The organism is Acinetobacter sp. AR2-3 (genome assembly GCF_001878775.1).
GTDB lineage: Bacteria > Pseudomonadota > Gammaproteobacteria > Pseudomonadales > Moraxellaceae > Acinetobacter > Acinetobacter lwoffii_D.
This window is the reverse complement of sequence record NZ_MJIQ01000037.1, coordinates 115343-230685: the sequence shown is the minus strand read 5'-3', so window position 1 is coordinate 230685 and position 115343 is coordinate 115343. Positions and strand designations below refer to the sequence as shown.

Annotated in this window: 98 protein-coding genes and 6 pseudogenes (2 of these 104 running past the window's edge); 72 read left to right on the top strand and 32 right to left on the bottom strand. The window is 43.4% G+C overall.

Features of this window, described 5'->3' with window-relative positions:
* Window positions 1-248 carry the end of a cysteine peptidase family C39 domain-containing protein gene (locus BFN00_RS06695; RefSeq protein ID WP_004732145.1) on the top strand. Its footprint begins 286 nt before the window's first position, so only the last 248 of its 534 coding nucleotides appear in the window; the start codon falls outside the window, past its left edge; the stop codon is at window positions 246-248.
* Window positions 249-300: 52 nt separating this feature from the next.
* On the opposite strand, the gene BFN00_RS06690 is transcribed toward BFN00_RS06695, so the two are convergent.
* The 3 genes from BFN00_RS06690 to BFN00_RS06680 all read right to left on the bottom strand — a co-directional run bounded on the left by BFN00_RS06690 (window position 301) and on the right by BFN00_RS06680 (window position 4235).
* Complete coding sequence (locus BFN00_RS06690) at window positions 301-1764, bottom strand: amino acid permease (protein WP_004732143.1); 1464 nt, start codon at window positions 1762-1764, stop codon at window positions 301-303.
* Window positions 1764-2798, bottom strand: a complete 1035-nt coding sequence (locus BFN00_RS06685) for a methyltransferase (protein WP_004732141.1) — start codon at window positions 2796-2798, stop codon at window positions 1764-1766. The genes BFN00_RS06690 and BFN00_RS06685 overlap by 1 nt, the downstream gene beginning before the upstream one ends.
* Before the next feature lie 66 nt (window positions 2799-2864).
* Window positions 2865-4235, bottom strand: coding sequence for a uracil-xanthine permease family protein (locus BFN00_RS06680; protein WP_004281715.1), 1371 nt, complete (start codon window positions 4233-4235; stop codon window positions 2865-2867).
* 174 nt (window positions 4236-4409) lie between these two features.
* Here BFN00_RS06680 and typA point away from each other — a divergent pair, with 174 nt between their 5' ends.
* Together typA and mscL are read left to right on the top strand one after the other, a co-directional pair.
* Window positions 4410-6248 carry a translational GTPase TypA gene (typA, locus tag BFN00_RS06675; protein WP_004281716.1) on the top strand — a complete coding sequence of 613 codons (1839 nt, stop codon included), beginning with the start codon at window positions 4410-4412 and terminating at the stop codon, window positions 6246-6248.
* Window positions 6249-6426: 178 nt separating this feature from the next.
* The gene (gene mscL, locus BFN00_RS06670) at window positions 6427-6867 is read left to right on the top strand and encodes a large conductance mechanosensitive channel protein MscL (RefSeq protein ID WP_004281717.1); all 441 of its coding nucleotides are present in this window, start codon (window positions 6427-6429) and stop codon (window positions 6865-6867) included.
* A gap of 84 nt (window positions 6868-6951) precedes the next feature.
* Here mscL and BFN00_RS06665 read toward each other — a convergent pair whose 3' ends face one another.
* Both BFN00_RS06665 and mutM read right to left on the bottom strand, forming a co-directional pair.
* Window positions 6952-7236 carry a peptidylprolyl isomerase gene (locus BFN00_RS06665; RefSeq protein ID WP_004281718.1) on the bottom strand — a complete coding sequence of 95 codons (285 nt, stop codon included), beginning with the start codon at window positions 7234-7236 and terminating at the stop codon, window positions 6952-6954.
* The gene (mutM, locus tag BFN00_RS06660) at window positions 7233-8093 is read right to left on the bottom strand and encodes a bifunctional DNA-formamidopyrimidine glycosylase/DNA-(apurinic or apyrimidinic site) lyase (protein WP_004281719.1); all 861 of its coding nucleotides are present in this window, start codon (window positions 8091-8093) and stop codon (window positions 7233-7235) included. The genes BFN00_RS06665 and mutM overlap by 4 nt, the downstream gene beginning before the upstream one ends.
* A gap of 399 nt (window positions 8094-8492) precedes the next feature.
* Between mutM and BFN00_RS06655 the strand changes: the two genes are divergently transcribed.
* The 3 genes from BFN00_RS06655 (at window position 8493) to BFN00_RS06645 (ending at window position 11950) form a co-directional block, all read left to right on the top strand.
* On the top strand, window positions 8493-9761 hold the full coding sequence (locus BFN00_RS06655; RefSeq protein WP_004732135.1) for a carbohydrate porin: 1269 nt from the start codon (window positions 8493-8495) through the stop codon (window positions 9759-9761).
* Window positions 9762-9853: 92 nt separating this feature from the next.
* Complete coding sequence (locus BFN00_RS06650) at window positions 9854-10963, top strand: NADH:flavin oxidoreductase/NADH oxidase (RefSeq protein ID WP_004732133.1); 1110 nt, start codon at window positions 9854-9856, stop codon at window positions 10961-10963.
* A gap of 60 nt (window positions 10964-11023) precedes the next feature.
* The gene (locus BFN00_RS06645) at window positions 11024-11950 is read left to right on the top strand and encodes an AEC family transporter (protein ID WP_004732131.1); all 927 of its coding nucleotides are present in this window, start codon (window positions 11024-11026) and stop codon (window positions 11948-11950) included.
* 82 nt (window positions 11951-12032) lie between these two features.
* On the opposite strand, the gene BFN00_RS06640 is transcribed toward BFN00_RS06645, so the two are convergent.
* Window positions 12033-12830, bottom strand: coding sequence for a tetratricopeptide repeat protein (locus BFN00_RS06640; protein ID WP_004732129.1), 798 nt, complete (start codon window positions 12828-12830; stop codon window positions 12033-12035).
* 263 nt (window positions 12831-13093) lie between these two features.
* On the opposite strand from BFN00_RS06640, the gene BFN00_RS06635 reads away from it, so the two are divergent.
* Window positions 13094-13339 carry a hypothetical protein gene (locus BFN00_RS06635; RefSeq protein ID WP_004645929.1) on the top strand — a complete coding sequence of 82 codons (246 nt, stop codon included), beginning with the start codon at window positions 13094-13096 and terminating at the stop codon, window positions 13337-13339.
* Between the two features lie 52 nt (window positions 13340-13391).
* Here BFN00_RS06635 and ygfZ read toward each other — a convergent pair whose 3' ends face one another.
* Together ygfZ and BFN00_RS06625 are read right to left on the bottom strand one after the other, a co-directional pair.
* The gene (gene ygfZ, locus BFN00_RS06630; protein ID WP_004732127.1) at window positions 13392-14117 is read right to left on the bottom strand and encodes a CAF17-like 4Fe-4S cluster assembly/insertion protein YgfZ; all 726 of its coding nucleotides are present in this window, start codon (window positions 14115-14117) and stop codon (window positions 13392-13394) included.
* Window positions 14118-14231: 114 nt separating this feature from the next.
* Window positions 14232-16364: a multicopper oxidase family protein gene (locus BFN00_RS06625; protein WP_004732125.1), complete on the bottom strand. Its 2133-nt coding sequence runs from the start codon at window positions 16362-16364 to the stop codon at window positions 14232-14234.
* 512 nt (window positions 16365-16876) lie between these two features.
* On the opposite strand from BFN00_RS06625, the gene acnD reads away from it, so the two are divergent.
* Both acnD and BFN00_RS06615 read left to right on the top strand, forming a co-directional pair.
* Window positions 16877-19495 carry a Fe/S-dependent 2-methylisocitrate dehydratase AcnD gene (gene acnD, locus BFN00_RS06620; protein ID WP_004732123.1) on the top strand — a complete coding sequence of 873 codons (2619 nt, stop codon included), beginning with the start codon at window positions 16877-16879 and terminating at the stop codon, window positions 19493-19495.
* 163 nt (window positions 19496-19658) lie between these two features.
* Entirely contained in the window at window positions 19659-20174 is a 516-nt protein-coding gene (locus BFN00_RS06615) for a hypothetical protein (protein ID WP_004732120.1), read from the top strand.
* A gap of 137 nt (window positions 20175-20311) precedes the next feature.
* Here the strand turns inward: BFN00_RS06615 and BFN00_RS06610 are convergent, their stop codons facing one another.
* Both BFN00_RS06610 and BFN00_RS06605 read right to left on the bottom strand, forming a co-directional pair.
* Window positions 20312-20782: an IS5/IS1182 family transposase gene (locus BFN00_RS06610; protein ID WP_071850806.1), complete on the bottom strand. Its 471-nt coding sequence runs from the start codon at window positions 20780-20782 to the stop codon at window positions 20312-20314.
* Window positions 20730-21125: a transposase family protein gene (locus tag BFN00_RS06605; RefSeq protein ID WP_071850805.1), complete on the bottom strand. Its 396-nt coding sequence runs from the start codon at window positions 21123-21125 to the stop codon at window positions 20730-20732. The genes BFN00_RS06610 and BFN00_RS06605 overlap by 53 nt, the downstream gene beginning before the upstream one ends.
* A 478-nt stretch (window positions 21126-21603) precedes the next feature.
* Here BFN00_RS06605 and BFN00_RS16050 point away from each other — a divergent pair, with 478 nt between their 5' ends.
* The 14 genes from BFN00_RS16050 (at window position 21604) to BFN00_RS06535 (ending at window position 33183) form a co-directional block, all read left to right on the top strand.
* Entirely contained in the window at window positions 21604-21747 is a 144-nt protein-coding gene (locus tag BFN00_RS16050; protein ID WP_004645925.1) for a zinc ribbon-containing protein, read from the top strand.
* Between the two features lie 164 nt (window positions 21748-21911).
* Window positions 21912-22133 carry a hypothetical protein gene (locus BFN00_RS06595; protein WP_004732115.1) on the top strand — a complete coding sequence of 74 codons (222 nt, stop codon included), beginning with the start codon at window positions 21912-21914 and terminating at the stop codon, window positions 22131-22133.
* 113 nt (window positions 22134-22246) lie between these two features.
* Window positions 22247-22510 carry a hypothetical protein gene (locus BFN00_RS06590; protein WP_004281730.1) on the top strand — a complete coding sequence of 88 codons (264 nt, stop codon included), beginning with the start codon at window positions 22247-22249 and terminating at the stop codon, window positions 22508-22510.
* 529 nt (window positions 22511-23039) lie between these two features.
* Window positions 23040-23288 (top strand): DUF6868 family protein, encoded by a 249-nt coding sequence (locus BFN00_RS06585; protein ID WP_071850804.1) that lies wholly within the window; start codon window positions 23040-23042, stop codon window positions 23286-23288.
* 122 nt (window positions 23289-23410) lie between these two features.
* Window positions 23411-24124 carry an SIMPL domain-containing protein gene (locus BFN00_RS06580; RefSeq protein WP_004281732.1) on the top strand — a complete coding sequence of 238 codons (714 nt, stop codon included), beginning with the start codon at window positions 23411-23413 and terminating at the stop codon, window positions 24122-24124.
* Between the two features lie 84 nt (window positions 24125-24208).
* Window positions 24209-24874 carry a pseudouridine synthase gene (locus BFN00_RS06575; RefSeq protein ID WP_004732111.1) on the top strand — a complete coding sequence of 222 codons (666 nt, stop codon included), beginning with the start codon at window positions 24209-24211 and terminating at the stop codon, window positions 24872-24874.
* A 585-nt stretch (window positions 24875-25459) separates the two neighbouring features.
* Entirely contained in the window at window positions 25460-26392 is a 933-nt protein-coding gene (locus tag BFN00_RS06570; protein ID WP_004732109.1) for an SNIPE associated domain-containing protein, read from the top strand.
* 261 nt (window positions 26393-26653) lie between these two features.
* A complete protein-coding gene (locus BFN00_RS06565; protein ID WP_004732107.1) occupies window positions 26654-27043 on the top strand; it encodes a ribonuclease E inhibitor RraB in 390 nt (129 codons plus the stop codon).
* A 242-nt stretch (window positions 27044-27285) separates the two neighbouring features.
* Complete coding sequence (locus tag BFN00_RS06560) at window positions 27286-27732, top strand: SRPBCC domain-containing protein (RefSeq protein ID WP_004732106.1); 447 nt, start codon at window positions 27286-27288, stop codon at window positions 27730-27732.
* Window positions 27733-27856: 124 nt separating this feature from the next.
* Window positions 27857-28195 (top strand): zinc ribbon domain-containing protein YjdM, encoded by a 339-nt coding sequence (locus BFN00_RS06555; protein ID WP_004732103.1) that lies wholly within the window; start codon window positions 27857-27859, stop codon window positions 28193-28195.
* A gap of 135 nt (window positions 28196-28330) precedes the next feature.
* Window positions 28331-28636, top strand: a complete 306-nt coding sequence (locus tag BFN00_RS06550; protein ID WP_004732101.1) for a 5-carboxymethyl-2-hydroxymuconate Delta-isomerase — start codon at window positions 28331-28333, stop codon at window positions 28634-28636.
* 484 nt (window positions 28637-29120) lie between these two features.
* Window positions 29121-29561: a YybH family protein gene (locus tag BFN00_RS06545; RefSeq protein WP_004732099.1), complete on the top strand. Its 441-nt coding sequence runs from the start codon at window positions 29121-29123 to the stop codon at window positions 29559-29561.
* 121 nt (window positions 29562-29682) lie between these two features.
* A complete protein-coding gene (locus BFN00_RS06540) occupies window positions 29683-32121 on the top strand; it encodes an AI-2E family transporter (RefSeq protein ID WP_071850803.1) in 2439 nt (812 codons plus the stop codon).
* A gap of 3 nt (window positions 32122-32124) precedes the next feature.
* Window positions 32125-33183, top strand: a complete 1059-nt coding sequence (locus tag BFN00_RS06535; protein ID WP_082180559.1) for a DUF1176 domain-containing protein — start codon at window positions 32125-32127, stop codon at window positions 33181-33183.
* Between the two features lie 78 nt (window positions 33184-33261).
* Here BFN00_RS06535 and BFN00_RS06530 read toward each other — a convergent pair whose 3' ends face one another.
* Complete coding sequence (locus tag BFN00_RS06530) at window positions 33262-34029, bottom strand: hydroxymethylpyrimidine/phosphomethylpyrimidine kinase (RefSeq protein ID WP_035341206.1); 768 nt, start codon at window positions 34027-34029, stop codon at window positions 33262-33264.
* Window positions 34030-34127: 98 nt separating this feature from the next.
* Between BFN00_RS06530 and BFN00_RS06525 the strand changes: the two genes are divergently transcribed.
* On the top strand, window positions 34128-34775 hold the full coding sequence (locus BFN00_RS06525; protein WP_004645903.1) for an HAD family hydrolase: 648 nt from the start codon (window positions 34128-34130) through the stop codon (window positions 34773-34775).
* Between the two features lie 148 nt (window positions 34776-34923).
* Here BFN00_RS06525 and BFN00_RS06520 read toward each other — a convergent pair whose 3' ends face one another.
* Both BFN00_RS06520 and BFN00_RS06515 read right to left on the bottom strand, forming a co-directional pair.
* Window positions 34924-35439, bottom strand: coding sequence for a hypothetical protein (locus BFN00_RS06520; RefSeq protein ID WP_004645901.1), 516 nt, complete (start codon window positions 35437-35439; stop codon window positions 34924-34926).
* Between the two features lie 24 nt (window positions 35440-35463).
* Window positions 35464-36072: a DUF805 domain-containing protein gene (locus BFN00_RS06515; RefSeq protein ID WP_004732088.1), complete on the bottom strand. Its 609-nt coding sequence runs from the start codon at window positions 36070-36072 to the stop codon at window positions 35464-35466.
* A gap of 482 nt (window positions 36073-36554) precedes the next feature.
* On the opposite strand from BFN00_RS06515, the gene BFN00_RS06510 reads away from it, so the two are divergent.
* From BFN00_RS06510 to BFN00_RS06500, 3 genes are all read left to right on the top strand, one after another.
* Window positions 36555-37796, top strand: a complete 1242-nt coding sequence (locus BFN00_RS06510) for a carbohydrate porin (RefSeq protein ID WP_004732086.1) — start codon at window positions 36555-36557, stop codon at window positions 37794-37796.
* A 170-nt stretch (window positions 37797-37966) separates the two neighbouring features.
* Window positions 37967-40369: a glucose/quinate/shikimate family membrane-bound PQQ-dependent dehydrogenase gene (locus BFN00_RS06505; protein ID WP_004732084.1), complete on the top strand. Its 2403-nt coding sequence runs from the start codon at window positions 37967-37969 to the stop codon at window positions 40367-40369.
* Between the two features lie 392 nt (window positions 40370-40761).
* Window positions 40762-42879, top strand: a complete 2118-nt coding sequence (locus BFN00_RS06500; RefSeq protein WP_004732082.1) for a TonB-dependent receptor domain-containing protein — start codon at window positions 40762-40764, stop codon at window positions 42877-42879.
* A 109-nt stretch (window positions 42880-42988) separates the two neighbouring features.
* Here BFN00_RS06500 and BFN00_RS16130 read toward each other — a convergent pair.
* Window positions 42989-43075 (bottom strand): annotated as a pseudogene (locus BFN00_RS16130) (arsenical resistance protein ArsH); the annotation flags it as partial.
* On the opposite strand from BFN00_RS16130, the pseudogene BFN00_RS16125 reads away from it, so the two are divergent.
* Window positions 43072-43203: pseudogene (locus tag BFN00_RS16125) on the top strand (arsenate reductase (glutaredoxin)); the annotation flags it as partial. The pseudogenes BFN00_RS16130 and BFN00_RS16125 sit on opposite strands and share 4 nt — an antisense overlap.
* Window positions 43204-43308: 105 nt before the next feature.
* On the opposite strand, the gene BFN00_RS06490 reads toward BFN00_RS16125, so the two are convergent.
* The 4 genes from BFN00_RS06490 to BFN00_RS06485 form a co-directional block, all read right to left on the bottom strand.
* Window positions 43309-44592, bottom strand: coding sequence for a ribonucleotide-diphosphate reductase subunit beta (locus BFN00_RS06490; RefSeq protein ID WP_004645882.1), 1284 nt, complete (start codon window positions 44590-44592; stop codon window positions 43309-43311).
* A 141-nt stretch (window positions 44593-44733) separates the two neighbouring features.
* Window positions 44734-44862 (bottom strand): hypothetical protein, encoded by a 129-nt coding sequence (locus BFN00_RS16235; RefSeq protein WP_004645881.1) that lies wholly within the window; start codon window positions 44860-44862, stop codon window positions 44734-44736.
* A 60-nt stretch (window positions 44863-44922) separates the two neighbouring features.
* Window positions 44923-45048 (bottom strand): hypothetical protein, encoded by a 126-nt coding sequence (locus tag BFN00_RS16230; RefSeq protein ID WP_004732081.1) that lies wholly within the window; start codon window positions 45046-45048, stop codon window positions 44923-44925.
* 272 nt (window positions 45049-45320) lie between these two features.
* Complete coding sequence (locus BFN00_RS06485; RefSeq protein ID WP_071850801.1) at window positions 45321-48158, bottom strand: ribonucleoside-diphosphate reductase subunit alpha; 2838 nt, start codon at window positions 48156-48158, stop codon at window positions 45321-45323.
* Window positions 48159-48725: 567 nt separating this feature from the next.
* Between BFN00_RS06485 and bfmR the strand changes: the two genes are divergently transcribed.
* The gene (gene bfmR, locus BFN00_RS06480) at window positions 48726-49442 is read left to right on the top strand and encodes a response regulator transcription factor BfmR (protein ID WP_004280782.1); all 717 of its coding nucleotides are present in this window, start codon (window positions 48726-48728) and stop codon (window positions 49440-49442) included.
* 42 nt (window positions 49443-49484) lie between these two features.
* Window positions 49485-51158, top strand: a complete 1674-nt coding sequence (bfmS, locus tag BFN00_RS06475; protein ID WP_071850800.1) for a sensor histidine kinase BfmS — start codon at window positions 49485-49487, stop codon at window positions 51156-51158.
* Window positions 51159-51226: 68 nt separating this feature from the next.
* Here the strand turns inward: bfmS and BFN00_RS06470 are convergent, their stop codons facing one another.
* Window positions 51227-51583 carry a hypothetical protein gene (locus tag BFN00_RS06470; protein ID WP_005247904.1) on the bottom strand — a complete coding sequence of 119 codons (357 nt, stop codon included), beginning with the start codon at window positions 51581-51583 and terminating at the stop codon, window positions 51227-51229.
* Window positions 51584-52155: 572 nt separating this feature from the next.
* Between BFN00_RS06470 and BFN00_RS06465 the strand changes: the two genes are divergently transcribed.
* The 17 genes from BFN00_RS06465 (at window position 52156) to BFN00_RS06385 (ending at window position 69851) form a co-directional block, all read left to right on the top strand.
* Window positions 52156-52701 (top strand): NADH-quinone oxidoreductase subunit A, encoded by a 546-nt coding sequence (locus BFN00_RS06465; protein ID WP_071850799.1) that lies wholly within the window; start codon window positions 52156-52158, stop codon window positions 52699-52701.
* A gap of 6 nt (window positions 52702-52707) precedes the next feature.
* Window positions 52708-53388, top strand: coding sequence for a NuoB/complex I 20 kDa subunit family protein (locus BFN00_RS06460; RefSeq protein WP_071850798.1), 681 nt, complete (start codon window positions 52708-52710; stop codon window positions 53386-53388).
* A 91-nt stretch (window positions 53389-53479) separates the two neighbouring features.
* Window positions 53480-55267, top strand: coding sequence for an NADH-quinone oxidoreductase subunit C/D (gene nuoC, locus BFN00_RS06455; RefSeq protein ID WP_071850797.1), 1788 nt, complete (start codon window positions 53480-53482; stop codon window positions 55265-55267).
* 14 nt (window positions 55268-55281) lie between these two features.
* On the top strand, window positions 55282-55791 hold the full coding sequence (nuoE, locus tag BFN00_RS06450) for an NADH-quinone oxidoreductase subunit NuoE (protein WP_004280775.1): 510 nt from the start codon (window positions 55282-55284) through the stop codon (window positions 55789-55791).
* Window positions 55788-57119, top strand: a complete 1332-nt coding sequence (gene nuoF / locus BFN00_RS06445; RefSeq protein WP_005106202.1) for an NADH-quinone oxidoreductase subunit NuoF — start codon at window positions 55788-55790, stop codon at window positions 57117-57119. Before nuoE ends, nuoF begins: the two co-directional genes overlap by 4 nt.
* Before the next feature lie 11 nt (window positions 57120-57130).
* On the top strand, window positions 57131-59809 hold the full coding sequence (nuoG, locus tag BFN00_RS06440) for an NADH-quinone oxidoreductase subunit NuoG (protein ID WP_071850796.1): 2679 nt from the start codon (window positions 57131-57133) through the stop codon (window positions 59807-59809).
* A 3-nt stretch (window positions 59810-59812) separates the two neighbouring features.
* Window positions 59813-60829 (top strand): NADH-quinone oxidoreductase subunit NuoH, encoded by a 1017-nt coding sequence (gene nuoH / locus BFN00_RS06435; protein WP_004280772.1) that lies wholly within the window; start codon window positions 59813-59815, stop codon window positions 60827-60829.
* An 18-nt stretch (window positions 60830-60847) separates the two neighbouring features.
* On the top strand, window positions 60848-61390 hold the full coding sequence (gene nuoI / locus BFN00_RS06430) for an NADH-quinone oxidoreductase subunit NuoI (RefSeq protein WP_004280771.1): 543 nt from the start codon (window positions 60848-60850) through the stop codon (window positions 61388-61390).
* Window positions 61390-61908, top strand: coding sequence for an NADH-quinone oxidoreductase subunit J (nuoJ, locus tag BFN00_RS06425; RefSeq protein ID WP_171054322.1), 519 nt, complete (start codon window positions 61390-61392; stop codon window positions 61906-61908). Before nuoI ends, nuoJ begins: the two co-directional genes overlap by 1 nt.
* Window positions 61908-62216, top strand: coding sequence for an NADH-quinone oxidoreductase subunit NuoK (gene nuoK / locus BFN00_RS06420; RefSeq protein ID WP_004280769.1), 309 nt, complete (start codon window positions 61908-61910; stop codon window positions 62214-62216). Before nuoJ ends, nuoK begins: the two co-directional genes overlap by 1 nt.
* Window positions 62213-64108, top strand: a complete 1896-nt coding sequence (gene nuoL / locus BFN00_RS06415) for an NADH-quinone oxidoreductase subunit L (RefSeq protein WP_071850795.1) — start codon at window positions 62213-62215, stop codon at window positions 64106-64108. Before nuoK ends, nuoL begins: the two co-directional genes overlap by 4 nt.
* A gap of 1 nt (window position 64109) precedes the next feature.
* Window positions 64110-65723 (top strand): NADH-quinone oxidoreductase subunit M, encoded by a 1614-nt coding sequence (nuoM, locus tag BFN00_RS06410; RefSeq protein WP_071850794.1) that lies wholly within the window; start codon window positions 64110-64112, stop codon window positions 65721-65723.
* 3 nt (window positions 65724-65726) lie between these two features.
* A complete protein-coding gene (gene nuoN, locus BFN00_RS06405; RefSeq protein ID WP_004645875.1) occupies window positions 65727-67271 on the top strand; it encodes an NADH-quinone oxidoreductase subunit NuoN in 1545 nt (514 codons plus the stop codon).
* Between the two features lie 123 nt (window positions 67272-67394).
* A complete protein-coding gene (upp, locus tag BFN00_RS06400) occupies window positions 67395-68030 on the top strand; it encodes a uracil phosphoribosyltransferase (RefSeq protein WP_004280765.1) in 636 nt (211 codons plus the stop codon).
* 84 nt (window positions 68031-68114) lie between these two features.
* On the top strand, window positions 68115-68408 hold the full coding sequence (locus BFN00_RS06395; protein WP_004732065.1) for a cold shock domain-containing protein: 294 nt from the start codon (window positions 68115-68117) through the stop codon (window positions 68406-68408).
* A 204-nt stretch (window positions 68409-68612) separates the two neighbouring features.
* On the top strand, window positions 68613-68972 hold the full coding sequence (locus BFN00_RS06390; protein ID WP_071850793.1) for a hypothetical protein: 360 nt from the start codon (window positions 68613-68615) through the stop codon (window positions 68970-68972).
* A 156-nt stretch (window positions 68973-69128) separates the two neighbouring features.
* Window positions 69129-69851, top strand: coding sequence for a cold shock domain-containing protein (locus tag BFN00_RS06385; RefSeq protein ID WP_071850792.1), 723 nt, complete (start codon window positions 69129-69131; stop codon window positions 69849-69851).
* Between the two features lie 38 nt (window positions 69852-69889).
* On the opposite strand, the gene gigC is transcribed toward BFN00_RS06385, so the two are convergent.
* Complete coding sequence (gigC, locus tag BFN00_RS06380) at window positions 69890-70768, bottom strand: LysR family transcriptional regulator GigC (protein WP_004280761.1); 879 nt, start codon at window positions 70766-70768, stop codon at window positions 69890-69892.
* An 85-nt stretch (window positions 70769-70853) separates the two neighbouring features.
* On the opposite strand from gigC, the gene BFN00_RS06375 reads away from it, so the two are divergent.
* Window positions 70854-71615 carry a ferredoxin--NADP reductase gene (locus BFN00_RS06375; RefSeq protein WP_071850791.1) on the top strand — a complete coding sequence of 254 codons (762 nt, stop codon included), beginning with the start codon at window positions 70854-70856 and terminating at the stop codon, window positions 71613-71615.
* Between the two features lie 174 nt (window positions 71616-71789).
* Here BFN00_RS06375 and BFN00_RS06370 read toward each other — a convergent pair.
* Window positions 71790-72152, bottom strand: a pseudogene (locus BFN00_RS06370) (transposase domain-containing protein); the annotation flags it as partial.
* A 109-nt stretch (window positions 72153-72261) separates the two neighbouring features.
* Entirely contained in the window at window positions 72262-72684 is a 423-nt protein-coding gene (locus BFN00_RS06365; protein WP_004280758.1) for a hypothetical protein, read from the bottom strand.
* Window positions 72685-72833: 149 nt separating this feature from the next.
* Here BFN00_RS06365 and eat point away from each other — a divergent pair.
* The 7 genes and pseudogenes from eat (at window position 72834) to BFN00_RS15940 (ending at window position 79647) form a co-directional block, all read left to right on the top strand.
* A pseudogene (eat, locus tag BFN00_RS06360) lies at window positions 72834-74276 on the top strand (ethanolamine permease).
* A gap of 25 nt (window positions 74277-74301) precedes the next feature.
* A pseudogene (locus BFN00_RS06355) lies at window positions 74302-75687 on the top strand (ethanolamine ammonia-lyase subunit EutB).
* Window positions 75688-75696: 9 nt separating this feature from the next.
* Window positions 75697-76513, top strand: a pseudogene (gene eutC, locus BFN00_RS06350) (ethanolamine ammonia-lyase subunit EutC).
* 138 nt (window positions 76514-76651) lie between these two features.
* On the top strand, window positions 76652-76984 hold the full coding sequence (locus BFN00_RS06345) for a hypothetical protein (protein WP_005106219.1): 333 nt from the start codon (window positions 76652-76654) through the stop codon (window positions 76982-76984).
* Window positions 76985-77185: 201 nt separating this feature from the next.
* Window positions 77186-79132 carry a mechanosensitive ion channel gene (locus BFN00_RS06340; protein ID WP_004732045.1) on the top strand — a complete coding sequence of 649 codons (1947 nt, stop codon included), beginning with the start codon at window positions 77186-77188 and terminating at the stop codon, window positions 79130-79132.
* A gap of 68 nt (window positions 79133-79200) precedes the next feature.
* Window positions 79201-79368 (top strand): hypothetical protein, encoded by a 168-nt coding sequence (locus BFN00_RS15945; protein WP_171260769.1) that lies wholly within the window; start codon window positions 79201-79203, stop codon window positions 79366-79368.
* Between the two features lie 129 nt (window positions 79369-79497).
* A complete protein-coding gene (locus BFN00_RS15940) occupies window positions 79498-79647 on the top strand; it encodes a hypothetical protein (RefSeq protein ID WP_171260768.1) in 150 nt (49 codons plus the stop codon).
* Window positions 79648-79676: 29 nt separating this feature from the next.
* On the opposite strand, the gene BFN00_RS06335 is transcribed toward BFN00_RS15940, so the two are convergent.
* Window positions 79677-80876 carry a BaiN/RdsA family NAD(P)/FAD-dependent oxidoreductase gene (locus BFN00_RS06335; RefSeq protein ID WP_071850790.1) on the bottom strand — a complete coding sequence of 400 codons (1200 nt, stop codon included), beginning with the start codon at window positions 80874-80876 and terminating at the stop codon, window positions 79677-79679.
* A gap of 187 nt (window positions 80877-81063) precedes the next feature.
* On the opposite strand from BFN00_RS06335, the gene BFN00_RS06330 reads away from it, so the two are divergent.
* Window positions 81064-81387, top strand: coding sequence for a DUF4870 family protein (locus BFN00_RS06330; RefSeq protein ID WP_005106226.1), 324 nt, complete (start codon window positions 81064-81066; stop codon window positions 81385-81387).
* Here BFN00_RS06330 and BFN00_RS06325 read toward each other — a convergent pair.
* Window positions 81384-82265, bottom strand: coding sequence for a 1-aminocyclopropane-1-carboxylate deaminase/D-cysteine desulfhydrase (locus BFN00_RS06325; protein WP_071850789.1), 882 nt, complete (start codon window positions 82263-82265; stop codon window positions 81384-81386). The two genes, BFN00_RS06330 and BFN00_RS06325, sit on opposite strands and share 4 nt — an antisense overlap.
* 180 nt (window positions 82266-82445) lie before the next feature.
* On the opposite strand from BFN00_RS06325, the gene BFN00_RS06320 reads away from it, so the two are divergent.
* On the top strand, window positions 82446-82628 hold the full coding sequence (locus tag BFN00_RS06320) for an NF038215 family lipoprotein (protein ID WP_005104073.1): 183 nt from the start codon (window positions 82446-82448) through the stop codon (window positions 82626-82628).
* A gap of 103 nt (window positions 82629-82731) precedes the next feature.
* Window positions 82732-83355 (top strand): LysE family translocator, encoded by a 624-nt coding sequence (locus BFN00_RS06315; protein ID WP_004280739.1) that lies wholly within the window; start codon window positions 82732-82734, stop codon window positions 83353-83355.
* A 69-nt stretch (window positions 83356-83424) separates the two neighbouring features.
* On the opposite strand, the gene BFN00_RS06310 is transcribed toward BFN00_RS06315, so the two are convergent.
* On the bottom strand, window positions 83425-84612 hold the full coding sequence (locus BFN00_RS06310; protein WP_005247869.1) for an ammonium transporter: 1188 nt from the start codon (window positions 84610-84612) through the stop codon (window positions 83425-83427).
* Window positions 84613-85060: 448 nt separating this feature from the next.
* Window positions 85061-86041, bottom strand: a complete 981-nt coding sequence (locus tag BFN00_RS06305; protein WP_071850788.1) for an MBL fold metallo-hydrolase — start codon at window positions 86039-86041, stop codon at window positions 85061-85063.
* 268 nt (window positions 86042-86309) lie between these two features.
* On the opposite strand from BFN00_RS06305, the gene BFN00_RS15935 reads away from it, so the two are divergent.
* Window positions 86310-86426, top strand: coding sequence for a hypothetical protein (locus BFN00_RS15935; RefSeq protein ID WP_086044934.1), 117 nt, complete (start codon window positions 86310-86312; stop codon window positions 86424-86426).
* Between the two features lie 218 nt (window positions 86427-86644).
* Here the strand turns inward: BFN00_RS15935 and BFN00_RS06300 are convergent, their stop codons facing one another.
* Window positions 86645-87286 carry a putative phage abortive infection protein gene (locus tag BFN00_RS06300; RefSeq protein ID WP_249449787.1) on the bottom strand — a complete coding sequence of 214 codons (642 nt, stop codon included), beginning with the start codon at window positions 87284-87286 and terminating at the stop codon, window positions 86645-86647.
* A gap of 497 nt (window positions 87287-87783) precedes the next feature.
* Window positions 87784-89844, bottom strand: coding sequence for a methionine--tRNA ligase (gene metG, locus BFN00_RS06295; protein ID WP_071850787.1), 2061 nt, complete (start codon window positions 89842-89844; stop codon window positions 87784-87786).
* 312 nt (window positions 89845-90156) lie between these two features.
* On the opposite strand from metG, the gene BFN00_RS06290 reads away from it, so the two are divergent.
* The 8 genes from BFN00_RS06290 (at window position 90157) to BFN00_RS06255 (ending at window position 100654) form a co-directional block, all read left to right on the top strand.
* A complete protein-coding gene (locus tag BFN00_RS06290) occupies window positions 90157-90954 on the top strand; it encodes a putative sodium/potassium/calcium exchanger (RefSeq protein ID WP_071850786.1) in 798 nt (265 codons plus the stop codon).
* A gap of 276 nt (window positions 90955-91230) precedes the next feature.
* Window positions 91231-92490: an iron-sulfur cluster carrier protein ApbC gene (apbC, locus tag BFN00_RS06285; protein ID WP_071850785.1), complete on the top strand. Its 1260-nt coding sequence runs from the start codon at window positions 91231-91233 to the stop codon at window positions 92488-92490.
* A gap of 257 nt (window positions 92491-92747) precedes the next feature.
* Window positions 92748-93341, top strand: coding sequence for a LysE family translocator (locus tag BFN00_RS06280; RefSeq protein ID WP_004280728.1), 594 nt, complete (start codon window positions 92748-92750; stop codon window positions 93339-93341).
* A gap of 123 nt (window positions 93342-93464) precedes the next feature.
* A complete protein-coding gene (gene dcd / locus BFN00_RS06275) occupies window positions 93465-94034 on the top strand; it encodes a dCTP deaminase (protein ID WP_004280726.1) in 570 nt (189 codons plus the stop codon).
* Between the two features lie 234 nt (window positions 94035-94268).
* Complete coding sequence (locus tag BFN00_RS06270) at window positions 94269-96299, top strand: hypothetical protein (protein WP_039902320.1); 2031 nt, start codon at window positions 94269-94271, stop codon at window positions 96297-96299.
* Between the two features lie 12 nt (window positions 96300-96311).
* Window positions 96312-97034 (top strand): hypothetical protein, encoded by a 723-nt coding sequence (locus BFN00_RS06265; RefSeq protein WP_004280723.1) that lies wholly within the window; start codon window positions 96312-96314, stop codon window positions 97032-97034.
* A gap of 33 nt (window positions 97035-97067) precedes the next feature.
* Entirely contained in the window at window positions 97068-99353 is a 2286-nt protein-coding gene (locus BFN00_RS06260) for a hypothetical protein (protein WP_071850784.1), read from the top strand.
* Between the two features lie 17 nt (window positions 99354-99370).
* Window positions 99371-100654, top strand: a complete 1284-nt coding sequence (locus tag BFN00_RS06255) for a hypothetical protein (protein ID WP_071850783.1) — start codon at window positions 99371-99373, stop codon at window positions 100652-100654.
* 53 nt (window positions 100655-100707) lie between these two features.
* On the opposite strand, the gene BFN00_RS06250 is transcribed toward BFN00_RS06255, so the two are convergent.
* The 4 genes from BFN00_RS06250 to BFN00_RS06235 form a co-directional block, all read right to left on the bottom strand.
* A complete protein-coding gene (locus tag BFN00_RS06250; RefSeq protein WP_071850782.1) occupies window positions 100708-102423 on the bottom strand; it encodes a proline--tRNA ligase in 1716 nt (571 codons plus the stop codon).
* A gap of 96 nt (window positions 102424-102519) precedes the next feature.
* Window positions 102520-105627, bottom strand: a complete 3108-nt coding sequence (locus BFN00_RS06245; protein ID WP_071850781.1) for an efflux RND transporter permease subunit — start codon at window positions 105625-105627, stop codon at window positions 102520-102522.
* 24 nt (window positions 105628-105651) lie between these two features.
* A complete protein-coding gene (locus tag BFN00_RS06240) occupies window positions 105652-106779 on the bottom strand; it encodes an efflux RND transporter periplasmic adaptor subunit (RefSeq protein WP_071850780.1) in 1128 nt (375 codons plus the stop codon).
* Between the two features lie 51 nt (window positions 106780-106830).
* Window positions 106831-107478, bottom strand: coding sequence for a hypothetical protein (locus BFN00_RS06235; protein ID WP_005104054.1), 648 nt, complete (start codon window positions 107476-107478; stop codon window positions 106831-106833).
* Between the two features lie 286 nt (window positions 107479-107764).
* Here BFN00_RS06235 and pilG point away from each other — a divergent pair, with 286 nt between their 5' ends.
* The 5 genes from pilG to BFN00_RS06210 form a co-directional block, all read left to right on the top strand.
* Complete coding sequence (gene pilG / locus BFN00_RS06230) at window positions 107765-108148, top strand: twitching motility response regulator PilG (RefSeq protein WP_004280711.1); 384 nt, start codon at window positions 107765-107767, stop codon at window positions 108146-108148.
* A 25-nt stretch (window positions 108149-108173) separates the two neighbouring features.
* Complete coding sequence (locus BFN00_RS06225) at window positions 108174-108542, top strand: response regulator (RefSeq protein WP_004280710.1); 369 nt, start codon at window positions 108174-108176, stop codon at window positions 108540-108542.
* Between the two features lie 5 nt (window positions 108543-108547).
* Complete coding sequence (locus tag BFN00_RS06220; RefSeq protein ID WP_064102470.1) at window positions 108548-109084, top strand: chemotaxis protein CheW; 537 nt, start codon at window positions 108548-108550, stop codon at window positions 109082-109084.
* Window positions 109085-109130: 46 nt separating this feature from the next.
* Window positions 109131-111203: a methyl-accepting chemotaxis protein gene (locus tag BFN00_RS06215; RefSeq protein WP_071850779.1), complete on the top strand. Its 2073-nt coding sequence runs from the start codon at window positions 109131-109133 to the stop codon at window positions 111201-111203.
* 167 nt (window positions 111204-111370) lie between these two features.
* A protein-coding gene (locus BFN00_RS06210) for a hybrid sensor histidine kinase/response regulator (RefSeq protein ID WP_071850778.1) crosses the window boundary here: on the top strand, window positions 111371-115343 show its 5' portion. It continues 479 nt past the right edge of the window; the window shows 3973 of its 4452 coding nt (coding positions 1-3973); the start codon lies at window positions 111371-111373; its stop codon lies beyond the right edge, outside the window.

Sequence of the window (115343 nt, the reverse complement as noted above, 5' to 3'; positions counted from 1 at the left end):
AGCCATTGTCTTATGCAGAAATTCAGGAAAATGTAGAAGCAGGACGTTTTGTGATTGTGTTCTACGATACCTTAGACGGGGTAGGCAATCATTCACTGATCTATACAATCGATGAGAACGAAATCAGTTTCTTTGACAGTTTTGATGCTATGCCAGCCCAGGTATTTGAGCAGCAGCGTCAAGCAGAAGGAATTTGCCAGCAAGTGATTGTGATTGATGATCGCAATTTTGTGATGCGTCATAGTTAATTCAAGAAATAAAAAATCAGCCCGTAAGCTGATTTTTTTAATGAATAATTTTTTATTCCTGATCAAGTTTCATCGGCTGCACATCCATCTCTTGATAAGAGACCAGTTTGGTTTTTTTCTTCCATTTGTAGCCGAACCAAATCGCTAGGAATAGCGGAATACTGATATAGGTCGATAATACACCCATCCATTGACCGGCCAAAACATCCTGATAGTTCTGTCCGAGAACAACAATCGCACACAGGATAAATGCAAACCAAGGAGCAAAAGGAAAGAATTTAGCGCGATAAGCCAGATCTTCCAGTTTATAACCTTGAGCCAAATAACCTTTGCGGAAGCGGTAATGCGAAATTGCAATCCCGAGCCAGACAATAAAGCCACACATCCCTGACATGTTTAGCAGCCAGTTAAAGACTTCCTGTTCACCAAAGAAAGTAGTCAGGAAGCATAGAGCTGCGATCGCCGTAGTGGCATAGAGTGCATTCATTGGCACACCACGCGGGTCCAGACGCGCGAACATTTTAGGTGCACTACCTTTACGCGCCATATTAAACAGCATACGGGTAGATGAATACATGCCCGAGTTACCTGCAGATAGAATGGCTGTCAGGATCACTGCATTCATGATACTGGCGGCAAAGGCAAAACCGGCTTTTTCATAGAGTAGGGTAAATGGCGAAAGCGCAATATTATCTGTTGCAGCGGCCTGTAATAAACGTGGGTCATTATAGGCAATCAAGGTGCCGATAATGAAAATACACACAATATAAAACAACAGGATACGCCAGAAAATCTGTTTGATGGCCACCGGGATGGTTTTCTTTGGATCTTTCGATTCACCTGCCGCCACACCGACCATTTCGGTACCCTGGAAGGAGAATCCGGCAATCATCGCCACGCCAATTAATGCCTGGAAACCACCGACAAAGGGTGCATCACCAATGCTCCAGTTGGCAAATGCTTCCGCACCCGGGGTGAGCATGATCTTCACGATCATCCAGATTCCGATGATGATAAAAGCAATGATCGCGAGAACTTTCACCAGAGAAAAGAAAAATTCAGATTCGCCAAAGCCTTTTACCGTCAGGGCATTAATCCCGAAAATAATGGCAAGGAAAATGGCGCTCCAGTACACGCCCGGTATATCGGGAAACCAGAATTTCATAATGAACTGAACGGCAACCAGCTCAAAAGCTACGGTAATGGCCCAGTTGTACCAGTAGTTCCAGCCCAGAGCGAAACCAAAACCACCCTCGACATATTTAGTGCCGTAAGTGAAGAATGCACCTGAGGTCGGGTTATGTGTGGCAAGCTCGCCTAGACTGGTCATCAAGAAATAAATCATGATCCCAATCAGTACATATGCAAGTAGTGCACCGCCTGGTCCAGCGTTGGCAATGGTCGCCCCTGAGGCCAGGAATAGACCTGTACCAATTGATCCGCCAATGGCGATCATATTCAGATGACGAGCACCCAGCTTACGCTGCAGCTGCATCGTGTTTTGCGTTTCGCTCATCATGATTCCTTAACATTTTTTTGAGTGCTGGCGAAGAGCACTTTAAAGCCTTGTTGATCCGCTTTCACTGTGCAGCGACCAAAGTTTTGTTCAATCAGGGTCGGATAGTTCAAGAAACGGTTGGCCACGATCCAAAGCTCGCCGCCTGATTTTAAATGACGACGCGAGGTTTTACACAAGGTTTCACTTGCCGTGTAATCGGTCTCGATTCCCATATGAAAAGGCGGATTACTGACAATAGCATGCAGGAACAAGGGTGCATCCTCAATACCAGTAACCGCTTTGATTTCAATCTGTTCAGGAGTGAGCTGGTTTTCTGCAAAGGTCATTTGCGTAGAAGCCAGTGCAAAGGCATCGACATCCATGGCAAAAATCCGGTTTTTCGGATTCAACTTTGCCAGATACGCACTAATTACACCTGCGCCACAACCAAAGTCGGCAATCTTACCTGAAGTAACTTGTGACAAATAAGGTAATAGGGTGGCAGTTCCTACATCCAAACGGTTTTGACTAAAGACGCCTGGAAGTGCACAAATATTCAGGTCGCCATTTGGTGTCGATACGGTATAACGCTGTGCCCAGTCTGCAAGTGCTTTTTTCTCGACCGTATGTTCTAGAACCAATTGCCAAAGCTGGCAATGACGCGCGCTGTCAAGTTTGAGTGTTTTACCAAAAGGCTGCAACTGTTTGGCTGCGCGTTCTATCCCGCCTTTCTTTTCACCGACCAGAAAAACACTGCTACCCGGTTTAAGCTGTGCTGCCACAGTGTGCAGTAAATAATTCAACAGTTCTTTAGACTTGGGTACAAAAATAACGGCCTGATCAAACTCAGCTTCAGGTATCTCTGCACCAAAATGCACATCTGCTTGTTGTGACTGGAAATATTGAAAATCATTAAAATTCCATGTCCAGACAGCCGGATTGATAGAGGCATCGAATTCAGCGAGCAGATCATCTGTTGGTGCATTAATCAGTAAGATGCGACCCGACAAAAAATCATATTGTCTTAATAAAACTTCGCTTTTAGGATCCATAGGTATCTCTCCAATATAAATAACACTGCCTAAGTCTGACCTAGACAGTGTTCTTTGGACATGAAATTACTTCTTTGTTTCAGGAAGTACTACATTCAGAATAAGGGCAGCGATACCACCAGTAGCAACGCCTGAGCTAAAGATATTACGGAATAACTCAGGAAGATGTTCAAGAATTTGTGGAACTTGTGCAACACCTAAACCCAGTGCTAATGAAATCGCAATAATCAGCAGGGCACGACGGTCCAGATGGACACCAGACAGAATGTTAATACCAGAGGCTGCGACTGCACCAAACATCACCATCACTGCACCACCCAGTACCGCTTGCGGAACGGCCTGAATAATACCAGCAACTGCAGGCAACAAACCAAGAATAACCAGCAAAGCAGCAATCCAGATGCCGACATAACGACTCGCTACACCCGTCAACTGAATTACACCATTGTTCTGTGCAAATACTGAACTCGGGAAGGTGTTAAAAATACCGGCAAGGAATGAATTCGCGCCATTCACCAGTACACCGCCTTTAATGCGCTGCATCCATTTTGGACCATCAACTGGCTGGTTGGAAAGCTTTGAAGTCGCAGTGATATCACCAATCGCTTCTAAAGACGTCACCAGGTAAATGAATGCCATCGGAATAAACAGGCTCCAGGAGAAGCTTAAACCGAAATGCATTGGGGTTGGAATCTGTACCAACGGTGCATCTTTTAGACCAGAGAAATCCAGATGCCCCATAAAGCCCGCCAGAACATAACCACAGATCAGGGCGATCAAAATGGCAGAACTTTTTACCCAGGTAATCCGGATACGGTTCAGAATAATAATCAACGCCAAGACGGTACAAGACATGATCAGGTTGTCAGCATTGGCAAAAGTTTTATCGCTCATGGCCTGATAACCACCGCCCATACTGATTAAACCTTCTTTAATTAAGGTCAAACCAATCAGCAGCACGACAATCCCGGTCACCAGCGGTGTAATCAGTTTTTTGATCCAAGGCAGAATTTGTGACACGCCCATTTCAATAAATGCACCTGCAATCACCACACCAAAAATAGAAGCCATTACTGCTTCTACAGGTGTACCTGCAGCCACCATGGCTGAACCAATACCAATAATTGGACCGATAAAGTTAAAGCTGGTTCCTTGGACAATCAGCAGACCGGCACCAAAAGGTCCGACTTTTTTAGACTGTAAAAAAGTTGCGATGCCCGAGATCACCAAGGACATGGACAAAATCATGTTGGTGTCTTCTTTGGAAACACCGAGCGCTAAACAAATCAGCAGGCCAGGGGTCACAATCGGGACAATAATCGCTAATAAATGCTGGAATGCAGCTAAAAAAGCAATCAGTGGTTTTGGTCGATCTTCGAGACCGTATACCAGGTCGAGTTGATCTTTAGAAGGAGGAGATTGATTAAAATCAGACATGTGTCAATGCAAATTAAGGCTGGGTGGCGCTATTCTAATCGAGTTACACGTCTTTACAAAATCAAAAAAGCCCCAACTGGGCAAAAAAAGTTGAGGAGTGTGGTTACAGTGACTATAAAAGTTTTGTATTTTTCTGTATAATTTGCCCTCAAATTACATACGCATTGAATTTACATGTCAGATATTAAAACTCTCCGTAACATCGCCATTATTGCGCACGTCGATCATGGTAAAACCACTCTTGTAGACAAACTTTTGCAACAATCAGGTGCTCTCGGTGATCGCGCGGGTGAGATCGAGCGTGTCATGGATTCTGGCGCTATTGAAAGTGAACGTGGTATTACCATTCTTGCAAAAAACACTGCAATCAAATGGTTAGATGAACGTACCAATACTGAATACCGCATTAACATCGTGGACACCCCGGGACACGCCGACTTCGGTGGTGAAGTTGAACGTGTAATGTCGATGGTTGACTGCGTACTTCTTCTTGTAGACTCACAAGAAGGCCCGATGCCACAAACTCGTTTCGTAACGCAAAAAGCGTTCGCACGTGGTTTGAAACCAATCGTGATTATTAACAAAGTCGACAAGCCAAGCGCGCGTCCAGACTGGGTAATTGACCAAGTATTTGATTTGTTCGATAACTTGGGTGCTTCTGACGAACAGTTAGACTTCCCAGTTGTTTATGCTTCAGGCCTTCGTGGTGTTGCTGGTCCTTCTCCAGAAGAACTTGCTGAAGACATGACTCCGTTGTTCCAAACGATCGTAGACATCGTTGAACCACCAGCAGTTGATGTTGATGGTCCATTCCAAATGCAGGTATCTTCACTTGACTATAACAGCTTCGTAGGCGTTATCGGTATTGGTCGTATCCAGCGCGGTTCAGTGAAATTAAACACACAAGTAACTGTAATCGATAAAGATGGCAAAACACGTAACGGCCGTATCTTAAAAATCATGGGTTATCATGGTCTAGATCGCGTTGACGTTGAAGAAGCTTCTGCAGGCGATATCGTTTGTGTAACGGGTATCGATGCACTCAACATTTCTGACACCATCTGTGATCCGAAAAATGTTGAAGCTTTACCTCCATTGTCTGTAGATGAACCTACAGTATCGATGACATTCCAGGTAAACAACTCACCGTTTGCTGGTAAAGAAGGTAAGTTCGTAACTTCACGTAATATCCGTGAACGTCTAGACCGCGAATTGATTCACAACGTAGCATTACGTGTTGAAGATACTGATAGTCCAGACCGTTTCAAAGTATCTGGTCGTGGTGAACTTCACCTTTCAGTTCTTATTGAAAACATGCGTCGTGAAGGTTTCGAAATGGGCGTATCTCGTCCACAAGTAATCATTAAAGAAATTGATGGTGAAAAACAAGAGCCATACGAAAACGTTACTTTTGACGTTGAAGAACAGCACCAAGGCGCTGTAATGGAACAAATGGGTCATCGTAAAGGCGAAATGACCAATATGGAAGTTGACGGTAAAGGCCGTATCCGTATTGAGGCAACTGTTCCTTCACGCGGTCTGATTGGTTTCCGTTCTGAATTCCTGACCATGACTTCTGGTACAGGGATCATGACGTCTAGCTTCTCGCACTACGGTCCAATGAAGCAAGGTACTGTTGCGAAACGTCAAAACGGTGTACTGATTTCTATGGTTCAAGGTACTTGCCTGGGCTATGCACTGTTCACACTTCAAGACCGTGGTCGTCTATTCGCGAAACCACAGTTAGAAGTTTATGAAGGTATGATCATCGGTATTAACTCTCGTTCAGACGACATGACAGTTAACCCGACTAAAGCAAAACAGTTAACCAACGTACGTGCTTCTGGTACTGATGATGCGTTAACGCTGGTTCCTGCGATTGAATATACACTTGAGCAAGCGCTTGAGTTTATTGAAGATGATGAACTAGTAGAAGTAACACCTAAGTCAATCCGTATCCGTAAGCGTTTCTTGACTGAAAACGAACGTAAACGTAACCGTTCAGGTAAATAATCGCTAGATTATTTCGGGTTTTCAAAAACCGTAATCTTTTCGAAGATTACGGTTTTTTTTATATTTAAGCGATGCTCACATTGCAATTTACTAAAACGCATTAAATTAAGTCAAAATTAAAAGTATTTACTCAGGTATAATTTGACCCAAAACTTGAAAATAAAATATGGGAGCAGTTATGAGTATTATTCAAGAATTTAAAGAGTTTGCGATCAAAGGCAATATGATGGATCTGGCGATTGGTGTCATCATCGGTGGCGCTTTTAGCAAGATCATCGATTCATTGGTGAAAGACATCATTATGCCTTTAATTACCGTGATTACCGGTGGTGGCGTCGATTTTACGCAAAAATTCTTTATCTTAGGAAGAAACCCAGACAATTTACAATCTTTAGATGCCTTGACTAAGGCGGGTGTGAATGTACTGACTTACGGTAACTTTTTAACGATTTTAATTAATTTCTTAATCTTAGCCTGGGTCGTATTTTTATTGGTTAAATTCATGAATCGTTTACGTAAACAAGAAGGCCCAGTCGAGGAAACTCCGACTACCCCAGCCGATATTGAATTACTGCGTGAAATTCGTGATGAATTGAAAAAGCGTCCACCTCAAGTCTAATTTTTCTAATCCCCCTAAATCCCCCTTTTATAAAGGGGGAACTCCTCCCTTTGACAAAGGGAGGTAAGGAGGGATTTATAAATATTAAAAATCCATCCGAAACTTGATTTCGACCAAATGAAAACCAAACTGGCTTTTGACCGGACCATGTAATACACGTTCAGCGGCAGTAAATACCAATTTATCAATCACTGGAACCAGCTGGCCTTTCTTCACTTCACCTAGCTCACCGCCACGTTTGGCAGAATTACAGGTTGAATATTGTTTGGCGATTTTATTGAAGTCGGCGCCACTTAAAATCTTCTTTTTAAGCTGTTCAGCAGTTTCTTTATCTTTAACCAGAATATGACGCACAATGGCTGTTTTCATGACTTTTTCCCTCGTACAGTTGCCACTTTTTTGACAGGGAGCTGGATCTTTTTCAAAGGTTGGCATTCAGGACAAAAAACAGAAGCCCGTTGTCCCAATTTGATATTTTCAAGCGTGGTCTCGCAGTTCACGCACATCTCACCGGCACGGCCATAAGCCAACAGGGTTTGCTGAAAATAGCCATTTTCGCCCATGGCATTGGTGTAGTCTCTTAAGGTTGAACCACCCAGATCAATTGCCTGTTTCAAGATACGCTTGATTTCCAGCACTAGCTTTTCAATCTGCACCAAGCTTAACGTCGAGGCCGGTTGTGCCGGATGAATCCCCAGATTAAACAGACTTTCAGTCGCATAAATATTGCCTACGCCCACCACTATATGGTTATCCATAATTGCAACTTTGGTGCCAACATTTTTATTCTTCAATTTTTCAAATAAATACTTGGCATTAAAGTTCTCGCTTAAAGGTTCTGGCCCCAACGTGTCAATCAATTTGCTTTGTGATTGTGCATCCAGCCAAAGAATGCAGCCAAAACGGCGAGGATCATGATAACGCAGTTCGATATCTTCAAACTGAATGATTAGATGGTCATGTTTGCGTAATTCTTCATTGCTCTCGCATAGACGGAAACTCCCCGACATGCCTAAATGCCAGAGCATGGTGTCGTGTTCAAACTCCGCCAGAATATATTTAGAACGGCGAGTGAGCTTCAGTAATTTTTGCCCCACCAGCTTTTCTATATTCTCCGGAATAGGCCAGCGCAAACTTGACTGACGTACTTCAACACGTTTTACGCGTTGCTCTAATAAAGGCAATAAACTGGTTTTGGTGGTTTCAACTTCTGGTAATTCAGGCATAACACATCAGTGGCGAGGGAGATGCAGCTAATATTGGGTGAATTGGCTGGGATTGCAAGCGTTAATCTGGGTGAAATCGCTGGAAAATGACTGGGTATTTCATATTTATTTAAGCTGTAATTGTTTAAAGAATAAACTGGGTTTCTATGTTTTTATAGCGAATTTTCTTAGAAGTAAATCGAATGGAAATTATCAATACATTATAAGCTGATGAAAAATATATAAATAATTTAAGATTTTTTAAATAAAAATTATATTTTTATGTTTAAGACATAACTAAAAGTTTAATGAGTAATAAAAAAAATGCTGGGAATTTGTATGAAAAGTTATGTAAATTCATGCACCTAATAGCAATTTAAAAACCTTGCTTGTTTTTCTCTCCGAATGTTTAGGTTTTACATGAAATATTTAGGTCTAGCTCTATTGCCTTTAATGGCTGCCATGACAACCGCTCAGGCGGAATCTGCATTTGATCCACAAGGTCAGTATTTACTGGGGGACTGGAATGGTCAACGTACAGAACTGGCCCAACAGGGAATTAAATTTGAAGCCAATCTGTTAACCGATACCGCCTATCTTGCTGATGGTGGTCGTAATGAGGGCGCAGATCCATTAACTTCTGCCCAATTATGGCTGGGTACTCAACTGGATATGGAAAAGCTGGCGGGATGGAATGGTGTCACTGTACGTGCCTTGATGAGTGCACGCCAGGGTCAAAGTACCTCTGTTCGTGACTTGCAGGATCCTAGTACGCCGCAACTGGCCAATGTACAAGGTACTTTTGGGCGTGGTAATCAGGATAGCCGTCTGAGCGAGCTGTCTATTGAAAAGAATTATAAAGACCAAGGACTCAGTATTAAGGCGGGTCGTCTTGGTCTGGGTATGGACTTTAATGTCATGGCTTGTGATTTTGCCAGTACGGCATTTTGTGCTGCACAGATGGGTAAATGGCAGGGCAATATCTGGATGAATACGCCTGTAGCACAATGGGGTGCGCGCGTGAAGCAGCAACTCAATCCTGAACTTGCGGTACAAGTCGGTGTGTATGAGTTTAATCCCGATAATGGTAATGGCGCTAAAGAAGGTCAGGGCTGGAGTCTGGATACCGACCATGCAGATGGTGTGACGATTCCGGCAGAAGTGATCTGGACACCGAAATCATTGGTGAATGGCTTGCCGGGCAGCTACCGGGTTGGCGGGATGTACAATACGGCCGATGATGTTGCCAACCAAAAAGATATTGCCAATCCTACTGATGCCAAAAACCGTACCTTTGCAGGCTGGTTAGCTGTAGAACAGCAGTTAACGTCTATAGGTCAGGGCCGTCAGGGTTTGCATTCATTTGCTAACTTTACCTGGCATGATCGCGATACTAACAAAGTGGATAATTCACAACAAATTGGTGTGAAATATATCGGTCTTTCGGACAGCCAGCCGAATGATATTTTAGGTCTGGCGGTCAATCGTGTGCATGTGAATGATCGCTTTGCTGATTCACGGCCAGCTTTCAATGCTGATGCAGAATACAATATTGAACTGAACTATAGCTATAACACAACAAAGTGGCTGATGCTGCGTCCAAACCTGCAATATGTCATTAATCCAGGTTCAAGCAACAATGTGGATGATGCACTGGTACTCGGTTTGACTACACGAATCATCTTCTAAAGTTTGATCGTTCACGTTATAACTAAACAGGCTCTTGGGAGCCTGTTTTTATTTCTAGAGTGAAACTGTGCAATAAAAAGAGGAAATACAGCGTGGCATTACTATTTCAACCTATTCAATTTGGATCACTGCAACTTCAAAATAAAATCGTAATTGCGCCGATGTGTCAGTACTCTGCAACAGAGCAAGGGGAAATTACCTATTGGCACGAGCAGCAATGGGCCAACTATGCCTTATCGGGTGCAGGTTTATGTATCGTCGAAGCGACTGCGGTACAGCCAGAAGGCCGGATCAGTTATGCCGATCTGGGTTTGTGGAATGACGAACAGGCGAAGCAGATCAAGACCTTACTGGAAAAAGTTAAATCCATTTCCCCGATGCCTTTTGCCATTCAGCTCGCACATGCCGGACGTAAAGCTTCAACAGATAAACCATGGGCAGGTAAAGGTCAGTTTAAGCCGAATGAAGCACATGGCTGGCAAACTGTTTCTGCCAGTGATATTCCTTTTCAGGCCGATGAACATCCACCTAAAGCCTTAAGCCAGTCGGAAATTGAGCAGGTCATTGCTGACTTTGCAAAAAGTGCCAAACGTGCAGTTGAGGCCGGTTTTGACCTGATTGAGCTGCATGCAGCGCATGGTTATTTACTGCATCAGTTCATGTCACCGCTTTCCAATAAACGTGATGATCAGTATGGCGGTTCACTGGAGAACCGGATTCGCCTGACTCTGGAAGTATTACAAGCCATGAAGGCGGCGGTTCCAGAAGGTTATCCGATTGGAGTGCGTATTTCGGCCAGCGACTGGATGGATCAGCCAGATAGCTGGACTATTGATTCTTCAATTGAATTGTCCAAAGCACTGGAAGCTGCGGGTGCTGCCTATATTCATATTTCCAGTGCCGGCTTACATGCCAAACAGAACATCGATGTGAAGCCGAATTATCAGGTGCCTTTTGCAGATGCGATCAAGAAAGTCGTGAGTATTCCCGTGATTGCTGTAGGTTTGATTACTGAAGCTAAGCAGGCAGAAGATATTTTACAAAAGGGTCAAGCTGATGCCATCGCCTTGGCTCGTGCCATTCTTTATGATCCACATTGGCCTTGGCATGCAGCGGCAGCACTTGAGGAAAAAATCAAGATTTCACCGCAATATCTGCGCTGTGCACCGCATGGTTTGAATCACCTGTTTGAGCCTTTTTAACACTGCTTTAGTCTCAGAAATTCTTATAATGGAATATCACTGGCAAGAGGATACTGCATTATGATTTTTGCGGTCATTGTGCCCATATTTTTATTATTGGCACTGGGTTATCTGACTGTAAAGAGTCAAGTGTTAAGCAAAGAGCAGGTGGGGACGGTCGGTGCTTTTGTCATTAAAGTGGCCTTGCCCTTGCTGTTCTTTCAGTCCCTTGCCTCCAAAGACCTGCATGAAATCTGGTATTTTGAATACTTTGCCGTGTATAGCAGTGTGACCTTGCTGCTCTATGGTAGCGGCTTCTGGATTATGCGCCGTCATTTTCAGAATACGCATTCGCAAAGTGCAGTGCTGTCGTTGGGCGCTGCAATGTCAAATACTGGATTGATTGGTACGGCTGTGCTCAGCTTATTGATCGGGCAACAGGCGATGACCTATACCTCTCTGGTGGTCATCATTGAAAGCGTGTTGCTGATTCCGCTGGTGCTGGTCATGGCTGCGCTGGGCACACAACATCAGGCAAATCTTGGCGCCATTTTGAAAAGTGTACTGCTGACCTTGCTGAAGAATCCCTTATTTATGGGGGTCATGCTCGGCATGGCCTGTGCGGTTTTCCAGATTAAAATTCCAGTCTATCTCGATCAGGTCTTCGCCTTGATTGGTCAGACGGCCTCACCATTGGCCTTGTTTGCCATTGGCGGCGGGATCGTAGGAATGAGTCTGAAATATGTCAATCTGCAAAGTTTCTATCTGGTATTTTCCAGCAATATCATGATGCCGTTATTGATGTATCTGGGACTGAGCCAGTTAACTGATTTAAGTCAGGAAATGGTCCATGCTGGTACGCTCATTGCAGCTTTGCCGATGCCGACGATTTTTGGCATGTTGGGACAGGCGTATGGTCTGAATGATCGAACTTTAACGCCATTGTTGATGAGTACCATTGCCGGTTTTATCGTGACCAGTGGCTTAATTGCCTTGTGGTGGGGATAATCTTTTAGAAGATGGATGCTCCACCACAAAAAAAGCCCCAAATTGCATGGGGCTTTTTTATGTTTGAGTTTTATCGGTTCACTTAACTTTTCTTCGCAGGTGCTTTTTTCTGCTCAGCCAGCATTTTATCTACTGCTGCCAAAGACTCTTTGGCCTGTGGAACATTTTGCTGCGCCAGTGCGGCAAAGATTTTCTTCGCTTCTGGCAGATTTTGCGGAACAATACTGCCATTGGCAAACATATTGCCCACTGCCATCAGCGCCGGAATATAACCTTTTTTGGCCAGTTCCTGAATGCTGCTTAGACCTTGCTGAATCGGTTTTTCATCTTTATTTTTGAAACCGCTGCTGATGTCATATAAGGCTTTGGCATGAATGGCCTGCATATTGCCTTTGCTGATCAACGGTTGTAGCTTTTGCAGTCCGGCTTTATTTGACGCTGCCGTATTTTCAGAAAACAGCAGTATGGCCAGATCAATGCTGGCATCATCAAACTTGGCTGCCGAAGCGCGTTCCAGATGCTGTTTGGCTTTGGTCAAATCCTGTTTGAGTCCGAGTGTGCCGGCCGCGTAATTTTTACCCAATACATAATTGGCCACCGGATAGCCTTTGCTGGCAGACTGCTCATAGAGCTGAATGGCTTTTTTCTCGTCCTTGGTTGTACCTTGGCCGGTTTGAGTCAAATAGCCTAAGTTATATAAAGCTTGGGCATTTCCCTGACTGGCCAATTGATTTAAAGCGTCATAGGCACCTTTAAAATTATTGGCTTTGACCATGGCCTCAACTTTTTGGAATTGGGGATCGACTTGATCTTTTACGGTATTTGCCAGAGCGAATTGCCCAGAAAGGGCAAGAACTGTAGCGAGTACTAATTTTTTCATGGTTCCTATAACCTTATTATTGCTGGCACCTTATTCCTTGGTGCGGTTTTAATCATTTTCACTTACATCATAAAAGGATTTTGTGCTTTGTAAATATACAATTTGTCACTAAATACAAATCATCGAAGCACAATACACCGATTAAATCGATGCATGATTCGGACAGATTTCTGATCAATCCTGCAGATATCAAAAGGATTACTTTGCTTCAGCCGACTTCTCTGTTTAAATCTCGGTTTGAATCAGACTCCCAGGATTTCACCATGTTTGTCAAAACCATTAAACGTCACTATGACAGAATCAATGCTGATGAATCGATTGCCGATGAAGACAAGATTGATGCGCTGCTGATGAAACTTGGTGCAGAGTTTTTGATGAGTCAGGAAGACCGGGTATATGTCTTTCAAAAAGGTGAACTCACGGCAAAGTTTGATGCCAAACATGCGCGAGCCTATCATTTCAAAGATTATGTGGTAAAAGACATGAATAAGCTGTTTCATGGTTTTTAAAACAAAAAAGCCAAGAATTTCATCTTGGCTTTTTTTATGTGCTAAGCACTCATTATTGCGGACGCGCCACATCACCACTTAAGGCTTCAGGAAGTTCCAGAACTTCTAGACCTAGCTCGGTCAATGCTTCAGGTTTTGCCACGACTAGCGCTTTATAACCATCCTCAATCGCGATGCTATTGACAATTTCAACATCATTACTCAATTTGGTCGCAACATCAGGCGCGGCACCTGTGCCTTGAACCAGATGTAACCAGTGTTTTGGCTTGGCTTTAAACCATAAACGCGCAATCACTTCCTGACCCAGGTAGCAACCCTTGTCGTAGTGAATGCCTTCGCGTTGATGCAAACGTAATTCTTGTGGTTGAAACAGGGTGGCAGTCGCAGCCTGAATCCAGGCCTGACCTGATTCAATGGCTTGCTGTTCCCACATCGTCACATCGGTTTCAGTCGTCACAAAGTCAGTATGAATCCCATTAATGACTGGATAAACTGGACCGACCAATTCCAGTTTCATTTTTGAGAAGGCACCAAATTTTTTAATATGATTGGCCAGTTCCGTGGACTGATCTTCAGTGCTCACGATTTCAAAGCTTTCCGGACTGATTTTTTTAAGCCATAAGCCAAATTGAATGCGGCCTTTCAGACTGCAGATTGCAGTATAGCGTGTCTGGTTTTCCGCCAAAGTTTCAGTATTCAAAGTCACCTGACCTTGAAGGAATTTTTGTGCATCTACACCATTCAGACTAAACAATGTAAAAGCAGGAGACGCTGCCATAATAAGCCCCGGTTTGAATACTATAAATCAATGCAGTTATTGTGCAGCAAGCATCAAATAGAGGCAAACAAAAAAGCCAACAATCGAAATCATTGGCTTTTAGCGAGCAGGTCTTTAGTGGTGATGGCTAGCCGGTAATGGCGAATCACAAGGGAATTTGCCTCCACAGACCCGTACGGTTTCCATCATGCCCTGATCTTCATGGTCGAGGATATGGCAGTGCTGTACGAAGTCACCTTCAAATTTCTTGTAATGGCTGCGCACAATATAGGTATAGTTTTGTTTTACAAAAAGCGTGTCCTTAAATTGTCCTTTCATGCCACGGTATTGCACATCATCCAGAACTGGATTCACCGGATCTTCTGGGGCTACTGACTCACTGACATCTTTACCTTGAGGATTCAAAATTTTAACAATCTGGAACGGGTTAACATGAATATGGAACGGATGACCACCAAAACCAGCGCTGGTCAGTTCCCATTCATCAGTCTGTCCAACTTGTAACTGACGGACATATTCGCCATCTACTGAACCATCTCCATCAAAGAAATCTCCAAAACTCAGTGTATCTCCATCTTTTTTATGCCGGAAGCCAAATTTGAATATGCCAGTTCTAGGGTCGGGGCCGAGCGAAAAAGCACTATATTGTTTTGGTCGGGCAGCAACTACTTTATCAATTTCCGGTGTCATCAGTGATGGATGATCACTAAACGCAGAAAGATTAAGCTGAGATAACTGGGTCTGAATGTCTTTGCTTAAACCAATTTTTTGTGCCCGATCTTTCAGGAACTGGGCAGCAGTCTGAGGCTTGGTCTTGGCTGCTTTTACATTGACCCATCCCAGCAGTTGGGCATTGAACCGATGATTTGGAGCAATTTGAGGACCTATATTCGGTAATGGCGCGTTAATTTCATCATCGATATTCAATTTGGTGTCAAAAATGCAGTATCTATTGGTGGTCGGAAAAGCAACCATTGCATCATGACGATAGCCTGGATGGAACACGGACAGGGTTCTGGTCTGTACATGATTCATGGTTAAGCCATCTTGCGCGATGGTATGCACATTCAGGCTATTCAGCTTGTCAAATTCAGCTTTCTTGTCTGCCTCCTGATAGGCTGAACAGGCTTTAATAGTTTGTTCTGCGCTAAACTTACTGGAGTTAGGAATTTCCTTAATGATTAAACCAATGGTATCGCGTACACCGCCATGAATCATGCGCCAGCGGTTAAATTGATTCTGTTCTGCTTTGATTTCACCTAAAATTTTACCATTGATAGAGGTGTAGTAGTTATTGTCGCCCCAAGAGGAAAATGCAGCGAGGTCATTATAATTTTCCAGCATGCCTATGCCTAAGCCTTCACAGTTATTGGGAACAGCGAATGTGACATTAGGATCGGGATTGCTACAGCGATATTGGATTTGCTGGAACAACAGAATGTTTTCGTTGGGGTAACTGTTTTTTTCTTTCCATAAAATATCCATATCTCCAGTTGAGGTGACTTTGCCATTTTTGACTTTTGGTGTTCTTGAACCTTCAACAATCAATGGGCCGGCCATGCCATTTGACACCTGAAGAGCAGTTGAGCCATGCAGATGGGCGTGGTACCAGTAAGTCCCTGCGGGATGATTCGGTTCCATTTTGAACTGATAATCAAATTTTTCCTGAGGTTTGAATTTCAAAAAGACATTATCGCTATTGCCTTGAGGACTGACCCAGAAGCCATGGGTATGTAGGTTGGTGGTATTAAAGCAATGTGGTTCATTTACATTCTCAACATGCGTTGGACAAGTTGTTTCTGACTCGGGTGGAAGCTGGTTATTCAGGTTAAGTGCCATGGTTTCACCCTGTTTGACCCGAATCTGTGGCCCGACCAATTGATCCTCAACATATTCACCAGTTTTTTTCTTATCAAATAAACCGGGTTTGGTTAAATAGCCTCTCAGCAGCACCTGATCCCATGAGCCGTTTCTGGGGTTATAGAGCTTGCTGGTTTTATAAGCCACGATCAGCTCATATTTGCCCTTGGCACTTTTTGGTAACAGGGGTGGGTTGCTAATCAAGCTGTCTGATGTTGTCGGAACGGGATGTGAGGGTTTGGGTGGAGGTATGGGGTGTGAGGGATGAGAAGGTTGGGACGGGTTAGATGGATTGGACGGTGGTGATGGATTTTTTGTTCCATCCCAACCGCGAGCTAAGAACGTCAAAATGGCGGCTATAGCTCCGAATATTGCGATTTTCAACATTTCAGTTCTGCCTGTTATGGTTATTGTTTTAATGTGAGGATTGCGAAGAATGTGACATGCGTCACACTGAGCTTCTGATAGTTTTAAAAAATCTGCTATCCCAAATTAGGGGATTGAAATTTTGCTAAATGCGGCGGCAGGACAGGCCTAGGAAAACCAGAGAGACTATATTTTTTTATCTTTGGGAAAATGCAAATAAAATTAATTATTTATTAATGATATTAGTGGTTTATATTAATAATAAAATAAAAATTTAGAGAAATATTTTGCAACATAAGACTAAAGAATAAGGCGAATTATTCAGATTTTTTTAGCAAAAGACCGCTTTAAAGCAAAAATTCTAAAGGCCAGATAACAAATTTATTAAAATAGACCGATTTCTATAATTAAACTATTGAAAATTATAAGATTTGGGAAATGGACTTTCGGCAGCGTACAATGCCTTGATTAAAAACAAGTCATCAATAAATTTTGATGTGCAAAAAAGAGTAATAAACGAGGGCAGGCAAGCTATGAACAACAACTACCGTAAACCGCTGCAATCCACCCAGCTGGAATATTATGACGTGCGTCAGGCCGTAGAAGATATTCAGCCAGGCGCATATGCCAAACTTCCTTATACCTCCAAAGTGCTTGCTGAGCAGCTGGTTCGTCGTTGTGATCCTGCCATTTTAGAACAGTCTTTGCGACAGCTGATTGAGCGTAAACAGGAACATGATTTTCCATGGTATCCGGCACGTGTGGTCTGTCACGACATCTTGGGACAAACGGCTTTGGTCGATCTTGCCGGCTTACGTGATGCAATTGCAGAACAGGGCGGTGACCCGGCTAAAGTCAATCCAGTGGTACCGACCCAGCTGATTGTCGATCATTCATTGGCAGTGGAATTTGGTGGTTTTGATCCGGATGCTTTTGAGAAAAACCGTGCCATTGAAGACCGTCGTAATGAAGACCGTTTTCATTTTATTGAATGGACCAAAACCGCGTTTGAAAATGTCGATGTGATTCCTGCCGGTAATGGCATCATGCACCAGATCAACCTGGAGAAAATGTCTCCGGTAATTCAAAACCGTGATGGCCTGGCATTCCCAGATACCTGTGTCGGTACAGATTCACATACCCCACATACTGATGCGCTTGGCGTGATCTCGATTGGTGTTGGTGGACTCGAAGCCGAAAACGTGATGCTGGGGCGTGCGTCTTGGATGCGTCTGCCAGATATTATTGGGGTGGAGTTTGTTGGTCAGCGTCAGCCGGGCATTACCGCAACCGATATTGTGCTCGCACTGACAGAATTCCTGCGTAAAGAACGTGTGGTCGGGGCATACTTAGAATTCTTCGGTGAAGGTGCAGACAGCATGTCAGTGGGTGATCGTGCCACGATTTCCAACATGACCCCTGAATATGGCGCAACGGCTGCGATGTTCTATATCGATCAGAACACGATTGATTATCTGACCTTGACCGGCCGTGAGCCTGAGCAAGTCAAACTGGTTGAAACTTATGCCAAAGAGATTGGTCTGTGGGCATCGGATATGACTCAGGCAGAATATCCACGTGTATTGCGTTTTGATCTTTCAACAGTAACCCGTAACATTGCTGGCCCATCCAATCCACATGCTCGTGTATCGACATCTGACTTAAAAGAAAAAGGCATTGCAGGCAATCTAGATGCTGCACGTGCGCAAGAAGCTGAAGGCTTAATGCCAGATGGCGCGGTGATTATCGCGGCGATTACGTCTTGTACCAATACCTCAAACCCGCGAAATACCGTGGCGGCAGGTTTGCTGGCGCGTAAGGCCAATGAACTCGGTTTAGTCCGTAAGCCTTGGGTGAAATCTTCTTTTGCACCGGGTTCTAAAGCGGCTGCTTTGTATTTGGAAGAAGCAGGCGTACTTAAAGATTTAGAAAAACTGGGCTTTGGTATCGTGGCCTATGCATGCACGACCTGTAACGGCATGTCGGGCGCATTAGATCCAAAGATTCAGCAGGAAATTATCGACCGTGATCTGTATGCAACAGCGGTGCTTTCGGGCAACCGTAACTTCGATGGGCGTATTCATCCATATGCGAAGCAGGCATTCTTGGCTTCACCGCCTTTAGTGGTGGCGTATGCAATTGCCGGTACGATTCGTTTTGACATCGAAAAAGATGCTTTAGGTACAGACAAAGACGGCAATCCGATTTATCTAAAAGATATCTGGCCATCGGATGAAGAAATTGATGCGCTGGTGAAAGTTGCTGTAAAACCAGAACAATTCAAAAAAATCTATATTCCGATGTTCGACTTGGGTGTGAATGAAAAAGCAACAAGTCCGTTGTATGACTGGCGTCCGCAAAGTACGTATATTCGCCGTCCGCCGTATTGGGAAGGGGCTTTGGCTGCACCGCGTACCTTGTCAAATATGCGTCCGCTGGCGATCTTGGGCGATAACATCACCACTGATCATTTATCACCATCGAATGCCATTGTGCTCGACAGTGCTTCAGGTGAATACCTGAAAAAAATGGGTGTGCCTGAGGAAGACTTTAACTCTTATGCAACGCATCGCGGTGATCACCTCACGACGCAACGTGCGACTTTTGCCAACCCGAAACTGTTTAATGAAATGGTGGTGCGTTCTGACGGCACGATCAAACAGGGTTCGAAAGCGCGTGTGGAGCCGGAAGGCGAAGTGATGCGGATGTGGGAAGCGATTGAAATCTACATGAACCGTAAACAGCCGTTGATCATTATTGCCGGTAAGGATTACGGTCAGGGTTCGAGTCGTGACTGGGCGGCGAAAGGTGTTCGTCTGGCAGGTGTTGAAGCGATTGTGGCAGAAGGTTTTGAGCGTATTCACCGTACCAATCTGGTCGGTATGGGGGTGTTGCCGCTTGAGTTTAAACCGGGTACAGATCGTAAGACTTTAGGTCTTGATGGTACTGAGCTGTATAGCGTGATTGGTAATATCGCGCCACGTTCGACTTTAACTTTAGTGATTGAGCGTTCAACCGATGATGGTAAGAACCAGATTATTGAAGTGCCTGTGACTTGCCGTTTAGATACTGAAGAAGAAGTGCATGTGTATGAAGCGGGTGGTGTATTGCAACGCTTTGCACAGGACTTTTTGGAAGGGAATGTGGCTTAATCTTTTTGTAAATCACCCCTAGCCCCTCTTTGAAAAAGAGGGGAACTCCCTCCTTTTTTAAAGGTGAGAAGTATTGCTTCGCAAGGGTAGATTAAAGTTGTTGATATTATTTAAAAAAGACCCTACTTTAAAGTGGGGTTTTTAAATTAGTTTGAGTAAAACAATGAATGATGTGATTACAAAAAAAGATAGAGAATTTATTCTTAAAGTGAGTGAAGAGTTTTTTGAAAAGGAGGACATTGTTAGAAAATTAAATGATTTCTATGAGTTTCAAGTCAAAGGTTGGGAAATTTGGCTTCAGGTAGAATATTATTTGTTTTTAACAAATCATGCAAAAGTAAAAAAAGTGGATAGAGAAATTCGTTACCCATTAGATGGTAGAAAAAGTAAAATAAAAAGATCAGCAGTATTAGATTTTATGATTCATCAAAAACAAAAAACCTCCTCTATACCATTAGAAATTAAACAAGATATTAGCCCTACTTCTTGTCTCAGATATATGGTAAATGATGTGAAAAAATTTAAAAATATTAAGTATTCAGGAATAGATACCTCACGTTCTTTATGGTGTTTGGGAATACATTTGGGGCCAATTAATGAAGCAAAAATCGAAAATTGTGCATATGAAGTAACTACTCAGCCTATAAAGAATACTGAATACTTTTTTACTTTAATTTAAAAAAATATTAGCCTTTAATATTTTTAATTTAGCATTGCGTATAGAATTCTTTAAAAGGTTGTACTACCTAAATTAAAAAATTAAGTTAAAGTTTTTGATATTTTTTAAAAGACTCTACTGTAGACCTCTTTCATAAATCATTTTTTACTCAGCTCCAAGTTATAAATTCCAGCAATTAGATTGAATCTCAAACCGAGTCTTTTAGCTCTATTGCGATAACGTTCCGCAAGGATCTTGAAAGTTTTTAGACTGCCAAATACATGCTCAATTGCTATTCTTCTTTTATTGATTTCCTGATTATAGATTTTTAGTTCAGGATCCAATTTACAGCGTCTTTTGGCTTTTAAGGGCAACAGGCTATTGGGATACAAAGTATAAATCCCCTGATAACCTTTATCCGCAAGAACAAAGGCTCCTGAAGGAATCTGGTTTAAATTGCGTTTGAACAACTCGAAATCATGCACTGCACCGCGACTGCTACATAAACTCAGAATTTGCTGAGTCTTGTAGTGAATCATGGCCTGTACTTTAAAGGTATGGGTCTTTTTCTTGCCGCTATAGCTTTTCTTCTGTTTTTTTGGGCCTTTGTATTGGAATTTCCGTGGCATCCACGATCACAACATTCCAGTCAATGCCTTCGCCCTCGGGTAAATCTTTGGGTAAATTAAAAAGATTGGACCGAATCAGGCAGTCTTCAACATGACGGACAATTCTTGAGGCTGTGGGCTCTGAAACCCCGTAACTCGTTGCAACGTGAAATAAGGTTCGGTATTCCCGCCAATAGCTCAGACAGAGCAGAACCTGGTCTTCCAGGCTTAACTTGGGCGGTCTGCCTTTGACAGGAACATGTTTCTTCAATTGCTCAACCATCAAATAGAAAGTTGACCATGAGATGCCCGTGTATCGCTTGAACTGAGGATCAGAAAGCTTGTTTGAATCGATGTATTTCATCCGCAGATTATGCACGAATGCCAAGAAATTTGGAGTGCAAATATTAACCAAAAAGAAGATCATTTTTTGATTTATGAAAGAGATCTTGTGAAGTGGGGTTTTTATTTAAAGCATTAATGTCTTTGTCAAGAAAATACAAACAAGTACTTTTCCTTTTATACTTAAGAAATTCAGCTTCCTCAATGATTAAAGACGTCTATAAGTTTAAGGGAATATAAAATTTCATATGGCTATGGTGATAATTTTGTATTAACGCACTTCACTAGACTTGGCCTTATGCATCAGTTATCTCAATGTTATTAAACTACTTAACTTGAAAAATTTTTAATAAATCATTATTTAATAAACAAGTTACTAAATAATAATTAGAAATACTACTTCGCCCAAACGACACTATCATTTACAAAAATGGACAATAGACATTCATCACCAGAGGGTTATACTAGCTAGACCATTTCTAAAACCATGGAGAACAAAGATGGTTACTGCTGGCGAAAAACCCGGAACAGGCTTCTATTTTTGTGTTCAATGCGGACACCGCACCTACTTAGAAATTGGTACTGATCGTTTACCACCGTGTACCAAATGCCAAGGCAATCAATTTAACAATAAGAATGCCTAAGCAAGACAACTCAAACAGTTATCCTCTGTTTTGAACGAAAGCCCTATTACTCAATAGGGCTTTTTGCTATCTAAACTTCGCTATTTATGATTTAAATTTGTTTGAAAATTGATCAATAAAACCCCATATAAAACTCTAGATTCACAGTGTTTAGGGCAGCTCAATTGCAACATTATCTTGATCTTAATCATGACTCAGGTGTTGCCAATTATGAGATTGGTAACGAGTTTATTCGGGTTCAATTTAAGAAAACCTCGAAAGTCTATACCTACAGCTATAGCAGTGCCGGTTATCAGCATGTCGAAAACATGAAACAGCTCGCTCAATATGGGGATGGGCTAAATGCCTATATCAATCATCATACCCGACAGCTTTTTGTACGTTAAAACTGGTCTGCTTCTTGCTTCAGTGAAAGTCCTAGAAGGCAAATATTTTCTAAAGGATAAATATCTGCCTAGAAATAGTGCAAGTGCATATATTAAAAAGAGGGCTATCACCTATGGATATTCAACAGCACGCGCCAGAATCAGGAAAATTAGATAAAAAAGCCCATTTCTATTCTGCATGGCCGCTGATCCTGATTCTTTTTGGGGGCGCGATTGGCTCGTTTTACGCTGTGATCGCTTATCTGCTTAATCTGAAAATTTATAGTTCTGAACTGACCAGGCTCAACAAGGTCTTGGCCAATCTTCTGTGCGGGATGTCAGCGATCAGTGCCTGGTGGTTTAGTGCGCAATGGATTCAGGGAACATTCTTTCAATAAAATAGTAATTATTTCCTGAATATAAATTGCAATAAAGTCTCATTTTGGCGAATAAAAAAGCGTAAAAAATAAGAAATGGAATTTATTTCTCTATATTGGGGTTAATAGTGAAATAAATTTTCAGATTTAATCGAAATTAAAAAAACATAGGAAATTAATCCCGTCCATCTTTGCCTAATATAGCTTTCAAGGGTGTGATGGGATCGGAAAGAGTAGCATGCTGTGAGCGGCGCAAAACGCGAGTGCAGTACGAACCCAAAAGGTCTCGATCCGGCTTAGGACGCTATAGACCAAAAGTTTATAGGCTATAAGATCAGGTCTTACAAAGAATGATAGTTGAAGTAAACCATTGCGAGTTTTCCCAACACCCTAAAAAATTCTCTAGTAATATACGCAGAATAAAAAATTAAAATAAATATAAATCATAAATTTAAGAAAAATATCTAGCTGCGCAAGATACAAATAAGCCCTTCATTTCTCAACATGATCTGTTATTTTAAAACATCAGCTGCCCCTTAGGGGAATCCTCATGAATCTCGATATCTGGTGTCGCTTTTTACTGTTTTGCACACTGATCAATTATGTCATTCTCATAATCTGGTTCGTGGTCTTTGTCTTTGCCCGAAACTGGATGAAACAGGTGCATGGAAAATGGTTTCAGCTGTCAGATACCAGTTTCGATGTGATTCATTATTCAGGGATGGCGCTCTATAAAATTGGGATTCTGCTGTTTAACCTGACGCCGTTAATTGCAATCTATCTGATAAATCAAGGTTAAGTACGATGTTGTGATTGAATCTTCGAGTGATAAAAATAAGATTGAATTAGTATCATTTTATCGCTACTTGATAGCGTGGCAGGATCAATAAGAACGAAAAAAGATTTCAAAGGAGTTGAAGGATGAATCAATTCAAACCGGCCCTGATTTTAGGCGCCTTGATCGGCTTGGGAATGATTATTACAGGATGGATTCTGGGCAATAGCGCGCTGAAAATTAAACAGTATGAACGTATAGTTTCGGTCAAAGGCTTGTCGGAACGCGAAGTCAAAGCCGATGTGGCGGTATGGCCAATCCGCTTTAATGCCGGCAGTCAGGATTTGGCCGAATTGTACGATACCATGCAAACCAATACCCAGGAAATTCAGACCTTCTTAAAAAATGAAGGATTTAGCACGGAAGAAATTACCAGTGCTTCACCGAGTATCACCGATAAATACGCCCAGCAATATGGCGGGGATGCCAATGTCGCGCTACGTTACACCGCCAGCCAGACCATTACAGTCTATACCCATAAAATAGATGCAGTGCGTGCGGCACAAAGTCGTCTGGTGGCTTTGGGTCGAAAAGGCATTGCCTTTGCCGGAGATGATTCTGGACAAAGAACGGAATATTTATTTACCAAGCTGAATGACATCAAGCCGGCGATGATTGAACAGGCCACCGAAAATGCGCGCAGTGTAGCCGAAAAATTTGCGGCAGATTCAAAAAGCAGTCTGGGCAAAATCAAGTCCGCCAATCAGGGGCTGTTTAGTATTGAAGATCGCGACAGCAATACCCCGTATTTGAAGAAAGTGCGTGTAGTCTCGACGGTCGATTATTATCTGGCAGATTAAGCTGAGCTGGTCAAGCACGGTAATTGACAGCCTAGAAGCCGCTTGTTATTTTGCGCGCATTGTTCCAGATGCTGTACCCTTAAAATGCCCATCAATAACGACTTTGTCTATTGTCCACCGCAAGAACCGCTGCATATCGTTTATGAAGATGATGATCTGGTGGTGATTGAAAAGCCGGCCGGATTATTGTCGGTTCCGGGGCGTTTACCTGAACATCACGACAGTGCCTATTTGCGGGTACTGGACCAGTATCCGCAGGCCAAAATTACCCATCGTCTGGATATGGCCACCTCCGGTATTTTGATGTTTGCCAAACACCGCGATGCAGAAGTGGCAGTGAGTAAAATGTTTCAGGCACGCACGGTACTTAAAAATTATGTCGCGCTGGTACAAGGCAAACTTGAGGGTGAGGGCAGCGTCGAAGTACCTTTGATTACTGACTGGGAAAACCGTCCGCGTCAGATGGTGCATTTTGAACTGGGCAAGGCCGCCAAAACCTTGTATCAGGCCTTAGAATATCTACCCCAGCAAGACATTAGTCGGGTGTTGTTGACCCCCATTACCGGCCGTTCCCATCAGCTACGAGTGCATATGCTGCATATCGGTCATCCCATTACTGGCGATAAAATTTATCATCCTGAACCCCAGCGCAGTCCTTTAAATCGTATGGCCTTGCATGCCAGTTATCTGGCTTTTACCCAGCCTTTGAGTGGTGTCACGGTCGAAATTAAGGCAGCCATACCGTTCTAATTTGATTCTGCTTAATAGTTAGATTCAACCGGACACATGTTTTTTAAGCTCATAAATATAATGAGGTTCAAGCCCTTAAACTGGGCAACCCGAATAAAAAGTGTGAGAATTTATTTCGATAGTAGCTTGGAGATGAGTAGCTTTACAAGCATGTTCAAATGAAATTTTCTACTGATCCATTGCCTGATCGGTTGTCACTACCGCACATAAATTTTTAATGTTCGGTTTATCTCTTGACGATAAGCCTAGAGATTTTTTATTCTTTTATCTCCCGCTATAGGCCTGATGCCTTTATTTTTATGATTTTTTAACCTTCCTTTCATTATTTTTAAACTTTCAAATTATATCCTTTGATATAAAAAATATCGTAAGTTGTTTCAGAATGGATTTGTCTTGAGCTGGAAAGTAGTCAGTCATACATGACTTGCACATAAAAATTTTGTAGAAAAATAAAATGAATGAATGACTTAGTATTGATCAACGGCTTTGATTATCTGGCCGAAGTGATGCAAAATTAATCATGACTTTATAATAAATTTTTAATTTGATGGTTTAGGGCGCTGCCCGGGGTTAAAGGAAAGAACGATGCTCAGTATGGCTCTCTTCGTTCTCGCGAGTATTTTAATATGTGCATTGCTATGGAGCTTAAAGGTACAGGCTTCATTACGCAGCAATATCCAGTTTTTACAGGAAAACCTGGATCATTCCCGCAGCAAATTGGCAGATTATGAAACTCAAGTCGATGAATTGAATTATGAAATCACCCAATTGCGGGTACAAAATGGCAGTTTAAACATTGCCCTGAATAAATATAAAAAATATCAGGATATCTGGGATATCGAGCAATATATTATTAACCGGACTTTGCAGGCTGAAAACTTTGTTGAAGCGACCAAGCTGGATGCTTCGATCATGATCGATGATCTCAAAGCCTATATCGCAAGAGTAAAAGATTATCTTGCCCAGTTTCAGGCGCAGGCCGTGGCCGAGGTTGAGCAGGAGGCCCGACAAAGTTTGCACGGTTATTATGAACAGGCTAAACAACAGCATCGCTTGCAAGAGGTATTGAGTGCTTTACAGCATAAAATACAGGCCCAGCGCTTCGGCTTGCAGCTTCCCGCAACACAGGTTTTAGAGCAGCTGATTGAGGGTTATAGCGAAACGGATGCGGTTCGGCATTTACGCAATGTCCGTGACAGAATTCAACAGGCCATAGAAAAACAGCAGGTGGCGAGCTGTAATTATGTCGACGACAATCGCCGTCGAAGTACTATTGAAATCCTGAGTCTGGCTTTCAACTGTAAGGCAGATTTATATCTCTCTCAATTAAGCACAGAAAATTTGGGCGAGATATTGCAGGCCTTAAAGGATGATTATGTCTTGCTGAATTATACCGGGCAGACACTGAGTCAGGCGATGATTCAAGAATCCTATCTTGATCTGCGTTTAGAAGAACTCAAGTTTGCTGCGCTGGTTTTGCAATTGGAACAGGATCATCTGCATCCACACATCGCGTAGATCATGACATTCATAGGTCTAGAAGATTTTTACCAGAGTATTCTGAATGCCATAAGTTGGTTTAAATCCTGATATTTTTCAGGATTTTTGGCCTTGAGGAATCTTGACTATATTGATCCTCTTACTTATTTTTATATTTATAAAAATCATATGTTTATTTATGGTTAAAAGATAATATTTTTTGTCTGTATCTCGATAATTGTACGAAAATCAGCTAATCTTAAATGCAGAATAAAACAGCATCATAATAAGGATACTTCTATGTCACGTGATTACAATCAATTCCCGGACGATGAAAATGGCAATGTACTGTGGCAAATGCATCAGGATGGCGACGACTTGCAAGAGGCACATGAAATTGAATTTTCGATTGCCTTTGCGGATGAAGCGCAGGCGGATCGTTGTGCCTTGCATCTATTAAAAGAAGAGCAAAAAATCAGCCTGTTTCAGGACGAAGAAAGCGATACCCTGGAATGGATCATCACGATTTATGTGTATATGGAACCTGCTTACGAAGATATCGTGGATCTGGAACAATGGTTCAGCAAAATCGCGGCACAATTTCAGGGTGAATATGATGGTTGGGGTTGCATGGCCTATGTCTATGATGATGAGTTGGATGACGAAGAGGGCAGCCTGCGTAGTAGCTGAGCATGCTTGTATTTAAAGCATTTAAAGTAAGAGACCCGGTGCTGCCGGGGTTTTTATTGCTCTATTTAATCGTTATATGAAGATTTGAGCTTGAGTATAGATACATACTCATTATATATAGCCAGCTCAAAACTGGATAAAATAACTCAGATGAGTACTTAACTCAGGCTGATGATTTAGTCACAATAAATGCAGGGAATATCCCGCAATAAAAAAATAATAAGAACAAAGGACAAGAAAAAATGAGTTACACCTTAAAAATGCATCGTGTGTTCAGTGCACCACCGGAGCGGGTGTATCGTGCCTTTGTGCATCCGGATGCATTGGCCAAATGGCTGGCACCACATGGCTTTATTGCCAAAGTAGAACATGCGGAAGTCAAACCTGGTGGCAGCTATAAAACCACCTTTACCAATTTTTCTACCGGAACCCAGCATCATTTTCATGGCATTTATCATGAGGTCATTCCCAATCAGCTACTGCGCTATACCGATCAGTTTTCTACCCCCGACTTGCAGGGTGAAATAGAGGTCACGATCATCTTTGAAAAAGTCTCAATCGGTACAGGTTTACACATTATTCAGGTAGGTTATCCGGATGTGGTGCCGCCAGCGGTATGTCATTTGAGCTGGCAGGAATCACTGCAACTTCTGTCTTTGCTGGTTAATCCGCAGATTTCAGACAATTAATTCCTTCGATCTCCTATGTTGGCTTCATCCTCATGTCCTCTCCATGAGCGCGCCTGACAAAGATGCTATACTGTGCGCTTATTTGTTTCATTTATTTTATTTTTCTCTTTTTTTCGAGGTTCTTATGGGTCTGCCAAACTGTCCAAAATGTCAATCTGAATATACCTATGCAGATGGCGATCTACTGATCTGTCCAGAATGCGCACACGAGTGGAAAGAAGGTGAAATCACTGAAGAGCAAGTGATCATTAAGGATGCCAATGGCAATGTACTGGCGGACGGTGATAGGGTAACAGTGATTAAAGACCTGAAAATCAAAGGTTCATCTTCAGTGGTGAAAGTGGGCACCAAAGTCAAAAGTATCCGTTTGTTGCCTGATGCTGCAGATGGGCATGATATCGATTGTAAAATCGAGGGAATCGGCCCGATGAAACTGAAATCAGAATATGTAAAGAAAGCTTAAATTTAGCCCTAGACTAAAATTCTGACGAGAGAATAATACGGTTGATGTATCGTATTATTCTCATTATTGCTGAAATTCTGGGCTGATCATTTTCCTGCCGCCCTGATCCTCGCATTTCGATTTGAGACCACTTTAATGCCGCACCTGCATCTGGAATATTCTGACAATCTGCAACATATTGAGATCAAATCCTTATTGGTCGCGATCCATGAGGCACTTTTTAGCGCCAGCTATGTCACGGATCTCAATGATTTAAAAAGTCGCGCGATTATGCAGCAGGACTATATGATTGGACTGAATATTGTTACAGATCAGGCCTATGTGTATGCCAAAGCTTCACTGTTGAGCGGTCGCAGTGTCGAAGTTCGTCAGGCAATTTTCAAATTGGTGCTCGACCTCATGCAGCAATATATTGCGCCACAGCCTGAATTGAAAATATAACTTTGTGTCGAAATCATTGAAATGCCAAAGCAGACTTATAGTAAAGCTATTGTCTGAAGGATGGCTTTTATCTGTTGATATGACATGGATCAAATAGCTTGAAATTTTATCAACGCCGTACGAAATTTATAAACAGATCGACTTGGTTTGCAATGGTCAGCTATCTTATTCAGATTTAAATATATTTTTCTTTTAAATGACGCTTTATGTCATTTACAGACATACGATAAAAGTTCTAAAGTAACTTTTAATCGCTGCTGATTTTTGAATCATCCAATCTAGAAACGGCATATTCATCCTGATTGAAATAAAAATAATTTAAAAATAATCTTCAGGCGAGCTGTACCGAATCAGACAATGGAGAGAGCAAAGCGAAAACAGCGCTTTAGCATAGGCAAAATAATAAGAACAAAAAGATCAGAAATCCGGTGAGTTGATTGAATCCAAGATTTCAGGTCTGACTTGTCCGGTTGAGGAAAATTTGATGCAGATTTTTGGGGATGAACAATTGGTTCGGGAAGTCATGGCATTTCTTCGAGAGTGGGATAATGCCATAGCCAGACTCGAAATTCAGGATATTATTGAATTGTGCCGACCGGAGATCCGTCTGGTTGATGTCAGTATGGAGGTTAAAGGTGTAGAAGCCTATCAGGCACTCTGGCAGCAATATCGGGCATTTATACCGGAAGGCATACGCATCGAACGCCAAGACCTTAATATTCATGTCACTTCTGATCTGGCTGTAGTCGATGGTTATGTACGGGTGAGTTATGCGGTGATTGAACCGATTTTCCAGCTGGGCTGGTGTCGGGTCAGCATGTGCCTGAGCAAGCAGCAGGGCAAATGGCAATTGCTGCATCAACATACTTCAGTCCCTGTGCAACTCGAAACCCGGAAAATGCGCCGGATCAAAAGCGTGAGTTAATCTATTTACCTGAAAAGATTTAAGTGAAATATCTTTGCAAATGATTACAGGAATACCTTTGTAACAAAAATATAGAAAGTCCTAAATTATGTTGAAGGAATAATATTTTAGGACTTTTCAGGTGGATAACAACAAGAACAGTCAAGTAAAACCACGACAGGCCAACCTGCAACAACAGACTGAAGTATTGATGCCGGATCAGTCCGAGCGGCAGCGCACCCAACATGCACTCAGAATGATGGCAGGCTTTGTAATTGCTGCTGTAGTCATGACGGCATTGTATTTTGGTCGTGATATTTTTATTCCGCTGGCTCTGGCCATTCTGCTGGCATTTTTACTTTCTCCTCTGGTTTCTCGCTTAAAGCGCTGGGGCTGTCCCCAATGGGCGGCGATTGGCCTGGTCATGTGCCTGACCTTGTCATTTCTGGGCGGCACTGCAACTTATCTGGGAGTACAACTCGGCAAGTTGAGTCAGGAACTGCCGCAATATCAGGACACCATCCAGCAGAAACTAAAAATGCTTGAAAACTATCGTCAGGGACCGAGTATGTGGGATGGCGCGATCCAGACCTTTGACACGGTAGAAAATTCGATAGATACACCCGAACATGAAACAGAAGACCCGAATGTGCAGAATGTCAAAGTGGTCGGTTTGGAACCAACGAGTGAAGAGGCTGCCCTAGACTGGTTGAATAAAATTCTGAATCCACTGGCGATTATCGGGATTGTGTTCCTGTTTATGGTATTAATTTTATTCAATGGCAAAGACTTGCATGACCGTTTTCTGAAACTCTTGGGCGGTAATCTGAATATCGGCACCGATGCGCTGGATGATGCCGGCAAAAGTATCGGAACCTATTTGCGCATGCAGCTGCTGGTCAATGTCACTTATGGCATTCCCATGGCGATTGGGCTGCTGGTGATTGGGGTGCCGGCAGCGATCATGTGGGGGCTGGTCGCGGTGGTTATGCGTTTTGTGCCCTATGTTGGCCCGATCGTTTCAGCTATTTTCCCGATTACGCTGGCCTTCGCCGTTGATCCGGGCTGGGACATGGTGCTCTGGACTGTCGCCTTGATTCTGGTGCTGGAACTGATCAGCAATAACGTGATTGAACCTTGGCTTTATGGGGAAAGTACCGGTCTGTCTACCTTAGCGATTATTTTGGCTGCCACGTTCTGGACCACCCTCTGGGGACCGGTGGGGTTGATCTTGTCGACGCCTTTGACTGCCTGCCTGCTGGTTTTGTCCAACTACGTGCCGGCACTGGGTTTTGTCAAAACTTTGCTTGGCAGTACGCCAGTATTGTCACCCTTCGAACGCTTTTATCAGCGACTGGTAGCCGACGAAGTCAATGATGCAATGCAAGTAGCCAATGATTATATCTGTGCGCAATTGCCAAAAAAGCCCAGTGCGGAGGAGGTGGCCCGTCGGGTACAAATGTTCTATGGTGAAGTGGCCATTCCAGCCATTCGGATTTATTCTCAAGGACATGATACCGATGTTACTGCCGAGCACCGGTTGCGTCTTTATCAGGGCTTGCAGTTCTTTAATCATGCATTCCAAAAAGCTTATCCGAGTAAATTAAGTAACGAGCAGCCCGAAGTCTATTGCGTTGGTGCGCGTTGGGAAATTGACACCCAGATTTCTGCCATGTTGGCACACGCGTTGAATCTCAAAAATATTGCTGCCCGAAATGATCCGGATGTGCTGATTCAATCCAGTGAATCAGGAAAGGGCATTGTACTGCCAGTTTCAATCAAGATTTTATGTGTGTCGATTTTTCATCATGCGCCTGCAGCACAGATTCGGTTGCTGAAATATCGATTGGCGCAGCAATATCCTGAGCTGAAAATCATTTTTGCGACTTGGAGCGTGATGCAGCTGGAGCTTCTGGATGAACTGCAACAATGTTTTGAGCTGGAGGCACTGGTCAATAATGTCGATGATCTGATTCTGACTATCGAAACTTATACCTTGAATGAAGGGGAAAGCTGGTTTGAGAATCTGGAGATCAAGAATGAAAAAGAACGGCAGCAGGCTTTAAATGAGTTGGGATTATTAGATCACCGTCATCAGATCCTTTATAAACAATATATTGAAGAAGCCCGTCAAGCCTTTGACGTTGATTACGCACAAATTTCCTGGCTGAATCAGCACGAAATGTATATTCCAGTCAGTCCTTTTACCCAAGAACCTGTAGCAACCCGACAAATGTGCAAGGATTCAGTCTGTACCCATCTGCTCTATCAAAACGAGCCTTTGGTGATAGAAGATTTGCAACGTGACCCGCGCTTTCCACATTTGTCAGAGTTAAGACAGCATCATATCCGTTTCTATGCCGGTGTGCCCTTAAAAGATAAAAATGGAATTGCGCTTGGGAGTCTGTGTCTGCTGGACAAGCAGCCGAGACAGATGCAGGCCGAAGATATGATTCTACTTAAGGCTTTGGCGCAGGATTTAATGGCGACTTTGAGCAATGAGCGCAAGAAAAAAGATAAACAGAAGCAGATTGAGCAGATGCAGCCAGCCACCTCGGCAAGCATTTTAAATAAGGACTAGATGATGAAACAAAAATGGATCTACAGCATCAAAATTATGAGTATCATATTTAGTCTAGCCAGTATTAGCTCATTAAGTCTAGCGGCCATGCAGGACCTACACTTTTCACATAAAGACTGGGAAATTGCCTGTGATAATACCGGCACCTGCCGCGCTGCCGGTTATCAATCGGATCAAGATATTGATCAGCCGGTTTCGGTGCTACTAGAGCGTGCTGCGGGTGCAAACAGTAGTATCAAAGCCCAAGTCCAGATTTTACCCTTAGCTGCTGCCACACCTACACGACAGCTTCAGCTACAAATTGCCAGCACACCTTATGGTGTGATTGGTCTGAATCGGGAGGGAATAGGGCAACTCAGTACTGATCAAACGCGAGCCTTGCTAAAAGCTGTACAGGGAACAGCTCCGGTTGTATTTAAGAATACGCAATCACGCTGGAACCTGTCGACTTCCGGTGCCAGTGCCGTTTTGCTGAAGATGGATGAATTTCAGCGTCGACTTTCTACGCCCTCAGCCTTGATCAGGCCGGGGAAAAAATCCAATCAGGCGGTGCTCAAAGCTGCAGCGATACCGAAAATTCAGATACCAAAATATCAGTCAGGCAAAGTCACTCAAGCAAAACTGAATACGGCAGCCAGTCAGCAGATGATTCGAAAACTGCAAGCCACCACCAAGGAAGATCAATGTGATTTGCTGTTTAGCCAGCGTTTTCTGGATGATGATGTTATGACCATTTATCCCATTAATGCCCAGAATCAACTGATTCAGATTCCATGCTGGCGTGGGGCTTATAATATGGGTAGTGGCTTCTGGCTGATGGATCGAAACAAGCAATTTAAACAGTTGGTGACGACCTCGGGAGAAACATTTAACCAAGGCCAGATATTTTCCGGGCATAAAGTGCGTGGTTTGGGCGATTGTCTGAGTCAGAACGAATGGGCCTGGAATGGCAAGAAATTTGTCAAAAGCTTCAGTGGTCTGACCGTACAATGCAAAGGCTTCGCCGGTGGTGCTTGGAATTTACCGACCTATGTAAGCAAAATCATTTATCAGGCCAAATAGTATTGTTTAAAAAATAGCAGTGATAAAAAAGCCTGAATGACTCAGGCTTTTTTAGTTTTGATTTTAAGAAGTGTGATCTTAAAAACGCTTTGGAATTCTCTGGCCATTTGGAACAGGAATTTCAGCATTTTTTAATACCCCAAATAACCAGGTTTCAGCATGCTGTACCGCAGTTTTCAACTGATCACCCATGGCCAGACGTCCGGCAATGAAACTGGCCAGTGAACAGCCTGAACCATGATATTCACCTGGCAGACGTGGACAGCGAGTTTCGTTGACCAGCTCACCTGCGATATATAGGCTGTTCTGAATGTAATCTGGCGTATCTTCATGGCCACCTTTGACCAAAACTGCCTGTGCACCCATTTCAAATAATTTTTGAGTGGCCAGTTTGAGGTCTTGCTCACCCGTCAGGGCGCGTAGTTCAACCGTGTTCGGCGTTAAGATAGTGGCTAATGGAATCAACTGGGTAAATGCTTTGACCAGCGTTTCTTGATTACCCAGCGAACCGCCACTATTCGCGACCAAAACCGGATCCAGCACATACAGATAATCTGGATGTGCAGCCAGAAACTCGGCCAGTGCTGCGATATTGTCTGTGGTGCCTAACATGCCAGATTTTACGCAACGAATGGGCAGGTCATTGACCACCGCATTGGCCTGTGCCAACAGCAATTCTCTGGAAGTGGCTTCGAAACCAAAAACCTGCTGTGAATTTTGAATAGTGAGGGCTGTGCAGGCAATTGCCGCATGTGCACCACTTTGACCAATGGCTTCAATATCTGCTTGAAGGCCGGCTCCACCTGAAGGGTCTAAACCGGAAAAGCAAAGTACGGTAGGGCGCAAAATGATGTCCTTCATTCACTAAAATTGCATTAGTATAGGCAAATTTGAATGAACTCTCGATATTAATTTATATCGGTACTAATGAGAGGGGATGGGCGGTGATTAAGAATATTTTAATTGATCTGGATGGGACATTAACCGATCCGAAAGTGGGGATTACGACGTCTGCACGCTATGGTCTGGAAAAGATCGGTCATCCGATTAGTGACGAGATCAATATCGACTGGATTATTGGTCCGCCCTTAAAAGCCTCGCTTGCCAAAATTTTAAATGTTGAGGCCGATCATGTTCTGGCTGAACAGGCCTTGATGGGTTATCGGGAGCGCTTTGCAGTCAAGGGTCTCTATGAAAATCATGTTTTTGAGGGTGTAGCAGAAACGCTGGCAGAACTGAAACGCCGTGGTTATCGCTTGTTTGTCGCTACAGCAAAACCGACAGTGTATGCCAAACAGATTCTGGAACATTTTGATCTGGCCCAGTATTTTACCGACATTTATGGTAGTGAGCTGAATGGCGAGCGAACCAATAAAGCTGAGCTGATTCAGTATATTTTAGAGCAGCAAAAATTACAGGCCGATCAATGCCTGATGGTGGGTGACCGTGAGCATGACATTTTTGGTGCCCGTCAAAATGGTATTGATACTATTGCGGTAAATTATGGTTATGGTAGTCAGGAAGAGTTAGCACTGGCACAGCCTAAATATCAAATAGACCGCTTTAATCAGTTGCTAGATTATTTTAAATAAACCCTAATTTTTGCTTATTTTATTTGAGCTGATTTTTAGAGATATTTTGTCTATAAGCTGCTACATCTATACAGATCAACTCTCTTATTAGATTGTTATCTCAATAAAAATCCCGCAGCGTGCGGGATTTTTGCTCTTACAAGAACATTTAAAGCGTCAAAAACCAGGTCGATGCCAACACCACCATAATGATAATCACCAGTAAAATATTGATGATCGTCATTCGATGTTGGGGTGGAACTCTGGCTTTGGTCAGTGCATTTCCTGCATGGTCAAACAGGATGACATTTTGCACGCTACTTTCATAACCGAGTTCGAGTAACGCGCGCTTTTCAACTTCGGTTAAACCGTCTTCAGGCAGATCCATAATTTGCAGCAGTGCTATAGAGCTAAATAGTTTCTTCATCATTGACGATGGTAACAGCCGTTTCAGCGTCACCGCGGCTGCATCAAAGTCGGCAATAATACTCCGCGGGTGGGCATAAGGCACATCGGGTAGCAGAGTATGCGTAATCGTGCCATCTATATTCATCAGCTGCATTTTATCTTTATAGATTTGCACCCATACAGCATCTGGAAATTTCACTAATTGATCTTGCAGCATGGAGAAAGTCTGATTTTGCTGATATTTAGTCATTAAATAATCGATAAACAAATCCCGCATCAAGACGGGATTTGTAAGGTTCGGTTATTTGGCAGGAGCACCATACTCATTGTTTTGTTGCTTGGTTTCAGTTGCCCACCACCAGATCAGTACCAGTATGCCAATCACGGTAAGCGTCAGTAATTGCCACCAACCAGAACGTCCTACATCATGCAAGCGACGCGCGCCAACGGCCAGACTTGGGACTAGAAGTGCCAGATTAAGCAGGCTATTCACCAGCGGTTTAGTGCCTAAAACTGTATCAATTACCTCAGCAACAATGCCTAAAATTACACAAAACAGCATAAAGAACCAAAATTCTTTACGGCGTGCACGGCCGGAAAAGTTTGCATAGTTGGTCAGACATTTTACAAACCAGTCAATGCTGCTGTAATTTTCCTCGGCTTGATCCAGATTTGAATATTTGCCAAGCTGACTGGAAATTTTTTCTCCCAGATAAATAGAACTGCCTGAGGTTAAATAAACCTCAGATGCTTCACCCGCGGTATTGACGATAAAATCGACCCGATCACCGCGTGAAGGTGGACGCTCACTACGCCAGTCTGCGCCATTAAAGCTATAGCGCTGATTATCATCCCCCGAGATAAAACCGGTATTGTGTTGAATAGAAAAATCAAGGATTGAACCTTTCATGCTTGTTCTCGTCTATTAAGCTAGATTATTGTTTTAAAGCGACGCAATTTCTTATCAGAATAACTTTAGCATAATCTAATTTTTAAAAGTTTATGGTGAAATGACAATAATTTTTTCATGTTTTTAAAAGCCTTATCGCAATAGTGATTCAGTATTCAATCAACAAAAAATGTAGCGTTGCATGATTTGAAATGAAGAAAATTAAATAGTAATGGAGCTGATTTATCTCTGAATCTTTTATAAGAAATTAAAGCTAAATCTATCTGATGAATATCAAATTTTTCTTTGGAACTATGGTTTGATGTTGTTAAATTTAATATGATGATAAACAGATACTTATAAATTTTAAATTTACAAAAAGCATATAATAATACTAATAAATATAACATTTTATTCATACTTTTTATCTATTAGTAACGATTTTTTAAAATCAACAGGCGTATAATAAAAAGCTTCATATTGTGATGAAGGTATCACATTCAATGTATCTCTCCCCATTATCGAAGGCCGTTTACCTTTGCTGTGCCTCTTTCATCTTAACCACGACCACTGTGCATGCTGAAGCTGCTTTCAGTTCGGAAAGCCCGTGGATGCTCGGTGACTGGAACGGGCAACGTACAGCACTCCAAAATCAGGGCTATGATTTCAGTTTTGGTTATACCGGTGAAATGGCAACCTTGATCGATGCGCAAAGATCTTCAAACCATAAAACTGAATATGCGGACCAGTTTGTTTTTGGGGCACATCTGGATCTGGCAAAAATTGCAGGCTGGCAAGACACCGAAGCACAAATAACAGTGACCCAGCGTAACGGTCAGTCACTGTCTCAAAGCGCTGCTGCTTTAAGTGGCCATCTGAGTTCAGTGCAAGAAGTCTGGGGCCGTGGTCAAACCTGGCGCCTGACTGATTTATGGATCAAGAAAAAATTCCTGGAACAAAAACTGGATGTGAAAGTCGGACGCTTTGGTGAGGGTGAAGACTTCAATAGTTTTGACTGTGATTTCCAGAATCTGGCCCTATGCGGTTCACAAGTCGGGAACTGGGTTGGCGATCAGTGGTACAACTGGCCGGTAAGCCAATGGGCTGCACGGGTCAAATATAACCTTAACCCTGAATTTTATGCCCAAGTCGGTGCTTATGAATACAACCCTGAGAATCTGGAACGTGGTAAAGGATTTAACCTGAGTACGGATGGTTCCAAAGGGGCAATGCTTCCTGCAGAAGTGGTTTGGGCGCCTAAACTGGGTGAACAGAAACTACCGGGTGAATACCGTGCCGGTTATTACTACAGTACAGCAGAGGCTGAAGTCATTTCCAATCCAGATCAAACCGATCATCACCATGGGGGCTGGATTGTTGCCAAGCAACAATTGACTGCACATCACGGAGATACTTCGCGTGGTTTGACCGGCTTTGTGAATGCGACAGTGCATGACTCCAAAACCAATAATGTCAGTGATATGCAAAATATCGGGCTGGTTTATAAGGGTGCAATGGATTCACGCCCTCAAGATGAAATCGCATTTGGTATTGCACGCATCAACATGAATGACGATGTCAGTGCTGACCGTCATCAAGAAATCGATGCAGAAATTTATTATGGCTTACATGCCACTAATTGGCTCACCATTCGCCCGAATGTGCAATATGTGCGTCACGTCGGTGCATATAAAGATGGTGAAAATGTCTGGGTGGGCGGAATCAAGTTTAATACGTCATTTTAAAATATAGTTTTTAGTTGCAAATACACTATTGAATCTCTAGGTGCTTTGTTGCAGTAATGGGCAATGCCTGCTTAAGACATTGATGTATTTATAACTCAGAATTTAACAATAAGGGTGCTCATGCCTGTCATGTGCATGGACTTTCAAAAAAACTTTTATAGGTGTTCAATATGAATACTTCATCATCAGGTTCAGTACTGAAAACGATTTTAGCGGTCATTGCCGCTGTTTTCGGTATAGGACTGCTGATTGGAGGGATTTATCTTGCAGTGCTGGGTGGGTCTTGGTACTACATCATTGCAGGTATTCTCTTTATTGCGACCGCAGTTCTCTTGTATAAACGAAAAAGTGCTGCACTCCTTGTTTATGCCATATTCGTTTTGGCGACAGTGGTGTGGGGGCTGTGGGAAGTCGGTTCAGATTTCTTTGCACTTGCGCCGCGTTTAGATATTTTAGGGCTGTTTGGTCTGGCCCTGCTGATTCCGGCTACCACACGTGGCTTTGATCATGCTAAAACCGCGAAAATTGCCTTGGGTGCTTCATTAGCCATTACCATCGCTGTCATGATTTATGCTGTATTTAATGACCCGCAAGAAATTCGCGGTGAATTAAAATCCCAGCAGCCTGCAACTCACCAGCCAATTCCCGGTGTGGCAGATGAAGACTGGCCTGCTTATGGCCGTACCCAGTCCGGTTTACGGTATTCACCGTTAAAGCAGATTAATACTGAAAATGTCAAAGATTTGCAGGTGGCTTGGGAATATCACACGGGCGAATTCAAGACTGAAAATGACTCGGGTGAAACCACCAATCAGGTTACCCCAATCAAGGTGGGTGACAACATGTACATCTGTACCACTCACCAGAAATTGACTGCGCTTGATCCGGCAACTGGTAAGGCGAAATGGACTTATGATCCAAAACTGAAAGCCGATCATACCTATCAGCATTTAACCTGCCGTGGTGTATCTTATTATGATGTCAACAATACGGCTGGTTTTGAAAGCAGTCTCGCTGCGAAGAAAACCACATCGGCTGAATGTCCACAAAAAGTCATTTTACCGGTCAATGATGGGCGTTTAGTGGCGGTCAATGCGACCACCGGTAAAGTCTGTTCTGATTTTGGTAAAAATGGCGAAGTCGATCTGCAAAAAGATATGCCATTCCCATATCCAGGCGGTTATATTCCAACCTCACCGCCTGTAGTAACCGGCACGACGATCATTATTGCGGGTTCAACCACAGACAACTATTCAACTGAAGAACCGTCAGGTGTGATCCGTGGTTATGATGTCAATACGGGTGAACTGCTTTGGGTATTTGACACAGGCGCTGAAGATCCGAATTTGATTCCTGCACCGGGTCAAAAATTTGTACACAACTCTCCAAATGCTTGGGCACCTTTGGCCTATGATGCAGAGCTGGATATCGTCTACGTACCAACGGGTGTCGGTACACCGGATATTTACGGTGGTCACCGGACTGAACTGGACGAGCGTTATGCCAACTCGATGCTGGCCTTGAATGCGACGACCGGCAAACTGGTATGGAACTTCCAGACTACCCATCACGATTTGTGGGATATGGACGTACCTTCACAGCCAACATTGACCGAGATTAAAGACAAAAACGGCAATATGGTTCCAGCCATTTATGTCTTGACCAAAACGGGTAATGCTTTTGTGCTAGACCGCCGTAATGGTAAAGCGATTGTGCCAATTACCGAGAAACCGGTACCACAATCTGTGAAACGCGGACCTCAGACCAAAGGCGAGTTCTATTCTAAAACTCAACCTTTCTCTGACTTTAATCTGGCGCCACAAGATAAATTGACCGATAAACAGATGTGGGGTGCGACCATGTTTGACCAGTTGGTCTGCCGTGTTGCGTTCCACAAACTGAATTACGATGGCATTTATACCCCACCTTCTGAAAATGGCACGCTGGTCTTCCCGGGTAACCTAGGTGTGTTTGAATGGGGTGGTATGTCAGTGAATCCGGACCGTCAAATTGCATTAACCAACCCGATTGGCCTGCCATTTGTATCAAAACTAATTCCTCAAGATCCGAACCGTCCTAAGACGGCTAAAGGTGCAGGTACAGAAGCAGGTGTTCAACCGATGTATGGTGTGCCTTATGGCGTTGAAATCAGTGCGTTCCTGTCTCCATTTGGACTGCCGTGTAAACAGCCATCATGGGGCTTTGTTGCAGGTGTGGATCTAAATACTCATGAAGTGGCATGGAAACGCCGCATCGGTACCATTCGTGACAGTATGCCGGGCATTCCATTGCCACCATTCAAAATGGGTGTGCCGATGCTGGGTGGCCCTATTTCAACTGCGGGCAACGTGATGTTTGTGGGTGGAACTCAAGATAACTACATCCGTGCCATTAACGTGAACAACGGTGATGAGTTGTGGAAAGGCCGTCTACCTGCAGGTGGCCAGGCTACACCAATGACCTATGAAGCCAATGGAAAGCAGTATGTGGTCATTATGGCGGGTGGTCATGGTTCCTTTGGGACTAAAATGGGTGACTCTCTGGTGGCTTATGCCTTGCCAGACAATAAATAGTTGAATCTCTAATTAAGTATGAAGAAGCCTGATTCGTCAGGCTTTTTTATACGCTATTGTTGAATGCCTACATCGAGTTTTAAGGACACAGAGAAATGATGTTGATTTGTTGCTGAAAGCTCAATTTCCTTCAGATCGCATTAAAATAATATGCTTTGTATATGGCTGATTTTAAGCGAAATTCAGATAAAGGATTAATCAAGTCTAAATTTATCGAACACAGAATTTTTAAGCTCAAAATATTCCTATTCATTGAGCGAACTATATGTCATCGAATTAGCATACTTATTTGGTATCGATGCTTAAAACAAAATGAGTTGAATCATGAGATGTACGCCATCTCGATAAGGTATTTGCCGCATTAAACCACTTTCAAATAAGGCCTGTCATTTATGTACCAAAGCCCGAAATTTCCATTCGTGAGATCGACCTTGTCCTGCCTGATTGCTTGCGCAGGTCAGAACATTTATGCAGAAAATGATACACAAGAAGTCCAAAGGTTAGACACGATTGTCATTCAAGCGACCCGTACAGATCGGGAGCGATTGACCACACCGGCGTCAGTGTATTATCTGAATCAAGAACAAGATAACAGCATGAATGTGAATCTTTCGGAAACATTAAAAGGCGTTCCGGGATTACAGTTAAACAATCGTGAAAACTATGCCCAAGACCTACAAATTTCGATGCGAGGCTTTGGGGCACGTTCCAGTTTTGGTGTGCGTGGTGTGCGTTTATATGTAGATGGAATCCCTGCGACGATGCCGGATGGACAGGGACAAACCTCGAATATTGATTTGAACAGTCTGGACCATATTGAAGTATTGGGTGGTGGATTTTCATCGCTCTATGGCAACTCTTCGGGGGGAACGATTTTAACCACCACGCGAGAGGGGCAAGGTGCTGATTCGATTGAACTGGGGCATTCTGCTGGTAGTCAAAATAAAGGGCAGACCAAGCTGGTTTTGCAAGGTGGTTCAGAAAATGCCGATGAACCAGCTTATATCATCAGCTCGTCTTATTTTGATACCAATGGTTACCGTGACCACAGCAGTGCACATAAAGTTCTGAATAATGCCAAGCTGACCTGGAATCTGGAGGACGGATCTAAAATCAACTGGATGAATAACTACGTTAAAATTGCTGCAGATGATCCGGGTGGTCTAGAGAGAAAGGATTGGAAAGCAAATCCAAAACAAATAGACAGTAGAATTCAGGGATTTAATACAAGAAAAGAAATTGAGCAATTTCAAACAGGTCTTACTTGGAATAAGTCAATCAATGATCAGCATGAACTGTATGGCATGGCCTATTGGGGGCAGCGTGAGGTTATCCAGTATCAATCGATTTCTAAGTTTTTTCAGTCATTAGAAAAACAACCAGGTGGTGTAATTGACTTTGACCGTCAGTTTTATGGTGCAGACCTACGTTGGACAGATAGAGATGTTTTGCCAAATACTAAACTGATTGCTGGACTTGCTGTTGATGCCATGACCGAAGACCGAAAAGGTTATCTAAATTATGTGGGGAATACTTTTGGAGTTAAAGGTGAGTTACGTCGTGATGAAGACAATACCTTATGGAATGCGGATCCTTATTTACAGATATCTTATAACTTTATGCCAGATTGGACTCTAGATGCTGGACTACGTTATAGCAACGTGCATTTTAAATCAGAAGATCATTATATTACTGATGTGAATGGTGATAATTCTGGTAAAACTACTTTTGACAAGTTACTGCCATCGTTAAGTTTAAGCTGGAAAATTTTACCTGAGCTGATGACTTATGCCAGTTATGCCCAAGGCTTTGAAACACCAACTTTTACTGAAATGGCTTATCCTGCAAGTGGGAGTTTTGATAAAGCCCTTAATTTAAAAGCAGCAGAAAGTGAAACCTATGAACTTGGGTTGAAGTCTGCCAATATCTTAGGTGATTTTACTGTTGCAGTTTTTCAGACCAAGACAAAGAATGACATTGTTTCTGCAGGTAATGATAATGGTCGCTCTACTTTCCGTAATGCGGATAAAACTTTAAGAGAAGGTATTGAACTCTCCTGGAATAAAAACCTATGGCGTGACCTAACAGCTCAAGCAAGTTATAGCTACTTAGATGCAACTTTTGATAAAGACACTGCAAATGTTGAAGGCCCGACACCTATTCAAGAAGGTAATTATATTCCCGGTATTGCCAAGAATCAGGCATTCTTAAGCTTGGGTTGGAAACCTGAACAGGGTTTGCGTGCGGGTGTGGATATTCGTTATAGCGACAAAATCTATGTCGATGATAAAAACTCAGATGCTGCGCCAAGCTACACGGTTGCTGGCGCCAATGTGGGTTATCACTGGAAAATGCAGGATTGGGCAGTGAATACTTTTGCGCGTGTCGATAACCTGTTTGATAAAGATTATTCTGGTTCGGTGATTGTCAATGAAAGCAATAACCGTTTCTTTGAGCCGGCAGAAGGGCGGAACTGGAGCGCTGGTTTGAGTGTGACAAAAGAATTTTAATTCAGATGATTTAGGGCTGTTAAATTTTCAAAAAACAAAATCCCGCTTCCTGAGTGGGATTTTTTAATATTTAAGTTTTGAAAAGTTGATCAGAGGATTTGAGATAAAACTAGATCTTTTGCTGATTCACCCGTTTCGATAATTCCTCGGCACTTTCCACCCGTTCAGAATATCGATTGTTGAGATCAGCAGACTGAACTTGGTGTGAGATTGTGTCGACCATCAGAAGTTGTTTTAGATATTCTTTCTGCTCCGCAGCGCGCAGCTTTTAGCATGGAAAATGAGGAAATGATTATTGATGAAGCAGGGAATCGGTTGAAATAAATTTCAGAATTTAAGCAGATCAATCAGATCATAAAAAAGCCACCGCAGGGGTGGCTTTTTATTTAAAGTTAAAATGACAGATGTCGTGTCATTTTAAGCTAAACCTTACCAGCTTAACGCACCGCCAGTTTGGTAATCTGTTACGCGCGTCTCGAAGAAATTCTTCTCTTTACGCAAGTCCATCATCTCTGACATCCACTGGAACGGGTTATTCACACCAGCAAACTGTTCAGGCAAACCCAACTGCGCCAGACGACGGTTCGCAATAAACTTCAGGTATTCTTCCATCATGCCAGCGTTCATGCCAAGTACACCGCGTGGCATGGTGTCACGTGCGTATTCGATTTCCAGCATCGTACCTTCAAGAATCATCTGGATGATTTCTTCCTGGAATTCAGTTGTCCATAAACCCGGGTTTTCGATCTTGATCTGGTTGATCATATCGATACCGAAGTTCAGGTGCATAGACTCATCACGCAGGATGTACTGGAACTGCTCGGCAACACCATTCATCTTGTTACGACGGCCCATCGACAGGATCTGGCTGAAACCGCAGTAGAAGAAGATACCTTCAAGTACACAGTAGAACGCGATCAGGTTGCGAAGCAGGATCTGGTCGTTTTCAGGTGTGCCGGTTTTGAAAGTAGGATCACTTAAAGACTGAGTATATTTCAGGCCCCACGCAGCTTTACGTGCAACTGACGGTACTTCACGGTACATGTTGAAGACTTCGCCTTCATCCATACCTAGCGACTCGATACAGTACTGGTAAGCGTGTGTGTGAATCGCTTCTTCAAACGCTTGACGCAAGATGTACTGACGGCATTCAGGGTTGGTAATATGACGGTAAATCGCCAGTACCAGATTGTTTGCAACCAGTGAATCGGCAGTCGAGAAGAAACCAAGTGAACGCATCACAATGGTACGTTCATCTTCAGTCAAGCCATTTTCAGACTTCCACAACGCAATGTCGTGGTTCATGTTCACTTCTTGTGGCATCCAGTGGTTTGCACATCCGTCCAGATACTTCTGCCAAGCCCATTCGTATTTGAATGGAACAAGCTGGTTCAAGTCTGCACGACAGTTGATCATCGCCTTGTCATCAACCTGAACGCGTTGCGCACCCATTTCAAGCTCTTCCAGACCCGGTGCAACATCAAGCTGCTCTAGGGAAGCAGATGCTCTTGCCAGTGAATCGGTTGGATTTGATCCTCGGTTTTGAGTGGCTCTAAGGGGTTGTGCAGCTGCCACATCCGGCGATGCGTTGCCTGCATCAGATACCATCTGTGAATTAGTCGCTTTTTGCGGCTCGACGGGCGCAGGCTGCTGTTCAGGTGCAGCCGGTTTTTGCGAATCATCTTCGAAATCGTCCCAACTTAGGATAGACATATCAATTCTCTCTACGTTGCTTTATATCTTTTATGAGACATTCAGCTTGGCTGAGATGTCTTACTATACGCTTAATTTGTGTAAGCAAAATTAAGTTTTGTTGATGAATGCTCTAGTTTTATACAGGAGCAATAATCCCCACTACTTATTTTGCTTACGCTGCTGGCGAACTTTGAACCAGAAGTAAGCAATGGGTAAATAAAAGGTAATACCAAAGGAAATCAGCAATGCCGCAAGTCCTAACATGTAGTTATGAGTCATATGTGGCATTGAGGTTTCCTTTTACTTTTAGTTTGTGAATCCTAGCCGAAACTAGGATTCACGTTTAAATCATTTTTTAGATGATTTACTAGGCTTGATTGTTTCAGTAACTGTAGTTTTAGGATGCTTTTTTGCATAGCCTTCAGTTACGAAACGACCAGTTCCTGCATCACGAGAAACTTTTTTCGTAGCCATAGAGATAATCTCCATTACAAATTCAAGATGACTCTTACTGGCTCGTTTCTCGAATTGATGATACAATCCGTTCACGCATTTTGTGATGCCAGCCTCGTTGTGACCATCTTGGTATCACTTCGAGATTGAAAGCCTTCTAGTTAGTTTTGACGGACGCTAGAGGGCTTTTTTATTGCCTGAATTTCGTAATCCCCCTAAGTCCCCCTTTGAAAAGGGGGATTTTCTCCCTCCTTTATTAAAGGAGGGTCGGGGAGGATTTAAAACCTGTCAGATTATTGACAAGCCTCACAATCAGGGTTGTCAATTGAACATGCCATTGGCACTGGAGCCGCTTGTGCAAAACCTTCTTCCTCTGCAGGAGCTTCAGGTTTTTGCGCTTCAACCACCGGAGCTGCTGCTACAACAGGCGCCGCAACAGTTGCAGGTTTAACTGCATTCAATGCGCCAGTGTTGATTGTTGATTTCTCGGCAGAAGTCGCACCCAATGCACGCAGGTAATAAGTCGTCTTAAGACCACGTAACCAGGCCATCTTGTAAGTGATGTCCAGTTTCTTACCGTTTGCACCAGCGATGTAAAGGTTAAGAGACTGCGCCTGATCAATCCATTTTTGACGACGTGATGCAGCATCCACGATCCAGCGCGTTTCAACTTCAAACGCAGTCGCGAAGATGGCTTTAAGCTCTTCAGGTATACGAGAAATCTTCTGAACAGAACCTTCGAAATGTTTCAGGTCGTTGACCATTACTGCATCCCAAAGACCACGTTCTTTCAACGCACGTACCAGGTACGGGTTAATCACGGTGAATTCGCCAGACAGGTTTGATTTCACATACAAGTTCTGGAATGTCGGCTCAATAGATTGAGAAACACCACAGATATTTGAAATCGTAGCAGTCGGAGCAATCGCCATCACGTTCGAGTTACGCATACCATCTTTTTGAACTTTGGTACGTAAAGTGTCCCAGTCCAGACGTTGAGTGCGGTCGACTTCGAACATGCGTTCAGGACGAGTTTTCGCAACCAGATCAAGCGAGTCGATTGGCAGGATACCTTGATCCCACAATGAACCCTTGAATGTTTCGTATGTACCACGTTCAACAGCCAAATCGCTAGATGTTGAAATTGCGTAGTACGAAATCACTTCCATCGATTCATCAGCAAACTCAACCGCAGCATCAGAACCATAAGCCAGGTTCATTTCGTATAGTGCATCCTGGAAGCCCATGATACCCATACCAACCGGACGGTGTTTCAGGTTCGAGTTACGTGCTTGTGGAACAGCGTAGTAGTTGATGTCAATCACGTTATCGAGCATACGAACCGCAGTTTTAACTGTACGTGCCAGTTTTTCACGATCAAGTACACCGCCTTTGACGTGTTGTACCAGGTTAATTGAACCTAAGTTACATACCGCAATTTCTTCTTTGCTTGTGTTGAGTGTAATTTCTGTACACAGGTTAGAAGAGTGCACCACACCTACGTGTTGCTGTGGTGAGCGTAAGTTACATACGTCTTTGAATGTGATCCACGGGTGACCAGTTTCAAACAGCATGGACAGCATTTTGCGCCACAAATCTTTTGCACGGATTTTCTTGTGCAGCATATTTGTTTCTTTGGCAATCGCTTCGTAATGTGCATAACGCTCAGCGAATTCTGCACCCGTCAAATCATGTAGATCAGGCGTTTCAGAAGGGGTGAACAGTGTCCATTCTGCATCTTCGAATACACGTTGCATGAACAGGTCAGGAACCCAGTTCGCAGTGTTCATGTCGTGGGTACGACGACGGTCATCACCGGTGTTCTTACGCAGTTCCAAGAATTCTTCGATGTCCAGGTGCCAGGTTTCTAAGTATGCACAAACTGCACCTTTACGCTTACCACCTTGGTTAACCGCAACAGCAGTATCATTCGCCACTTTCAGGAACGGAACTACACCTTGAGATTTACCGTTAGTGCCTTTGATGTATGAGTTCAAGGCACGGACTGGCGTCCAGTCATTACCCAAACCGCCTGCCCATTTAGACAGCATTGCGTTATCACGCATCGCGCCATAAATGTCATACAGGTCATCATCAATGGTTGTTAAATAGCAGCTCGACAATTGTGGACGAAGCGTACCTGAGTTAAACAGGGTAGGCGTCGATGCCATGTAGTCGAAGCTAGACAATAAGTTATAGAACTCAATCGCGCGGTCTTCACGGTTTTCTTCATTGAGCGACAAGCCCATAGAAACACGCATAAAGAACAATTGCGGAAGTTCGAAACGTACGCCATCTGAATGGATGAAGTAACGGTCAAATAAAGTTTGCAGACCCAAGTAAGTAAACTGGTTAGAGCGTTCCGGTTGAATCGCAGCTGCCAGTTTAGCCAGGTCAAAGTTCAGCAATTCTGGAGAAAGCAGCTCAAGCTCAATCCCTTTTTTCAGGTAAGTTTCCAGCGCATCGCCTTCAACTGTATCTACAGGTAGACCCAGGAATTTCAAACCAGTCGCAACCAGGTCATCACGCAATAAACGTGCAGTCACATACGTATAGTTAGGCTCTTGCTCGATACGAGTACGGGTCGCCATCATCATCGTGGTCGAGATGTCTGACTCTTTTACGCCGTTGTACAAGTTTTTCACAGTCTCATCGACAATCGCTTGTACATCAATGCCTTCAAGGCCTTCAGCTGCTTTAGTAACATGCGCAGTTAAAGCACTTAAATCCAGTGGCTTGAGTTTGCCTTCAGCATCGGTAATTTGCAGGGTCGGGTGATGATGTGCACCTAATTGTTTACGTGCTTCAGAACGTTGTTCACGATAAATGACATAAGAGCGTGCAACTTTCTGTTCGCCCGTACGCATTAGCGCAAGTTCAACTTGGTCTTGAATTTCTTCAATATGAATCGTTCCGCCAGAAGGTAAACGACGTTTAAAGGTATTTAATACCATTTCCGTCAGTTGCTCGATACGATCATGGATCCGGCTCGAGTCAGCGCTTTGTTGGCCTTCAACCGCCAAAAACGCTTTACCAATTGCGACAGAAATTTTTTCTGCATCAAAAGCGGCAACATCACCGGTGCGTTTAATCACCTGAAGTTGACCAGGAGTTGAAGTGATTACGCTCATGTTAGCATAGCTCCATTGTCATCTATTTTTATGTTTATGGACCGTTTGAACTGGGCAAAATTCGTGCCACAGTGTTTGAGGAATAAACACAAGACCTAGTGGTTTTAAAATTAATTGAACACAAGATACGGGAAAATTTAGGGTAGATCAATATTGACATTTAGCTAAATATTTTTCTTAAGTTGTGCTTTAGTCCTTGTAAAAATATCGCTATTTTTATTGATTTTTGTATAAGCCTTATCAGGCAAGGCATAGCATAACAAAGTCCAAAGAAAGTGCTTATAGATAACACTGTGGATAACTAAAAAGTGCTGAATCAAGCAGTCATATTTTGTCCATGTAAGAGTTGTGTAAATCGCAAATCAGATCTAAGCCACTGTTTCAAGCATAATTGTCCAAAAAATGCACGATAAAATATTACAAAATGCTATCTTGATGTATCAGTTTGGTGAACGCTATCTTGTTTACAATGTAAACGTGTGTATATTGCAAGCATATTAAAAACGTATCTATTGGATTTCAAAAGGATACGCCTATAGCGTAGATCCACCAAATAAGGGGCAATACATGAGCCAAGAAGAAAAGTTACCCAAGATTTTAATTGTTGAAGATGATGAGCGTCTTGCTCGTTTAACGCAAGAATACCTGATCCGTAACGGACTTGAGGTAGGGGTAGAGCCGGATGGTAATCGTGCCATTCGTCGGATTATTGCTGAACAGCCAGATATGGTAGTGCTGGATGTGATGTTGCCAGGTGCTGATGGCTTGACCATTTGCCGTGAAGTGCGTCCACATTATCATCAACCGATTTTGATGTTGACTGCGCGTACTGAAGATATGGATCAGGTTTTGGGTCTGGAAATGGGTGCAGATGACTATGTCGCTAAACCTGTTCAGCCGCGTGTATTGCTAGCACGTATTCGTGCATTATTGCGTCGTACTGACAAGGTGCCTGAAGATGAAGTGGCACAGCGCATCGAATTTGATGATCTGGTCATCGACAATGGCGGTCGTTCAGTGACCTTAAATGGCGATCTGGTTGATTTTACCAGTGCAGAATATGACCTGTTATGGTTGCTTGCATCGAATGCTGGCCGTATTCTCTCTCGCGAAGATATTTTCGAGCGTTTACGTGGTATCGAATATGATGGTCAAGACCGTTCAATCGATGTGCGTATTTCTCGTATCCGTCCAAAAATCGGTGATGACCCAGAAAATCCGAAGCGTATTAAAACAGTACGTAGTAAAGGTTATCTTTTTGTTAAAGAGACCAATGGTCTTTAAGCAAATGTGGTTTGTTGCTTGAATAAGCAGGATAAATTATAGGTGTTTAAGCACAGTATATTTTTGCGTATATACGCAGGACTCGTCATTCTTGTAGTCTTGGTGGCGGTGTTCGGCTATCTGTTGGTACAGATTATCAACTATCAGCGTGCGCAAGAATATCGCGAATCCCTGACTGATGGTATGGCATATATCATCAGTGAAGGGGTTGCACGCCAGCCAAATCTCCAGCAAAAAATGGATTGGGTTTCTGATGCCTCCGATTTGCTGGAATTGCCCATTCACTATGTAGAAGCCAGCAAGGTCGACATTACCCGTGCTGAAGGGCGCCGTATTGCCGAACGTAAAGCGGTGGTGCGCTGGGATGCCGAGTTCGGTATTGCCTATATTGTGGTAGGGCTGCGCGATGACCCAGGTCATTACCTTTATATTAAGGCTGACAGTATTACTGAACGTCAGATGAAGGCCTTACCAGTCTTTATTTTGGACTACCTGGTCTACTATCCAGGTCAGGAAAAAGAATATCTGGCTCGTATTCAGGATTATTTTTCTTATCCGGTTTCTATCGAAAATGTCCAGAATCTACCTTTAGACTCCGAGCAAATCGGACGTCTGCGTCTGGATCACAGCATCATTTTATACCGCGATAATGCCTCTATTCGTGGTACCACAATTTCAATTATTTCACCGATTCCTGGTTCGACCTCGCAAGTATTGGTCATGGGGCCGGTACCCTTGTTTAACTGGATGCCATTCCAGTTGGCGACCGGTATTACCTTATTAAGCCTGTTTGTGTTGAGTCTGGGTGTTTATGGTCTGCTGGTTCCGATGCAGCGCAAGTTACGTGAAGTCAGCTATGCCTTAAACAAAATGAAATCGGGTAACATGTCATTGCGTCTTCCTGTGGAAGGCAGTGACGAGATGTCTACACTGGCATCTAGCTATAACAATATGTCAGACCATATCCAGCGTTTAATCGAAGCACAGCGTGAGCTGATGCGTGCAGTGTCGCATGAGTTGCGTACACCGGTGGCACGGATCCGTTTTGGTGTGGAAATGATGGCAGATGAAGACGACTACGATTATCGTCTGCAACAGGTGGAGCAGATTGATAAGGACATCGAAGCACTGAATACCTTGATTGATGAGATTATGACCTATGCCAAACTGGAACAGGGCATGCCGTCGATTGAGTTTGAACAGATTGATCTGTATGACGTACTGAATCAGGTGGCACAAGAAACAGAAGCACTGAAAACCCAGAAAATCATTGATTTATATCCAATGCCTGTTGCGATTACGGTAGAGGCAGAGCGTCGCTACCTGCATCGTGTAATTCAGAATCTGGTGGGGAATGCCATCCGTTATTGTGATAATAAAATCTTGATTAGCGGTGGTCTGGACCAAGATGGTCAGGCCTATGTTTGTGTAGAAGATGACGGGCCGGGGATTCCGCAAATAGATCGCGCCCGCATTTTTGAAGCCTTTGCCCGACTGGATGATAGTCGTACCCGTGCTTCGGGTGGTTATGGTTTAGGTTTGTCGATTGTCAGCCGGATTGCATACTGGTTTGGTGGTACGATTCAAGTTGATCAAAGTCCGACCCTGGGTGGTGCGCGTTTTACCATGACTTGGCCGGCACAACGTTATGTCAAGAAGAGTAAGCGCAAGATGCTAGAAAAAAAGCCTGAGGAAGCGAGCGATCATTTAGCTTGATATTGTGTGAATGATTTTAGTCATAAAAAAACGATGCATCGGCATCGTTTTTTTATTGGGAGCGATTTTTATTCCTGAATGGTCGCATCAGGTTCAATGAGTGATTTACCCTCTTTTAAGCTTTGTAGCGCTTCAGGGTTAAAGTCGATCAATAGTTTGGTGTTTTTCGCATCGACATTATAGCGCTGAATCAGTTTCTGGTCGCCTGATAACGTTTCGACTTTATATTCGTCAGCGATATTCATAATGCCATCCAGATTGATGCTGGAAGAGGCGTGATCTTCTTGAAAAAGTGCATGGATGTCACGTAAGTCAAAAGCTGCCTGGCTTATGTTGGGATTTTTTTGGATGTAATTTTCTATATGTCGAACCAGTAATTGAGCAAATAAAAAATAATTAGGTCGATGAGAAAAGCGTAGAGACATGCAAGGACTCCTTATTGTTACTTTATTAATGTCATGATGTGGTTTAGAAATAGAAATAACATATTCTGAATCAGTCCGTTGAGCATGTTGCAAAAAGACACAATTGCCAATCTAAGCTTACCAAGTGGCTGCAGGGGGTAAATCAGCAGTTAAATGTAAAAAATCACATTAAATCTCAAGTTAAATCAAATAGTTTGAAGGGAATAATAGGTGTTAAAATAAGTTTTTATCTGATTTAACTTGGATTCAATAGTGAAAAGGACTATATGTAAATGGGTGGGCGAGAAAAGCAGCTCATCGATCAGTCTATTTTCTGGCAGCGCTATTTATAGAAAAATTAATAGATAATTAAAATTTAATTTAGGAAAACGATTAAAACGAATTCTGAATGATTAAAGTCAAATTAAATGCTGAAATGTCTAAAAAATCATCCCAAAGACTAAGGCTTATAAACTAGCAAGTGAAATCCAAAATCAGGTACAATTGGCGGGATTAATTTTGTGTTTGGTGTATTTGAAGGCCAATACATACATTCTTTGTTAACAAATAGGCCTGCCAGGAGTTATCCCCGCATGAGTGCTATTACTCCATACGAATGGGCAATTATTGCCTTCGTGATCGGCGTTACATTTTTATGCGTCTTTATGCTGACTGTCCCATTACTCCTCGGGGGTAAATCATGGGGCCGTGCCAAGCAGGAGCAGTTTGAGTCAGGTGTAGTTAGCGCAGGTGGAGCTCGTATCCGCTTGTCTGCAAAGTTCTATTTAGTTGCAATTTTCTTCGTGGTGTTTGATTTAGAAGCACTTTATCTATATGCATGGGCGGTTTCTGTTCGTGAAGTAGGTTGGATTGGTTTTGCAACTGCAGCTATCTTTATTTTGGTTTTACTTGTTGGTTTGATTTACGAATTATCGACAGGTGCACTCAATTGGGCACCTTCAGACAGACGTAAAGCCGCAGGTGTTAAAGCTAAAATTGGTTCGCCAAATATGGATCTAGCAGAAATTACGCGCTTCAACTCAATTGAAGAATTGGTAATCGACCCTACAGGTCAAATCCCAGCTCAATCCTCTGGTCGTGTGAAAAGCTCACCGGCTAAATCATCTGATAAGGAGTAAGACGGGATGAAATACACATTAACCCGTGCGAATCCGGATGCTGACCAATATCCACTTCAGGAACGTATTGTTGTAGAAGATCCGTTGCTAGAAGAAGAAGTGAATAAAAATGTATTCATGACTCGCTTAGAGGATGTGGTACATACAGCAGTCAACTGGGGTCGTAAAAACTCAGTTTGGCCATTTAACTTTGGTACATCTTGCTGCTACGTAGAATATGCAACCACCTTGACCGGCGTGCATGACTTGTCACGTTTTGGTGCCGAGGTTATCCGTGCTTCACCGCGTCAGGCAGACTTAATGATTGTAGCGGGTACTTGCTTCGTGAAAATGGCACCAGTAATTCAACGTCTATATGAACAGATGCTGGAACCGAAATGGGTCATTTCAATGGGTGCATGTGCCAACTCAGGTGGTATGTACGATATTTATTCAGTCGTACAAGGTGTGGATAAAATCATCCCGGTCGATGTGTATATTCCAGGTTGCCCACCACGTCCTGAAGCTTTGATTCAGGCATTGATGCTGTTGCAAGACCAGATTCAACTAGAGCGTCGTCCGCTTTCTGCGGTGATCGGTGATGATCTTAAGCCAGTGTATAAGCCAAAGATGATGCCGGAACGTGACCGTAAGAAAGACCAGCGTGTTGCTGTGAAGAACTTACGCTCTATGGATGAAATTAAATAATTTAAACGACAGGTTGTTTTGTTGTGCACCCGCTATGGGTGTAATTGTCGTTTAGATTGACTGAATTTGTATTAAATAGGAAGCCAAGCCAATGGCTGAAATTGACATTGCTATGCCAGAATCAACGCCTGTTGATTCACGCCCAGCATTTGCCATCATTGAAGAACTCAAAACCAAATTTGGTGAGAACTTCTTTGTGCAAACGACTTTCGAGGATTTCCCGACAGTCTGGGTTGAGCGCGCACGTGTACAAGAAGTTTTAATGTTCTTGCGTACAGTGTCACGTCCTTACGTGATGTTGTTCGACCTGTCAGCGGTAGATGAGCGTCTGCGTACGCACCGCGACGGTTTACCTGCGTCTGACTTCACCGTGTTCTATCACCTGTTGTCGCTCGAGCGTAATACTGACATTCGTATTAAAGTTGCCTTAGCTGAAAGCGATTTGAATCTTCCGACGGCAACCAATATTTGGCCAAATGCCAACTGGTACGAACGTGAAGCTTACGATATGTTCGGGATCAATTTCGAAGGGCATCCAATGCTCCGTCGTATCTTGTTGCCAACCTATTGGGAAGGTCATCCGCTACGTAAAGAATATTCTGCGCGTGCGACTGAATATACGCCGTATTTGCAAGATAAAGCCAAACAGGACTACGAACAGGAACATCTTCGTTTCGTCCCTGAAGATTGGGGTATGAAGCGCGGCAATGCCGATGAAGACTTCATGTTCCTGAACTTGGGTCCGAACCATCCATCTGCGCACGGTGCGTTCCGTGTGATCTTGCAGCTGGACGGTGAAGAAGTGAAAGACTGTGTGCCTGACATCGGTTATCACCACCGTGGTGTGGAAAAGATGGCTGAACGTCAAACCTGGCATTCATTCATTCCGTATACAGACCGTGTCGACTACCTCGGTGGTTGTGCGCAAAACATGCCTTACGTGCTTGGCGTAGAGCAAATGGCGGGTATTACGGTACCTGACCGTGCGCAATGTATTCGCGTGATGATGTCTGAACTGTTTCGTATCAATAACCACTTGCTGTTCATTGGTACTGCGATTCAGGATGCCGGCGGTATGACGCCAGTCTTCTACATGTTTGCTGACCGTCAGAAAATCTATGACGCGATTGAAGCGATCACCGGTTACCGTATGCACCCGGCATGGTTCCGTATTGGCGGTACAGCACATGACCTTCCAAACAACTGGCAGCACCTGATCCGTGAAATCCTGGACTGGATGCCGAAACGTTTGAAGGAATACCATACTGCAGCGCTGAAAAACTCGGTGTTTGTGGGTCGTACCCGTAATGTTGCGCAATACGATGCAAAATCTGCATTGGCTTGGGGTGTAACAGGTACAGGTCTACGCGCTACAGGTATCGACTTTGACGTACGTAAATATCGTCCATATAGCGGCTATGAAAATTATGACTTCGAAGTGCCGGTTGAGTACGAAGGCGATGCCTATGCACGTGTTATCGTTCACTACCGTGAAATCGAAGAATCACTGAAAATTATCAAACAATGTTTAGATAATATGCCGTCTGGTGCGTACAAAGCAGATCATCCACTGGCTGTTCCACCACCAAAAGACAAGACATTACAAGATATTGAAACCTTGATTACGCACTTCCTGAGTGTATCTTGGGGTCCTGTAATGCCTGCGGGTGAAGCATCTGTGATGGCGGAAGTGGTGAAAGGCGCGTCGAACTACTACTTGACTTCAGACAAGTCAACCATGAGTTACCGTACCCGTATCCGTACACCAACCTTCACGCATTTACAGCAAATGCCTTCTGTGATTAACGGCAGCTTAATGTCTGACTTAATCATTTATTTAGCGACCATTGATGTCGTAATGGCTGACGTGGATCGCTAAGGGGTAAACGCATTATGATGATTTTGACTGATAAAAAGCCACGTGTGAATGTTGAAGGGATTTTGACTGCGGACGAAATTCACGATATCGAACATCACATGGGGCACTACCCATACCCACGTGCAGCGTGTCTAGATGCGCTGAAGTGTGTACAACGCCGTAATGGCTGGGTAGATGATGCGCAAATGAATGCCATCGCACAAATGCTGAGCATGAGCGTTGCGGACCTTGAAGGTGTGGCAACGTTCTATAACCGTATTTACCGTCAGCCGGTCGGTCGTCACGTAATTTTGTTATGTGATTCGATTGCGTGTTTCTTGATGGGTGCGGAAACTTTGGCAGAAGCATTCCAGCGCGAATTAGGAATCCAGTTTGGTCAAACGACTGCAGATGGTCGTTTCACTTTGCTGCCAATTTGCTGTCTGGGCAACTGTGACAAAGGTCCAACCTTAATGATTGATGAAGACACGCACGGTCTGGTTGAAGTGACTTCGGTGAAACAGCTGTTGGAGAAGTATGTATGAATACTGAACCAAAACCAATTTATGGCGACGGTAACCCGGAAACGCATCCATTAACATGGCGTTTAAGCAAGCAGGCCAACGTACGTAATGCAGATGATTACGAAGCGCTGGAAGGTTATGCAGGCTTTAAAAAAGCCCTGTCTATGTCGCCTAAAGATGTATTAGAAGTGGTTAAGGCAGCGACTGTAAAAGGTCGTGGTGGTGCAGGCTTCCCGGCAGGTATCAAATGGTCTTTGATGGCGCCAAACGACAACTCAGGTCCACGTTACCTGATTTGTAATGCCGATGAGATGGAACCAGGTACCTTTAAAGACCGTTTGTTGATGGAAGATCTTCCGCATCAATTGATCGAAGGGATGCTGATTGCGGGTTATACGCTTGAAGCAACACACGGTTATATCTTTATCCGCGGCGAGTACATCGAAGCTGCTCAGTACTTAAATGAAGCACTTGAGCAAGTTCGTGCCAAAGGTTACTTAGGGGATAACATCCTTGGTACAGGCTGGAACTTCGAGTTACACGTGCATACCGGTGCGGGTCGTTATATCTGCGGTGAAGAAACTGCATTGATTAACTCGCTTGAAGGTCGCCGTGCCAACCCGCGTACTAAACCGCCATTCCCGCAAGTTGCAGGTGCTTGGGGTCGTCCTACGATTGTGAACAACGTAGAGACCTACAACAACTTACCGGCAATCATGCTGCGCGGTCCTGAATGGTACATCAACTTATCTGCTGGTAAGTCGAAAGATCCAGGCACCAAGATTTATGGTGCATCAGGTAAAGTGAAATTCCCGGGTCTATGGGAGCTTCCATTTGGTACGACAGCACGTGAAGTGATTGAAGACCATGCTGGTGGTATGCGTGACGGCTTAAAACTGAAAGCATGGTTACCGGGTGGTGCATCGACTGACTTCCTGGCTGCCGAGCATATTGATCTTCCTATGGATGCGGAAAGCATCATGAAAGCAGGTTCGCGTTTAGGAACTTGCTTATTGATGGTGGTAGATGAAACCCAATGTATGGTTTCAGCGACACGTAACCTCGAAGAATTCTTTGCACGCGAATCATGTGGTTTCTGTACGCCTTGCCGTGATGGCTTACCTTGGGCTGTGAAAGCGCTGAAAGCACTGGAAGATGGCACAGGTAAGAAAGAAGATATCGATCACTTACAAGAACTGACTCGTAAGCTTTGGATTGGTAAAACTTTCTGTGCCCACGCACCGGGTGCAATGGAGCCGCTTATGGGCGCACTCAAATATTTCCGTGGCGAATTTGAAGCGAAGGTTGTGAATGCCGCCGCTCAAACCAGCAACGTAGAACAAGCTTAAGGAATTCGACTATGGCTACAATTCATGTCGATGGCAAATCGTATGAAGTCAACGGCTCGGAAAACTTGCTACAAGCATGTTTGAGTCTTGGCATTGATATCCCATACTTTTGTTGGCATCCATCCTTAGGTTCTGTCGGTTCTTGCCGTCAATGTGCCGTGACCCAGTACGCGAATCCAGAAGATACGCGTGGCCGTTTGGTCATGTCATGTATGACGCCTGCATCTGACAATACCTACATCTCGATTGAAGACAAAGAAGCCAAAGATTTCCGTGCTTCGATTGTTGAATTCTTGATGACCAACCACCCGCACGACTGTCCAGTCTGTGAAGAAGGTGGTCACTGTCATTTACAAGATATGACTGTAATGACGCAGCATGACCGTCGTCGCTACCGTTTCACCAAACGTACCCATTACAACCAGGAGCTTGGCTCATTCATTTCGCATGAAATGAACCGTTGTATCGCGTGTTACCGTTGTGTGCGTTACTATAAAGACTACGCAGGTGGTACGGACTTTGGCGTGTATGCCAACGCATCACGTGTGTACTTTGGTCGGCCTGAATCAGGCACTCTAGAGTCTGAATTCTCGGGTAACCTGACAGAAGTCTGTCCAACAGGTGTATTCACAGACAAAACTCATTCGGCTCGCTACAACCGTAAATGGGACATGCAGTATGCGCCAAGCGTATGCCAAGGCTGTTCTTCAGGTTGTAATATCTCTCCGGGTGAACGTTATGGCGAACTTCGCCGCGTAGAAAACCGTTATAATGGTGAAGTCAACCAATACTTCCTATGCGACAAAGGCCGTTTCGGTACAGGTTATGTGAACCGTGAAGACCGTCCGCGTCAACCACAATTTCGTCAAGGTGCAACTGTTGAAACTGTTTCAGTGGATGCAGCACTAGACACGGTCATTGCAAATATCCAGGGCAAAAAAGTATTGGGTATTGGTTCACCGCGTGCATCACTTGAATCAAACTTCGCACTTCGTGAGTTGGTGGGTCAAGAGAACTTCTCAACAGGTCTATCTCAAAAAGAGCAAAACCTGGTTGAATTAGCAGCTTCAATCATGCAAACCGAGGGTGTTTACAACCCGAACATGCGTGAAATTGAAAGCTACGATGCTGTGTTAATTTTGGGTGAAGACCTCACACAAACTGCGCCTCGTATGGCTTTATCTGTTCGCCAGGCTGCGAAAAATAAAGGCAAAGAGATGGCGGCAGAGCGCCGTACCCAAGAATGGTTGGCTGAACCGGTACAACGTATTGCCCAAGATGCGAAATCTCCGATTTATATCCTGGCTGCGACACAAACCCGTTTGTCTGATGTTGCCGAAGGTGAAGTGGTTGCTTCTCCAAACGACATCGCGCGTTTAGGTTTTGCAGTTGCTGCAGCAGTTGCGGGTGAAACGATTCTTGGTTTAGATGACGATGCCAAAGCATTTGCACAAACCATTGCGGACACTTTAAAAGCTGCGAAGAAACCACTGGTCATCTCGGGTACAAGCTTGCAAGATCCTGCCATTATGGAAGCTGCTGCACAAGTTGCACAGAATCTGGGTAATGCAGGTCTGACCTTGACGGTTCCTGAAGTGAACTCGATGGGTATGGCAATCTTCGGTGGTCAAAGCCTGGAGCAAGCTTTTGCTCAGGACTACGACACTGTCGTGATTGTTGAAAATGACCTTTATCGTCGTTTACCAGCAGCACAAGTGGATGCCGCACTTGCAGGCAAAGAAGTGATCGTTCTGGATCACTCTGAAACTGAAACTGTGAAGAAAGCCGACATCATACTTTCTGCCGCTTCGTTTGCTGAAGGTGATGGTACTGTCGTTTCTCAAGAAGGCCGTGCACAACGTTTCTACCAAGTGTATGACCCAAGCTACTACAATCCTGAATTGGCGATCAAGGAATCTTGGCGCTGGTTACACGCTCTGGAAACAGGCGTAAAAGGCAAAGCGATTTCTTGGACTTTACTGGATGATGTGATCGAGTCAGTGGCGAAAAACGTTCCTGCGCTTGAAGGCATTCTGGATGTTGCACCTGATGCGGGCTTCCGTGTTCATGGCTTGAAAGTGGCACGTGAACCACGTCGTTACTCAGGTCGTACTTCAATGCGTTCGCCATTGTCTGTACATGAGCCGAAACAGCCTACAGATAAAGACTCCGCATTAACATTCTCGATGGAAGGTTATGTCGGAGACCAGACTCCATCTCCACTGGTTCCATTTGCATGGTCTGCAGGCTGGAACTCGCCACAAGCTTGGAACAAGTTCCAGGAAACTGTGGGTGGTTCACTGAAAGGTGGTGATTCAGGCGTTCGTTTATTCGACCGTTTGGCAAAACGTCCGGCACGTACATTCGTTGCACCGGCACCTGTTCTGGTCAATGCTGAAAGCTTCCGTCTAGTACCGATGCACCATATTTTTGGTTCAGGTGAATTTACCATCAAAACACCAGCGATGGAAACACGTATTCCTGAAGCGGTATTTGCAGTGGGTGAGCAGGATGCAGCGCGCCTGAATGTTCAAGATGGTCAGACAATCACGGTGAAAGCAGGTGAGACGTCAATCGTTCTTCCAGTTCAAGTGATTGAATATTTACCGACAGGTTATATTGGCTACCCAATCGGTCTGGCACCGACGGTATCTCTTGCAGAGCCTGTTTCAGTCGCGGTAGGAGTGTAATTCATGGAACAAGAATTAATCCGTCAAACGCCGTTGTGGGCTGAAAACTGGCCAATTGCCTATTCAGTCATTCAAGCGATTGTGATCTTGCTGGTTGTAGTACTGATCGCTGCGTTGATGTCTTTTATTGAACGTCGTTTACTCGGCTTGTGGCAAGACCGTTACGGTCCGAACCGTGTTGGTCCGGGCGGTATGTTCCAGATTGTTGCCGACATGCTGAAAATCATGTTCAAGGAAGACTGGACACCAAAATTTGCTGACAAATTGACGTTCCGTATGGCGCCAGCAGTTGCGATGGCAACTGCGGTGCTATCGTTCATGGTTATTCCTGTATCACCTTATTTAGGTGTAGCAGACATGAACATCGGCCTGTTGTTCTTTATGGCAATGGCGGGTATTGCAGTTTATGCAGTCCTGTTCGGTGGCTGGTCATCAAACAACAAATATGCCTTACTGGGCGGTTTACGTTCTGCAGCTCAAACCATTTCGTATGAAGTGTTCTTGGGTATCTCGTTGATGGGTGTGGTGGCAATTGCCGGTTCATTCAACATGCGTGAAATCGTTGAAGCGCAAAAAGATGTCTGGTTTGTGATTCCTCAGTTCCTGGGTTTCCTGATCTTCGTGGTTGCGGGTGTTGCGGTAACGCATCGTCACCCATTTGACCAACCAGAAGCAGAACAAGAACTGGCAGAAGGTTACCATGTCGAATACGGCGGTATGAAGTGGGGGATGTTCTTCGTTGCGGAATACGTCAACGTGGTACTGATCTCTGCATTGATCGTGACTTTATTCTTCGGTGGCTGGCTTGCGCCATTCAACCTTGATATTCCGTTCCTTCCAGCAGCATTCTGGTTCATTATCAAAACAGCATTCTTTGTAATGATGTTTGTACTGGCGCGTGGTTCATTAATGCGTCCACGTTATGACCAGGTGATGAACTTTGGTTGGAAAATTTGCTTGCCATTGGCGTTGGTTAACCTTTTGGTGACTGGTGCTGTGATTCTGATGAATCAGGCCTAAGACAGCAGGGAGAACAAAATGTTTAAATTTCTAGCTGGATTCGGGTCAATCGTTCGTTCGTTGTGGATGGTGTTCAGCCACGCAACACGTAAACGTGACACCATTTTATATCCGGAAGTGCCGGCCGAAGAAATCGTGCCACCACGCTTCCGTGGTCGTATCGTATTGACGCGCGACCCTGATGGCGAAGAACGCTGTGTGGCATGTAACCTGTGTGCGGTTGCCTGTCCGGTAGGCTGTATTTCACTACAAAAAGCAGAACGTGAAGATGGTCGCTGGTATCCGGAATTTTTCCGTATCAACTTCTCGCGTTGTATTTTCTGCGGTATGTGTGAAGAAGCGTGTCCAACCACTGCGATTCAGATGACCCCGGACTTCGAGCTTGGCGAATATGTTCGTCAGGACTTGGTCTATGAAAAAGAACACCTGCTGATTTCTGGTCCTGGTAAATATCCTGACTATAACTTCTACCGTGTAACCGGTATGGCAGTTGCAGGCAAGGACAAAGGTCAAGCACAGCGTGAAAGTGCACCTGTTGATGTACGGAGTCTATTACCATGATGTGGCCATTTTATTTAATGGCCCTCGTGGCCATTGTCTCTACGGTTCGCGTGGTGACTAACGCGAATCCGGTACATGCTTTATTAAGCCTGATCGTGTCATTGCTTGCAGTCGCAGGCATGTTCCTGATTGTCGGTGCACCATTCGCTGGTGCGCTGGAAGTGATCGTTTATGCGGGCGCGATCATGGTGTTGTTCGTGTTCGTGGTGATGATGCTGAACCTGGGTGAGCAGACCGTTGAACAAGAACGCAAATGGTTGACCTCATCGGCTTGGGCTTATCCGGCGTTGATGAGCTTCCTGATCGGTTTGGTACTGGTATGGGTATTAAACTCTGATTACACACAAGCTTCACTGGTAATGGGTACAGAAATGGTGGGCCCGAAAGCAGTGGGTCAAGCACTCTTTACGCAATACTTGTTGTTGGTTGAAGTTGCCGCGATGTTATTGCTTGCTGCCCTGGTAGCTGCATTCCATTTAGGTAAACGTGAACCAGATGCAGAAGAGGAAAAAGAATAATGGGCAACATCCCTTTAGAGCATGGTTTGATCGTTGCATCTATTCTCTTTGCACTGGGTTTTTACGGTGTAATGGTGCGACGCAACCTACTATTTATTTTAATGAGCCTTGAAATCATGATGAACGCTGCTGCTTTAGCGTTCGTCCTGGCGGGCAGTGCATGGGCACAGCCAGATGGTCAGATCATGTTTATCCTGATCCTGACGCTTGCTGCGGCAGAGGCTTGTATTGGTCTTGCGATCGTCCTTCAGTTCTATCATCGCTTCCATCACCTGGATGTGGATGCTGCTAGTGAGATGCGCGGATGAGTTATTTATATCTAACAATTTTATTTCCGCTCATTGGTTTTGTCCTGTTAGCGGCGGGGCGTAACAAGCTTCCGGAATCTGTTGCAGCAATGATTGGTGTCGGTGCAGTCGGTTTATCTGCACTGTTCGCACTGATTGCGGGTATGGACTTTGTGAATAATGGTTCAACTGCAGTTGTGCAACATCTCTGGACCTGGTTCAGTGTTGGCGGTTTTGCTCCGGGCATCAGCTTGCAGCTGGATGGCTTGTCTTTATTGATGCTGGGCATGGTGACAGGCGTGGGTTTCTTAATTCACATCTTTGCATCATGGTACATGCGCGGTGAAGAAGACTTCGCACGTTTCTTCTCTTACTTCAACCTGTTCGTTGCAAGCATGTTATTGCTGGTATTGGGTGACAACCTGGCGTTGTTATTCCTGGGTTGGGAAGGCGTAGGTCTGTGTTCATACCTGCTGATCGGTTATTACTACCAGAACCCTGCAAACGGTCTGGCGGCAATCAAGGCATTTACCGTGACCCGTATCGGTGACGTATTCTTGCTGATTGCCATGTTCCTGATCTTCCAGCAATTCGGTACCTTGAACATTCAGTACATCGTTGAAAATGCAGCGACTGTAATGATGCAAAGTTCATCTTTGACCATCTGGACAGCATTGCTCTTGTTCTTGGGTGCGGCGGGTAAATCTGCACAGATCCCGTTACAAACATGGTTAGCCGATGCGATGGCAGGTCCAACACCTGTTTCTGCATTGATCCATGCTGCAACGATGGTAACAGCGGGTGTTTACCTGTGCTGCCGTCTATTCGCAGTCTTTGAACTTGCACCAGAAGTGATGGTATTTATTTCGATCACAGGTGCGGTGACCTTGCTTGTGGCTGGTTTTGCTGCACTGGTTCAAACCGACATCAAACGTATTCTGGCATACTCAACCATGAGTCAGCTCGGTTATATGTTTATGGCGGTGGGTGCTGAAGCATACCAGGCAGGTCTGTTCCATATGCTGACTCACGCATTCTTCAAGGCATTATTGTTCTTGTCATCTGGTGCGGTGATTCTGGCTTACCATCACGAACAAAACATCTTCAAGATGGGCGGTCTGTTCTACAAGAACAAATTCCTGTTTGCATGTTTCGCGATTGGTGGCGGTGCATTGGCAGCGATTCCATTCCTGACGATTGGTTTCTTCTCCAAAGATGCGATTCTTGCTGCAGTCTGGACGCAAAGTCATATTGCTGGTTTACCAGTGTATAACACGCTGTACTGGGTCGGTGTTGCAGGTGCATTCTTAACGTCTATTTATACATTCCGTTTAATCTGGGTTGTATTCTTCGGCAAAGAAAACACGCCTTATCATGAAATCAAAGGTGCAACTTACTGGGCGCCACTGGCGATTCTTGCTGTACTTTCAACAGGTCTTGCGATCGTACTAAAAGCACCGGTAATGAGTATTCTAGATGCTGCACAAATTCCAGCCTTCATTATTCCTGAAGCGCTTGAAGCAGGTGCACATGGTGCTGAATACATCGCAATTGCTGTTGCTTTAACAGGTCTTGCAGTGGGTGTCGTGCTGTTCGCTTTTGCTTACAATGCAGTCAAACGTTTTGCAGCCACTTCTGTAGGTGCTGGCTTGGTCAATATCTGCCGTAATGCATTAGGTTTCGATACGCTGTATGACATCATTTTCGTGAAGCCATATTTAATGTTCGCGAAGATCTTTGGTCGTGATCCAATTGATGGCCTATGGCTGGTACTTCCTGCACTTGTTAAAGGTGGTCACAGCTTTACAAGTTCACGTCAAACCGGTTCACTGCGTGAATATGCATCTAGTATGGGGCTCGGTGTCGTTGTCCTACTGATGATCTTGATCGTGATTCAGGTCGTGGGGAAATAAAATGGAAGCTCCAAACAATATTATTTTGCCGGCTCTGATCCTCATTCCGTTCATTGCAGGTTTCATATGCTGGTTGGTCGATAAACTCGACCAACACTTGCCGCGTTATATCGCGCTGATCGGTATGCTGGTGACCTTGGTTTTGACCATCGTCCTTTGGCAGACTGGTACTTATAACTATGAATTAGGCGGTGCTGCACCTTCGTGGGCTGCCGAATTCAAATTGCCTTGGATTCAAACTCTGGGCATTAACATTCACTTGGCAGTGGATGGTTTATCACTTCTTATGGTTGGCTTGACTGCACTCCTGGGTGTGCTGGCAGTAGGCTGTTCATGGGGCGAGATTCAAAAGAACGTTGGTTTCTTCCACTTGAACCTTTTATGGTCGTTGGGTGGCGTCATCGGTGTCTTCCTTGCGATTGACCTGTTCCTGTTCTTCTTCTTCTGGGAGATGATGCTGGTACCTATCTACTTCCTGATTGCCCTTTGGGGTCATAAAGGGGCAGAAGGCAAGTCACGTGTTTATGCAGCTAACAAGTTCTTCATTTACACGCAGGTTGCCGGTTTGGTGATGCTGATTGGTATCCTGGGTCTGGTGACTGTAGGCTATACCATGACTGGCGAAATCCGTTTCGACTACAACTATTTATTAGGTGTGGCGAATACGCTTGATGCTCAGGCTCCAGCGGTGGCTTATGCATTCATGATCTGTTTATTCATCGGTTTTGCGGTAAAACTTCCAGTTTTCCCATTACACGGCTGGTTACCAGATGCGCATGCGCAAGCACCAACAGCGGGTTCTGTCGATCTTGCAGGTATCTTGATTAAGACTGCGGCGTACGGTTTATTACGTTTCGTGATTCCGTTCTTCCCGGCAGCATCTGCACAGTTTGCAGACTTCGCAATCATTCTTGGTTTAATCGGTATTTTCTACGGTGCTTGGTGTGCTTTCCGGCAAACCGACATGAAACGCCTGTTGGCTTATACCTCTATTTCACACATGGGCTTCGTTTTACTTGCGATCTACGCAGGTAACATCCTGACCTTCCAGGGTCTGATGATCATGATGTTGGCACATGGTATTTCATCTGCTGCACTGTTCATTATGTGTGGTCAGGTATATGAGCGTGTACATACGCGTGATATGCGTTTGATGGGTGGTATGCGTGGTCAATTCCCGTATCTTGCATTCTTCCTGATGTTCTTCGTTGCGGCGTTGGTGGGTATTCCAGGTCTAGGTAACTTCATTGGTGAGTTCCTGATCCTGATGGGTGCTTATGCGAAATTCCCGGCGTTTACCATTCTTGCGGCAATCAGCTTGGTATTTGCGGGTCTGTACGGTCTGATCCTGATTCACAAAGCCTTGTTTGGTGTACCAAATGAAGCGCAACAGCAGCATTATACAAATCCGTTAAAAGATCTAAATGCACGTGAAATCGCATTATTGTTGATCTGTGCGTTTGGTCTACTTTGGCTTGGTCTATATCCACAAAGCTTCCTTGACGTTTCTAACTCAAGCATGGCGTGGTTAGCGAATAGCTACATTCCAGTTCAAGAAGTGGTTGAAGTTGCTGATCAAGTAACGACTCAACTTGAAAATGTGGAGATCCAATAAGCCATGAACTTCACAATGTCTTTTTCTGAGCTTATGCCTCTAGCACCTGTGATGATCGTGTCGTTAACTGCGATCGTCGTGATGTTGCTGACCGCAATCAAGCGTAACCATAACTTGGTGGCTACCACCACGGTGATTGGTTTAAACCTTGCTGCGTTCTATATCATTTTCGTTTTGTTGGCAGGCGTGTTTGCACCTGCCAACGTGATGAATCTGTTCATCGTAGATCCATTTACGATGCTGTACCAGTTTGTGATCCTGATTGCTGCACTTGCATGTGCAACGCTATCTCACGCGTATATCGAAACCTATAAAGATAACCGTGAAGAGTTATATATCCTGATGCTGACATCCGTTGCGGGTGCCATGCTAATGGTGGCTAGCTCACACTATGCATCATTCTTTATCAGCCTTGAGTTGATGTCGATTCCTGTATATGGCTTGTTGGCATATACACATCAACGTTCTCAATCGCTTGAAGCGGGTGTGAAATATCTAGTGCTTTCAGCAACTGCGTCTGCAATGCTGTTAATGGGTATGGCATATATTTATGCATATACAGGTACTTTAAGTTTCGTTGCTGAACCAGGCAAACTGTTTACTGTATTCAGTCAACCGGCTGTCGTGATTGGTCTGGCATTAATTGTATTTGCAGTCGCATTTAAATTATCGCTGGCACCATTCCACAAATGGACACCAGACGTATACGCTGGTGCACCAGCGCCAATCGCGACTTTCCTTGCGACTGTTGCGAAAGTGGCGATGATTGGTCTGTTTGTTCGTTATGCATTGTCTTCAGGTTTAATCCTAGCAGACAGCTTTGTAACAATTATTTCGATTATTGCGGTTCTGTCTATCCTTGCTGGTAACTTGCTGGCGGTTCGCCAAGTGAACTTGAAACGTATCCTGGCATACTCTTCAATTGCACACTTTGGTTATTTGCTGGTTGCCATCGTCAGTTCACGTAATACGGATTTCTTACAAGTTCAAGGTTTCGCGACTTTTGAAAGTGTAAACGTCTACGTGATTACTTATGTATTAACCACGATCGGTGCGTTCGGTGTTGTTACGCTAATGTCTAGTCCGTATAACAATACGGATGAAGCGGGTAGTCTGGCTGAATACCGTGGTCTGTTCTGGCGCCGTCCAGTATTGACTGCTGTATTGACAGTGATGATGCTGTCTCTTGCAGGTATTCCTTTAACTGCCGGCTTTATCGGTAAGTTCCTGGTGATTAAAACTGCAGTTGCAGGCGAAGCCTGGTTCCTGACTGCCATGGTCATCCTGGGTTCTGGTATCGGTCTGTACTACTACCTACGTGTGATGGTTGTGCTTTACATGACACCACCTGAAACACCACGTCTAGATGCGGTGAATCATTGGGGTCAAAAAGTCGGTGGTATCATGGTACTTCTTGCTGCGCTTGCGGTACTTGTGATCGGTGTCTACCCAGATCCGGTGATTGCAGTGTCTAAATATGCATTCTTTGCCATGTCACCTGAATTGCAACAGTTCATTTTCACTTTGGTTCAAAGTGGTTTTAACTAATATCTGCAAAGATTGACGTTATTACAAAAAAGCCTCCATGATTGGGGGCTTTTTTATTTATACAAATCAATAAAAGCCTTTATAATAGCGGAAATTTATCTTTAACCTTTTAGGTGTTCTCCCGTGGCAATCCATGAAATCCGTCATCCACTCATTCGACATAAGCTTGGTTTACTCCGTCGTGCAGATATCAGTACCAAGAATTTCCGTGAGTTAGCTCAAGAAGTGACCATGCTTCTGACTTATGAAGCAACTAAAGACCTGCCAATGGTTGAACATGACATTGATGGTTGGAATGGCGCTGTTACAGTTGACCGTATCGCGGGTAAAAAAATCACCGTTGTGCCAATTCTACGTGCCGGTATTGGCATGCTCGACGGTTTCCTGAACCTGATTCCAAGTGCAAAAGTATCGGTACTTGGTTTAGAGCGTGATGAAGAAACTCTGGAAGCACGTACCTATTATAAAAAACTGGTTCCAGATGTACAAAACCGTATCGCGATGATCATTGATCCAATGTTGGCGACAGGTTCTTCTTTAGTGGCTGCAATTGATGTACTGAAAGCCAGCGGCTGTAAAGACATTCGTGTGATGGTTCTGGTTGCTGCACCAGAAGGCATTAAGCGCGTAGAAGCTACGCATCCGGATGTCGTGATTTTTACTGCTTCTATCGATAATGGCTTAAATGAAAATGGTTATATCGTTCCAGGTCTTGGCGATGCTGGCGATAAAATCTTTGGTTCAGTTCAAAAAGACTAATTTTTGAATATGATGAAAAAAGGGGCTACTACAGCCTCTTTTTTATATAATGTAGACAGGGCATTTTCAGGATAGGACAATAGCATGAAAGATGAATTGTATCAGGGCAAAATCAAACAGTATGACCCTGCCAAAGGTTTCGGTTTTATTGGCTGCGCTGAGGGAGATGTATTCTTCCATATTTCAGACTTCCCTGCGGCAGAAGGCGAGCCAAAACGCAATGAACGCGTAAAATTTAATGTTGTTGAAAATGGCGATAAGTACAAAGCGATTAAAATTGAACGTGTCGAAGACAACTCAAAGAAAGCTAAAAAAACCAAAGTGGCAACACACAATAAATCAATTACATCGGCATTGTTAAACAACTTCCGCGGTTAATGGATAATCTTCATACTTAAATCGTGTTTAGTCACATTTAAAAAGAGGCTTTCGAGCCTCTTTTTTATAATGCCACCGCTTACATATTCAAAGAGACAAACAACACATAAAAAATCCACCAAACAGCAACAATGCTGAACATTTCCTTTGGCTTAGAATACAAATTAAATGAATTCTATAATGAATTCTATAGAGATAAATGTCATGTTTACGGATGGAAAAATTAAAACTTACGATTCCGAACGTGGTATGGGTACTTTGGAGTTGATAGGGGAAGCTCAAGAGTTAAGTTTCAAGTTGCAGGATTTACCTTCGCCTGAAATTGAGCCACAAATTGGAGAGCGGCTTAAATTTAGAATCATTCCCCAACAAGGCAGCATGACATTAGCCAACATGGTACGTCTGGATATTCAAGTGAAGGATGAATTTGTGCCAGAAGTCGTCGCCTTGCAATCTTTGGCACCCACAGTTCCTGTTCCGGTACGTAATTCACTTTTCTTTAGTCCGACCCTATGGCTGGCATTGGCATCAGCTGTTGGCTTTATGATTTTTGGCGAAGTATAAATAAAAAAGATTTTTTATTACTTTTAACTAGGGATCTATTCTTCCGCCATAAGATGCACTTCTAGTTTTTGTGTTTCTGCTTTAGAGAATTTTACAAAAGCTTTTCAGTCTCTTTTTGATTACAATCATAAAAAATATTAGAGATAAGAGCGAATTATGTTTCAAGAGGGGAAAATCAAAACCTATAACGAAGATCGTGGTTTTGGTTTTATTCAGATCGAGGGGCAATCTAAAGATTTATTTTTTCACGTCAAAGACTTTCCCAATAAAAATATTCCGCCAAGAATTGGGGAAAAATTAAAGTTTTTAATGGTGGAAGATAATGGAAAGTTTAAGGCAAACCATATTGTTCGCTTGGATATTAAGCAAGAAGTGCCTGTTACGCAAAACAATGATCTACATAGAGATATTGAAACCAGAGCTTCTCCACGTTATGAAAGGAAAAAATCATCAACTACATCAAAAATAATCACAATATCAGGACTGGTGATTATTGTGATTCTTGCTGGTCTTGTTTATAACAAATATCAAAGCTACCAAATTCAAAAACAGCAAAAGCTGGAAAGACTGATGGTAGAGCAGCAACGAATTGTCGCTGAGCAGCGAGCAGCGCAAGGTGATCTAGCTATGCAAGGATTATCTGAGCAGGGCAGGAAGAACCTGGAAAATCGCGGCACTGAGTTAAGAAGCCAAAGTAACCCCGTTAATCCGAAAACTTCAGAAACGGCTTCGCCATCTGTATCTCAATTTAAATGCGATGGTCGAGAACACTGTGGTCAGATGGGTTCTTATGAGGAAGCATTATTTTTTATTCGTAACTGTCCGAATACTAAAATGGATGGTGACGGCGATGGGATACCATGTGAAAGTCAGTTTTGATGAATCATAAAAAAGCACCTTAAGGTGCTTTTAATATTTTAGCTTTCACAAAAATTCATAAAGGCTCTTAGACCTGGACCCTGATATTTCTGGCGATGTACCAGCATAAACAGAGGACGAGTCAGTGACCAGAATGGTGTATCTAGAATCACCAGTTGACCTTTTTCACGTAAAGGCTCAATTGCAAGTTTGGAAATACAGGACATGCCAATTCCGCCCGCTACAATTTTTAAAATCGCTTCATTATGACCGAGTGTCAGACGGATATTGGCATCTGGCACATCTTTCAAGATGGCATTGTCAAACACCTCACGGGTACCTGAACCTTCTTCACGCAAAATCCATTCAACAGATTTGAAATCTTCAGCGGTTAGTTCACGGTTCAATTGCGCAAGAGGATGGTCTGGCGCACAGCACACGGCCAGCTCATCATCACGCCAATGGATACATTGTAGCTGTGGTAGATGACAGGAACCTTCAATTAAGGCAAGATCCAGCTGGAACTGATTCACCGCTTCAATCATTTGACGGGTATTACCGACTTGAAGCTGTAAATGTGCTTGCGGCTTGATTTTCAGGAAATCGGCCATCAGGTCAGGAATCAGGTAATCTGAAATCGTCAGGGTTGCACCTAAACGTAAATCGATACTTTGAAGCTCACCTTTAGCGACTTGTTCAAAAGATTCACAGCGGCCTAAAATTTCCAGGGCTTGAGGGAGAAGAAAGCGCCCTAGGTCATTTAGCTGTAAACGTTTGCCTAGACGGTCAAATAGTGGAGCACCCAGACCATCTTCCAGATCTGCTAAAGCCATACTAGCCGCACTTTGTGTAAGCTTGACGGCATCGCTAGCCTTCGTTACGGTACCCTCTTGTGCCACTGCTACAAAAACAGCCAATTGGCGTAAAGTCATGCGCATGAGTAGAGCCTTAACATTTAAAAAATATTAATAAATTATGTTGCCATGCTACCATGAGCATAGTCTTTCATGCCACGTTGAAATCATGTCAATTGAAAAATTTACCCGAGAAAAAGTTTTATCTGTACACCGTTGGACCAATACATTATTTAGTTTTACGATGACACGCCCAGCACATTTCAAATTCACGGCAGGGCAGTTTGCGCGTATTGGTTTACAAGTGGGGGATGAACTGGTGGTTCGTGCCTATTCGGTAGTGTCATCTCCTTTTGATGAAACTCTGGAGTTTTTCTCGATTGTCGTTCCAGAAGGTAAATTTACTTCCAATTTACAGCACCTCAAAGTCGGGGATGTGCTGCATCTGGAAAAAAATCCTTATGGTTATCTGACTCTGGCACGTTATCAATTGCCTTTGCCTAAAGACTTGTGGTTACTGGGTACCGGCACAGGGCTGGCACCGTTTATTTGTATGTTGCAAGACTTTGAAACCTGGAGCAAATACGAAAAAATCAATCTGGTTTATAGTGTGCGCACCCGGGCAGAACTCGCTTATGTAGATCGGATTCAGGAAATCGCCGAGACCTTTGGTGAAGGACATACCGGTTTTAAGTTTATCCCGATTATTACCCGTGAGCCTGATGCACCTTTGCACGACCGTTTACCGATTTTGATTGCCAATGGTGAGCTGGAAAAGGCAGCAGGTATCGCGTTTAATCCGGAAACGACGCATGTCATGCTTTGTGGTAACCCGGATATGGTCGATGATACCAAAGAAGCCTTAAAAGCTCGTGGCCTGACCATGAACCGTCGTGGTGAAGGAAATATTGCGGTCGAGAATTACTGGTAAGGTTGAAGGATTTATGAGCAAAACCCCCTGCTTGAAGGCAATGCGGTTCCTTTAACAGGAGCGGCATTGTGATCTAAGGGATAACGGTTTTTTAACATTTTGACTCTCCGAAGCCTTGTAGGCCTCTCTAAAACAAACTACCTATCCCTGTCTAAGTTCCGACAGCCCAGCCGGATAATGCTCTTGTCCCCAGTGCTGATCGGTCTGGTGAAATAGCCACTCCACAGAATCTGCACCAAGATGTTTACGTGTATTGGTTAGACTAATGCGCGTCAGCAAGTCATAAGAGGCTAACCACTGAGTGCAAATATTGAGTCTTCTTGCTGCTTCATGGATGAGGACATCACGGAAAATCGCCATTCCAAGAACCAGCCAAAGTACCTGATCCGCAGGCAAGCACCGCCTGCGAATAGTCGCGGGACTGCTCAACCTGAGTGTGGACTTGACCCACTCAACGGGGATATTGTGAATAAAAGTACTCAGATTCGAGAGCTTAAACAGATTGTTAAGATCTAAAATATCCTGCTGAAATACCATAAAAAAATCCGATGCCAAACCTGACATCGGATTCTCTAATGAATTCCAAAATGATTCAAATGCTTAAGTAAACAGCATTGCCCATTGCGGAGGTTTTTTCGATTCAAGCTTAATGCACAAACATATCCATTGATTCACGGATTTCCTGAATGGCGGTTTCGACATCGGGACTGAGCCAGGTCGGTTCAAAAAATCCGGCATAGTGCTCAATACGGTCTGCAGGCACCACCAGGCGCACTGGACAGTCTTCTTCCAGTAAACGCCATGGAATAATCGGCACTTCATTATCCAGCCATGCTGTCACATCTCGAATATCGATAATCATCGCATTGACACAGTCCGGAAAAGGCATCACGGAAAATTCTTCGGTACGACGACGGAAATATTCCAGATCCTGCCAGCGAAGCAGGAAGCTTGGCTTGCTAAATTCAATAATTCCAATCAGATGCTGATCACGGCTGTAGTGCAGCGTACATTGATGTGTGACGTCAGTATCAAGATCAAGCGATACACTTTGTTGACGATACGCCATATAACTCGGGTGTATAAATGAGAAGGTGGATAATTATAACGCATTTCATCGCTGAAAGGCAGCGTCTCAACTGTCTTCACTAAAGCCTGCGGAACCGGTATGGCTTATGCATATCTTCAGGGAACAACGATAAAAACAACGAGGTTGCTATGTCAGAGTCAAAAAGTGTGATTGATACCAGTGTGACTGAAACAGCAGTACAAGAAGATTATTTTGCCTTGCGCCAGCTCAAGAAAGGCGCCGTAGGTTGGCTGCTTCTCGTCGGTCTGGGGGTCGCGTATGTGATTTCCGGTGACTTCGCTGGCTGGAATTTTGGTTTGGCACAGGGGGGGTGGGGAGGCATGTTTATTGCGACCATTGTGGTGGCATTCATGTATCTGTGTATGTGTCTGGCCATGTCCGAAATGTCGACCATGCTGCCGACTGCAGGTGGGGGTTACAGTTTTGCTCGTACTGCTTTTGGTCCCTTTGGCGGCTATCTGACCGGGAGTGCCATCCTGATTGAATATGCCATTGCTCCGGCAGCAATTGCCTGTTTCATTGGTGCCTATTGCGAAGCCTTGTTTGGTATTGGCGGCTGGATCATTTATCTGGTGAGCTATCTGGTTTTTATGGGCTTGCATCTGAAAGGTGCAGGTGAAGCACTCAAGATCATGTTTGTGATTACCGCAATTGCTGCGGTTGCCTTGATGGTGTTTATCTTTGGCATGTTGCCTCATTTTAATAGTGCAAACCTGTTTGATATTGCGGTCAGTACGGAAGCGGCGGGTGCAAGCAGTTTCCTGCCATTGGGCTATCTGGGCATCTAGGCAGCAGTGCCTTATGCGATCTGGTTTTTTCTGGCAGTTGAAGGGGTGCCGCTGGCAGCAGAGGAGGCCAAAGAACCAGCCAAATCCTTGCCACGTGGCCTGATTGGTTCCATGCTGATTCTGGCATTCTTTGCGCTAAGTATCTTGTTACTCGGTCCTGGCGCAGCAGGTGCAGATACGCTGAAAGATTCCGGTGCGCCACTGGTTGATGCTTTAGTAGCGGTTTATGGGGCCAATACTTGGATGGCAAGTTTCGTGAATTTTGTCGGGCTGGCGGGTCTGATTGCCAGTTTCTTCTCGATTATCTATGCCTATTCCCGTCAAATTTTTGCGCTCTCACGTGCCGGTTATTTACCGAAAAAATTGTCCTTAACCAACAGCAATCATGCACCTTATTTGGCCATTATTATTCCGGGCATTATCGGATTCCTGCTATCCCTTTCAGGTGAAGGTGATTTGCTGATTCTGATGGCGGTCTTTGGTGCCACCATTTCCTATGTGCTGATGATGATGTCGTACATCAAGCTTAAGTTATCCAGATCAAATCTGGCGCGTCCGTATAAAGCACCTGGTGGTATTGTGACTGCATCAATTGCGCTGGTACTTGCGGCGATTGCCGTAGTGGCTGGCTTTCTGGTCGATCCTAAAGTCTGGTTAATGGCAGCTGCGATTTATGTCGTACTGATTCTCTATTTCCTATTGTATAGCCGTCATCATCTGGTGGCCGGGACACCGGAAGAAGAATTTGCCCGTATCGAGGCAGCAGAAAAGGAATTGAAATAAATTATCTAGCAGGGAGAACACGCTTATGCTGTATCAGATCAATGTGGCCAGTCAGCATTATGTCTTTGAGGATTTAAAAACCTTATTGGCCAAGGCCACCCCTGAACGTTCTGGTGATCAGCTGGCAGGGATTGCGGCCACTGATGCAACCGAGCGTGTTGCTGCACAAATGTGTCTGGCAGAAGTACCATTACAGCAGTTTTTGAAAGAAGCAGTGGTTCCTTATGAAGAGGATGAAATCACCCGCCTGATCATGGATGAACATGATGCTGATGCCTTTTATCCAATCTCGCATTTTACTGTCGGAGATTTTCGTAACTGGCTGCTGAGTGCAGATGCCACCACAGAAAAACTTGCTGCTTTAAAAATGGGCCTGATTCCGGAAATGGTCGCAGCGGTTAGTAAAATCATGCGCAATCAGGATCTGATTCTGGTGGCAAAAAAATGCCGAGTAGTGACTCGGTTCAGAAATACCATCGGGCTGGCAGGGCATCTTTCTACCCGCTTGCAGCCGAACCACCCGACTGATGATCTGATGGGCATTTCAGCTTCGATTCTGGATGGACTAATGTGTGGCAATGGTGATGCCGTGATCGGGATTAATCCGGCCACAGATAATCTGCAGAATTTGACTGAGCTGCTCAAACTGCTCGATCATGTCATTCAGGAATATGAGATTCCGACTCAATCTTGTGTTTTGACCCATATTACTTCTGGCATTCAGCTGGCAAATAAAAATGTTCCGATTGATCTGATGTTCCAGTCCATTGCGGGAACCTAAACAGCCAATACTGGTTTCGGTATCAATCTGGCGCTGCTGCAGGAAGGCTATGAAGCTGCCTTAAGCCTGCAACGCGGCACAGTGGGCCAAAATGTCATGTATTTTGAAACCGGACAGGGCAGTGCCTTATCCAGCAATGGCCATCATGGCGTGGATCAACAGACCCTGGAAGCGCGTGCCTACGCCGTGGCGCGTAAGTTTAATCCCTTGCTGGTCAATACTGTAGTCGGCTTTATCGGGCCAGAATATCTGTATAACGGCAAGCAGATTATCCGGGCCGGGCTGGAAGATCATTTCTGTGGCAAGCTGCTCGGTGTGCCAATGGGCTGTGATATTTGCTACACCAATCATGCCGATGCCGATCAGGATGATATGGATATACTGCTGACCTTGCTTGCCAATGCCGGATTGAATTTTATCATGGGTATTCCCGGTTCAGATGATGTGATGCTGAACTATCAGACGACATCCTTTCATGATGCTCTTTATATTCGACAGTTATTAGGACTGAAACCAGCTCCTGAATTTGACCACTGGCTGGAGCAGCAGGGAATTTTGGCGCAACAGTTTAATCAGTTGCACTGGCCGACCGAATTGCCGAAGCAATTTTCACGTCTGATCTTGTCTTGAAGAAGTGCTATGAAACTAATTGCTGATGTGAAATTTGAGTCTCAATTGCAGGATAATCCCTGGCAGAAGTTAAAAGCCTTTACTGATGCACGGATTGCCTTAGGTCGAACTGGGGGCAGCTTGCCGACTCGACCAAGTCTGGAATTTCAACTGGCGCATGCCCAGGCCAAAGATGCGGTACTGAAGCCACTTGATATCAAAGCCTTAAAATCAGATTTGAGTAAAACCGGACTGCCCATTCTGGAAATTGAAAGCCAAGCTGTGGAAAAGGATCTTTATCTGAAGCGTCCTGATCTGGGGCGTGTTCTTTCAGAGCAGTCCAAAACCAGGTTGCAGCAATACCGAGCCGAACATCAGCAACATTGGGATGTGGTCATTATTTTAGGAGATGGGCTCTCGGCACGTGCCATTGAGGAAAATACGCCACATTTTATTCCAGCGTTGCTAGAGGCATGCAAAGAACAAGGCTGGCAGATTGCCCCCCTTAGTGATTGCCTGTGGCAGTCGTGTGGCACTGGGAGATGAAGTGGCAGAAATTCTACAGGCTAAAATGCTGGTCATGCTGATTGGCGAACGGCCGGGTTTGAGCTCACCGGACAGTATGGGAATTTACTACACTTATAATACTTTTAAAGGCTGTCATGATGCCTTGCGCAACTGTATTTCCAATGTGCGACCTGCGGGCTTGGCTTATCCACTTGCTATCCAGCGACTGGTGGCATTGATGCGTAAATCCTGTGAGTTACAGCTTTCAGGGGTACAGTTGAAAGATGAACACGAAACCCCAGTCGATATGCAACATAGCCCAGCCAAACGGCTATTTTAAAGTAGCATCTAGCAGAGAATTCTGATGGATTAGTGACTTACATCCCGTCACCATCTCACCATGTTTTGTCACAGAAGCCCTATTCACAGCTTGTTATTCTAAAAATCTACTTATGAATAACAAAGAGTGAGGATGGTTATGGTCGATGATTTCAATAAAAAACCACCTTTAAATCATCAGGCAGACGTGACGCAGAAAAAGCGTATCCCTGTTTATATCTTGATTTTGGTCGGTATTTTTTTACTCGCACTACTGTTCTATATGTTTGCTGACATGAATCCAGATGCGAATGATGCTCCTGCAGGACATCCAAATCCGAATGTACAGCCTGCTACCCCAAATAATTCAACTCCAGTCGGTGAGCCTACACAAGGCACCGCCACCATGAATGATGGAACGGAAGCTACAGCAACCGTGGGTGATGGCACAGAAGCAACAGCAACTGCGACTGATGGACAGGCGACTCAATAACTGAAAATACCTGAAAAGCTCTAGTGAACCACTGGGGCTTTTTTGCAATGGATGGTGATGTTTTAAGGTAGTGCCATCTACCTGGCTTGAGTCTGAAAACATCAAATCTAATATGAATCCGGAAGAAGAAGGGGCTGATTGTTTCAGGGAGATGCCCCCGATTTCAGATAAATAGCTTAATAACAAAGAGGGTAGAACAACATGAATGATTATATGAGAAGCCCGCGTGGTGGCTTCGATGCCATGTACTACTGGGATCAGTTCCATCCCATTCTTAGTGCAATTGCCATATTAGTAATTGGCTGGATCATTGCGTTACTGGTCTCGGCAGGCGTTAAAAAGCTCTTGCAGAAACTGGGTACCAATACACATTTAAATACGGCGACAGGTCATCACTCCAATGTGGAGAGCATTATCGCCCGCGTCGTGTTCTGGATTATTCTGATTATTGCCGTGATTGGTGCGCTGAATGTACTTAATCTTACCAGTGTCAGCGGTCCATTCAGTAATATGATCCAGCAATTCCTGTTATTTATCCCGCAGTTACTAGGTGCAATTGCAGTCGGATTCATAGGTTGGATTGTGGCCAATCTGGTCAAGATAGGGTTACAAAAGCTACTGGACCGAACGCAACTCGATGAAAAACTCAGTGCTGAAGTCGGTGTCAGTCCGATTAGTAAAAACATCAGTGAAATTGCTTACTGGTTAATTTTATTGCTGTTCTTGCCAATCGTACTGTCTATTTTGGGTCTCAACGGTCTGTTGTTACCAGTTCAAAATATGCTGACCGATGTCGTAAGCTACTTACCAAACATCTTCATTGCTGCAGTCATCATTTTTGTTGGTTATATCCTGGCGAAAATTGTGCGCGGTATTGTTGAAGGGCTATTAAACAGTCTGAACGTACAACAACATGCTGAAAAAGTAGGCATCTTTAAAAACTCGAATGTTTCCCAGGTGATTGGGTCATTTATCTTCGCCGTGGTGATCATTACCGCACTGATCATTGCATTTGAAGCATTGGGTATCGAGGCCATTTCTCAGCCTGCTACAGCCATGCTGTATGAAATCATGAATGCCATTCCGAATATCATCGCTGCTGCGTTGATTCTGATTCTGGCGTATGTGGTGTCTAAACTGGTAGCACGTCTGGTGGTTGAAGTAGTTGCCGGTACAGGTGTTGATGAAATTCCTGCCAAACTGGATATCCAGCGCTTTTTAGGCACGACTAAACTTTCCAGTGTAGTTGGTTTCCTGATCGTTTTATTCACCATGCTATTTGCGGTGTCTGAAGCAGCGAACCGTCTGGGCTTTGAACAGATCAGTGGTCTGATTGCAATGTTCATCTACTTCGGTGCCAATATCCTGCTCGGTGCGGTGATTCTGGTAATCGGTTTCTGGCTGGCGAATATTGTTGCGAATATCGTACAACGTGGTGAATATAACAGCTCACGCTGGTTAGCCAATCTGGTTCGTGTCCTGATCATGGGACTGGTTGTGGCAATGGGTCTGCGTGCTATGGGTATTGCCGATTCGATTGTTAACTTGGCATTTGGTCTAACTTTGGGTGCTGTAGCAGTGGCATTCGCCTTGGCATTTGGTCTGGGTGGTCGTCAACCTGCAGAGCGTGTACTCACAGATTTGATTGATAAAGCCAAACGAGAAGCCAAAGACCCTAACCCTGTCAAAGAAAAAGCTGAGAACAGCATATTTTCTGGATTAGGTGGCAAGACCACAGGTACAAGTGCAACCGACATGTCAGGTACTACAGGTGCGGCGATGGGTATGAGTTCTACAGATAGCTCAATGAGCCAGTCCTCTGGTGGTTCGCAAACTGCTACAGGCACTAGCGATTCTTCAATCACAACTCCAGGAGCAGGCATCATGCCAAATCAGGATTCAGACAAGAATATGCCTATGGGTACGGATTTATCTCATACTACCCCGGCAATCCTTACCACTGCACCGCAGGATGATGAATCATTGGGTATTGATCCGGTCAATCCGGATGCGGATCAAGCCGTACCAGATTCACTAAAAGTCGATCCGACTCATCCGCCAGTCAATAATCCATTTGGTTCAACTGGAGAAAAAGAGCCGAATGTCGATATTGATCGTTCTATTCAGAAAAAAGATGACCTGAAATAACCTGTTATCTTTAAGCAAAATCGACCACGCTCATGTGGTCGATTTTGTTCAGTCATAAGGAAAAATGAATGAATACCAAAAAACCTAACAAAGTTCTGGCTCCTTTAGTCATTGCAGGAATTACGCTTGGCTTTTTTACCGCTGCCTATCGATTTGTTTTTGTGAAGAGCAGACAGGACGAGCAGTCTGAGCGAGAGCTGGATAAGAAAATACCAGAGACAGACGAATTTAACTGAGGAGTCAATCCTGCTCAGTCACCAGGAATAGAATTTATTTTTTAAAAAGTATAGAATATTCAAGTGAATACTAAAATGATTTTGGTATTTTTCTTGCATTAGAAATATAAAGAAAAGGAGATCAACAATATGTGGAAAGCACTACAACATAAATTCATGGCATCTTCAGCAGATGACGTACCGCTATGTCTGCGAGAAGCTCAAAAAATGCAGCTGACGATTGACCGTTTAAAAAATACGGCCAATCTCAACCTGTTTAAAACAGACTATCTGGAATGAGTTAAGTAGCAAACCAGATTATCTATTGATTAAATATATTCCGATGCGGCATGTGCCGATGACCATGCCCATTGGAAATTATAGCCGCCCAAATGTCCGGTTACATCCAGCACTTCACCAATAAAATACAAACCTTTCTGCTTTTTACTTTCCATGGTTTTTGAGGATACTTCCGTGGTGTCTACACCACCCAAAGTCACTTCCGCTGTACGGTAGCCTTCTGTTCCTGAAGGTTTCACTTCAAAGCCATGCAGACGTGCCGCAATCTGTTCCAGCTTGTCATCACTGATATTGCCAATGGCAGTTTCAGCGCTTTCAGTCCAGATGAGACTTTGTAATTCAGCCACCACACTTTTCGGTAAATATTCATTCAGTAATGTACGCAGCAAGACTTTGGGCTGACTTCGTTTTTTCGTTTTAAAGAAATCCAGTAAATCTACACTCGGTAAGAAATCTACCTTAAAGCTCTGCCCGACATTCCAGTAGTTGGAAAGTTGCAGGGAACTTGGCCCACTTAAACCGCGATGGGTAAATAGTAGCGCTTCGGTAAAGCTATTAAGCTCATTCGAGAGTGTTGCTTCTACGGCATTGCCGCTTAAGCGCGTGGTGACTTCTTTAAATCCGTCAGAGAAGGTAAATGGAACCAGTCCGGCACGGGTTGGATAGACGTGATGTCCAAACTGTTTTGCAATCTCATAGCCAATGCCTGAACCGCCAAGCGTAGGAATCGATAAACCACCGGATGCCACGACGACAGATTCAACTTCAAAGTATCCCAGTGAGGTTGCCACCTGAAAACCTTGATCATCGACTGGATTGACTGCTTTCACTTCGCAGCTGGTTTTGATATCGACCAGACCGGTTTTGTCACATTCCGCCAGCAGCATCGACAAGATATCTTTTGCACCATTTAAGGTAAACAGCTGTCCATGTTTGCGCTCTTCATAGGCAATACCGTATTCACATACCAAGCCGATAAAGTCCCAGTTGGTATAACGCGTTAAAGCCGAAATCACAAAATGTAGATTGTGTGAAATATAATTGCTCGGTTCGACTTCCAGATTGGTGAAATTACATTTACCACCGCCCGACATCAGGATTTTTTTGCCAACCTTGTTGGCTTTTTCTACTACCACGACTTTGCGCCCACGTTGCGCAGCCATATACGCCGTCATTAAACCTGAGGCACCGGCACCTATGACTAGAACATCGTATTGCTTGGAAGACATCACACACTCAAGGGAGAAGAAAAGGGAAGCATTATAGACAATTTTATTTCAGCTTTCTCTATTCCAGAAAAATCAGTTCCGTGATTGCAGATTTGCAGCGCATTTTAAACATAAAATATTTGAAAGCTGCTTAAAACTCATGCATAGTTTTTGTACAAACTAAAAACATAATAACAAGGAAAAGCGAATGGCAAGTGCGGAAGATTTAAAACAATATAATCTGATTACATATATTCTTTATATTTTAGGATTTTTTCTTGGTCTTACCCCATTTATTGCGATTGTGATGAATTATATCAAGCGTGATGAAATGCGCGGTACCTGGCTGGAAAGTCATGTCGATTGGCAAATTAAAACCTTCTGGATCAGTTTGCTGGGTTATATCGTCGGTGGCTTATTGACTGTGATCTTGATTGGCTTCCTGATCGTGTTTCTGGTCTTTATCTGGCATATCTACCGCTTGGTCAAAGGGTTAATTGCCTTAAATAACAATCAACCAATTCAAGCTTAGGTTGCTGTAAAACCAAAGGGAATATTACGACCTTGCAGACCACCACTATGAATGACCAGCAGTTTTGATCCAGCCGGAAAATAATTTTTCTCGATCAAATCAAAAATTCCCATCAGCATTTTAGCCGTGTAGATCTGCTCCAGTGGAATTGAAAATTCGGCCTCAAAATCCCGGATAAACTGTACCAAGGCTGCACTAGTTTTGGCATAGCCACCACAGCAATAATCATCGAGAATGTTCCAGTTGGTTTTATTCATTAGTTGGGCGACTTCATCTTTTAAAAATGAACCTTTCAGTGCGGAAAATCCTAAGATCTGTTGATGCGCGTGACTGGCTTCGATCAATCCGCTGATGGTGCCACCGGTGCCTACTGCACAACAAATCACATCAAATTGCGCATCGCTATCTTTTAATATTTCCTGACACCCTTGAATCGCCAAAGCATTGGTTCCACCTTCAGGAATCACATAATGTTCAGGAAATTGTCGAGCGAGTTCGGCCAAATACTCAGGCTGTTGCTTGCGCCGATATTCATCACGACTGACGAAATGCAACTGCATCCCGAATTCTTGGGCGGTGGCTAATGTTGGATTCAATGGTCGATCAGCCAGTTCTTCACCCCGAATCACTCCAACACTCTGAAAACTAAACTGCTGTGCGGCAAATGCAGTAGCAGCAATATGATTGGAATAAGCACCTCCAAAACTCAGAATATGCTGATAACCCTGTCTTTTGGCTTCAAGAAAATTATATTTCAGTTTAAAAAACTTGTTGCCCGAGATTTGTGGATGCACCAGATCCAGACGACGTATTATTAAAGTAATATCGTGAAAATTAATCTGTTGATCTGGAATATTTTGGGCAATGGTTTCAAACATAAAAGTTCGCAAAGTTCATGATAGAGGCATTATAGCGGAAGTGCTAAAAATCAAAGTTTTTCAATAAGCCATTATTCGCTGAAAGCTATAGAATTGGTTGTAGATTGTCACAAATATTCCGCTGATTATTTAAACAACAATGCTAATCTAAACAGAGGAAACCCTGAGGAGGGTAGAATAATGAAAATATTATCCTGTGCTGTGTGGGTCGGCATGCTGCTCAGTCTGTCGGGCTGTGATGATGCGTTGAATAAACCTAAAACAGAAACCCGTACCATGATTATTGGTGGCGTACCTGTATATGAGCAGGATTATCAACTGCTAGACAAGCATTTGAGTGCTCAGGATCAGTTGAAACCTTAAGTAATTGCTATAGTTGAAATTCATGACAAATCCAGAAATTTTTACAGCAAATTGTCAGGTTTTTGCTTAAAATAGCCCTTCAATTTTTAAGTCAGGTTATCTCGTGGAATCATTCTGGATTTTAGGTTCGATTGCTTTTGCCCTGATGTTAGGCGCAATGAGTCCCGGGCCAACTTCTATTTATGTGGCAAAAAATTCAATTGCCATTTCACGTAAACATGGTTTATTTACTGCATTGGGTACTGGTCTCGGTGCAGCGATTTTTGGTCTGCTGGCGGTTCTCGGTTTGCAGGCATTTTTACTGGCTGTACCCTCAGCGTACCTGGCCTTAAAAATTTGTGGTGGTTTATATTTACTTTGGTTGGCGTTTAAAATCATTAAACATGCCAAAGATCCGATCGAAGCGGATACAACCATTAGCAAACAGATGTCTTTACGCCGTGCTTTTACCACTGGTTTAATCACACAGTTGTCCAATCCCAAAATTGCGATTGTGCTGGCCAGTATTTTTACCGCGTTATTGCCCAAAGAAATTCCAACGTATTTTTATTTTGTTTTGCCTGTCTTATGTTTCTTTATTGATGCAGGCTGGTGTTCACTAGTCGCAGTTGCATTATCTGCGGAAAAGCCACGTCGTGTTTATTTGAAGTTTAAGGCTTTGTTTGACCGCGCAGCAGGCGCAGTTATGACGGTACTTGGCTTAAAATTAATTTTTGGTATGAAGTAATTACTTCATCTAGATGCTCTGCTTATAAATAAAAAAAGCCCCTAGTCGTAGAGGCTTTTTTTATGTCTATTAAAAAGTATTTTCTTCCGAATTAGCAGAAATACGATGAATCGACAAGTCTGCACCATTGAACTCTTCTTCCTCAGTCAGGCGAATACCCATCAAAACCTTAAGCAGGCCATACACCAAAAAACCACCCGCCAAAGCAATGACAATCGCCAGCACTGTACCTATGAGTTGTGAAATTAAAGACACTCCTCCCATTCCTCCAAGCCATTGCTGACCGAAGATACCCACAGCTAATCCGCCAAAAGCACCACAAACGCCATGCAAAGGCCAAACCCCCAATACATCATCCACTTTGAGTTTATTTTGGGTATAGGTAAAGAGTTTCACAAAAATAATGCCGGCGCTGATCCCGATAAAAAAAGCACCTAACGGATGAACGACGTCTGATCCTGCACAAATCGCCACCAGACCTGCTAAGGGACCATTATGCAGGAAGCCCGGGTCATCTTTCCCCGCAACTTTGGCTGCTATTGTTCCACCGACCATGGCCATCAAAGAGTTAATAGCGACCAGTCCAGAAATGGCATCCAGCCGCTGCGCGCTCATGACATTGAAGCCGAACCATCCCACAATCAGAATCCATGAACCCAAAGCCAAAAAAGGAATTGATGAAGGAGGATGCGCGGTGATCCGGCCATCATTTTTGTAACGGCCATGACGCGCACCAAGTAGGATTATTGCGGCGAGTGCCATCCAGCCGCCCATTGCATGAACGACAACTGAGCCGGCAAAATCATGAAAACTTGCACCAAATGCATGGGTCAGCCAATCCTGAAAACCAAGGTTGCCATTCCAGATCATACCCTCAAAAAACGGATAGATCAGCGCAACCAGAAATAATGTCGCTAAAGCCTGTGAACGCATTTTGGCACGCTCTGCAATCCCTCCAGAGATAATCGCTGGAATTGCTGCAGCAAAAGTCAACAGGAAAAAACAGCGCATCAGATTGTAGCCATGATCGGCAGACAAGGTTGCAGCATCATGGAAAAAGTGCTGACCGTAGGCAATATAGTAGCCCACTAAAAAATAGGCGATGGCGGAGATGGCAAAGTCGGTTAGAATTTTACTTAGGGCATTGACCTGGTTTTTATGTCGAACTGTTCCAAGCTCTAAAAAAGCAAATCCAGCATGCATGGCAAGCACTAGAACTGCACCGAGAAGAAGAAATAATAAGTCTATATTTTGCATGGTGCGTTCCAATTTAGTGCGCGGGATCACAAAAGAAAATCAGTATATAGAGGCAAATTGATTGTAGAAGAGGGCTAAGCAAGGGAAATTTTGATGAAGAATTTCTTGAAATTGATAAGACTCGATATAAAGCACGTTACTATTTTTTTGCACCAAACTAAGACATGGCGAGAGTTCATAAAATTCAGATTTATATTATATTTTTAGGTGTTTATATTTATCGTAAGAAAAACGGTGCTAAAAAAGCATGCTAAAGGTGCACGTAAAAAGTAAAAGATTTTTAAGAAAAAATTTAAAAATAAACGAAACTATTGCTTTTAAATTTCAAAGCGTCATTCAAGTTTTAAATTTACCAAGTCATAGGGAATCTGGCTGAAGGATATTTAAAATAAATGAAACCCTAAAAAATTAGGGTTTCATGCCTAGATAAAATTATTGAAGTATTCAATTAATCTTTAAAATGTACCGGAATCCATTGATAGCTTTTATTGTCTTTAGAATAAATATGTCCAATCCCCGGAAATGGCAAATGTGGTGCTGCTACCGTCTGACCATTTTTCGCATATTCAGCAAAATATTTTAAGCGGGTTTCGATCGCCTTTTTCGGATCGACATCAAAGTCAACGCCGGTCTGTGGGCGATCAAACTGCAGCGTATGTGAGTGCACAATATCTCCAATAAACACCATCTGCTGACCTTTAGATTTTAAGCTAAAACCAAAATGCCCCGGTGTATGTCCAGCCGAACTGATAACATCGAAAGCATGGATTTTATCGCCAGTTTTAAAGGTTTTAAGCTGATTCTTGGCCTGATAGGGTGCAATGGCTTTCTTGATTTTATTGACTGTGCCCAAAAAACCTGCCTGCTTGGCTTTTGGTAATTTGTCTGCTGTTTTAGGATTCATCCAGAAATCCAGTTCAGTTTGAGACACATAAATATTGGCATTGGGAAAATTGGCCACGCCATTATTGCTGATGCCGCATACATGGTCAGGATGCAAATGCGTGAGCAGGATGGCATTGACCTGTTCAGGTTTATGCCCTGAAGCCTGTAAATTGGAATACACTGAACCTAGGTGTGGACCATTACAGCTTGAAGTTCCGCTATCGACCAGAACCAGTTCTTTGGCTGTATTGACCAGAAAGGCATTCACGGATGTCTGGATGCCTTTGGCCTGATCGACGTAGTATTTTTTCAAGATCTGATCGGCTTGGGCTGCTGGAATATCTTTAAATAAGGCTTTGGACAGATAATTGCTACCATCCAGCAGGGCAGTAATCTGGTAATCTCCGAAGTTATGCTGATAATACCCCGGAACCTGTTTTTGTTGTTGGGTGCTAGAAACGGTTTGTGCATGTGTTTGAGAGATACCCGTCATTGAACCTAAAGCAAGCAGTGACATGACGAGAGAAGAGGTGAAGTATTTCATGGCTATTCTTATGTAATTAAAGTCAATTCTATGTATTAGCACGGATGCCAGCAAAAAAGAATATGAATATATTTACCATTTTTTTAAATAGCAATGCCGATTTGGCATCTGTACTAAAAATTAAGTCTGAATCTGTATATTGATTTTTTGAAAGTAAAGAATTTATTTTTGATGAAAATATTATTATAAATAAAATGCTTAGATACATTTCACTTTTTATGAAAAGCTCGTTAACATGGGGTATTACGAACAAGCTTTGGGTGTCGCGATGAGTTTTTGGAAAAGAAAAAACAATGCCAGCTTTGTATTTTTCATTATTACCTTATATTCACTACTGGGCTTTGGACTGGGCTATGTGATTTGGGAATTTGTGTTGCAAGGCTAAGTGACCCAGCAATAAAAAAGCCTCTAGAGATAGAGGCTTTTTTATGATCGTATGAAGGTTTTATTATGAGATTTTCTAGAAAAAACATTAATAACCATCAAAGTATATTTCCTATTTACTTTTGTCAGGGCAAAAGTAACAAAATCCTTCTTTTCGTTAGAGGCCACGCCCATTTACCCCTAACAAACGGGCGACATTCATGTCGCAGAGCAATTGAATCAATATTCATCTTCTTCAAACTCGATCGATGAAAAATATATTTTAGGGTCGTATCCTTCACAGTAATCATATGGAATATTTTTAATTAGTTCATATTTTTCAATGAAGTTGTTCTCAATCCATTTTTTACCAAATCTTGAGATAATATTAAAAAAGAGAATATATAATTCAGGGTTAGAAAGCTGAGCGCGTAGTATTTTTATTAAATTTTTCTTTTCTTCTAGAGTTAAAATATCGCTTTCATCGATCATTTTTATTGCATTATACATATTTCTAAAATAAGAGCTTAGGTATGTTTGATTTGCTCTCACTAGTTTTTTATCAATTTTCTGATTAAGTTTTTGTTGGATTTCCTTAAGTGTAACTGAATTAATAAAATGATACTTTTTGCATTTATTAAGAATGAATGTAGTCCACGAGCCCTCTAAGCCGTAATAAAAAATAATATAACTGATGTCAACTAAGTCATCTTGTGTATAGTTAATATTTCTATGATCTAATGTAGCCTGGGTAATTTCCAATATATTTTTAAACTGAATTTTAAATTGTATAAAAGCCCTTTTTCCCTCAACCATTCCTTTTTCAGCATTTAGATGAGGAATGCATATGTAATTCAAATGTTGATTGTGATAATCAAGCATTTAAAAAAAATTATTCTCTAAATTATTTTTTTGCGTTTCAATTTTTTGGTGGAATATTGTGTAAATTAAAAGAAATACACTAGACGCACTAAGTATAGTTCCAATTAGTCCACCATATAAATTACCGAATTGAGCAGATAAATTAGCATCAATTATCTTAGAGCTTCCAAAATTGAATGTTTGGTTGGAAAAAATAAAAATTGATCCTAAAATACTAATTCCTATAAGAATTAAAGGAATGTATAGGCATAAGTATTTAATAAAGTTATTCATATTTTTTTTAAAGTAATTAAATTTAACGCAATATATCAGTACTTGATAATAGTGTCTAAATTTACCTCTCCCTGACCCTCTCCTAAAAGGAGAGGGAATATCCTGAAATTTATTTAGTAATGAAAACTCCTTCTCCCTCTGGGAGAAGGCAAGGATGAGGGAAATATAGTCCAATAAAAAAGCCTCTACATCAGTAGAGGCTTTCTTTGCTTAAAATGGAAATCTTAAGACACTTTATCACCTGGTTTAGCACCAGATTCAGGTGAAATCACCCAAACACCGTCGCCATTACCCGCGGCTAAAACCATCCCATTTGAAATACCAAAACGCATCTTACGTGGCGCAAGGTTTGCAACCATCACGACCAGTTTACCTTTCAGGTCTTCAGGCTGGTAAAACTCACGAATACCGCTAAACACGTTACGTGGCTCAGCTTCACCGACATTCAAAGTCAATTGAAGCAGTTTGTCAGAACCTTCAACCGTAGTCGCTTCAAGAACTTCAGCGACACGCAAGTCAACTTTCATAAAATCATCAATATTAATGATTTCAGCTTCACCGACTTTAGGTTCAGGCTTTTTCTCAGCCTTCTTCTCTTTTTTCTTTTCAGCTTTTGCTGGTTCAGCAGCAGGGGCTGCTAAAGAATCTTTAGATGCATCCACCATTGCCGCAACAGCTTTTGGATCTACACGTTGCATCAATGGCTGGAATAACGCAATTTCATGACCCACTAGAATGGTTTCGCGAGAAGCAAAATCAAAGCTTTCAAGTTGCAGGAAATCTTGAACCTGTTGAGCCAGTGTCGGCAATACAGGCGCTAAATACACTGCCAATTGACGGAACAGGTTGATCCCCACAGAGCATACGTCATGCACCTGTTGTTCCTGACCTTTCTGTTTGGCAAGCGCCCAAGGTTTTTTCTCATCAATATACTGGTTGGCTTTGTCTGCCAGCGCCATGATTTCACGAATCGCCGCCGAGAATTCACGTGCTTCATAAGCCTGAGCAATTGAGCTACCTGCCTCAATAAAGCTTTGTACCAATTCAGGTTCAGCACATGTCGTGCTTAACTTGTTATCAAATTTGGTGTTGATGAATTTCGCACAACGGCTGGCAATATTCACGACTTTACCGACTAGGTCTGAATTCACTTTTTGTACAAAGTCATCCAGATTTAAGTCTGAATCTTCAACTTTGTCAGAAAGTTTAGACGCAAAGTAATAACGTAGATATTCAGGGTTTAAATGCTCTAAATAGGTTTCAGCTTTAATAAAGGTGCCGCGAGATTTTGACATCTTTTGGCCATTTACCGTCAAGAAACCATTCACGAATAAGCCTGATGGCGTACGGTAGTTAGCGCCTTCAAGCATTGCGGGCCAGAACAGGGCATGGAAATATACGATGTCTTTGCCAATGAAGTGATAGACCTCATTTTCAGAATCTTTTTTCCAGTAGTCGTCAAAATTCAATTCAGGGCGTTTGGCTTTGATGTAGTTTTCAAAGCTCGACATATAACCAATCGGCGCATCGACCCAAACATAGAAGTATTTGTTTGGTGCATCCGGAATTTCAAAACCGAAGTATGGCGCATCACGGGAGATGTCCCAATCGTTCAAGCCATTTTCAAACCATTCGTCCAGCTTGTTGGCAATCGATACCGGCAAGCGACCTTCATCACGGGTCCATTTTTGCAGGTATTCACCAAAATTTGGTAATTTAAAGAAGTAATGATCAGATGATTTTTCGACTGGTGTTGCGCCACTTAAAGTGGAATGTGGATTCAACAATTCTGTTGCATTATAAGTAGCACCGCAGACTTCACATGAGTCGCCGTACTGATCTTCTGCCTTACATTTCGGACAGGTGCCTTTAATGAAACGGTCTGACAGGAACATGCCTTTTTCAGGATCAAAAAGCTGGGTCACCGGGCGAACTGCAATATTGCCCGCGTCACGATTTTTCACATAGATTTCAGATGCACGGGCACGGTTGGTATCGCTATGCGTAGAATCATAATGATCAAAATGCACACCGAAACCGTCAAAGTCACGAATGTGTTCTTTTTGCACATTGGCAATTTGCGCTTCAGGTGAAATGCCATTCGCTTCGGCACGCAGCATGATCGCAGTTCCGTGAGCATCATCCGCACAGACATAAGTCACATCATGACCCATCGCGCGCATGGCACGTACCCAAATATCTGCTTGGATATAGCCAAGTAAGTGACCCATATGAATCGGGCCATTGGCGTAAGGAAGGGCATTGGTGACTAAAATTTTACGCACGGATTCACTCTCTCATTCGTATTCATTATGCAATGGGCCATAATTTTACATGATGCCGAGGGGATTACAAAGAAATGCTTTGCTGAAACCCTGCGAATAGATGGACTTGGACAGCCCGAATACAAAAGCCCGCATCATCTTTAGCATAGAGATTTTCAATACGGATTTGACTCAGCTCATGCTACATCCTGCAAACAATAGCAACAACATGTACAGGCTTTGTTGCAGTTTGCTTACTTCGCCCGATTCGCGTGATGCTTTGTGCTAAAAAATGGCTGATTGTTTATATGATATGCCTAAGGAGGGTACCTCATGACTCAGCAGAACCAAAACAATACGTCGAAGCAAAATCAAGATAAAGAACAACATGCACGCGAATTGAATGATCAGCTTGCAAAAGAGCAAAAGCAAAACGAGCTGGATAAACAGCATAATCAGGAACATAAGAACGGGCAAAGTGCCCAGACCCATGCTGATCAGAAGTCTGATACCCAGCACAACGGCAAAGATGCAAATGCTGAGCAATCAGCGCAAAAAGACAGTTCTCAAGAGAACCAGTCCGATAAAAAAACTGAAAGCTTTAAGATGGATGACTTAAAATCCAAGGCGATAGCGATCGGTGAAGAGCTATTGCAAAAAGGTGAAAAGCTTCTGAATGAGCTGAAACATGGCAAATCTGACAACCAGCAAAATGCTGAGCAAGGTTCAGATGATGCAAAAAAGGCCAAAGCGGATCATACATCTCAAGATAAATCATCTAACAAGTCAGATAAACAAAATGCTAAAGATGGTCAGACCGATCAGCAGGCAGGTATGGCAAATTTAAAAGATGAAGCCATGCATAAGTTTGAAGATACCAGACAGAAAATCACAGATTTATTCAGCGAAGCCTCGGTTAAGTTCGCTGAGCTGAAACAGATGGCAACTGATACGATGAATAAAATGAAAGATAATCAATCGAAGGAAGGTGATTCTAATCAGCAGCAAGATGCCAAAGATACAGATTCAGAAAGCAACTCTCAGTCCAAAAAGGATGAATCGAAACAAGATCAGGATAAAAATAAGAAGGATCAACAGGACAAATCTGAAAACAATAAAAATCATAAATAGTCTGTGATCATAGAGCCACTTTAATTACAGAGGGTTAAAGTGGCTTAGCACGCTCGAGATAAATAAAAAAAATTTATTACATCAAAATAGTCCATCTCTCTGTTCTTTCATTATTTCTATTTCACCAAGATTTCATAAAATATTTCAAAAAACCAAGTAAAATAGTTGGGAGTCGAAGATATCTCTTTCATCTTCTCCAATACAGTGCTTAACCTTCGCCTAAAACCCCGTTAAACTAGGCCATTCAGATGTCGATCTACATTTTTGGAGTAACCTATGTCCTGGCTTTCTTCGCTTAAATCGGTTTTTTCGCCTTCCAAGGAGGTGAACGAAGAAGCTGTGCAGAACGTACTGCAAAACTATATCTTGCCAAATTCCAGTAATGCCTTGAAAGATCGTATTACGCAGGTCAATGTACAGGGTGAAATTCTGCAAATCACTTTGAATACCTATCCTGAAGAAAAAGCGCAGCTGCAACAGATTCATGATGAACTGGCGGAAGCTTTGCAAAAATGTGGTATTCAAGAGCTGAATATGCATGTGATTCAGCAGAAAACCGGACATAAGAAAGAAGGTGGTTGCGGGCATAATCATGCTGAAGGTGAAAACTGTTCAAGCGCGCCTAAAGCGGAAGCAAAACCCAATCTTCCCCCTGTGGTTGATGCGTCGGCACAGCCTGCAAAAACAGAAGAAGCTGATCCAAATAATCCACCGATTCAAAAAGCTGCGCCGCAACAGCGTGATGTCCCGAAACACCCACGCATTCAAAATGTGATTCTGGTGTCATCCGGCAAAGGTGGCGTAGGTAAATCGACCACGACTGTAAATCTGGCTTTGGCTCTACAGAAATTAGGCCTGCGCGTAGGCGTACTGGATGCCGATATTTACGGTCCAAGTATCCCGACCATGCTCGGCAATGCCGGCAAAACGCCAATGATCGAAGCAGAGCAGTTTGTTCCAATTGAAGCCTATGGAATGGCGGTGTTATCAATTGGCCATTTAACTGGAGACCAAAATACTCCAGTCGCTTGGCGTGGTCCAAAAGCCACGGGGGCATTGATGCAGTTATTCAATCAGACCCTATGGCCAGACCTCGATGTGCTGATGATTGATATGCCACCTGGCACAGGCGATATCCAGTTAACTCTCGCGCAGCGTATTCCGGTGACGGGTGCAGTGATTGTGACGACACCACAAAACGTGGCATTGCTGGATGCGACCAAAGGCATTGAATTGTTTAATCGGGTGCAGATTCCGATCATGGGCGTGATTGAAAACATGTCGACCCATATCTGCTCAAATTGTGGTTTTGAGGAACAGATTTTTGGTACAGGTGGTGGCGATAAACTGTCTGAGCAATATCAAATCCCATTATTGGGCCGTTTACCTTTGGATGCTAAAATTCGTGAAAATGCGGATGCCGGTACACCTTCTGTCATTGCCGAAGATGCTGCTGCAGAAAGCTATATGCTGATTGCAGAGAAAATTGCCGCACAGCTACCCAAAGCAGAAAAAGACCATAGCCGAATTTTCTAATTCTATAGACAATTCAGATATTTAAGCCTTAGCTAAAAGCTAGGGCTTTTTATTTCTTATTTTTAAAATTAGCTCGATTTAAATGACCGAAATTGACTGAAATGACTATCGGGTATTTATCCTAAATATTTATATAAGTATTTGAATTAATTAAAATAAATAAATTTAAATTTTAGGTTATATGTTCTCTTACAATTATTTTTTTGCAGCACTGACCGAATTCTTCTATGCTACTCGGATTAGAGCGAGGTCAAACTATGATTTCATGGTTTTTTATTGGTTTAGTGGCAACCATTCTTTTAACACCAGGCCCAACCAATACCTTATTGGCATCTTCAGGCATTCAGGTCGGATTTAAAAAAACATTTCGTTTAATTCCTGCTGAAGCCTTTGGTTATCTGATCGCCATTAGCTTATGGGGTATTCTGATCGGAAAAATTTCCGTCCATCTTCCGCTTTTACCGACCATTCTCAAACTTTTTAGTGCTGGCTATATTTTATTTCTCGCTGTGAAATTATGGCGGACTGCAGAAATAAGCGAAAATGTTGAAAATGTCTCGATTCGCGCACGAGAATTATTTTTGGCAACCTTGCTTAATCCTAAAGCACTTTTATTTGCCTCAGCGATCTTTCCTGTCATTGTCTGGAAAAGTAGTCAGCATTATGTGACTCATATGCTTGTTTTCTTGCTTCTGCTGATTCCGATTGCATTCTTCTGGACTTTTTTAGGCTCAATCCTGGCCAGAAAAAACAGCCGCTGGCTCAATCAGAAAAACTTGCAAAAAACGGCTTCGCTGGTGCTAATGAGCTTTTCTATTCCTTTAAGTTATTCTGCACTTTTAAGTTTATAAGCTGATCTCGATCAGCAATTTTGGGGCAACTTGAGTTCTCAGACTTTCACTTATTTTCATTAGTGTCAATTTCAGTTAAAGTACGTCGCAATAACTTGTTTTTAAGATTTTTGGATTATATCAATGGCAATTAAGTCTGATCGTTGGATTCGCGAAATGAGCGAAAAACACGGCATGATTGAACCGTATGCAGAAAACCAGGTACGTTTGGATGAAAATGGTCAAAAGCTGATTTCGTATGGCGTATCCAGCTACGGTTATGACGTGCGTTGTGCGCGTGAATTTAAAGTATTCACCAATGTGCATTCTGCAATTGTCGATCCGAAAAACTTTGATGAACGCAGCTTTATTGATATCGAGTCGGATGTTTGCATTATTCCGCCGAACTCGTTTGCTTTGGCGCGTACCATCGAATATTTCCGCATTCCACGTAATGTCCTGACCGTGTGCTTGGGTAAGTCAACTTATGCGCGTTGTGGCATCATTGTCAACGTGACGCCGCTTGAGCCAGAGTGGGAAGGACACGTCACTTTAGAGTTTTCAAATACGACCAATCTTCCTGCGCGTATTTATGCAGGTGAGGGTGTGGCGCAAATGCTATTTTTTGAATCTGATGAAGTCTGTGAAACCTCATATAAAGATCGTGGTGGTAAATATCAAGGTCAGACAGGCGTTACTTTGCCGAAGACCTAATTGCTTTAAGATATTGAATGACGGGACTTTATGTCCCGTTTATTTTTTTGAGATTTTCATTCATCGGAAACTGCTATTTTTCGCCTAATTGGCTTTGGCATCTGTATTAAAAATCAGCATAATGGATTCCGCATAATCATAAAAAAGATGCAATGCATTATAAAAAATCAAAGATTGGCGGCTGGGAAGCTGAAGCATAAGGTGCGGAGCATCGAATAAAAAGGAAAGAGTGAGATGGCTCAGATAAAAGATATATTTAAATTTCGCAAAAGTTATTTGGCGATGACAATCGGTTTCAGCCTGTTGCCTTCTGCACATGCGATGCAGGAATTATCAGATTCTTCTCTTTCTGACACCACAGGTGAGGGTGTTGCGCTCGTTCTTGATGATTTTAAAATGGTGTTTCAAGGTCCTAAAGATCTTTCTGCTGGTTCCAGTTACGCGAGAGGTATTGAAAATCCCGGGCAAGCAGATACAGGATTTATTCGTATTATTCCGACGGGTGAAAATTACAACCAACTTGGGCAGCGTGTATACGACAAAGTTTATAAATCTACATATGATAATGCTTTTCATGTTGAAAGAACGCAGAATTATGCAACTGAGTATCAGCAAGCTTACGATACGCTAAAAACTGATTTTTATAATAATAACTATAATACGATTAAGAATACGTATGACACACAAGCTAACCGGAGTGCATTTAGCCAAGAGCTCATTGATTATTATTATAATACTGAATTTATGAAGGGGTATTATGATCAAAGATATGATGATTATTATAATGGTGCTGGCGAAGACTTGACGTTTTTAGGCATAAATTTAAATTATAAGCTGGTAAAAGATGGAACTAAGGAATATGAAATTTATGCAGGCAATATCTTAAAATCTGAAGAATATGCTAAAGCTAATGCTTTGGAAATGATTCAATTTCTATATGGGCAAAAAGCTAATCAGCAGATTCCAGATACCCAATGGACTACAACTGTTGATAGACAGAATATTATTGGAGCAATTGTAGATGCAAGAATTCTTGCACTAATTAAAGCAGATTATGATAAAAAATTTGAAGCTGCTTTAGCTGGAATGATGAAGGATGCAGATAGTGCTGCTATGGCTGAAATCATTGCTAGAGCAGATCAGGTTGCTAAAGCTGAAGCTGCTAAAAGTTCTGTGAGCACTTTAAAAACTAAAGCTGATGTATTTATTTATGGTCTGGCTTTATCGAAAAGCGATGGTTCTTTAAGCACACGATACAGTGATCAGGGTTTTAGCTGGGGATCGGCAGATAATCCCTGGTTATTCCGGGCAGGAACTGAAAATGTCAAACAGTTTAAGGACGCTGCTAAAGATGTAGGCTATATTGCTTTGGAAGCCCCATTAAGTCCAATTGCAGGGGTCGAAAGTGATAATAATATCAAGCTGGGTTTCTGGAGTGATATTTTTGCGCGCGCGCTTGACTCCTCGAATGCTGTAGATCCTATAACAGGTGGGCCAATATCAGGACTTGATACGGATTACCGATTAAGAACCCAATTTGTTACCAATGGTCTGAGTTTTAATGGCTCGCAAGTTCGGTTATTTCAAACCTTAGAATCTGACAATAAGAATTACAGCCAAACATTGGGTATGGCGAGTATTGTTCGTCTGAATACCAATGATCGACCAGAAACTCTAAGCAGTAGCGATAGTAATCTTAACAGTAAAGGTATTCGTCTCAGTACCGCAGCAAAAACAGATGCACTTGATGGTAATGTCTCGACCCCGGCCTTGAATGGAAGTGATGCTCCTATATTTCATGATTCTGAGGGTTTATATCTCTATAGTCCAAATATTAATTTAGTGCTCGGTAATATGTACCAGCCTTTCGTTGTCGGTTCAGAAGGCAATAATATTATTTTAGAAGTGACACGTATTCCCAATATTCCTGCCATTTATAATCAAATTTATCAGAATTATGGAGGCGGACTGGGCACAACAGATTTAAAGGGTTCGACCTGTAATGTCTATAGTTGTGGTACACCGATTAAAAATAATGCGTCAGATACCACCGCACTTTATCAAGGGCGTAATGCGACTCACAGTAGCATCTCAATAGGGACTACAGAGCGTATATCAGGGACAAATATGCTGCGCGCCAAGGATGGTGTGAATTCAACAGGAATCGTATTTAAAAATACTGAGGGTGTAAGTAAGAATTTTGGATCTGCTGTCATTGATGGTGTCCTGATTCAGCATCTGAAAATTAGAACAACTGGTCTTTAAGGGAGTATAAGAATGTCCAAATTAGTAACACTCTGTGCATTATTATGTACTTCTATGGCCAGTCTTGCCGGATTGGAAGCCCTTGATCAGCAAGCATTAACCAATACAGTGGGGCAGGGCGGAGCAGATCTTAACTGGACTTTATCTTTAAACCATGTTTATGCGACAGATTTAAGTAAAGATAAAATTTCTCGGCTTGATGGAAGTGGCAACCCGCTAGAAGTATTTTATGTTCTAGATCCCACCGCTTGTGGAGCAACAAAACAATTTTGCCGTCTGGCAATAGCGCCGAATAACCATGTCGATGCCAATGGAAATAAAAAGTGGTTAGTCTTTAAAGGCATTCAAGGCACGATTCAGATTGATAAGTTTTCGATCGATGGAACAACCATCATTAATCATCGTAATGAACCACAAACGGCGATGCAAATTACCTTTTATGATCACCAGCCTTTAAAGATCCGTAATTTAGGCTTTAATACAGTTTCCATTGAAACGGGTACAGGTGCTGGCGCCTTGGAAGGTTATGCCAATACAGGTGTTTATAGTACGTATACAGGGCGTACCTATAATGCCGATGGAACTTATACAACCGCGCCCCAAGATGTTCCTTCATTTGATAAAGGTGCTGAAAAAGGATTTATGGGATTGAACGTTCATGGAAATCTGCATACGTCAGGCAATTTGAAAATATTTGGTTATAACTGTACAGGTGGAGCACAAAGTCGTTGTTAGTAACAACGTCAAGTACAGCATAAGGATATATAAATGAAAAAAACAACAATAAAGTTGAAATTGCTAACAGTATGCATGTGTCTTATACAACAAAGTTATGCACTTGAAACTATTGAAGAGCAAGAATTGAGTGAAGTCACTGGACAAGATGGTATGGTGATTACTCATGAAATTTCTAAAGCCAGTATTGCTCAAGCCAATTGGTATGATCCAAATCCAACTGCCAACACTAAAATGGGTTTAGGTCTACATAATGTTGAGATTATTGGAAAAGATAATAAACCAATCATTAGTCAACTTGAAATAGATGTAGGTGCCACTTCACAAGGGGCAGGACTTCGGCTAGCTGCAAGTGTTTCACCGTTTCAAGCCACTGCAGATTTAAAATTGGTAAAGATCGCCTGTACGACCAATCCATGTAGTCAATCTGCGAATAGTATTCGGACTACGGGTACTCAATCTAATCAAACTTTGGGTGGATTAGGGATTAGTACCTCTACACCGCTTAGTGTGCTATTACAAACCAGTGCAGGTCTATTTAATAAAGATTCAATTGCCAGTATCGATTTTCAACTTAAAAATGCCACGATTAGTCATAAATTAGGCGAAAATAGTCTGATTTTGAATGACTTTAACTTTAACTTCGCGGGTCAAGGATATATGTACATTGACCCGGATGAAGGCGTGGTACTCACCACACGAAATGGCAGTCAAGATCATTATGTGGATCTAAAGCGTGCTGAAGATATTACTGATATCGCGGCTGGCCGGGTTAATCCGACCAATCCAGGGGTTAATATTGACCTGCGTTATAATACGCCAAATAATGAACGCAAAAATATTATGCGTTTAGGAGCTTCGGGTGCAGTCACTAACGCAAGATTATCCATGAGTGCAGATCAAACCCAGATAGGTACTTTTGATGTTAGTAACAAGGTGAATGGTGTACTAGAACGTCAGGACAAAGCTGCAACAGGTTACAGTGGCCTGGTCGGAGAAGGTGGGTTGGATCTAGGCTTGTCTGCAGATTTTACAGGTACTAATAGTACCGGGCTTCCAGCAACTATGGCACCTACAACACTTGAGATTGGTCATACCGGTAAGGGAAGCCATGCTGTGCAATTCTCCAAGCTCAGACCCTTGACTACACGTAATGCTGCCGGTGCTTTACACGGTAAAAATGCTTATATCGACTTTGGAAATATATATATAAATACCATTACTGCAAAAAGTCTCGATTTCATAATCAATGAAAATATGCAAAAGACTTTAGGTAGTAGTAGCACTGTACTTAAACAGACACTCAGTACCACCACGAATGGAGAGGATTTTGCCTATATCGCCGTACGTGGAATGGATTTTCAGTCCATTGCTGCTAAAGCACGTTTCATATCAGATAACTCTTTGGCGGAAATTGGTGGCGATGGTGGTTCATGGGGAATCGGTATTCCTATTTATAATTTAAATGCCAATGTTGCCTTGTCTGGAACGACTTATGGAACAAACAATAAGCAAGCAATTGCGTATAACATTATGGCATCTACAGAAGGCTATGGAATTGACAAGAAAACCGGTTTACCAAGCACAACCTCGATTATATTGATTGATGGCAAGAATGGCGATCATGGTGAGGCAGTTAACTATTATGCTGGTTTTAGGAATATCGATGCTTTGATCAAGTCGGAAGGTATTATTGGCTATGAAGATGAAGGTATTTATATTCGTGCCGATAAACTGCTGATTGGAGCTAAAGCTGAGCTTGCGATTGGTCAATTACCAGGATCTAAATATAATTGTACCAATGCATCGGTCACTAAATGCGGAAGCTATGTGCCTCATGATAATTTTTCTAAACGTGATGATGTCCTGACGAATATTGCTTTTAAACTTGATGGAAACGGCGAGCTCCTCATCATTCCAGGAGTGGATCCGACCAGCGATTCACCAGATACCAACTTCCTGTCATTTGATGCAAATTTTAAGTTTAGACCCCTTACCGCAGAAGAAACTGCAAATAAAGATAATCTGGGCAGCTATTTTAGTATTGCCAATGAAGATATTGATTCAGCCGGGGTATTAAAAACTTCTTCAATTAACTTTAACCGGATGGAAGGTCATTTGGGTGTCAAAGCAAAAGTTCGTGTCAGTGCAGATACAGTGACTTTGGATAATCAGGTCAAACTCAATTATGAAAATAATATTGCAACACCATTTAAAACCAATTTTGCCATGGCGACCAATGGCAATATGCAAAACATGGCAAGTATTGCACTGACTGGTGGAACTATTCGTAGCACGATGGGAATCACACCACGCTAAAAATCAGGATGAGAAAAATGAAAAAAATAATATTAAAGAGTCTAGTGGTAGCTATGATGGGCCTAAGTGGTCAGGTATCTGCATTAACTTCATTGGAAGACCAAGAGCTCTCAGAAGTCAATGGGCAGGCTTTATTGTCAATGGAGGTTCAGTCTGGATTTAACCAGATGGATAATCTAGGAGCTACTTATGACCAGAGTAATATCTCATTTTATAAATTAGGCTTGGAAGCCGAGATGGAAATTAATGCCAATATAAAAAAGCTACAGCTCGGGTGTGGTGGTGTTAATGGTGCAACCGGCTGTGATATTGATATTGATCATATAGCCTTAAGTGGTAATCCTACAAATGGTGCGGATCGTGCCGCGACTTCAGCTCTGATTACTAATCCATTTGTACAGTTTGCCATAAAAAATCCAAATCAGGCATCTACACGTGAAGTTTTAGGTTTCCGTTTAAGTGCGGAAAAGATTTCAGGTCTATTGACAATGGGGACAGAAAATAGTGCTACACCAAATGGTATTAACAGTTTCAGTGGTTATATGAAAACAAAATCTTCATCAGGAGTTGCAACAACCGCTCCTCGTGTCATGGATTATGCTGCAACTGGAATGAATATTGAGGGCACGGTAAAAGGCACTTTGTTAGGTCAACCATTACCTCTGGATTTACATTACACATCTAGCAATTATGCTTTCCAGTTAAATTCTACAACAGCACCTTTTACTATTCCTGCTACGATAGTGTCAGGAACACGAATGAAAGAAGTTGTACTAAAAGGGACAGGGACAGTAGGTCGTATTGATTTTAAAGGACCATTAAAAGCAGAATTATTGGATGGAGCATTAAAATTAGATAAAGATATTACAGGCTACTTAACCGGGCTACAGACAGACATTACCGTTAAACAAAATCTCGGACTTATTCATGCTTTATATTTAAATAATCCAGCTTCACTCTCCTTGCAATCCCAAAGCATCTTATGGCCTGGTGCAGCAGTTGCGGCAAAACAAGGGTGGTGGATGGCAATGGAAGATGAAGTGGATTTAGGAAGTATTTCACCTTCATATAGTGTGCCAATTTCAGATGCTGTTTTAAAGCAAACCATTGCAGGAATTAACCATGATTTAACCACTAATGTGCGAGATTGTGGAAGTCTGGTTTTTGGTTGTGTGCTAGGAAGTGCGCTTGATGTAAAGGAAATTAAAAATCCTGCGCTACTTGATTTCCCTCTCACTAATTTAACTTTACAAGGCCAGAATTTTAAACCGAACTGCTTCGGCGGACATAAATTTTGCTAAGTTTAGTTATAAAAAATCCCGCATTACGCGGGATTTTTTATAAGAGAGCGAAATTATTTAGCAATCTTCGCCAATAATTCTTCTTTCGAAATATTTACTGATTCAGCATCGCGGCGGCCTTTATATTCAAAAGTACCCGCATCCAAGCCTTTTTCACCAATCACGATACGGTGAGGAATACCTGTAAGTTCAAGGTCAGAGAATTTCACGCCCGGACGTTCATTACGGTCATCGAGTAACACGTCAAAACCTGCAGCTTGTAATTCAGCATAGAGTGCTTCCGCAGCTTCCATAGTTCGTGGAGATTTATGGGCATTCATCGGCACAATGGCAACTTCAAACGGTGCAATGGCAGTTGGCCAGATAATGCCTTTCTCATCAAAGTTCTGCTCGATTGCAGAAGCCACCACACGCGTCACGCCAATACCATAACAACCCATTGTTACAGTGAATGGCTTGCCATCTTCCCCCAAGACTTTACAGCCCAAAGCTTCAGAGTATTTTTGACCCAACTGGAAGATATGACCTACTTCGATACCACGTTTGATTTGAAGGGTACCTTTACCATCTGGAGACGGATCACCTTCAACTACATTACGTAGGTCATACACTTCAGAATACTTCGCATCACGTTCCCAGTTTACACCGGTCGCATGCTTGTCAGCTTCATTAGCACCCGCTACAAAGTCAGACAGTACAGAAGCTGCACGGTCAACAATGACGCTTACACCTTTTTCTACCAGACCTTGAGGACCGACAAAGCCAGCAGTTAAGCCAAGTGCTTGGAGTTGTTCTTCAGTAGCAAATGTCAAAGGTGCAGCAATTAAAGGATGTTTTTCAGCTTTAATTTCATTCAGTTCGTGATCGCCACGAAGGAATAAAGCAACTACAGGAACAGAACCATCCTCTTTTACAATGCCTTGAACAAGCAAGGCTTTTACTGAGTGGGCAGGATCAGTACCCAAGAATGCTGATACATCCACAATGGTTTTTTGATTTGGTGTATCTACCCGTTTGAGTTCTTGTGTCGGTGCCGCACGCTCACCGACAAGCACTGCTTCTGCCATTTCAATATTGGCTGCATAGTCAGATTCAGTCGAGAAAGCGATATCATCTTCACCGCTTGAAGCCAGCACGTGGAATTCATGAGAACCTGAACCACCGATTGAGCCGGTATCTGCTTGTACTGGACGGAAATCTAAACCAAGACGGGTGAAGATTTTGCAGTAGGCTGCATACATGTCGTCGTAGGTTTGTTGCAGTGATTCCTGATTGGCATGGAAAGAGTAAGCATCTTTCATGATGAATTCACGTGAACGCATTACGCCAAAACGTGGACGAATTTCGTCACGGAATTTGGTTTGTACCTGGTAGAAGTTTGCAGGCAATTGCTTGTAGCTTTTTAATTCGTTACGTGCAAGGTCAGTGATCACTTCTTCATGCGTCGGACCGAGAACAAATGGGTTACCATGGCGGTCGTTGAAGCGTAAAAGTTCAGGGCCGTATTGTACATAACGACCTGATTCTTCCCATAAAGATGCAGGTTGAGTCACCGGCATATAGACCTGAAGTGAACCGACTTTGTCCATTTCTTCGCGAACGATCGCTTCAACTTTATTTAATACGCGAACGCCCATCGGCAACCAAGTATATAGACCTGAGGCCAACTTACGAATCATACCGGCACGAAGCATCAGCTGATGTGAAATAACTTCAGCATCGTTCGGGGTTTCTCTTAACGTTGCAAATAAAAAGCGACTCGCGCGCATGGAAACTGTCCTAAAAAATTAAGCGTTAAAGCAGGGATTATACAATAAAAAATGAGGTGAGCATTTGGGAATGTCACCTCATTGTGTTGCATTAAATTATGCCATGATTTTACGTGCCTGACGCAGCATAAAATTCTTAAAGTCATCCAGGTAAGTAAAGATCACAGGCACCACCACCAGGGTCAGCAGGGTAGAGGTAATTACCCCACCAATCACTGCATGCGCCATCGGTGCACTTTGTTCACCACCTTCACCTAGTCCTAGGGAAAGTGGCACCATGCCCATGACCATCGCGCTGGTGGTCATTAAAATGGGACGCAAACGGGTTTTACCAGCGGCAATAATCGCATCATAACGGTTTTCACCGCGATCCATGGCTTTCTTGATGAAGTCGATTAGCAGAATGGCATTCTTGGTCACCAGTCCCATCAGCATGATAATGCCGATAATCGAGAACAGGTTCATGGTCGAGTTAAACAGGAACAAGGCCAGAAACACGCCAATCAGTGACAATGGCAGTGAAGCCATAATTGCCGCAGGATGGATAAAGCTATTGAACTGTGAACCGAGCACGATATAGATAAAGACAATCGACAGGGTAATCGCGGTCAGAGCATAGCCTGCGGATTCTGCCATGTCGGCATTGGAGCCTTGAGTGTCGAAACTATAACCTGGTGGCATATCGAAATTTTCTTGCAAGCGGCTGATATCCGTCCCGATGTCACCTGCAGGACGTCCTGAGGTATTGGCCTCGACCAGCACTTCACGTGCCAGATCACGTCGGTTAATTTGTGAAGCGCCGAGTTTTTCTTCAAATTTGGCGACACTCGAAAGCGGAACCAGAATCGGTTGATTATTGGCATCGGTTTTATTCGAGGTGATATACATATTCTGTAAATCGCTAGGCAAGCTGCGCTGGTCTTCCGTCAGGCGCAGATTCACATCATAGGTTTCACCTTTTTCATCCTGCCAGGTGGTAACATCATCACCGGCAATCAGCGGACGCACCACATTGGCAATCTGATTGACTGATAAACCTAAATCACTGGCCAAGACGCGATTAATCTGTACATCAAGAGTTGGCTTGGGTTCTTTTAATGAAGTTTCCAGATCGACAATGCCATTAATTTTCGCCATTTCAGTCATAAAGCGATCGGAAATTTTTTGCAGTTCATCCAGATCTGGGCCTTTGATCGAAATCATGATTGGCTTCTGGCCACCAGAAACGGTTTCATCGGCTGAGGCAACCGAAGTAATGCTGATTCCGGCCACCGACTGCAGACGCTGGCGGAATTCATTATTCAGGTCATTCAGGGTCTTTTCACGTTCGGTACGCGGAGTTACAGTCACCCGTAAACTGACATGGTTTTTACCGCGGTCGGTTGCGCCATTAATTACCCCATAAGTGGCTTTGACATCCGGATGCTGACGAATAATCTGATCCACCTGCTGTAGTTTGGCCTGTGAATATTCAAGTGATGAATCGACCGGTGTTTCAAACTTGATTCGGATTTCGCCTTTATCGGGAACCGGTACAAATTCGGTGCCGATTAGTTTGGATAAACCCAGAGCACCAAATAAAGAAGCGACAGCAATTAATAAAGTAATCAATCTGAAGCGCAATGCCAGTTTTAATAATTTTTCATAGACATGGCTTAGATTGTCCAGCTTGCCGGAGATCCAGCTAAAGAAACGTTTCACCCGACCTGGTTTTTTATTCGGATCTTTTTTCTTTTCTGCCCAGTGTGCAGAGAGCATCGGGTCCAGGGTAAAGCTGACAAACATCGAGATCAGAACGGCCATACTCACCGTGACCCCGAACTGGTAGAAGAAACGGCCAATAATTCCGCCCATAAAGGCCACAGGCAGGAATACGGCAACAATGGTCAGTGTCGTGGCCAGCACGGCTAAGCCAATTTCTTTGGTGCCATCGAGCGCGGCAGTCACATGATCTTTGCCCATATCGGCATGCCGGACAATATTTTCACGCACCACAATCGCATCATCGATCAACAGGCCAATACTCAAGGACAGCGCCAACAAAGTCATCATATTGATGCTAAAACCAAAGGCCCAGATAAAGGTCAGCGTACCCAAAAGTGCAATGGGCAGGGTTAAGCCGGTAATCACGGTTGAACGGAAAGAACCCAGAAAAAGTAGGACAATCAGTACAGCCAGTACCGCACCTTCAATAATGGTTCGGGCTACATCGCCAATGGTGCCGCGGATACTTTTGGAGGAATCTACCACTACTTGTAAAGTAGTGCCTTGAGGAAGCTGCGCCTCAATACTTTCTAAAGCTGCGTAGCTCTTATCTACTACTTCGATGACGTTTGCATCTGAACTACGCAAAATATCAATCGCCACTGCGGTTTTACCATTCAAAAAGGCAGCGGATTCCAGCTCTGCCTGACTGTCTTGAATATTAGCCACTTGTCTGAGGAAAATTGGTACGCCATTTTTATTGGCAATGACCAGATCGCCGAAGGCAAGGGGATGTAGAACTTTGGAATTGATTTCAATCACCAGTTCCGAGTTGCCTGATTTAAGCGTACCGCCTGGGACTTCGATATTCTCGGCCTTTAAGGTGTTAATGACACTGTCCACACCGATGCCAAAAGCTTGCAGTTTTTGCGGTTCCACCTGAATCCGGATCTGGCGCTGCGCATCACCAAGCAGATTAACCGCTCCGACTCCTGGTACTGTGCGCAGTTGTGGCACAATTCGCTGATCCAGATAGGAGCTGAGCGCTTTCACATCCATATTGTCGGATTCAAATACGATCGACATCACCGCATTCGCCGTCGGATCATAACGCTCGACAATCGGTTCCTGAATTTCATCACGGAATTCAGCAGTCACAGAGGCGATTTTATCCCGCACGTCCTGGGCTGCTGTGGTCGATGTTACATCCAGATTAAATTCAGTGGTGATGATGGACAGGCCTTCACTGGACTGGGAAATGACCTGTTTTAAACCAGAAATAGTATTAATCTGATCTTCAAGTTTTTTGGTAATTTCCGATTCAACCGTTTCCGGAGAAGCACCCGGGTAGTTGGTATAGATCACCACAAAAGGGAAATCGACATCAGGAAATTCTTCAACGCCCATCCGCTGCCAGGAAGCCAGCCCCAGCACCATCAAACAGAACATCATCATGATGGTGAAAACCGGATACTTCACACTAATTCGGGTAAACCACATATCAATGATCCTGTGTGAATGGCTTTAGTTGGCGCGAAGGGTGACAGTTTTTTGCAGATCGGCTTCGCTAAACTTAACCCGGCTGACCTGATCACCATTTTCCAGTCCTTGAACCACGGCAATGTTGTCGCTATAACGCTGTTCTAGAACCTGAACATTGACCTTGATAATTTTATTCTGGCGAACTACCCAGACATAGGGTTTGTTCTGGATATCCTGAACGGTATCTAATGGAATCAGCTGTCCGGAAATCTGTTGTGAACTCAGAATGTTGCCTTCAACGAAGGAGCCGATACTTAAAGATGGAACAGATTCATTCGGCGTGGCAAAGAATTCGATCTGACGACTGGCCTGATCTGCGATCGGGGAAATCCGGCTAATCACGGCAGTAAGTCGATTTGGATTGCCTTGAATGCTGTATTCGATTTTACTGCCCAGTCTTAAGCCTGATTGCAGGTCACTGGGTACACGTGCTTGAATTTCCAATCGTTTTGGATCGACGATTTCAAACAAGGTTTGTCCAATCGCCACGGTTTGGCCGGGTTCGACTTGACGCTGGGTAATCACGCCATTGATTGGGCTGGTCATGGTGCCATCACGATCTGCTTTCTGGGCAATATCGACATTGGCTTGCTGGGCGCGGACATTTTCCAGTTGTGCCTGATAATCGACCTGGCTTTGTTCATATTCTACTTTTGAAATAAAACCCTGATCGAGCAGGCGCTTTTTACGCTGCATCATGTTACGGGCCTGATTGGCTTGCGCTTGAGTAGAGGCCAGATTCGCACGCGCCTGTGCCAAGCGGGCGGCATTGTCCTGATTATTTAGGCGTACCAGCACTTGTCCTTTGGAAACCGTTTGACCTACCTGCGCGTTTACGCTGGTGGCAGTAGCAGAGACCTGCGCCTGTATGCTGCTTTGATTGACTGCACGAATAGTGCCGGTAAATGCAGTTTTTTGAACTGAATTACCAGATTGAACCGCAACTAGATCTTGAGGAATGACTTCAATGGATTTGGGTGTTTCGGCTTGCTGTACGGGTTCATTTTTATCACAAGCCACTAAAAACATATTTAAGCAAAGTGCACTCATGATCAGGATAGAGCGCGGGGAAGGCATATTTAAATCATGAGAATGCGGTGCAGTTTGCATATGAGTCCTTTTAGCTGGCTATGGATCAAAACCACGGCTAGCTATTTGTATTTATTCAAGTGCTTTTAAACGGGCGATAATTTTGTCGTATTCTGCTTCCAGATTTCGATAGCGACTTTGTAAAGATTGAATATTTTCTTTCTGGGAAGCGAGATTTTTCTGGTTATTGTCTAATGTTGTTTTCAGGTGTGCCGGTGGGGTTTTACCTTTACGTAAATATTCACGTTCCTGACGCACAAACATGACCCGATCTTTTTGCAGTTGCTTCATTTGTTCTTGCTGAAAATCAATCTGTTTTTTTAACTGGACCAGGCTGTCATTCTTTTTCTGTAAAGCGGTCTGGCTATTGTTATAAGCACGCTTGAGTTTATGATCTTCGGCAATTCGCTGCGCCTGTTGGGCACGTTGTGGCGCTTGCCTGATATCCGCTTCGGCATTATAAGGACGGGCACGCTTAATCACCTGCATATTCTGGTCAAGTGCTTCATAGCCATAACGGATATGATTTGGCGTGACATTAGTACTGATATTGGCCACACCCTTGCTGTCATAATAACGATACCAAGTGGCTTTTTGCGGGAGTTGGTTACTACTCGCACACGTTAAGCTCACCTGTAACAGTAGCAGCACAACAACAATGAATTGACCAGTCATTTTATTTTTATCAATGACAGCAAGTTTTCTTAAAAACTGACTCATCATTGGCTCCCCGAATTTAAAGTTGACTAAATTACTTATTTTAAAGTAATAATCTTGTTATATTAGACTTAAATTTATCAATAAAAAACTACCGTTAGTCAAAAAAAAACCAATAATGATAAGAAAATGTGAAGCTGTTATTAAAAATAAATGATTTTGTCTACTTGTGTAGAAAATGTTCATTGATAATACAAGTGACTTTATGTTAAAAATGTTTATCGATCGTAATAAAATAATCCTATGAGCCTTATGGCATATAGTTTCTAAAATGGGAAGGGTTAAACAAATGGACGATAAATTCCAAAATCTAAAAATTATGGTTATTGATGACTCAAAGACCATTCGTCGTACTGCGGAAACTCTTCTTCAACGCGAAGGTTATGAGGTCATTACTGCAGTAGACGGTTTTGAGGCTTTGTCAAAAATTGCCGAAGCAAATCCAGATATCGTTTTTGTAGATATTATGATGCCGCGCCTGGATGGTTACCAAACCTGCGCCTTAATCAAAAACTCTCAGAATTACCAGAATATTCCTGTGATTATGCTATCAAGTAAAGATGGCTTATTTGATCAGGCCAAAGGTCGTGTCGTGGGTTCAGATGAATACCTGACTAAACCTTTTAGTAAAGATGAATTGCTAAATGCAATCCGTAACCATATTAGTGCTTAATATTTGATTTTTTTGGGGAATTGGCATGGCACGTATCCTAATTGTGGATGACTCACCGACAGAAACTTTTCGCTTTAGAGAGATTCTTTCTAAACATGGCTTTGAGGTGATTGAAGCAGCCAATGGCGCAGATGGCGTCACCATGGCACAGGCAGAATTGCCGGATCTGGTCCTGATGGATGTGGTTATGCCGGGCGTGAATGGTTTTCAGGCGACCCGCCAGATTGCACGTGGTGCAACGACCAAACACATTCCAATCGTGATTGTCAGTACCAAGGATCAGGCCACTGACCGTGTGTGGGGCAAGCGTCAAGGCGCAGCGGATTATCTAACAAAACCAGTCGATGAAAAACAATTAATAGATGTAATTAAGCAGCACCTCAATGCAGGATAAGCTCTATGGCAGCAAATGGATTTATCGAATTGCTTCGCATTGCGAAACGGGGGAATAAAAACTACGTTTCCAATGGCAATGAAGTTAACCGATGGTCGGGCATTGCTTTTGAGATGATGGGGCAATATTTTGTTGCCCCGCTGGGGGAAGTATCAGAAGTGATTTATCCCCCAAAATATACGCCAGTACCCAAGACGCAAGCATGGGTGTTGGGTCTGGCGAATATCCGGGGAAGACTTTTATCGGTTTCTGATCTGACGCAGTACGTATCAGGGCAGAGCAGTCAATTTTCACCCACTCAAAAAGTATTATGCATCAACCATAATGACCAGTATGTAGGTTTGGTCGTAGATCAAGTTTTGGGTATACAACATTTCAATAAGAAAAGTTTCTTTTCGAAGAAATCTGAATTGGATAAAAACTTACAAGAATATTGTCAGGGGTTTTTCCATCAGCACAACCAGCAGTGGCATGTGTTTTTATTCAGTCGTCTGTTGCAAAATCCAAAATTTATGAACGCATCTATAAAATTTATAAATTAAATGTCGCGCTCGAAAGTAAGCAAGGCGTCAACCGGGGAGAGGCTGCATGGGCTTTAAACTTAAAAAGAAAAATACAGGTGAGAGCACTGGCCGCAAGGGCGGTAATGCTTTTTTAGCTAAGATTCAAACGCAAGTAGATCAGTTATCACGTGTCTTCGGTGATAGTGAGAAATCAAAACCGCTGATCTATGGAGCAGTAGGCTGTCTTTTAGCCGCACTGATCACTTTATTGTATCTTTTTTATAGTGTTCCACGTACCAATGAACTCACTCAAAGTCTGGGTGATTTGCGTCTCCTCTCGCAAACGATTTCGCGCCAAGCGACTGAAGCGACAGCTTCGGGTACGCCTGAGGCCATGAAGAACCTGACTGATTCGCAAAAAGCTTTTGCTGAAAACCTTGAGACAGTTAAAAGTATTCACTCTAACAATGATGCTTTGCAAGCTGTTGATAAACAGTGGACAGAAGTATCCAGCAGTATTGATCTGATTACCTCGCAACAAAAGATTATTAACCAGTTATACGACACCAACATCGCGATTGGTGAAGCGATTCCGGGGATTCAGGCGGAATATAACTTGATGGTCGACCAGATGGCACGTCAAGATATGCCATCGAACCAGGTGGTTATTGCCAAAAACCAGGTATTCATTGCAGAACGTATCTTACGTTCAATCAGTTTGGTACTGACAGGTAATGATGGTTCACGTGAATCTGCGGATGACTTCAGTGCCGATACCGAAACTTTTGGTTCTTATCTGAATGCACAGTTAAATGGTTCTGCTGAACTGGGTGTACAGCGTATTGCTGATCCAACCCTGCGTGAATCTCTGGAAGGCATCAAGGCTGAATATGATGACGTACTGGAATCTGCATCAGCGATTATTCTGAAAAACTCTACACAGATCGTAAAAGTTCGTCAGGCAGCCGCATCTATTTTTTCTCAATCTGATGTGCTTTTGGACAACCTGAATAAATTATCGGGTAACTCAGGTCTTAAAACGGTTGTTCCGGCAGTCCTTCTGATCGCATTATTAGTCGGTTTCTTGCTGTGTGTATTCAAGTTACTTTCTCTGCGTGGCTTGTCGGATAAGCAGCGTGTAGGCCGTTTACAAGAAGAATATGACCGTAACCAGAATGCGATTTTACGTTTACTGGATGAGATCGCCGATCTTGCAGACGGTGACTTGCGTTCATATGCAACAGTATCTGAAGACTTTACTGGTGCAATTGCCGACTCGATTAACTTTGCGATTGACCAGTTACGTGACCTGGTATCGCGTATTACTGAAACTTCACAAGAAGTTGCGCAATATACTGCAACTACACAAAGCATTACCAACCAGTTAGCTGAAGCATCTGAGCATCAGGCACAAGAAATTGCTGGTGCTTCTGCAGCGATTAACGAAATGGCACTGTCGATTGACCAGGTATCTGCCAACGCCGATGAATCAGCGGTGGTAGCAGAGCGTTCAGTACAAATTGCTGCAAACGGTGCGGATGTCGTACATCGCTCGATTGAGGGTATGGACACGATTCGTGAACAGATTCAGGAAACTTCAAAACGTATTAAACGTTTGGGTGAATCTTCTCAGGAAATTGGTAACATCGTAGCCTTGATTAACGATATTGCTGACCAGACGAACATCCTGGCATTAAACGCAGCAATTCAGGCATCGATGGCCGGTGAAGCAGGTCGTGGTTTCGCGGTCGTAGCCGATGAAGTACAGCGTCTTGCGGAACGTTCAGCTTCTGCAACGAAGCAGATTGAAGGCCTGGTAAAAACCATTCAAACGGATACGAACGAAGCCGTTATTTCGATGGAACAAACTACATCGGAAGTTGTACGTGGTGCGAACTTGTCTAAAGATGCCGGTGTAGCACTAGATGAGATTCAAACAGTATCGAACAACCTTGCGAAACTGATTGCGAACATTTCTGATGCTGCGAAACTGCAGTCAGCATCTGCAGGTCATATTGCGACCACGATGAATGTCGTACAGGAAATTACCTCGCAAACCACCAGTGCAACCTTCGATACAGCACGTTCAGTATCTGAACTGGCAAACATGGCCGATGCATTACGTGAATCTGTATCTGACTTTAAACTACCAGAATAAAGTCAGACATGATGGGGAAATGTGTCTTGACCGCGGTTGAGACACATTCAGAAAATACAGATAAAGCCTCGACAAGATGTACTTAACTTCATACGTTAGGTATCGCGTGACGGTCACAATTAAGTTTGAGCGCCCTTCTTGGCGGCATAACGTAAGAAGCATGAGCTATGAAAGAAATATTAAAAAATTTAGTTGAAACGACAACGCTTCCTGAAGATAGTTATCTTGACCAAGATGCAGAAATTCTTGAAATTTTTGTTGAGGAAATCGAAGAGATCTTCGTTGAGTTAAATGCTTTATTTCCAGAATGGTTGAGCAATCCAGATCATCAAGAAAATCTGAAGACCATTCGCCGCCATTTTCACACCCTGAAAGGTTCAGGCCGCATGGTCGGGGCAAAATCGGCAGGGGAAATGGCCTGGGCGGTTGAAGATACCTTAAACCGGGTTTTGTCCGGTTCGATTCAGCTAACACCGACGGTGCAAAAATTTGCCCAAGCGGTACTGAATGTCTATCAATATGCTTTATATCCAAAATTCAAACATGTACAGCAATTGGATCTCGATCTGCGTCCAATGGTGCTGTTGGGACAACAATTACAACAACAAATTTCGCCTGAACCTGCATTGGAAGAATTACTGGCATTGGCAGATCATTTGACCGCTGAAGGTCAGATGACAGGTCTTGAGCTTGCAGACAATGAGCCAAGTGAAGTTGAGCTAACAATAGCGCCAGTAGAAGTACCGGTTCGCAGTGATATCGAAGAAACTGTAGCGATCTTTATTGAAGAAGCAGAAGAACATCTGGAAACGATTGCCACCTTCCTTCGCACTGAAGATGAAAAATCACAAGATTATAATGCGCTGATTCGTGCGATTCATACCTTGCGCGGCAGTTCATCGATGGCGCAGATTGACCAGATTTTTGAGGCCAGCTCTAAAGTAGAGCATCTGTTCAAAACCTTGCTACAAGATGAAATTGTCTCAACCTCAAAAGAAACCGCTTTACTGATTCAGTATGCTGAGTTTGTCAGTGACTATCTGCATTTGCTACGTCAGGGCAATACTGCAAAACTGGATGCGGTATATGCCACCTTTGAGCGTGTCTGGAATAATTATGGCTTTGCAGTTATTGAAACCAATAGCATTCAGACGCAAGGCTTGGTGTCCAAACTGGTTGAGTTGGATATTGATCTGTTATTGGATGCCGAGTTTGAATTTGATAAACGTGCCCAAGTCGATTATCCGGAATATATTCAGGCACTCAGCCAGCAGGCTGCAGAATTGCTGGCACATACAGAAAGCCGGGCAGCCCAAGGAATTCATGAATTCACTGCCGATCTGAAATCGGCTTATGATGCGCTACTTGAAAAGCCAGTGCTGCTAAACAGTGATTATGCTTATGAGCTGTTCGCACAGGCACACCAGGAATTTATTCATTTATTTGATACCCTGGCCGCAGGACAGCGCGTCATTCTGAATGATGAGATTCAAAAAATACTCAGTGAACTGTCTGCATTTGTGCAGCAGGATCTCGAGATATTTGCTGAAGATATTAGTAATCAGAATATTGAGCTAAGCTCAGAGGCCACACAAGTGGCTGAAACTGTCGCGCCTGGCAGTGTCGATTTTGCTGGTTTGAGTCAACGCATCGCTGCAGATCGTCAGCAGCAGCAAAGTACTGAAACCAACCGTGATTTTGATGAAGAATTATTAAGTATCTTCCTGGAAGAAGCGGATGAATTGCTCGCAGGCATTGATGAAGATCTGAATACCTGGAGCAAAAAACAGGATGATACGACTTCACTGAACAATCTGATGCGTCATTTGCATACCTTAAAAGGTGGTGCAAACATGATTGCAGCTTCGCATATCGGTTTGATTGCGCATGAACTGGAAAGTATTTATGAGCGTGTGATCCGTCAGCAAATTGCCGTGACACCTGCTTTAATCCAAATTATTCGCCTAGTACAGGACAACATTTCCGATCGTATTCAATCGATTCGGGAAGACGGTATTGATTATCCTGCACCAGAAGCGATTGCGATTTTGCAAAATATTCAGGCGCTGGTTTCTGGGCAAGCTGTTGCTGCTGTTGAAAGTACGGGCGCTGTAGTTGAAGTTGCAGAGGTCGAAGCGACATCAATTTCTGAGCCGCAACTTGAAGAATCCACAGCGACTCAACAGCCTGCGACTGATCTGGCTGAAGCTGAAGAATTACTGGAAATCTTGGAATCTCCTAAGCCTATTGAAGACACACCAGTAGAACGTTCTGAAGAAGACGAGCTGAAATCGATTGTTGAAGAATCTTTCCTCGAAGAATCCGAAGAGATTCTGGCGAATGCCGAGAAGCTCCTCAATCAATGGTTTGATCAGCGTAGTGACCGTAGTTTATTGCTGCAATTACAGCGTGCCGCCCATAGTATCAAGGGTGGCGCACGTATGATTGATGTTGAAGAAGTGGCCAGTATTGCCTATGAGCTGGAAACGACTTTCGAACAGTTTGCGGTCTATCAATTTAACTCGAATGCCTATGACGGCTTATTGCAGAAAACGCTGGTCTGGTTAAGACAGGCGATTTTCCAGCGCGACTATAGCGGCTTTGAGCCGCTTCACAGCAGTCTGAAAAAGATTGCTTATGTGGACGTTACTGCGCAATTGCCTGAGCGTCTGGCGAAAACAGATAATCTTGTAGTCAGCACCGACTTCGGCTTTGTTGAAGGTGATGGTACTGAACCGCCACAGATGATGGGTGAATGGGCGAATAGCGGTACCAGCGATAGTAATAACGAGATGATCCGTATCTCTGCTGATCTGGTCGAGAAGATGATTGACCTGTCCGGTGAGAACTCGATTAACCGTTCGCGTATCGAGATGGACCTGGGTCAGCTAGGCAATACCCTGAACGAGATGGAATTGGCGATCAAACGTCTTGCTGATCAGTTACGTCGAATGGAAGGCGAGCTGGAATCACAGATTATTGCCAAACATGGTTCAGAGAACTCGCGCTATGCCGACTTTGACCCGCTGGAAATGGACCAATATTCGTCGCTCAACCAGCTGTCCAAGTCACTTGCAGAATCAGCATCGGATTTGGTCGACTTCAAGAGTACGCTGGCCGACAAGATTCGCGAAACTGAAGGACTGTTATTGCAACAATCCCGTATTCAGGCCGAGATTCAGGAAAGTCTGATGCGTACCCGTCTGGTTCCGTTTGACCGGATGTTGCCGCGTTTACAGCGTATTGTGCGTCAAACCTCGACCACCTTGAACCGTCCTGCAGAACTGATCGTACAGAATACCGAAGGTGAACTGGATCGTAATATTCTCGAGCGTCTGGTCACACCATTTGAGCATATGCTGCGTAATGCGATTGACCATGGCCTGGAAGATACGGCAGATCGTATCGCACTGAACAAGCCGGAAGTGGGTTCGATTGTCTTGAACATCAGCCGCCAGGGAACCGATGTAATTGTATCCTTTAGTGATGATGGTAAGGGGATTGATGCAGAGAAGATTCGTGAAAAAGCGCTGAGTCTGGATCTAATCAAAGCGGATCAAGTCATTGATCAGGAAGAAATCCTGCAATTTATCTTCCATCCTGGTTTCAGTACCGCGAAAGCAGTGACCCAGATTTCTGGTCGTGGTGTCGGTCTGGATGTGGTACAAAGCGAGATCAAATCACTGGGCGGCCATGTGTCAGTGAGCTCGGAACTGGGCAAGGGTACGGTCTTTACGATTCGCGTACCGACGACCGTAGCGGTCAGCGATGCCTTGATGGTGAAAGTGGGCGATCAGCAATATGCGATTTCTCTGGCGCAGATTGACCGAATTGTGCGTATTGCACCGACCACATTGGAAAGCTATTTCAACAGTAAAGATGACTATTTCAAGATCGATGGCGCAAACTATAAGCTGCGTTATCTGTCTGAGTTTGTTGGCAACCAGCCGATTCCACGTCTGAATAATGTTGGTCATTCATTGCCGGTGCTGTTGATTAAAGGTAATAGTGGTCAAACCATTGCCTTGCTGGTCGATCAGTTGGTCGGTTCACGAGCGCAGATTGTAGTAAAACCGATTGGACAGCAGTTTGCCAACGTCGGGGTAGTGGCCGGTGCCACGATTCTGGGTGATGGTCAGG

Coding starts and splice junctions, on each gene's coding strand:
- BFN00_RS06690 (WP_004732143.1), bottom strand. CDS start 1,764: ATGAGCGAAACGCAAAACACGATGCAGCTGCAGCGTAAGCTGGGTGCT.
- BFN00_RS06685 (WP_004732141.1), bottom strand. CDS start 2,798: ATGGATCCTAAAAGCGAAGTTTTATTAAGACAATATGATTTTTTGTCG.
- BFN00_RS06680 (WP_004281715.1), bottom strand. CDS start 4,235: ATGTCTGATTTTAATCAATCTCCTCCTTCTAAAGATCAACTCGACCTG.
- typA (WP_004281716.1), top strand. CDS start 4,410: ATGTCAGATATTAAAACTCTCCGTAACATCGCCATTATTGCGCACGTC.
- mscL (WP_004281717.1), top strand. CDS start 6,427: ATGAGTATTATTCAAGAATTTAAAGAGTTTGCGATCAAAGGCAATATG.
- BFN00_RS06665 (WP_004281718.1), bottom strand. CDS start 7,236: ATGAAAACAGCCATTGTGCGTCATATTCTGGTTAAAGATAAAGAAACT.
- mutM (WP_004281719.1), bottom strand. CDS start 8,093: ATGCCTGAATTACCAGAAGTTGAAACCACCAAAACCAGTTTATTGCCT.
- BFN00_RS06655 (WP_004732135.1), top strand. CDS start 8,493: ATGAAATATTTAGGTCTAGCTCTATTGCCTTTAATGGCTGCCATGACA.
- BFN00_RS06645 (WP_004732131.1), top strand. CDS start 11,024: ATGATTTTTGCGGTCATTGTGCCCATATTTTTATTATTGGCACTGGGT.
- BFN00_RS06640 (WP_004732129.1), bottom strand. CDS start 12,830: ATGAAAAAATTAGTACTCGCTACAGTTCTTGCCCTTTCTGGGCAATTC.
- BFN00_RS06635 (WP_004645929.1), top strand. CDS start 13,094: ATGTTTGTCAAAACCATTAAACGTCACTATGACAGAATCAATGCTGAT.
- ygfZ (WP_004732127.1), bottom strand. CDS start 14,117: ATGGCAGCGTCTCCTGCTTTTACATTGTTTAGTCTGAATGGTGTAGAT.
- BFN00_RS06625 (WP_004732125.1), bottom strand. CDS start 16,364: ATGTTGAAAATCGCAATATTCGGAGCTATAGCCGCCATTTTGACGTTC.
- acnD (WP_004732123.1), top strand. CDS start 16,877: ATGAACAACAACTACCGTAAACCGCTGCAATCCACCCAGCTGGAATAT.
- BFN00_RS06615 (WP_004732120.1), top strand. CDS start 19,659: ATGAATGATGTGATTACAAAAAAAGATAGAGAATTTATTCTTAAAGTG.
- BFN00_RS06610 (WP_071850806.1), bottom strand. CDS start 20,782: ATGCCACGGAAATTCCAATACAAAGGCCCAAAAAAACAGAAGAAAAGC.
- BFN00_RS06605 (WP_071850805.1), bottom strand. CDS start 21,125: ATGAAATACATCGATTCAAACAAGCTTTCTGATCCTCAGTTCAAGCGA.
- BFN00_RS16050 (WP_004645925.1), top strand. CDS start 21,604: ATGGTTACTGCTGGCGAAAAACCCGGAACAGGCTTCTATTTTTGTGTT.
- BFN00_RS06590 (WP_004281730.1), top strand. CDS start 22,247: ATGGATATTCAACAGCACGCGCCAGAATCAGGAAAATTAGATAAAAAA.
- BFN00_RS06585 (WP_071850804.1), top strand. CDS start 23,040: ATGAATCTCGATATCTGGTGTCGCTTTTTACTGTTTTGCACACTGATC.
- BFN00_RS06580 (WP_004281732.1), top strand. CDS start 23,411: ATGAATCAATTCAAACCGGCCCTGATTTTAGGCGCCTTGATCGGCTTG.
- BFN00_RS06575 (WP_004732111.1), top strand. CDS start 24,209: ATGCCCATCAATAACGACTTTGTCTATTGTCCACCGCAAGAACCGCTG.
- BFN00_RS06570 (WP_004732109.1), top strand. CDS start 25,460: ATGCTCAGTATGGCTCTCTTCGTTCTCGCGAGTATTTTAATATGTGCA.
- BFN00_RS06565 (WP_004732107.1), top strand. CDS start 26,654: ATGTCACGTGATTACAATCAATTCCCGGACGATGAAAATGGCAATGTA.
- BFN00_RS06560 (WP_004732106.1), top strand. CDS start 27,286: ATGAGTTACACCTTAAAAATGCATCGTGTGTTCAGTGCACCACCGGAG.
- BFN00_RS06555 (WP_004732103.1), top strand. CDS start 27,857: ATGGGTCTGCCAAACTGTCCAAAATGTCAATCTGAATATACCTATGCA.
- BFN00_RS06550 (WP_004732101.1), top strand. CDS start 28,331: ATGCCGCACCTGCATCTGGAATATTCTGACAATCTGCAACATATTGAG.
- BFN00_RS06545 (WP_004732099.1), top strand. CDS start 29,121: ATGCAGATTTTTGGGGATGAACAATTGGTTCGGGAAGTCATGGCATTT.
- BFN00_RS06535 (WP_082180559.1), top strand. CDS start 32,125: ATGAAACAAAAATGGATCTACAGCATCAAAATTATGAGTATCATATTT.
- BFN00_RS06520 (WP_004645901.1), bottom strand. CDS start 35,439: ATGCGGGATTTGTTTATCGATTATTTAATGACTAAATATCAGCAAAAT.
- BFN00_RS06515 (WP_004732088.1), bottom strand. CDS start 36,072: ATGAAAGGTTCAATCCTTGATTTTTCTATTCAACACAATACCGGTTTT.
- BFN00_RS06510 (WP_004732086.1), top strand. CDS start 36,555: ATGTATCTCTCCCCATTATCGAAGGCCGTTTACCTTTGCTGTGCCTCT.
- BFN00_RS06505 (WP_004732084.1), top strand. CDS start 37,967: ATGAATACTTCATCATCAGGTTCAGTACTGAAAACGATTTTAGCGGTC.
- BFN00_RS06500 (WP_004732082.1), top strand. CDS start 40,762: ATGTACCAAAGCCCGAAATTTCCATTCGTGAGATCGACCTTGTCCTGC.
- BFN00_RS06490 (WP_004645882.1), bottom strand. CDS start 44,592: ATGTCTATCCTAAGTTGGGACGATTTCGAAGATGATTCGCAAAAACCG.
- BFN00_RS16235 (WP_004645881.1), bottom strand. CDS start 44,862: ATGCCACATATGACTCATAACTACATGTTAGGACTTGCGGCATTGCTG.
- BFN00_RS16230 (WP_004732081.1), bottom strand. CDS start 45,048: ATGGCTACGAAAAAAGTTTCTCGTGATGCAGGAACTGGTCGTTTCGTA.
- BFN00_RS06485 (WP_071850801.1), bottom strand. CDS start 48,158: ATGAGCGTAATCACTTCAACTCCTGGTCAACTTCAGGTGATTAAACGC.
- bfmR (WP_004280782.1), top strand. CDS start 48,726: ATGAGCCAAGAAGAAAAGTTACCCAAGATTTTAATTGTTGAAGATGAT.
- BFN00_RS06470 (WP_005247904.1), bottom strand. CDS start 51,583: ATGTCTCTACGCTTTTCTCATCGACCTAATTATTTTTTATTTGCTCAA.
- BFN00_RS06465 (WP_071850799.1), top strand. CDS start 52,156: ATGAGTGCTATTACTCCATACGAATGGGCAATTATTGCCTTCGTGATC.
- BFN00_RS06460 (WP_071850798.1), top strand. CDS start 52,708: ATGAAATACACATTAACCCGTGCGAATCCGGATGCTGACCAATATCCA.
- nuoC (WP_071850797.1), top strand. CDS start 53,480: ATGGCTGAAATTGACATTGCTATGCCAGAATCAACGCCTGTTGATTCA.
- nuoE (WP_004280775.1), top strand. CDS start 55,282: ATGATGATTTTGACTGATAAAAAGCCACGTGTGAATGTTGAAGGGATT.
- nuoF (WP_005106202.1), top strand. CDS start 55,788: ATGAATACTGAACCAAAACCAATTTATGGCGACGGTAACCCGGAAACG.
- nuoG (WP_071850796.1), top strand. CDS start 57,131: ATGGCTACAATTCATGTCGATGGCAAATCGTATGAAGTCAACGGCTCG.
- nuoH (WP_004280772.1), top strand. CDS start 59,813: ATGGAACAAGAATTAATCCGTCAAACGCCGTTGTGGGCTGAAAACTGG.
- nuoI (WP_004280771.1), top strand. CDS start 60,848: ATGTTTAAATTTCTAGCTGGATTCGGGTCAATCGTTCGTTCGTTGTGG.
- nuoJ (WP_171054322.1), top strand. CDS start 61,390: ATGTGGCCATTTTATTTAATGGCCCTCGTGGCCATTGTCTCTACGGTT.
- nuoK (WP_004280769.1), top strand. CDS start 61,908: ATGGGCAACATCCCTTTAGAGCATGGTTTGATCGTTGCATCTATTCTC.
- nuoL (WP_071850795.1), top strand. CDS start 62,213: ATGAGTTATTTATATCTAACAATTTTATTTCCGCTCATTGGTTTTGTC.
- nuoM (WP_071850794.1), top strand. CDS start 64,110: ATGGAAGCTCCAAACAATATTATTTTGCCGGCTCTGATCCTCATTCCG.
- nuoN (WP_004645875.1), top strand. CDS start 65,727: ATGAACTTCACAATGTCTTTTTCTGAGCTTATGCCTCTAGCACCTGTG.
- BFN00_RS06395 (WP_004732065.1), top strand. CDS start 68,115: ATGAAAGATGAATTGTATCAGGGCAAAATCAAACAGTATGACCCTGCC.
- BFN00_RS06390 (WP_071850793.1), top strand. CDS start 68,613: ATGTTTACGGATGGAAAAATTAAAACTTACGATTCCGAACGTGGTATG.
- BFN00_RS06385 (WP_071850792.1), top strand. CDS start 69,129: ATGTTTCAAGAGGGGAAAATCAAAACCTATAACGAAGATCGTGGTTTT.
- gigC (WP_004280761.1), bottom strand. CDS start 70,768: ATGCGCATGACTTTACGCCAATTGGCTGTTTTTGTAGCAGTGGCACAA.
- BFN00_RS06375 (WP_071850791.1), top strand. CDS start 70,854: ATGTCAATTGAAAAATTTACCCGAGAAAAAGTTTTATCTGTACACCGT.
- BFN00_RS06365 (WP_004280758.1), bottom strand. CDS start 72,684: ATGGCGTATCGTCAACAAAGTGTATCGCTTGATCTTGATACTGACGTC.
- BFN00_RS06345 (WP_005106219.1), top strand. CDS start 76,652: ATGGTCGATGATTTCAATAAAAAACCACCTTTAAATCATCAGGCAGAC.
- BFN00_RS06340 (WP_004732045.1), top strand. CDS start 77,186: ATGAATGATTATATGAGAAGCCCGCGTGGTGGCTTCGATGCCATGTAC.
- BFN00_RS15945 (WP_171260769.1), top strand. CDS start 79,201: ATGAATACCAAAAAACCTAACAAAGTTCTGGCTCCTTTAGTCATTGCA.
- BFN00_RS15940 (WP_171260768.1), top strand. CDS start 79,498: ATGTGGAAAGCACTACAACATAAATTCATGGCATCTTCAGCAGATGAC.
- BFN00_RS06335 (WP_071850790.1), bottom strand. CDS start 80,876: ATGTCTTCCAAGCAATACGATGTTCTAGTCATAGGTGCCGGTGCCTCA.
- BFN00_RS06330 (WP_005106226.1), top strand. CDS start 81,064: ATGGCAAGTGCGGAAGATTTAAAACAATATAATCTGATTACATATATT.
- BFN00_RS06325 (WP_071850789.1), bottom strand. CDS start 82,265: ATGTTTGAAACCATTGCCCAAAATATTCCAGATCAACAGATTAATTTT.
- BFN00_RS06320 (WP_005104073.1), top strand. CDS start 82,446: ATGAAAATATTATCCTGTGCTGTGTGGGTCGGCATGCTGCTCAGTCTG.
- BFN00_RS06310 (WP_005247869.1), bottom strand. CDS start 84,612: ATGCAAAATATAGACTTATTATTTCTTCTTCTCGGTGCAGTTCTAGTG.
- BFN00_RS06305 (WP_071850788.1), bottom strand. CDS start 86,041: ATGAAATACTTCACCTCTTCTCTCGTCATGTCACTGCTTGCTTTAGGT.
- BFN00_RS15935 (WP_086044934.1), top strand. CDS start 86,310: ATGAGTTTTTGGAAAAGAAAAAACAATGCCAGCTTTGTATTTTTCATT.
- BFN00_RS06300 (WP_249449787.1), bottom strand. CDS start 87,286: ATGCTTGATTATCACAATCAACATTTGAATTACATATGCATTCCTCAT.
- BFN00_RS06290 (WP_071850786.1), top strand. CDS start 90,157: ATGACTCAGCAGAACCAAAACAATACGTCGAAGCAAAATCAAGATAAA.
- apbC (WP_071850785.1), top strand. CDS start 91,231: ATGTCCTGGCTTTCTTCGCTTAAATCGGTTTTTTCGCCTTCCAAGGAG.
- BFN00_RS06280 (WP_004280728.1), top strand. CDS start 92,748: ATGATTTCATGGTTTTTTATTGGTTTAGTGGCAACCATTCTTTTAACA.
- dcd (WP_004280726.1), top strand. CDS start 93,465: ATGGCAATTAAGTCTGATCGTTGGATTCGCGAAATGAGCGAAAAACAC.
- BFN00_RS06270 (WP_039902320.1), top strand. CDS start 94,269: ATGGCTCAGATAAAAGATATATTTAAATTTCGCAAAAGTTATTTGGCG.
- BFN00_RS06265 (WP_004280723.1), top strand. CDS start 96,312: ATGTCCAAATTAGTAACACTCTGTGCATTATTATGTACTTCTATGGCC.
- BFN00_RS06260 (WP_071850784.1), top strand. CDS start 97,068: ATGAAAAAAACAACAATAAAGTTGAAATTGCTAACAGTATGCATGTGT.
- BFN00_RS06255 (WP_071850783.1), top strand. CDS start 99,371: ATGAAAAAAATAATATTAAAGAGTCTAGTGGTAGCTATGATGGGCCTA.
- BFN00_RS06250 (WP_071850782.1), bottom strand. CDS start 102,423: ATGCGCGCGAGTCGCTTTTTATTTGCAACGTTAAGAGAAACCCCGAAC.
- BFN00_RS06245 (WP_071850781.1), bottom strand. CDS start 105,627: ATGTGGTTTACCCGAATTAGTGTGAAGTATCCGGTTTTCACCATCATG.
- BFN00_RS06240 (WP_071850780.1), bottom strand. CDS start 106,779: ATGCAAACTGCACCGCATTCTCATGATTTAAATATGCCTTCCCCGCGC.
- BFN00_RS06235 (WP_005104054.1), bottom strand. CDS start 107,478: ATGAGTCAGTTTTTAAGAAAACTTGCTGTCATTGATAAAAATAAAATG.
- pilG (WP_004280711.1), top strand. CDS start 107,765: ATGGACGATAAATTCCAAAATCTAAAAATTATGGTTATTGATGACTCA.
- BFN00_RS06225 (WP_004280710.1), top strand. CDS start 108,174: ATGGCACGTATCCTAATTGTGGATGACTCACCGACAGAAACTTTTCGC.
- BFN00_RS06220 (WP_064102470.1), top strand. CDS start 108,548: ATGGCAGCAAATGGATTTATCGAATTGCTTCGCATTGCGAAACGGGGG.
- BFN00_RS06215 (WP_071850779.1), top strand. CDS start 109,131: ATGGGCTTTAAACTTAAAAAGAAAAATACAGGTGAGAGCACTGGCCGC.